At 59.4% G+C, this 82,151-nt stretch carries 73 protein-coding genes and 4 pseudogenes; 46 read left to right on the forward strand and 31 right to left on the reverse strand.

All coding sequences use genetic code 11. The features are described 5' to 3' along the window. Both BLO80_RS26000 and BLO80_RS26005 read left to right on the forward strand, forming a co-directional pair. Positions 1-732, forward strand: a pseudogene (locus BLO80_RS26000) (zinc-binding dehydrogenase); the annotation flags it as partial. A 205-nt stretch (positions 733-937) separates the two neighbouring features. Further along, entirely contained in the window at positions 938-2,692 is a 1,755-nt protein-coding gene (locus BLO80_RS26005; protein WP_092332532.1) for an FAD-dependent monooxygenase, read from the forward strand. A gap of 181 nt (positions 2,693-2,873) precedes the next feature. Here the strand turns inward: BLO80_RS26005 and BLO80_RS26010 are convergent. The 10 genes and pseudogenes from BLO80_RS26010 to BLO80_RS26055 all read right to left on the reverse strand — a co-directional run. Beyond that, positions 2,874-3,005: pseudogene (locus tag BLO80_RS26010) on the reverse strand (SDR family oxidoreductase); the annotation flags it as partial. Between the two features lie 519 nt (positions 3,006-3,524). Then, positions 3,525-5,120, reverse strand: a complete 1,596-nt coding sequence (locus tag BLO80_RS26015) for a gamma-glutamyltransferase family protein (RefSeq protein WP_175459552.1) — start codon at positions 5,118-5,120, stop codon at positions 3,525-3,527. A 25-nt stretch (positions 5,121-5,145) separates the two neighbouring features. Then, the gene (locus BLO80_RS26020; protein ID WP_092332536.1) at positions 5,146-6,018 is read right to left on the reverse strand and encodes an ABC transporter permease; all 873 of its coding nucleotides are present in this window, start codon (positions 6,016-6,018) and stop codon (positions 5,146-5,148) included. Then, positions 6,015-6,962 carry an ABC transporter permease gene (locus BLO80_RS26025; RefSeq protein WP_092332538.1) on the reverse strand — a complete coding sequence of 316 codons (948 nt, stop codon included), beginning with the start codon at positions 6,960-6,962 and terminating at the stop codon, positions 6,015-6,017. The genes BLO80_RS26020 and BLO80_RS26025 overlap by 4 nt, the downstream gene beginning before the upstream one ends. A gap of 34 nt (positions 6,963-6,996) precedes the next feature. After that, positions 6,997-8,499: an ABC transporter substrate-binding protein gene (locus tag BLO80_RS26030; RefSeq protein ID WP_092332540.1), complete on the reverse strand. Its 1,503-nt coding sequence runs from the start codon at positions 8,497-8,499 to the stop codon at positions 6,997-6,999. Further along, positions 8,496-9,614 (reverse strand): ABC transporter ATP-binding protein, encoded by a 1,119-nt coding sequence (locus BLO80_RS26035; RefSeq protein ID WP_092332542.1) that lies wholly within the window; start codon positions 9,612-9,614, stop codon positions 8,496-8,498. The genes BLO80_RS26030 and BLO80_RS26035 overlap by 4 nt, the downstream gene beginning before the upstream one ends. Then, on the reverse strand, positions 9,611-10,615 hold the full coding sequence (locus BLO80_RS26040) for an ABC transporter ATP-binding protein (RefSeq protein ID WP_092332544.1): 1,005 nt from the start codon (positions 10,613-10,615) through the stop codon (positions 9,611-9,613). The genes BLO80_RS26035 and BLO80_RS26040 overlap by 4 nt, the downstream gene beginning before the upstream one ends. Further along, positions 10,612-11,349, reverse strand: coding sequence for a FadR/GntR family transcriptional regulator (locus BLO80_RS26045; protein WP_092332546.1), 738 nt, complete (start codon positions 11,347-11,349; stop codon positions 10,612-10,614). Before BLO80_RS26045 ends, BLO80_RS26040 begins: the two co-directional genes overlap by 4 nt. A 547-nt stretch (positions 11,350-11,896) precedes the next feature. Next, positions 11,897-12,265 carry a VOC family protein gene (locus tag BLO80_RS26050; protein ID WP_092332548.1) on the reverse strand — a complete coding sequence of 123 codons (369 nt, stop codon included), beginning with the start codon at positions 12,263-12,265 and terminating at the stop codon, positions 11,897-11,899. An 11-nt stretch (positions 12,266-12,276) separates the two neighbouring features. After that, entirely contained in the window at positions 12,277-13,353 is a 1,077-nt protein-coding gene (locus tag BLO80_RS26055) for a zinc-binding dehydrogenase (protein WP_092332550.1), read from the reverse strand. A 222-nt stretch (positions 13,354-13,575) separates the two neighbouring features. Between BLO80_RS26055 and BLO80_RS26060 the strand changes: the two genes are divergently transcribed. Further along, positions 13,576-14,544 carry an AraC family transcriptional regulator gene (locus tag BLO80_RS26060; RefSeq protein ID WP_092332552.1) on the forward strand — a complete coding sequence of 323 codons (969 nt, stop codon included), beginning with the start codon at positions 13,576-13,578 and terminating at the stop codon, positions 14,542-14,544. 40 nt (positions 14,545-14,584) lie between these two features. Here the strand turns inward: BLO80_RS26060 and BLO80_RS26065 are convergent, their stop codons facing one another. The 4 genes from BLO80_RS26065 to BLO80_RS26080 all read right to left on the reverse strand — a co-directional run bounded on the left by BLO80_RS26065 (position 14,585) and on the right by BLO80_RS26080 (position 17,769). Then, positions 14,585-15,553, reverse strand: coding sequence for a quinone oxidoreductase family protein (locus tag BLO80_RS26065; protein ID WP_092332554.1), 969 nt, complete (start codon positions 15,551-15,553; stop codon positions 14,585-14,587). Between the two features lie 61 nt (positions 15,554-15,614). After that, entirely contained in the window at positions 15,615-16,193 is a 579-nt protein-coding gene (locus tag BLO80_RS26070; protein ID WP_092332556.1) for a TetR/AcrR family transcriptional regulator, read from the reverse strand. Positions 16,194-16,327: 134 nt separating this feature from the next. Next, positions 16,328-17,077: a sulfite exporter TauE/SafE family protein gene (locus BLO80_RS26075; protein ID WP_092332558.1), complete on the reverse strand. Its 750-nt coding sequence runs from the start codon at positions 17,075-17,077 to the stop codon at positions 16,328-16,330. A gap of 44 nt (positions 17,078-17,121) precedes the next feature. Further along, positions 17,122-17,769: an AraC family transcriptional regulator gene (locus BLO80_RS26080; RefSeq protein WP_092332560.1), complete on the reverse strand. Its 648-nt coding sequence runs from the start codon at positions 17,767-17,769 to the stop codon at positions 17,122-17,124. Positions 17,770-17,834: 65 nt separating this feature from the next. Here BLO80_RS26080 and BLO80_RS26085 point away from each other — a divergent pair, with 65 nt between their 5' ends. Then, positions 17,835-18,470, forward strand: a complete 636-nt coding sequence (locus BLO80_RS26085) for a helix-turn-helix transcriptional regulator (protein WP_092332651.1) — start codon at positions 17,835-17,837, stop codon at positions 18,468-18,470. 55 nt (positions 18,471-18,525) lie between these two features. Here BLO80_RS26085 and BLO80_RS26090 read toward each other — a convergent pair whose 3' ends face one another. From BLO80_RS26090 to BLO80_RS26110, 5 genes and pseudogenes are all read right to left on the reverse strand, one after another. Next, the gene (locus BLO80_RS26090; RefSeq protein ID WP_092332562.1) at positions 18,526-19,311 is read right to left on the reverse strand and encodes an ABC transporter substrate-binding protein; all 786 of its coding nucleotides are present in this window, start codon (positions 19,309-19,311) and stop codon (positions 18,526-18,528) included. Between the two features lie 105 nt (positions 19,312-19,416). Beyond that, entirely contained in the window at positions 19,417-20,367 is a 951-nt protein-coding gene (locus BLO80_RS26095; protein WP_092332564.1) for an ornithine cyclodeaminase family protein, read from the reverse strand. Beyond that, positions 20,364-21,341 carry a threonine/serine dehydratase gene (locus BLO80_RS26100; protein ID WP_092332566.1) on the reverse strand — a complete coding sequence of 326 codons (978 nt, stop codon included), beginning with the start codon at positions 21,339-21,341 and terminating at the stop codon, positions 20,364-20,366. Before BLO80_RS26100 ends, BLO80_RS26095 begins: the two co-directional genes overlap by 4 nt. A 24-nt stretch (positions 21,342-21,365) precedes the next feature. Further along, entirely contained in the window at positions 21,366-22,529 is a 1,164-nt protein-coding gene (locus BLO80_RS26105; protein ID WP_256574246.1) for a succinylglutamate desuccinylase/aspartoacylase family protein, read from the reverse strand. A gap of 273 nt (positions 22,530-22,802) precedes the next feature. Beyond that, positions 22,803-23,078 (reverse strand): annotated as a pseudogene (locus tag BLO80_RS26110) (transposase); the annotation flags it as partial. A 69-nt stretch (positions 23,079-23,147) separates the two neighbouring features. Here BLO80_RS26110 and BLO80_RS26115 point away from each other — a divergent pair. Beyond that, positions 23,148-23,315 (forward strand): annotated as a pseudogene (locus BLO80_RS26115) (DNA polymerase V subunit UmuC); the annotation flags it as partial. Positions 23,316-23,535: 220 nt separating this feature from the next. Here the strand turns inward: BLO80_RS26115 and BLO80_RS26120 are convergent. Beyond that, entirely contained in the window at positions 23,536-24,429 is an 894-nt protein-coding gene (locus tag BLO80_RS26120; protein ID WP_092332568.1) for an AraC family transcriptional regulator, read from the reverse strand. Positions 24,430-24,529: 100 nt separating this feature from the next. On the opposite strand from BLO80_RS26120, the gene BLO80_RS26125 reads away from it, so the two are divergent. The 7 genes from BLO80_RS26125 to BLO80_RS26160 all read left to right on the forward strand — a co-directional run bounded on the left by BLO80_RS26125 (position 24,530) and on the right by BLO80_RS26160 (position 30,659). Continuing rightward, a complete protein-coding gene (locus BLO80_RS26125) occupies positions 24,530-25,273 on the forward strand; it encodes an SDR family oxidoreductase (RefSeq protein WP_092332570.1) in 744 nt (247 codons plus the stop codon). A 144-nt stretch (positions 25,274-25,417) separates the two neighbouring features. After that, positions 25,418-26,068 carry an IclR family transcriptional regulator gene (locus tag BLO80_RS26130; protein WP_256574247.1) on the forward strand — a complete coding sequence of 217 codons (651 nt, stop codon included), beginning with the start codon at positions 25,418-25,420 and terminating at the stop codon, positions 26,066-26,068. A 562-nt stretch (positions 26,069-26,630) separates the two neighbouring features. Continuing rightward, positions 26,631-27,776, forward strand: coding sequence for an acyl-CoA dehydrogenase family protein (locus BLO80_RS26140; RefSeq protein WP_092332574.1), 1,146 nt, complete (start codon positions 26,631-26,633; stop codon positions 27,774-27,776). 45 nt (positions 27,777-27,821) lie between these two features. Continuing rightward, positions 27,822-28,994, forward strand: a complete 1,173-nt coding sequence (locus BLO80_RS26145) for a thiolase family protein (RefSeq protein ID WP_092332576.1) — start codon at positions 27,822-27,824, stop codon at positions 28,992-28,994. Next, positions 28,991-29,395, forward strand: a complete 405-nt coding sequence (locus BLO80_RS26150; protein ID WP_092332578.1) for a Zn-ribbon domain-containing OB-fold protein — start codon at positions 28,991-28,993, stop codon at positions 29,393-29,395. The genes BLO80_RS26145 and BLO80_RS26150 overlap by 4 nt, the downstream gene beginning before the upstream one ends. A 9-nt stretch (positions 29,396-29,404) precedes the next feature. Further along, on the forward strand, positions 29,405-29,863 hold the full coding sequence (locus tag BLO80_RS26155) for a hotdog family protein (protein ID WP_092332580.1): 459 nt from the start codon (positions 29,405-29,407) through the stop codon (positions 29,861-29,863). 16 nt (positions 29,864-29,879) lie between these two features. Further along, on the forward strand, positions 29,880-30,659 hold the full coding sequence (locus tag BLO80_RS26160) for an enoyl-CoA hydratase-related protein (RefSeq protein WP_092198683.1): 780 nt from the start codon (positions 29,880-29,882) through the stop codon (positions 30,657-30,659). Positions 30,660-30,719: 60 nt separating this feature from the next. On the opposite strand, the gene BLO80_RS26165 is transcribed toward BLO80_RS26160, so the two are convergent. The 4 genes from BLO80_RS26165 to BLO80_RS26180 all read right to left on the reverse strand — a co-directional run bounded on the left by BLO80_RS26165 (position 30,720) and on the right by BLO80_RS26180 (position 34,175). Next, positions 30,720-31,856 carry a CaiB/BaiF CoA transferase family protein gene (locus tag BLO80_RS26165; RefSeq protein WP_092332582.1) on the reverse strand — a complete coding sequence of 379 codons (1,137 nt, stop codon included), beginning with the start codon at positions 31,854-31,856 and terminating at the stop codon, positions 30,720-30,722. 34 nt (positions 31,857-31,890) lie between these two features. After that, positions 31,891-32,724, reverse strand: coding sequence for an alpha/beta fold hydrolase (locus tag BLO80_RS26170; protein WP_092332584.1), 834 nt, complete (start codon positions 32,722-32,724; stop codon positions 31,891-31,893). A 4-nt stretch (positions 32,725-32,728) separates the two neighbouring features. Beyond that, positions 32,729-33,715: a quinone oxidoreductase family protein gene (locus BLO80_RS26175; RefSeq protein ID WP_092332586.1), complete on the reverse strand. Its 987-nt coding sequence runs from the start codon at positions 33,713-33,715 to the stop codon at positions 32,729-32,731. A 79-nt stretch (positions 33,716-33,794) separates the two neighbouring features. Further along, positions 33,795-34,175: a VOC family protein gene (locus tag BLO80_RS26180; RefSeq protein ID WP_092332588.1), complete on the reverse strand. Its 381-nt coding sequence runs from the start codon at positions 34,173-34,175 to the stop codon at positions 33,795-33,797. A gap of 296 nt (positions 34,176-34,471) precedes the next feature. Here BLO80_RS26180 and BLO80_RS26185 point away from each other — a divergent pair, with 296 nt between their 5' ends. From BLO80_RS26185 to BLO80_RS26195, 3 genes are all read left to right on the forward strand, one after another. Further along, positions 34,472-36,190: an FAD-dependent oxidoreductase gene (locus BLO80_RS26185; RefSeq protein WP_092332655.1), complete on the forward strand. Its 1,719-nt coding sequence runs from the start codon at positions 34,472-34,474 to the stop codon at positions 36,188-36,190. A 236-nt stretch (positions 36,191-36,426) separates the two neighbouring features. Then, positions 36,427-36,834 carry a nuclear transport factor 2 family protein gene (locus tag BLO80_RS30025; RefSeq protein WP_175459554.1) on the forward strand — a complete coding sequence of 136 codons (408 nt, stop codon included), beginning with the start codon at positions 36,427-36,429 and terminating at the stop codon, positions 36,832-36,834. 306 nt (positions 36,835-37,140) lie between these two features. Further along, positions 37,141-38,211: a helix-turn-helix domain-containing protein gene (locus tag BLO80_RS26195; RefSeq protein ID WP_092332592.1), complete on the forward strand. Its 1,071-nt coding sequence runs from the start codon at positions 37,141-37,143 to the stop codon at positions 38,209-38,211. 50 nt (positions 38,212-38,261) lie between these two features. Here the strand turns inward: BLO80_RS26195 and BLO80_RS26200 are convergent, their stop codons facing one another. After that, the gene (locus BLO80_RS26200) at positions 38,262-39,032 is read right to left on the reverse strand and encodes an enoyl-CoA hydratase/isomerase family protein (RefSeq protein WP_092332594.1); all 771 of its coding nucleotides are present in this window, start codon (positions 39,030-39,032) and stop codon (positions 38,262-38,264) included. A 234-nt stretch (positions 39,033-39,266) separates the two neighbouring features. Further along, positions 39,267-39,923 carry a TetR/AcrR family transcriptional regulator gene (locus tag BLO80_RS26205; protein ID WP_092198662.1) on the reverse strand — a complete coding sequence of 219 codons (657 nt, stop codon included), beginning with the start codon at positions 39,921-39,923 and terminating at the stop codon, positions 39,267-39,269. Positions 39,924-40,176: 253 nt separating this feature from the next. On the opposite strand from BLO80_RS26205, the gene gloA reads away from it, so the two are divergent. The 16 genes from gloA to gloB all read left to right on the forward strand — a co-directional run bounded on the left by gloA (position 40,177) and on the right by gloB (position 56,676). Next, complete coding sequence (gene gloA / locus BLO80_RS26210; RefSeq protein ID WP_092332596.1) at positions 40,177-40,662, forward strand: lactoylglutathione lyase; 486 nt, start codon at positions 40,177-40,179, stop codon at positions 40,660-40,662. Continuing rightward, positions 40,655-42,061 (forward strand): FAD-binding oxidoreductase, encoded by a 1,407-nt coding sequence (locus tag BLO80_RS26215; RefSeq protein ID WP_218189386.1) that lies wholly within the window; start codon positions 40,655-40,657, stop codon positions 42,059-42,061. The genes gloA and BLO80_RS26215 overlap by 8 nt, the downstream gene beginning before the upstream one ends. Before the next feature lie 179 nt (positions 42,062-42,240). Continuing rightward, positions 42,241-43,302 carry an acyl-CoA dehydrogenase family protein gene (locus BLO80_RS26220; protein WP_092332598.1) on the forward strand — a complete coding sequence of 354 codons (1,062 nt, stop codon included), beginning with the start codon at positions 42,241-42,243 and terminating at the stop codon, positions 43,300-43,302. 10 nt (positions 43,303-43,312) lie between these two features. Further along, on the forward strand, positions 43,313-44,467 hold the full coding sequence (locus BLO80_RS26225; RefSeq protein WP_092332600.1) for an acyl-CoA dehydrogenase family protein: 1,155 nt from the start codon (positions 43,313-43,315) through the stop codon (positions 44,465-44,467). A 30-nt stretch (positions 44,468-44,497) separates the two neighbouring features. After that, positions 44,498-45,685, forward strand: coding sequence for an acyl-CoA dehydrogenase family protein (locus BLO80_RS26230; RefSeq protein ID WP_092332602.1), 1,188 nt, complete (start codon positions 44,498-44,500; stop codon positions 45,683-45,685). After that, positions 45,621-46,826: an acyl-CoA dehydrogenase family protein gene (locus BLO80_RS26235; protein ID WP_092198650.1), complete on the forward strand. Its 1,206-nt coding sequence runs from the start codon at positions 45,621-45,623 to the stop codon at positions 46,824-46,826. The genes BLO80_RS26230 and BLO80_RS26235 overlap by 65 nt, the downstream gene beginning before the upstream one ends. 125 nt (positions 46,827-46,951) lie before the next feature. Beyond that, complete coding sequence (locus tag BLO80_RS26240; RefSeq protein WP_092332659.1) at positions 46,952-48,133, forward strand: thiolase family protein; 1,182 nt, start codon at positions 46,952-46,954, stop codon at positions 48,131-48,133. A 9-nt stretch (positions 48,134-48,142) separates the two neighbouring features. Then, on the forward strand, positions 48,143-48,907 hold the full coding sequence (locus BLO80_RS26245; protein WP_092198647.1) for an SDR family NAD(P)-dependent oxidoreductase: 765 nt from the start codon (positions 48,143-48,145) through the stop codon (positions 48,905-48,907). A 12-nt stretch (positions 48,908-48,919) separates the two neighbouring features. Beyond that, positions 48,920-49,681: a crotonase/enoyl-CoA hydratase family protein gene (locus BLO80_RS26250; RefSeq protein WP_092332604.1), complete on the forward strand. Its 762-nt coding sequence runs from the start codon at positions 48,920-48,922 to the stop codon at positions 49,679-49,681. Between the two features lie 25 nt (positions 49,682-49,706). Next, positions 49,707-50,507, forward strand: a complete 801-nt coding sequence (locus tag BLO80_RS26255; protein ID WP_175459555.1) for a crotonase/enoyl-CoA hydratase family protein — start codon at positions 49,707-49,709, stop codon at positions 50,505-50,507. Positions 50,508-50,536: 29 nt separating this feature from the next. Further along, positions 50,537-51,682, forward strand: coding sequence for an NADH:flavin oxidoreductase (locus BLO80_RS26260; protein ID WP_092332608.1), 1,146 nt, complete (start codon positions 50,537-50,539; stop codon positions 51,680-51,682). 38 nt (positions 51,683-51,720) lie between these two features. After that, positions 51,721-52,989 (forward strand): acyl-CoA dehydrogenase family protein, encoded by a 1,269-nt coding sequence (locus BLO80_RS26265; protein ID WP_092332610.1) that lies wholly within the window; start codon positions 51,721-51,723, stop codon positions 52,987-52,989. Continuing rightward, entirely contained in the window at positions 52,986-54,050 is a 1,065-nt protein-coding gene (locus tag BLO80_RS26270; protein WP_092332611.1) for a phosphotransferase family protein, read from the forward strand. The genes BLO80_RS26265 and BLO80_RS26270 overlap by 4 nt, the downstream gene beginning before the upstream one ends. Positions 54,051-54,196: 146 nt before the next feature. Next, positions 54,197-54,946, forward strand: coding sequence for an electron transfer flavoprotein subunit beta/FixA family protein (locus tag BLO80_RS26275; protein WP_092332613.1), 750 nt, complete (start codon positions 54,197-54,199; stop codon positions 54,944-54,946). Positions 54,947-54,948: 2 nt separating this feature from the next. Beyond that, positions 54,949-55,887: an electron transfer flavoprotein subunit alpha/FixB family protein gene (locus BLO80_RS26280; RefSeq protein WP_092332615.1), complete on the forward strand. Its 939-nt coding sequence runs from the start codon at positions 54,949-54,951 to the stop codon at positions 55,885-55,887. 24 nt (positions 55,888-55,911) lie between these two features. Continuing rightward, on the forward strand, positions 55,912-56,676 hold the full coding sequence (gene gloB / locus BLO80_RS26285; protein ID WP_218189388.1) for a hydroxyacylglutathione hydrolase: 765 nt from the start codon (positions 55,912-55,914) through the stop codon (positions 56,674-56,676). Between the two features lie 80 nt (positions 56,677-56,756). Here the strand turns inward: gloB and BLO80_RS26290 are convergent, their stop codons facing one another. The 3 genes from BLO80_RS26290 to BLO80_RS26300 are packed head-to-tail and all read right to left on the reverse strand — an operon-like array spanning position 56,757 to position 58,681. Further along, on the reverse strand, positions 56,757-57,518 hold the full coding sequence (locus BLO80_RS26290; protein ID WP_092332619.1) for a glucose 1-dehydrogenase: 762 nt from the start codon (positions 57,516-57,518) through the stop codon (positions 56,757-56,759). Positions 57,519-57,567: 49 nt separating this feature from the next. Beyond that, positions 57,568-58,323, reverse strand: coding sequence for an SDR family NAD(P)-dependent oxidoreductase (locus BLO80_RS26295; RefSeq protein WP_256574249.1), 756 nt, complete (start codon positions 58,321-58,323; stop codon positions 57,568-57,570). After that, positions 58,316-58,681, reverse strand: a complete 366-nt coding sequence (locus tag BLO80_RS26300) for a hypothetical protein (protein ID WP_092332621.1) — start codon at positions 58,679-58,681, stop codon at positions 58,316-58,318. The genes BLO80_RS26295 and BLO80_RS26300 overlap by 8 nt, the downstream gene beginning before the upstream one ends. A 608-nt stretch (positions 58,682-59,289) precedes the next feature. On the opposite strand from BLO80_RS26300, the gene BLO80_RS26305 reads away from it, so the two are divergent. Together BLO80_RS26305 and BLO80_RS26310 are read left to right on the forward strand one after the other, a co-directional pair. Beyond that, on the forward strand, positions 59,290-60,708 hold the full coding sequence (locus BLO80_RS26305) for an aromatic ring-hydroxylating oxygenase subunit alpha (RefSeq protein ID WP_139197126.1): 1,419 nt from the start codon (positions 59,290-59,292) through the stop codon (positions 60,706-60,708). 39 nt (positions 60,709-60,747) lie between these two features. Then, positions 60,748-61,065, forward strand: a complete 318-nt coding sequence (locus BLO80_RS26310) for a Rieske (2Fe-2S) protein (RefSeq protein WP_092332625.1) — start codon at positions 60,748-60,750, stop codon at positions 61,063-61,065. A 72-nt stretch (positions 61,066-61,137) separates the two neighbouring features. Here the strand turns inward: BLO80_RS26310 and BLO80_RS26315 are convergent, their stop codons facing one another. Further along, positions 61,138-62,139, reverse strand: a complete 1,002-nt coding sequence (locus BLO80_RS26315; protein WP_092332627.1) for a zinc-dependent alcohol dehydrogenase family protein — start codon at positions 62,137-62,139, stop codon at positions 61,138-61,140. A gap of 253 nt (positions 62,140-62,392) precedes the next feature. Here BLO80_RS26315 and BLO80_RS26320 point away from each other — a divergent pair, with 253 nt between their 5' ends. The 13 genes from BLO80_RS26320 (at position 62,393) to BLO80_RS26380 (ending at position 81,380) form a co-directional block, all read left to right on the forward strand. Then, positions 62,393-63,841 (forward strand): phosphotransferase family protein, encoded by a 1,449-nt coding sequence (locus BLO80_RS26320; RefSeq protein WP_092332629.1) that lies wholly within the window; start codon positions 62,393-62,395, stop codon positions 63,839-63,841. 16 nt (positions 63,842-63,857) lie between these two features. Beyond that, entirely contained in the window at positions 63,858-64,844 is a 987-nt protein-coding gene (locus BLO80_RS26325; RefSeq protein ID WP_092332631.1) for a DUF7064 domain-containing protein, read from the forward strand. 291 nt (positions 64,845-65,135) lie between these two features. Continuing rightward, the gene (locus tag BLO80_RS26330; protein WP_092332633.1) at positions 65,136-68,633 is read left to right on the forward strand and encodes an indolepyruvate ferredoxin oxidoreductase family protein; all 3,498 of its coding nucleotides are present in this window, start codon (positions 65,136-65,138) and stop codon (positions 68,631-68,633) included. A 180-nt stretch (positions 68,634-68,813) separates the two neighbouring features. Beyond that, the gene (locus BLO80_RS26335) at positions 68,814-70,454 is read left to right on the forward strand and encodes a DUF1302 domain-containing protein (RefSeq protein WP_092332635.1); all 1,641 of its coding nucleotides are present in this window, start codon (positions 68,814-68,816) and stop codon (positions 70,452-70,454) included. Positions 70,455-70,510: 56 nt separating this feature from the next. Beyond that, entirely contained in the window at positions 70,511-71,869 is a 1,359-nt protein-coding gene (locus BLO80_RS26340; RefSeq protein WP_158264769.1) for a DUF1329 domain-containing protein, read from the forward strand. Between the two features lie 101 nt (positions 71,870-71,970). Further along, the gene (locus BLO80_RS26345) at positions 71,971-72,993 is read left to right on the forward strand and encodes a WD40/YVTN/BNR-like repeat-containing protein (protein WP_175459556.1); all 1,023 of its coding nucleotides are present in this window, start codon (positions 71,971-71,973) and stop codon (positions 72,991-72,993) included. Between the two features lie 18 nt (positions 72,994-73,011). Then, positions 73,012-75,465, forward strand: coding sequence for an efflux RND transporter permease subunit (locus BLO80_RS26350; protein WP_218189387.1), 2,454 nt, complete (start codon positions 73,012-73,014; stop codon positions 75,463-75,465). Between the two features lie 162 nt (positions 75,466-75,627). Continuing rightward, on the forward strand, positions 75,628-77,247 hold the full coding sequence (locus BLO80_RS26355; protein ID WP_092332641.1) for an AMP-binding protein: 1,620 nt from the start codon (positions 75,628-75,630) through the stop codon (positions 77,245-77,247). A gap of 57 nt (positions 77,248-77,304) precedes the next feature. After that, the gene (locus BLO80_RS26360) at positions 77,305-78,228 is read left to right on the forward strand and encodes an FAS1-like dehydratase domain-containing protein (RefSeq protein ID WP_092332643.1); all 924 of its coding nucleotides are present in this window, start codon (positions 77,305-77,307) and stop codon (positions 78,226-78,228) included. Between the two features lie 41 nt (positions 78,229-78,269). Further along, positions 78,270-79,394, forward strand: coding sequence for an acyl-CoA dehydrogenase family protein (locus tag BLO80_RS26365; protein WP_092198580.1), 1,125 nt, complete (start codon positions 78,270-78,272; stop codon positions 79,392-79,394). A 61-nt stretch (positions 79,395-79,455) separates the two neighbouring features. Continuing rightward, positions 79,456-80,232 (forward strand): SDR family NAD(P)-dependent oxidoreductase, encoded by a 777-nt coding sequence (locus tag BLO80_RS26370; RefSeq protein ID WP_092332645.1) that lies wholly within the window; start codon positions 79,456-79,458, stop codon positions 80,230-80,232. 55 nt (positions 80,233-80,287) lie between these two features. Continuing rightward, positions 80,288-80,668 carry an EthD domain-containing protein gene (locus BLO80_RS26375; protein WP_092198574.1) on the forward strand — a complete coding sequence of 127 codons (381 nt, stop codon included), beginning with the start codon at positions 80,288-80,290 and terminating at the stop codon, positions 80,666-80,668. A 22-nt stretch (positions 80,669-80,690) separates the two neighbouring features. After that, positions 80,691-81,380 carry a glutathione S-transferase family protein gene (locus BLO80_RS26380; protein WP_092332647.1) on the forward strand — a complete coding sequence of 230 codons (690 nt, stop codon included), beginning with the start codon at positions 80,691-80,693 and terminating at the stop codon, positions 81,378-81,380. A gap of 45 nt (positions 81,381-81,425) precedes the next feature. Here BLO80_RS26380 and BLO80_RS26385 read toward each other — a convergent pair. After that, positions 81,426-82,151: electron transfer flavoprotein-ubiquinone oxidoreductase (locus tag BLO80_RS26385; RefSeq protein WP_175459557.1), on the reverse strand; the 726-nt coding region annotated here is incomplete at its 5' end.

Genomic DNA, 82,151 nt, shown 5'->3' on the forward strand with positions numbered 1-82,151 from the left:
CGCGACAAGGCCATGGAGAAGATCCGTGACCTGACCTGCCTGTCCGACATCCTGCCGACCGGCTACCACGGCGCCGTCACTGCTGGGGTTGGCCCTGGCAGCACCGTCTACATCGCGGGTGCCGGTCCGGTTGGCCTGGCGGCTGCCGCTTCCGCTCGCCTGTTGGGCGCGGCGGTGGTGATCATCGGCGACGTCAACCCGATCCGCCTGGCTCACGCCAAGGCCCAGGGTTTCGAAATCGCCGACCTGTCCACCGATACACCGTTGCACGAACAGATCGCTGCGCTGCTGGGCGAGCCTGAAGTCGACTGTGCTGTCGATGCAGTAGGCTTCGAAGCCCGCGGCCATGGCCATGACGGCGTCAAGCACGAAGCCCCGGCCACCGTGCTCAACTCGTTGATGGGTGTGGTCCGCGTCGCTGGCAAGATCGGCATCCCCGGCCTCTACGTCACCGAAGATCCGGGCGCAGTCGATGCCGCCGCGAAAATGGGCAGCCTGAGCATCCGCTTCGGCCTGGGCTGGGCCAAATCCCACAGCTTCCACACCGGCCAGACCCCGGTGATGAAGTACAACCGCCAACTGATGCAGGCGATCATGTGGGACCGTATCAACATCGCGGAAATCGTCGGCGTACAGGTGATCAGCCTGGACGACGCGCCGAAAGGCTATGGCGAGTTCGATGCGGGCGTGCCGAAAAAATTTGTGATCGATCCTCATCATCTGTTCAGTTGAGTAGCGCTCAGTCATAGCCACGCGGCTCGGTCAGAGCGGCCGGTGTTGGCTGCGCAGTTTGCAGCAGTTTCCCGTTGCGACTTGTCCTCTGCTGGCGAGCGGGTAAGTAAGGAGTTAGTAGCCGACTGATTGCCGTACCTATCGGTGCCATTTCTCCATAGCGAGAGGCGCAGACAAAAACATAAGAAACATGGAAATAACAATAATGAATGTTACCAAGCAGTTCGATACCGATGTCCTGGTGGTAGGTACTGGGCCTGCCGGTGCCACGACAGCACTGGCGCTTGCTACTTATGGTGTTCGAGTTCGCGCCATCACTATGTTTAACTATTTAGCCAATTCACCTCGCGCCCACATTACTAACCAGCGCTCCATGGAAGTCATGCGAGATCTTGATATTGAGGATGCTGTCCGAAAGCAAGCAACTCTCTGGGAGCAGATGGGCGACACGCTGATCACTACAAGCCTGGCGGGTGAGGAAATCGCGCGATTGCGAACTTGGGGATCCGGGGAGGCACGCAAAGGTGACTACATCAAGGGAAGCCCGTGCCCCATGGCAGATATTACGCAGCCCCTGATGGAGCCGATCTTGGTCCAACATGCAGCTGAGCGAGGAGCACAATTCTCTTTCAATACCGAATACCTGAGCCATGTCCAAGATGATGGCGGGGTAACCGTCACGCTTAAGGACGTTTTGACTGCGCGTGAATACACTGTACGCGCTCGTTATTTGGTTGGAGCGGACGGAGCCAATTCTAAAGTCGCTGCGCACATCCGCCTTCCTATCGAAGGTGAGATGGCGCGTGCCGGTACGGCTTACGTGATCTTCAATGCAGATCTAAGTCATTACGTTGAACATCGCCCGAGCGTGCTCCATTGGATCGCGAATCCAGTTGCTGGTTTTGGCGAGATCGGTTTGGGTCTCTTGCGTGCTGTACGGCCGTGGAATCAGTGGATTGCCGGTTGGGGTTTCGACATGTCCAAGGGGCCTGATTTCTCTCCGGAGTATGTGCTGCAGCGTATCCGTGCCCTCGTGGGGGACCCTAATCTTGAAGTTGAAATCGAGAAAAACTCGACTTGGTATGTGAACCAGGCATACGCGACCCACTACTCTAAAGGTCGTGTGCATTGCGGTGGTGATGCAGTGCACCGACATCCGCCATCCAGCGGTCTGGGATCGAATACATCTTTGCAAGATGGCTTCAATCTCGCTTGGAAACTCGCCTTCGTGTTGAAAGGCTATGCAGGCGAGGCACTGCTCGATTCTTACTCTCTAGAGCGTGCACCGGTTGGTAAGCAGATCGTTCTGAGGGCCAATCAGTCTCGCGCCGATTATGCCCTCTTTAAAGAATGCTTTCGTATGAATCAAGGTGTCGACAGCATAGAGCAACTGCTCGAAAGGATGCGCGCGCCGACTTTAGAAGGGGTTGAAACTCGCCAGCTTCTTCAGAAAGCGCTTGAGCTCAAGGATTACGAATTCAATGCCCAAGGTGTTGAGTTGAATCAACGCTACGAATCCAACGCAGTTATCGCTGACGAAAGGGCGGGCGAAGAGGTTTGGTCTCGCGACAAACAGTTGTATCTCCAAGCTACGACACGTCCTGGCGCCAAGATTCCTCACGCGTGGTTAGTAGATAGGAACGGGCTGCGCGTCTCAACGCTCGACGTGACGGGTAAAGGTAAATTCTCGCTGGTCACCGGTCTGGCTGGCCAAGCTTGGGTTAAAGCTGCTCGAGAATTGAACGTTCCGTATCTTCGAGCAGTGGTGACTGGTGAGCCGGGTACCGCTGATCCGTACTTAGATTGGCAGCGAATCCGTGAAATCCATGAGGCCGGGGCGATATTAGTTCGTCCGGATGGCTACATCGCATGGCGGCAAGCAAAGGCCGTATGGGACGATGGAGAGGCACTTGATCAACTTCGTAGCGCCCTGGAGCATGTTCTAGACAAAGCCTGCTAATCGACTTAGACGGAGACCGTTTGTTTCGCTGAAACAGGATTTGTCGATTTCCTTGTGTGTGACCTTGGCGGGGCCTGTCCGCGAACAGGGTTATTCAGGAAGCATCTGACAGGAAAGCACCAGGAACGGATTCGCCTTTGAGCAGACGCCCCCATTTGATTCGCATATAGGGACGTACGATTCATCCAGCGATGTAAAGCCCACCGTTCACATGCAGCACTTCACCGGTCATAAAGCTTGAGCCGTCGCTGCAGAGGAAGGCGATGACGGAGGCGATCTCGCTCGGCTGACCGAGGCGTTTCAGCGGGGTTTGTTCAATCTAGTCGCTGCCATGGCGCGTCGATATTTACTCTCCAGCGCAGGAGGGGCGCGTCCTTAATGAAGGAAATAGCTGCTGCGAGGCGCGTGCAGCGGCAAAAATGGATGGAATAGGCGGCAGACTTGATCGATTTTGAACGGCTGCCGTTTTTTGAAAGCGCTTATGGCTCAGCAGTCGAAAAATAGCGGCCTACTTCAGACCATCCCTAGGAACGAGCGTGATCTACAAGTCTAGAATCACTATCTACTCTCACAAATAATGGGAGGCCTCATATTTCGTAGGGTCATTAAATTTGAGTCCCGTTTCCCGCTCCAAGATTCAGAAAAAAGCCACTCAGATGAGTGTTTTTTTGTGCCTCAGAAGGGTTAGCTGGAAAACCCAATGCAAGCTCACCACAGCTCTGAGTCCCAGGCGAGAAAGCATGTTGGCAATAGCTTGCGGTGGGATGAGAGTTAGCGGTTTTAAGAGAATAATCCTACGCGCAACTAAGTTACGCGTAGGATCTGCGGACTTTCAGTACGCGGCTACCAGACCATCCTTCCGGGGATCAGTGCCACCCACATAACCATGAGTGGTGCGCTGGATAATCTGCGCGCCGCCAAAGGCGAATACGCCGTTAGGTTCTTCGACTTCTATGTCGTGGCCTTTGGCACGTAAGGCTTCGACCACCTGTGGGTCGAATGCACGTTCCACTGCGACTTTCAGGCCAGATTCGAGCCTCCAGCGCGGTGCGTCTGCGGCGGCTTGCGGGTTTTGTTTGTAGCGCAGGATGCGCATCATCATCTGCAAGTGACCCTGTGCCTGCATCGGGCCGCCCATCAGGCCGAAGGACATCAACGGCGTGCCGTCGGCGTTCATCACAAAGCCGGGGATGATGGTGTGGAACGGACGTTTGCGCGGTGTAACGTAGTTGACGTGCTGCGGATCCAAGGAGAAGGCCGCGCCACGGTTTTGCAGGCTGATGCCGGTGCCAGGCACCACGACACCTGAGCCGAAGCCCATGTAATTGGACTGGATGAACGAGATCATCATGCCGCTTTTATCGGCCGCCGACAGGTAAACGGTGCCGCCCGGTTTAGGCGAACCATGCCCAGGATTGGCGGCCTTGTCGGTGACGAGACCGGCGCGCTCCATCAGGTAGGTTTTGTCCAGCAGATGCTCGGAAGGCACGCGCATGTGGTCGTTATCCGCCACGTGTTCGTTCAGGTCGGCAAGGGCCAGCTTCATGGCTTCCAACACTGGGTGCACGGTTTCCAGACTGTCCACGGGATGCTCGCCGACGCCCAATGCTTCGAGCATCGTCAGGCCGGACAGGGTAGCGATGCCCTGGCCATTAGGTGGCAATTCATGAACCACGGCGCCGGCGTAGGGCACCGACAAGGTGTCGATCCAGTCCACCGTGTGGGTCGCCAGATCGTCGAGGCTCATGACGCTGCCATTGGCGTTGGCATGGGCGATGATGGCTTGGGCCAGTTCGCCGCGATAGAACGCTTCGCCTTTGGTTTGGGCGATCAGCTCCAGGGTGCGGGCGTGATCCTTGAGCCGGATTTTCTCCCCGGCCTGTGGTGCTTGGCCGTCGGGCAGGAAGCACTCGGCAAAACCGGGCTGATCCTTGAGCAGTTCAGCGCCGAGCTTCCACAGCTGGGCTATGATCGGGGTGACTTGGTAGCCATCCCGAGCATAGCCGATGGCCGGTTCAGCCAGGGTGGCGAAAGGCAGTTTTCCGTAACGCTCGGACAGCTCGACCCAGGCCGAAACCGCGCCCGGCACCGTCACCGCTGGCCAGCCGCGCTGGGGCATCTTGCTCTGCCCGGCGAAAAACTCAGGGGTCCAGGCTTGCGGTGCGCGACCGGAAGCATTCAGGCCCTGCAACTTGCTGCCGTCCCAGACGATAGCAAAAGCGTCGCTGCCGATCCCGCAACCGGTGGGCTCGACCACGGTCAGGACCATGGCGGCTGCGATGGCCGCGTCGACGGCGTTGCCGCCCTTGCGCAGCATGTCCAGCCCGGCCTGGGCGGCCAATGGCTGGGAGCAGGCGACCATGTTACTGCCCATCACTGGCGAGCGTGCCGAAGCGTAGGGTTGGCTGTAATCCAGATCATCAAACATTAGCGTTTCTCTTTGGCAGAAAAAGTTAGCCCTTGGGGTCCAGCGCATCACGCAAACCATCCCCCAGCAGGTTGAAACACAGGACCGTGATGTAGATCGCCACGCCAGGCGCAATCGACATCCAGGGGGCCTGCTCCATAAAGTTTTTCGCGGTGTTGAGCATCGATCCCCAGGAAGGCGAGGGCGGTTGCTGGCCCAAACCGAGGAACGACAGACTGGCTTCAGCCAGAATCGCCGAGGCGATGGTCAAAGTGGCTTGCACAACCAATGGCGACATCACGTTGGGCAGCACGTAGCGCAGGATGATCCAGCGATCCTGCAAGCCAATGGCACGAGCACCTTCCAGGTAATCTTCGTGTTTGATGGTCAGCACCTGACCACGGGTCAGTCGGGCAAAGATCGGCATGGCTGACAGGCCGATAGCGATCATTGCGTTGGTCAGGCTCGGGCCTAGGAAGGCGCCCAGCGCAATCGCCAATACCAGAAACGGGCAGGACAACAGCGCTTCCATGACACGGGATATCACCGCTTCGAGTTTGCCGCCGAAGTAACCGCCCAACAGGCCCAAAGGCACGCCGATGGCCATGGCGATGACCACCGAAACGCCACCGGCCAGCAACGAACTGCGTGCGCCCCAGAGCAGACGGGAAAACAGATCGCGACCCAGTTCGTCAGTGCCCATCCAGTAGATCAGCGATGGTGCCTTGCGGACCGCGAGAAAGTTGGCTTTCAGCGGGTCATGGGGCGCAATCCAGGGCGCCAGCAAGGCCGCCAGGACAAACAGCAGCAACACCGCCGCACCGAGTACCGCGCCTTTGTTGGCGAGGAATTTTTTCACGAACGGCGAGCGGCTGCGGGGGGCGATAATGCTATGAGGGAGGCTGGAAATAGCGGTCATGAAGCAGTCCTCAGACGCGGATTAATCATCCGGTACAGCACATCGGCGAGCAGGTTTAGCAGCAGGAAGCCAATTGCGATGCACAGCACCACGCCTTGCACCACGGCGTAATCACGATTGAACACGGCGTCGACAATCATCTTGCCGAAGCCAGGTATGCTGAAGACTTGCTCGGTCAGCACCGCGCCGCCGAGCAATTCACCAAACAGCAGGGTTGTCAGGGTCACAATAGGCATCAATGCATTGCGCAGGGCATGCTTGAGGATCACCGTGCGTGGGCGCAGGCCCTTGGCCCGGGCGGTGCGCACGTAGTCGGTGCGCAACACTTCAAGCATGGCGCTGCGGGTATGGCGCATGAGAATCCCCGACAACCCTGCACCGAGCACGAAGGCCGGCAGGATCAAGGTCTTCAGGTTTTGCCCGAAGTCCTCGCCCATGGGCACGAAACCCGAGGCTGGCAGCCATTGCAGTTTCACGGCGAAGACCATGATCAGCAGGATCCCCAGCCAGAAGTGCGGAATCGAGATCCCCGACAGCGCGATGACATTGGCCCCGTAATCCACGACGGTGCCTTTGCGTACGGCCGAGATAATTCCAGTGGGAATGCCGATCAGCAGTGCAATCAACAAGGCCAGCACTGCCAGCTCCAGGGTCACCGGCAACTTGGACGCCAACAGCGTGGTCACCGGTTGTTCGGTGCGCAGCGACGTGCCGAAGTCGCCGGTCAGCACGTTGCTGACCCAGCTCAGGTACTGCACGGGGATCGGGTCGTTGAGTCGATACTTGTCGCGCAGGTATTCCATCACCGCCGGATCGCGCTCTTCTCCAGCCATGGCCAGCACCGGGTCACCTGGCAACAGTTTCTGCAGGGTGAAGACGAAGAGCGAAACCAGGATCAGTGTCGGGATCGCACCAAGCAGGCGTCGCAGGATAAACATCAGCATACCGGCCCCTCGTTTTTGCGGCGATCATTCACAGTCATGGCTTGAACGCGACGTTGTTCAGACGAATCAGGCCATCCGGGTTTGGCACGAAACCAGTCACGTTGTTACGCATGGCCATGATTCGCGGATCGAAATACAGGTACGCGGTAGGCACTTCGTCAGCCAGCAAACGCAGGGCTTCGTTGTACAGGGCCTGGCGCTGGGCAACATCGTTGACAGTGCGGGCCTTGTCCAACAGCTCGTCGAGTTTGGCGTTGCAGTATTTGCCGTCGTTCTGGCCGCCCTTGCAGGTCACGAACTGGTGAATGTCGCCATCCGGATCAGGACGGCCCGACCAGGCGCTCATGCCGATCTGGAAGTTGCCGCTTTGCTGTTCGCTAAGCATGGTGGCGTATTCAGTGGCAATCAGATTGACCTTGAAACCCGCTTCTTCAGCCATGGCCTGAATGATCTGCCCGACCTGTTGTGCGATAGGGTTGTTGGCGACTTTCAGGTCCACTGCCAGTGGCAGCTTCACGCCTGCTTCGGCCAGCAAGGTCTTGCTCTTTTCCACATCGCGGGTCGGGATCGGCAGATCCTTGTCGTAGTACGGGCTGTTTTTCGGAAACGGCTGGGCGCTCGGCGCATACAGGCCTTCGAACACCACCTGGTTGATCGCATCACGGTCGATGGAAAGCTCGAATGCCTTGCGCACGCGCTTGTCTTTGCCCATCGGCGAGTTGGCCTTTTCGCCGTTGTTAATGTTGAACATCAACTGCATGTAGCCAAGCCCTGGCGTGTTATAGACCGCCAGCTTGCTGTCCGCCTTGGCGGTTTTTACGTCGGTGGGGGCAACCCGTTCGATGATGTCCAGGTCGCCGGAACGCAGGTTGGCCAGACGCACCGAGGTGTCCGGAATCGGTAGGAAAATCACCTTGTCGAAGTGATAAGCCTGCTTGTTCCAATAGTTGTCGAAGCGCTCCAGCACAATGCGATCCTGCTGCACGCGCTGGACGAATTTGTAAGGGCCGGAGCACACCGGTTTGGAGGCGAACTCACCCTGGGCGGCCTTCGGCGCAAGCATCATTCCGGCACGGTCCGAGAGTTGGGAGACCAGGGTGGCGTCCGCTTGCTTGAGTTTGATGGCGACGGTTTTGGCGTCGATCACTTCAACGCTGTCCACCGAGGCCAGCTCGCTCTTGCGCAGGGAGTCGGGCAGGGTGCGAGCGCGGTCCAGGTTGAACTTCACCGAGGCAGCATCGAACGCTTCGCCGTCGTGGTAAGTCACGCCTTCGCGCAGAGTCATGGTCAGGGTCTTGCCGTCTTCGCTCCAGTTCCAGGCAGTGGCCAGTTGTGGGGCGAAGGTCAGGTCCGGGTTCACATCCACCAGCTTGTCGCACAGTGCGGTATAGACCAGACGGCCCGAATAGGTACGCGAACGATGCGGGTCGAGCCCATCAGGATCGTCCTGAATGCCGATGCGCAGGGTGGACTCGGCAAAGGCGGCGTTGGCGGCCAGCAATAACAAGGTTCCTGTCATGACGCGTGCAATTTTCATGGCTGGCTCTCCACTGCAAAGGATTGATGGTTCTTGAACAGATTCAGGCGCTGGGTGTAGGCAGCGCTGGGTGTCGGCAAAATCAGGGTGCCTGCACCGGCATTGGCGATTTCACGCCAGAAGTGGCACGCCACCTGACGCTCGGCCTCGACGGTTTCCATTACCGGCACCACTTCTTTGCACAGCGCCCGGGCGTGCGGGCAGCGGGTATGGAAGCGGCAACCCGATGGCGGGCGACTCGGGCTCGGCATGTCGCCGCCCAGCAATGGGCGCGGCCGGCGCAGGTCCGGGTGGCTGACCGGCACGGCGGCCATAAGCGCCTGGGTGTAAGGGTGTAGAGGGGTTTCAAACAGGTCGTTGACCGGCGCCAGTTCGACGATTTCCCCCAAGTACATCACGGCTACCCGGTCGCTCATGTGGCGGATCACGGCCAGGCCGTGGGCGACAATCACCAGGGTCAGACCGAATTGATGCTTGAGGTCTTCCAGCAGGTTGACGACTTGCGCCTGCACCGAAACGTCCAGCGCGGACACGGGTTCGTCACCCAGAATCAAACGCGGGTCAGACGCCAGGGCCCTCGCAATGCCGATGCGCTGACGCTGGCCACCGGAGAACTCGTGAGGGTGGCGGCCGCCGTGCTCGGGCGCCAGGCCCACGGTGCGCAGCAACTCGGCGACTTTGGCCTGGCGGTCGCTGCGGCTGGCATCGCTGTGCAGCCAGATAGGCTCACCGACGATGGATTCCACAGTCATGCGCGGATTGAGCGAGGCAAACGGATCCTGAAAGATGATCTGCAAATCCCGCCGCACCTGGCGCAGCTTTTCCGGGGTCAGATTGGCCAGGTTACGGCCTTCATAAATGACGTCGCCCGCCGTAGGTTTGAGCAGGTTGAGCAGCAGACGGCCGAGGGTTGATTTACCCGAGCCGGACTCGCCCACCAGCGCCAGGGTCTCCCCTTTGCGCACCGACAGATTGACCTGATTGACCGCTTGCACCGGCGGCTTCTTGCGCTGGAACAAGCCGCTTTCCACCCCGAAGTGTTTGCTCAGGTCGATGCTTTCGAGAATGATCTCAGGGCTTGCACGCTTAACTATTTGGCGTTCAGAAAGGCTCACGCGCTGACCCCCATATGCTGTTCCAGTGGCGCACGAATGCACGCAGCGAAATGTCCGGGGGAAAGCTCAAGCAGCGGCGGGCGCGCCTCGCGACATGCCTGAATCACAAAAGGGCAGCGCCCGGCGAATCGGCAACCGGTGGGCATTTGCGCAGGCGTCGGGACGCGACCATTGATGGTTGCCAGACGACCTTCACGCGGGCCAATCGATGGCATCGAACCCATCAGGCCGATGGTGTACGGGTGCTGCGGGTCATCGAACAGGGTTTTTACCGGGCCGCTTTCCACCACTCGCCCGGCGTACATCACCATCACGTCGTCAGCGACTTCGGCGACCACGCCCAGATCATGGGTGATCAGGATCATGGCCGTGCCGGTTTCAGCCTGCAGATTGGCGATCAGCGACAGGATCTGCGCCTGAATGGTCACGTCCAGCGCGGTGGTGGGTTCGTCGGCAATGATCAGCGCCGGATCGTTGGCCAGGGCCATGGCAATCATTACCCGCTGCCGCATGCCGCCGGACAGTTCATGGGGGTAGGCGTCCAGGCGTTGCGCGGCGTCAGGCACGCGGACCTTTTCGAGCATTTGCAGGGCGCGCTGACGGGCGTCCTTGGCCGACAGACCCTGATGGCGGATCACGCTTTCGGCGATCTGCTCGCCAATGGTGAAGACCGGGTTCAAGGAGGTCATGGGCTCTTGGAAAATCATCGCCATGCGGTTGCCGCGCACATCCAGCAAGCGCTCGTCGGGCATGCCTAGCAAGGCTTCATCGAGCAGGGCGGACGTACGGGCGGCGATCTTGGCGGTGTCGGGCAGCAAGCCCATCAGCGCCATGGACGTAACGCTTTTACCACATCCGGACTCTCCGACGATGGCCAGGGTCTTGCCGCGCTGGACCGAGAACGAGACGCCGTCCACGACATTGGCGGGTGCACCTGCAAAGCACACGGTCAAGTTGCTGACACTCAATACCGTGTCGGTGGCCTGAGTTGTGGTGCTCATAAACTTGCCTCCAGGTCTTGATTGATGACGTTGTCCAGCGCCTGTTGCAGCGCGCGCAAATGGCCACGCATGGCCGTGGCGGCCTTGACCGGATCACGGTTTTCGATAGCGTCAACAATGTCGTTGTGGTCGTGGCTGTAGGTGTCGAGGCGGTCGGCGTTGCGAGCCCGCTGACGCAGGTCACGCCAGGCCGGGTCGAGCCGGATCGCATCGAGCATTTCAAAGATATCCAGCATCAGGCGGTTACCTGCGGCCTCGGCGATCCCGCGATGCAGGGCGCTGTCCCACAGCTCAATGCCCTCGGCATCGGCAGGCTCGGCGGCCTGTTGGTGTCGGGTGCGTTCGGCAAGGCGGCGCAAAATGGCTATCTGGTCGCCGTTGGCTCGAACCGCCGCCAGGGATGCCAGTGCCGGCTCCAGATGCAGGCGCGCTTCCATAACCTCGCTGAAGTTAGTCCGCCCGGACAACCGGGCAAAGCTCATGGCCGCACTGGGTGGAGTAGGGCCGACGAAGGTTCCTTTGCCCTGACGCCGCCAGATCTGCCCTTCGGCTTCCAGCACCGACAGCGCCCGCCGGATGGCCCGGCGACTGAGGCCAAAATCGGCGGCCAGGTCCCGCTCGGTCGGCAATGCCCGGTGTGGGAAAGCAGCATGTTGCGCGACCATCTGCCGCAAGGCATCCAGCGCTAGTTTCGAAGTGTTGTCGATGGGGGTGTCAGGGTCGAACCTTTGCATCGTGGTGCTCGCGCCAAGAGTATAAAAAAAGGCTCCGAGCTGACTGTAGGCAGGAGATCGAGGCAAAAGGGTAAGTGCAAGCGCGATGCCAATTGAAATTGGTTCGCCTCGGGATTAGCGCTATGTGCTTAGCTATTACTCAGGAGCAGCGGCGGCGGGGCCCAATAAGTCAGGGTTCGTCGGGTTGGTTCAGGGGATTAAAGAGGATTGGTTCGTGGATAATCGAACCAATTTCCGCCGCTTATGCAGATTGTGCATTGATTCGTGCGTAGTGCGCCGGGGTGGTGCTTGGCTCCTGGAATTCGCTTCTCTGATGCCGAAACAGCTGTGCCTACGACCCCAGGCCCTTTATCAGATCATCACTGACGAGGGCGAACTCCTGAAGGTTGGCATCAGCGGTAATCTTCGTAAGAGGCTCAGGTGAAGGCGAGACTGCCCACGTCGTGGCGCCTGGCCCCATGCGCCCATTGAGCTTTGTTGCCAGCACCTTGACACCAACACACCGGTTCGGCCGAGCGCGGCATATTGCACGGTAACGCCTCCGATTTTAAGTGGCCGTCGTTGCCTGGTAGTACTCGACCACCAGCCCATCGCGATGCCGCACGGTAGCGTTACGCCCTTCCGGCGCCTGCTGCGGCTCGTGTATCACGGTGGTGCCTTGCGTTCGCAACCAGTCAAGAGTTTCATCGAGCGAATCAACCATGAGCAGCGCCGTCGATATGCGCACTGGCGCTAACGCTGCTTCGCTGCCAGCGAGCAAAACGAATGCTCCGACCACGGCAACCTCAATTCCACGCTCCGCGAACGAGAGACGCCGTTCGCACTTCTTGTCTTGCAGCTGCTCGTAGAACGCAACAGTGACTTCCAACTCGCTGGGCTCTATGTACAGCCGAAAAGCATGATGAAGTAGATGCATGGTTCATTTCCTTATTTCCTGTGATTGATGACGACACATTCGAGGCCACTTGCTCGGCGCGCTGCTTCCATTGCTTCTGGTAGATCTCTTATCGAAAACACGCGCGGCCGAATCGCGGAGATATCAAGCAGACCACTACGAATCAGTTCCAGCAGGCGCCGATACGCATCGCGTGAATACATGAAGTTGCCTATCACTTCCCAGGCGTGGAGCATGACCTCGGTATAAGGCAACGGCAAAGGCACTGCCATGCTGCCCATGAGCACCAGCCGGCCACCGTCAACCAAGCTGCGTAATGCAGTCAAGGTCGCGCCGGCATCAGTCGCGCCCCCGACCATGTCGAGAGCCATATCCACACCGCCACCCGTGAGCGAATGAATCCGTTCGACATCGCTCGCCATGTCACCCGTCGCCACCAGCGTAGTCAGGCGCTTGTCGGCTACTGCCGCGAGCTTGTCCAGCTTCCTGCGATCGCGCCCCAGTGCAATCACGCGAGCAGCTCCCATCGCCAGACCCAGCAGTGCCCCGGCACCCCCGTAGGCGCCAGTCGCACCGGAGACGAGCAAGGTCTCGCCCGCGGCAAGGCGACCGCGAAGCAAGCCCCCATAGGGCACAACATGTCGCATGGTCACGGCGAGCTGGGCCGCATCGAGCTGCTCCAAACCGTCAACGGACGTCACAAGGCTCGCGGGAACCACCGCATATTCGCTGAGGGTTCCGTCCGGCCAATCCTGTTGCATATGCCGACCGATCGGTCCTTGAGCCGTTACACCGACCAGAATTTGACCCGGATCTCGCACGTTTTCGTGGGCGACGAGATGCGACGAAATCACCACCCGCTGACCGACCTTCAAGTGCCACACGTTCTCGCCAATGGCCTGAATCACACCCACTCCGTTACCGCCGGGGATAAACGGGATTTCGGGCGCGCGATAGACCGGTAGCTTCCCCTCGACGTAGTCCTTCATGTAGGACATCAGCACGGAGGCCTCCATGTGCACAACAACGCTACCTGGCCGCGGTTGCGGCTGAGATCGTTCGCATAGACGGAATGGCCCGCCCAGTCCATCCAGTTGCCAGGCCTTCATGAGAGTTACTCCAGTTGTTCGAGCGAAAGATTGCCGCAGGTCGTCGTGGGATAACCGGCAGTACAAGCGCCGGTTGACCACGAATGAGCGCAGATTCCTGCGCAACGCGGACGTGCAGTGGTGCGTTGTTTGCACCGTCCTGACGAGCGCATACCTAATAGTCGCCGCCCCAAGCCCGGTTTTGTATAATCAAAACGACCTATTTTCTAATCGATCGTACAAATGGACGCACTTTCAGATGTGTTGTCGATATTTCGGGTAAGCAGCACGCTGTCTTCCCGCTTCGAAGGGCGCGGGGCTTGGGCCTTCCGCTTTCCTGCTTATTCACACATCAAGTTCGGCGGTGTGCTGGCAGGTCGTTTCCATCTGTGGATCGAGGACGCCCGGCCGCCGATGACACTCGAAGAAGGCGATTTTTATATGCTGACGAGCGGGCAGCCGTTCTGCTCCGCCAGTGATCCATCGCGATCCCCGCTCGATGGACCACAGGTCTATCGCTCCATCCGTAGCAATGACGGGGTCGTCCGGTATCAAGGCGACTGCGCAGAACACTACCCCGCCGTCAGCCTGGCCAGCGGTCGCTTCACTTTCGAGGATGATGTCAATGAAATTCTTCTTCGGCACCTGCCACCAATCATTCACCTACGCAGGAACGATGCGGGCACCACTGCGCTTTCCCTGCTACTCGACCTGCTCAAGGACGAGGTGAGTGAGATGCAACCGGGCGCAGAAGTGGCACAGAGCAGTCTGGCCGCCCTGGTACTGGTGAATGTATTGCGAGCCTATCTGAAGGTCACGCCATCACCGCCGGGGTGGCTTGGGGCACTTGCCGATCCGCGCATCGGCAAGGTCTTGTCGCTGATGCATGGTCGTCCAGGCGAACGCTGGACGGTTGATCAATTGGCGTCCGTGGCGAATATGTCAAGAACCGCCTTCTCCACGCATTTCCGTCGACTGGTCGGAAACCCGCCGCTGGACTACCTCAACCAGTGGCGGATGACTGTCGCGCGTACAGCACTTCGCCACTCGGAGGAATCGTTAGTCGACATTGCCGAACGCATCGGCTATCAGTCCGACACCGCGTTCAGCATCGCCTTCAAGCGCTGGTCGGGACAGAGCCCGGGTAGATTCAGGACACAAAGCCGGATGGCCGCGCCCTCTAAAGATGAGCATCCGCCCCGAGCACTGTGACCTAGAACGCCAAGGACGCATTCATGCTACTGAACACGCCTCATGGAATCAGCAACAGCTTTCCCGTGCTGCGTCGTGATTGAAGGTCGATATGCGCACGAGCCGCCTCTCTAAGGGGGTAGCGCTGGCCGATCGTCACCTTCAGACGCTCACTGCCGACCCATTCGAACAGTTCGTTCACGCACGTCAACAACGTGTCGCGGGTCGCGATGTGATCGCTGAACTTTGGAAATCCGATCATGATGCTTCGCGGTAGCGCCGCGATGTTGATCGATGGCGGGCTACCGAGGACAGGGCCGTAGTATGCCAGCACGCCATGGTGGCGAAGTGACCCCATGGAATCTTGGAAGGTCGCGGCACCAGAGCCGTCGTAGACGACATTGACACCTTCGTTCGCGGTCAGCCGCATTACTTCATCGACAAACCGGCCATCCGACGACACTATCACGTCGTCCGCTCCAGCTGCCCGTGCTATGGCTTCCTTGTCAGCCGACGAGACACGTGCGATCACCCGTCCGCCACGCAGCTTGATCATCTGGGTGAGCAGCAAACCTACGCCGCCGGCCGCTGCGTGCACGAGTGCGACGTCGCCCGGTTTGACTGCGTAAAACCGGGTGGCGAAGTGATGGGCAGTGACGCCTTGCATCATTAAGCCTGCCGCAGTGTCGTCTGGAATCGACGCGGGCACGGATACGAGCGAATCAGCCGGGACAATGACGTGCTCCGCATAGCTTGCTTGCGCGTACACCCATGCAACACGCTCGCCCATAGTCAGCGATTGCACACCTTCGCCAAGGGCTATCACCTCACCTACGCCTTCTACGCCAGGAATCAAAGGCAACGGCTGATCCCGCCAAAGTTGGCCGTTTCGTACGCCGATATCCATGAAGTTCACGCCGACAGCTGTCGTCCGAACAAGAACCTCTCCTGCGCGTGGTTCTCCCGTGGGCACGTTGCGCCAGACGAGCTGCTCAGGTCCACCATGTTGAAATAGCTGGATCGCGTTCATTGACGTTTCCTTTAGAGCCACTAATACTTGACCATTCAGTCCACATCAGGTCAAAAAAATACTAGCTGATGCAACGCAAAGCTGTCTTTGCGATTCCCTCAAGCGTTGCCCGGGATGCGCCGGCGCGCGCCGCCACCTTGATGCCAGACAATGTTGCTAGGATAAAACTAGCCAAATCATCTGGCCGGGTGGATTTAGATAACGTTCCGGCGCGCTGTGCCTCGGTCACGCGTGCCGAAATCGCGGCTGCCAGCGTTCGCGATGCAATGTCGGAGATCATGGCCACTTCCGAATTCGCTCTTCCGAATTCGCAAATCGCACTTATCCCTAGGCAGGAGGGCGCGGGGTCGGAAGCAGCATCATTCACCATACGCAGGAGCAGCGCCTTGATCCCGTCGACTGGTGATGCTACCGAGTTCAGCGTGCGGAGCTGGTCACCCACGCTCTCGCTCGTATATTGACGGAGCACTTCGAGATACAACTGCCACTTGTCGCCAAAGGCGTTATAAAGGCTCTGCCGGCCCACCCCCATCGCCTTCAACAGGTCCTCGGTCGACGTACCCTCGTACCCATGCTGGGCGAAAATCCTGCTGGCTCGCTGCAATACAACGTCGCGGTCAAATTGTGTAGGTCTAGCCATGTCAAGAAAAATAGCTGTTATTGACTGATGTGTCCATAACAATTGGTATCGTTAGAGCAATCGATTGGACTGAGCGTGTGGATCGGCAACATAAAGCTCGAGCCGACGAACCGGATTCGCCCAGCCGCGATGGTCTAGAACCAATAATGGCAAGCGTAAAAAACGGTCATGAGCGCGCCTGTTCCGATTACGACTGCGCGTACCAGCCAGCCTGGCAACCAGCGGGTCAGGTGGCCCCCTGCATAGCCGCCGAGCAGCGCGCCAAGGAGCATTGGTAGGGCTGCGGCCCAAATCACGGCGCCCTTGACGATGAACACCAAGACCGCCGCCAGGCTCACGCTGCCTGCAATGAGATTCTTCAGGACCTTGATTTTGCGGATGTCCTGCGGCTCGCTCAACGCAATGACGGAGGACAGCAGGATGCCGAGGCCTGCGCCGAAAAAGCCGCCGTACAGTGAGCTCAGTATCAGCGCGGGCAACGCGCCTTTCGAGGAAATGGATGCACGCCGATGCATCGACCATCGGCCGAGCATCGGCGCCACCGCGAAGAGAGCAGTGGCGAAGCCGATCAACGCCGGTACCGGCAACATGAAAGCTTCGCTCGGCAGCGCGAGCAGCAGGACTGCGCCGACCATGGCCGCACAGAAGGCAACGACCAATGACCCGATCAGTTGCCTATCCATAGGCGGCATCTTGCGCCTGTCGGCCAGTGCCGCAAGCCAGTGCCCTGGTGCGATGGCAACTGCGTTGGTGGCATTGGCCAGCACCGGAGGCAATCCGCCCATCAGCATGATCGGAAAGGTGATCAACGTCGCCCCCCCGGCTACGGCATTGACCACTCCGCCGACAATGCCGGCGCAGAACAGCAACAATATTTGATTCATTCCCGACTCCTCTGCAGTCGGGGAAGATACCGTGATGGCCGGACTCATCTCTCGTACGTTTGTGACCGGCCGAGGCTTTTCCGGTAAGCCCCAGGAGTCGTGCCGAACACCCGGAAAAAATGCCGCGCCAAATGGGTTTGATCGCAGAAGCCGCAGGCGGCTGCGACATCCGCCAGTGCCGCTCCAGACCGGAGCTGGCGACGGGCATCGTTCAAGCGGGCCACGACACTATGGGCGTGAGGCGGTATACCGAACTGTCGAGTGAACTTGCGGGTGAATGCTTCGCGACTCAGGCCGGCTTTTGCAGCCAATCGGGCAATGTTTGGTTCTGCTGGGATAATCGCATCGTTAGCATGAAAGAGCGCACCAATAGCGCTGGTGTACGTGTCGGCACCGGGGCGAAAGGTGAGCACATGCGGTTGAGCGCCTAGTTCGAGGTCGCTGATGTAGAGATTCAGGCAACGTGTCCCAGGCTGCACTTCCGACAGGCTGGCGTGAGGACAGCCTGCGGGGATGTACAGGCAGGAACCCGCCGGAACATGGATGCGCTCGCCACCGATGCGAAAGAATCGACATCCGCTGATCACGAAGGTGAGTTGATGTTCATCATGGAAATGCACGCCAGACACCGGTGTGTCATCGCCTGACCAGGCGCCGTATTCGGCGAAGTCATCGCGCCAATAAGTCCACATCCACTCACTCCGGTTTTACCTATGATTCGTTTATGATGGTACGCATTCTGACAATCGGACCCGACATGAGCCCAACGCGCGACGCCTTCGCCAGCCGCCTGATCAACTACAAGACCATCGCCGACAGCATGGCCACTTTGCTGTTTCCACATGCAGAGGTGGTGCTGCACGATTTGGCGACGCAAACGGTCGTGCACATCGCCAACAATATCTCCAAGCGCAAGATCGGCGACGACTCGGCGTTGGAAGAGGTCGGTGGCGATCTGAGCCAGCAATTGAGCTTGGGCCCTTACGAAAAACTCAATTGGGATGGCCAGCGCGTAAGGTCTATCACCAGTGTCCTGCTGGACGGTCAAGGTAAGCCCGAAGTGGCGCTGTGTATCAACCTCAACTATTCAGTACTGGAGCAGGCGCGGGATGCGCTGAATCTGTTCTTCCAGGCCAGTCGAATGGTCACCCAGCCCGAAGCGCTGTTTCGTGACGACTGGCAAGAGCGTATCAACACATTCCTGCACCGCTGGCTGCAGGACAGACACCTGGCGCTCAACAGCCTGACTCGGGCCCATAAACGCGACCTGATCGAGGCCCTGTTTCACGAAGGGGCTTTCGACGGTAGAAGCGCCCACGATTATGTTGCCAACGTCCTGAACATGGGGCGCGCAACCGTCTACAAATACGTCAAAGCGTTCCGGGACGCCTGATCGAGAGGCGGAGGGATGGGAGCGAACAAGTCCGCTCCCGATGTCTCAGCGCCGATCACTGCCCATAGATATCGAAGCTGAAGTACTTCTGATCAATCTTCTGATACTCGCCACTAACCCTGAGCGCGGTAATCGCGCTATTAAAACGGCTTACCAGGTTCTGATCATTTTTGCGCACAGCAATGCCCACGCCATCACCGAAGTATTTCGGATCGCGCAATGGCTCCCCCACAAAGGCGTAGCCCTTGCCATTGTCGGTATCGAGAAAGCCCAACTGCACAGCGACGTCATCGCCCTGTACCGCATCCAGACGACCTGCCAACAGATCGAGATACGCCTCGTTCAGCGTGGCATAACGCACAACTTCTGCGCCTGTGGGCACCAGCACTTCAGTGGCGAAGCGGTCATGGGTGCTGGACCGCTGCACGCCAATGCGCTTGCCCTTCAGTTCGCTGAAGTTGCTGCTCAGGGCAAAGCCTTTCTTCATCGCGATGCGACTTGCGCTCTGGTAATACTTGTCAGTGAAATCCACCGATTTCTTGCGGTCTTCAGTGATGGTCATCGAGGACAGAATCGCGTCGATCTTGCGCACTTTCAGCGAGGGAATCAGGCCATCGAACTCCTGCTCGACCCATTCGCACTTGACCTCCATCTGCTTGCAAAGCGCGTTGCCGATGTCGTAATCGAAGCCGACGATCTGGCCATCGGCGGCTTTCGAAGCGAAAGGAGGATACGCCGCTTCGATACCGATCCTGAGGGTGTCCTGGGCGAATGTCGCCGGAGCGACAAATGCACAAACGAGTGAGAGGGTAGTCCAACGCAACAACGGCTTTACAGTCATGATCCAGATCTCCGGCAAGTCGCCCGTTAAAGAAGGTCGATGAGCGTCCCGACCCGAGCCGGAACGCCTGTTGCAGTGGCAGTAAAGCGATTGAAAGTCAGGCCCTCACGCTTGGGCGCAGGACTCCAGTGCGCAGCGGGATATCTGTGCATCCTGTACCGCGACACCGGTGAGATCGACGATGGTGATTTGCTGATCGTTGGTGCGCCCGCTTACGTCACCCGCCAACACCTGGCCGAGCTCCAGCAGCTGTTCCTTGTCGATCAGCCCGGTTTTAAGCGCATGAGAAATTTCTCCGTACTGGCTGCACTGTGCGATCGAGTCCACGACGATGACATCAGCGCGGCCAACCAATGCCGGATCCAGCTCCTGTTTGCCCAAAGTATCCGCACCCACGGCGGTGATATGTGTCCCTGGGCGAATCCACTCGCTCTTGAGCAGTGGCTCACGAGAAGGTGTAGTGGTGACGATCAGATTGGCCTTGAGCGCGAGCTGCTGAGCGTTCAGCGTCGTTTCCACACCAAACCCCAAGGCCTCTGCAAAGTCGCGATAGGCATCCAGTTCAGATTGCCTGCGCCCCCAGACGATGACGTCGCGGCAATCTGTGACGGCCGTCAACTGCTCCAGTTGCATGCGTGCCTGCATGCCGGTGCCGACGATGCCGATTGCCTGAATGTTCGATGGCGCCAATGCTTTCGCGGCGATTTGCCCGGCGAGGGCGGTGCGGATGCAGGTGAGCCAGCCACCGTCCTGTAACAACGCCAGAGGCTGCCCGGTCTGAGCGGACAGCACCAGCATCAGACCATCGTTGCTTTCCAGCCCTTTGGAAGGGTTGTCATAGAAGCCGGTGGAAATCTTCACCGTGAACGTGTCTTCACCCTCGACCCAGGCCGATTTGATACAGCAATCGCCGTTGGCTTGCGGGAAAACGAAATTCTGTACCGGTGGGACTTTGACCTTGCCCTTTGAAAAAGCGACGAACCCTTGCGCGACCTGTTGGGCCGCCTCGGTCAGGTTCAATGCGCTGATGATCTGTTGTTGGCTATAAACGTTCACTGGATGGCTCCGACGAATTTTTCGAGAAGGATGTTGCGGCCGCACAGGACCACGGCGATCCGTTTGCCTTGATAATCGCCAGCTAGTTTCAGGGCCCCGGCAAGTGCGACTCCGGCTGCGCCTTCGATGATCCAGCGCTCATAGCGCGCAACCGCTTTCAGGGCGGCGCGGATGTCGTCTTCACTGACCAGCACTGTGCGATCGATGACGCGCTGGCACAGGGGGAAGGTGATGCTGCCAGGCTCGATGCCGCCTGCCGTGCCATCGGAGAGCGTGTCCAGTTCATCCATTTCGATGATTTCGCCGGCGGCCAGGGAACGTTCCATCGTCGGGGCGTTTTCCGGCCAGCAGCCAACGATCTCGACCTTCGGGCTCAGGTGCTTGAGCGCCGTGCCGATGCCCGACACCATACCGCCGCCACCGACCGCTACGAACACAGCATCGACTTCCGGCAACTGTTCGTGAATTTCCATGCCGATCGTGCCTTGGCCCGCGATGATTTGCAGGTCGTTATACGGCGAGACGAACAACGTGCCCTGACGCTCCGCCTGGCGCGCGGCTTCCAGTTCGACACTCAGCGGATCGGTATCGAGGGTGACGACATCGGCACCCAGAGCGCGGATCGCATCCAGCTTCAACGCCGAAGCCGTGGTGGTTGCATACACTGTGACTGACACACCGGCGGCCTTGCCCGCCAGTGCCACACCTTGGCCATGGTTGCCGGAAGACGCGGTGATTACGCCTTGCTGGCGCTGCTGTTGGGTCAGCAAACGGACCTTATTGCTGGCACCGCGGAATTTGAACGAGCCCGTGTGTTGCAGGTGCTCACACTTGAGGTACAGCTCGACTCCGCTCAAGTCTGACAGACGCGGGCTATAGGTCAGCGGAGTTACGGCAACCCCAGGACGTAGCTCCGTGTGGGCCTGCTGGATGGCGCCGAACAGCTCGGCGAAGGTTTGATTATCGATTGCCATGAGACGTCCTGATTGAATATTTGATTAGAAGTGCTGCAGCAGCTTGCCTGGTTGACGGTGCGGAAGGGGGGTCTTGCTGGCGAGCAAGGCAACGCGCTGTCCTGCGCGGACCAGCTTGAAAAGAGGTTGCACAATCACGACGCCATCGACATCGCTATTCACCGCAATTCGTGGTGTGCCCAAGGGCGCATCAAGCGGCACAATTTCGGCGATCAGCTCATCGCGGCTCACAGCTTCGCCAAGACGTTTTTTCCACACGAGCAGGCCGTTGCCGTTTGCCTGTAAATGCGATGCGCCCTCCAGCGGATACACCTCTACCCGATGCACGTCCGGCTCTGGCACCTCCATCGCCAACAGGCCCTCGAGAGCCAGGAAGCGCAAGATGCCTTCGGCGTCTTCCCGTGCCAGCTCGTCATCGACATCCGCCTGTCCGCGCAGCTCGATGCTCGCCGCAAAGCCCCTCTGCTCTGGAGAGGCCAAGCCATTTTCGACGAGCATTCCCCAGGGCTTGTTGTACGCCTCGTCGAACGGCTGGCCGCCCGCTTCATCCTCTAGGAACACTGTCCCGATGTTCATGCACGCCGCGAGGTCGACAGCGCGTTTGCGTTGGTCGTTGATGCAATAGAGGTGCATCACGGCAGCGGTGTCGCAGTGCAGGTCAAGCACCAGATCGTGTTTGAACGCTTCTTGGAGCAGGGCTCGCTTGCCGCTTGCCACGCATTCCCGTAACGCAAGGCTGCTTAGCGATTGACCGAGCAGGTCCTTGAGTTGTGCTCTGTCAGAACGCTGCCCGGTGAGTGGCGAAACGATTTCCGCTAGTGCCTGGGTGGCATCTGGGAAGTTGCGGTTGAAGTTTTCCCCGTTAGCCAGATTAAAGCGCCCGGTCACATAACCGAATACGTTTTGTCCTAATCCGACAGGGTTTGCGAAAGGGCAAATCACAATATCCCCAAGAATGCGCTGCTCTTGTTCCAACCTCTGCAAGCGCTGTAACAAATGCTGCACCACCAGCAATCCGGGATGTTCGTCGGCGTGCAGGCCGGCCTGAACATAGGCGCTACGCCCGCCGCTCCCGCCTGTGAATCGATGCTTGATTAGTTGATGCTGGCTTCCGGGCGCAGGCGAAGGCAGCGTTACGATTTCTGTGATGACGGGCATGACGAACACCGACAGGCGTGGAATATTCATCTACGGTAGATCAAATATCCACGTAGTGCAACGATATGAACGGCGAAATGACCAGCTCTACAAAATTGAAGGGTGCGCCCGGTCTTCTAAAGGACACGTCAATGAACGCGATCCAGCTATTCCAACATGGTGGACCTGAGCAGCTCGACTGGCGCAACGTGCCCACGGGGGAACCATGCGCAGGCGAGGTTCCTCTACGGACGACGTGAACTTTAGCCTTTTCGGATAGGGCTCTTACTCTTGGCTCCCCATTCCATGGAACAGATGAAGCCGTTAGGCACTGTACGAAAAATACTGTCTCAAGCACCGTATGGCGCAAGCCAGTGAGACCACCGCCGCATAACTTTTCGCGAGCTTGTCGAAGCGCTTGACGATGCGGCGATTCTCCTTTAGCCAGCCGAACATGCGCTCAATAATGTTGCGCTGTCGGTATTTGGGGCGATCAAACAGTCTCGGTAATCCTGGCTTGGGTTTGCGCTTCATCGTGCGCAGCGGGATAACCGGCTGCATCCGATAGCGGTCGCAGTAGCGCCGCAACGCTTCGGTGTCCACGGTTTGGGGGGCGGTCGCAGGATGAAACTGCACCTGGACGCGATGGGCATCAAGAAAAGCTCAGGGGCGCAGAAGTCGCTTTGCAAGAGGGTTCGGATCAGCATCCGTACCGGCATGTTCAACCCGGAGGAGGCGAAGTATGCCAACGGGATGTTGGTTGAGCTGCCGTATCCGACTGACGATGTGCGTCTTTTGACGAAAGCGGCAATGGAGGCCTTGGATCGGGTTTTTCGGACGATGGGGCAGGGATTGCATTGCTAGCAGCGACAGTTATGCGTGTGGATTTTCGATAAAACGAGTCGAGGCCCTACCAAGTGGATATCACCAGCATCACGGCGTTGATGACTGTCTGGAATGCGTCATGGGCGAGCATCGCCGGATCGCACTCGGTCGCTTCGGGCCGCTCGCAGGTGACGTGGTCACGAGGCTGAGGCCGGCATCATCGGTATCTGCGTCAGCGCCTGGCATAGTGGCTGGGCGGCTCGCCCACGTGGCGGCTGAAGGCGACGCTAAAGCTGCTGGTGGAGCCATAGCCGACGCGTTGCGCCACGTCGGCCACGTGCAATCTGTCGCGCCGCAGCAGATCCTTCGCCACCTGCATGCGCCAAGCCAGCAGGTATTCCATGGGCGGCACGCCGACGGTGCGGGTGAAGCGGTCGAAGAACGTCGAGCGCGAAAGCGCGGCTGCCCGGGCGAGTTCGCCCACCGTCCAGGCGTGATCAATGCGCGCATGGATCCTTGTGAGCGCCAGTGCCAGCCGTTCGTCGTCCAGGCCACGCAGCAGGCCGGGCAGCGCGCTCCCCGTCGCCGTGCAGCGCATGGCTTCGACCAGCAGCATCTCGACCAGCCGGGACAGCATGTAGTCGCTGCCCGGTTTCCTGTCGTGGTACTCCTCGCCAATCATCTGCACCAGGTGCATCAGGCGGCCGACGCCGCGCACGTGGACCACGGTGGGCAGCAGCGTGACCAGCAGCGCGGCGTGGTCCGTGTCGAACAGGAAGGCCCCACCCAGCGCGCGCATGTCCGGCGCGCCGTCCTGCTCGCCATGACGCCTTTCGCCTTGCCCACCAGGGACGAGCTTCGGATCGATGAACACCGGCGGCGCCGGCAGGAAACTGGAGAGGGTAAATGGCGGCGTGGTCGGCAGCAGCACGAAATCGCCGGCGTTTATCGTGATTGGCGCGTGCCCGTCCACCGCAAGCAAGGCGCTGCCTTCTAGGACGATGCAGAACCCCGGCTGCCCGTACTCGGCATAGCGCACCGCCCAGTTGCCCTTGCCGCTGATGATGTTGGCGAAAACCGCCTGCGGGTGGAGCAAGCGGACGACGTCGGAAAGCGGATCGTGCATTTCGGATTTTCGCTAAAACAAAACGGATTCTGCATTATCGATCATCCGAGACGGCCGGACTATCGTTTCTTCCCGAGTCCACTCACCCCTGGAGAACGAAATGAAGACCGTCCTAATCACTGGCTGCTCCTCCGGCTACGGCCTGGAAACCGCGCGCCATTTCCTGGCCCAGGGCTGGAACGTCGTCGCCACCATGCGCCAGCCGCAACCGGCGCTGCTGCCGGCCTCGCCCGGCCTGCGCATACTGGCGCTAGACGTGACGCAGCCCGACAGCATCGCGCTGGCGCTGGAGGCCGCCGGCCCCATCGACGCGCTGGTCAACAATGCCGGCATCGGACTCTTCGGCGCGTTCGAGGCCACGCCTATGGCGACTGTGCGCGAGGTGTTCGAGACCAATACCTTCGGCGTCATGGCGATGTGTCAGGCCGTGATTCCCCGGTTCCGCCAGCGCGGCGCGGGCGTCATCGTCAACGTGACCTCCAGCGCCACGCTCGCGCCGTTCCCGTTGGTGGCCGCGTACACAGCGAGCAAGACCGCGGTGCAGGGCTTCACCGCGTCGCTGCGCCACGAACTGCAGGCGTTCGGTGTGCGGGTCAAGCTGGTGGCGCCCGGCTACGGTCCGTCTACCCAGTTCACCGCCAACGGGCAGCAACGTATGCAGGGCCTGATTCCGGACGCCTACGCGCCTTTCGCTCAGGAGGTGTTCTCGAGCCTTGGCCAACCGGCGGCGGTGACAACGGCGAGCGACGTCGCCCAGGCGATCTGGCAAGCGGCCAACGACGTATCCGAGCGGCTGCATTTCCCGGCCGGCGCCGATGCCGTGGCGCTGGCTGCGCAGCGCTAGGCCCGTCCTGCGCCGCGTCGGGCGCCAGGCGAGCGGGGCACCAGCGAGGGAAGGGAGAACGCGCGCCGGTGGCCTAGCCACTTAATGGTGGAAAGCATCAACTAAAACCTAATGATTGGGATCCGGTCAGGTACCACCTACCGCATGCTGAATACGCTGGTAGATCTCGGGTACGTCTCACGAATACCCGAAAGCAAGCGATTTTCCTTAACACTCAAGATCCTCAATTTGGGCTTTCATGCAATTGCCCACACAGACCTGCGCAGTCTGGTCCGTCCTGTGTTGAGGGGGCTCGTCAGCGAAACCAGTGAAGCGGCCAGTTTCGCCGTTCTGCAGGGCGCCGATGTGCTGTATCTGGAGCGTGTAAGGGCGGGCATTACGCGGCTTGGAGTGGACATTCGTATCGGGACGACCGTCCCGGCTTGTCAGACAGCGATTGGTCAATCGATCCTGGCATTTCTGTCCGAGCAAGAAGTGGCGCGTATCGAGGCGCGTTCCTCAGACACGCCCTTCATCAGCAAGACGCTCGCCAAGCCGCTTTCCGAGGTATTGGAGCAAATTCGAAAGGACGGCTACTTGATTACTGATTCGCTGTTCGCAGAAGGCCTTCGAATCCTGGCCGTTCCGGTGCTGGATATCGACGGCTACCCTGTTGGGGCAATCAGTATCGCAGCGCCAGCAGTGCGATGCTCCATTGGAGAACTCGAACGCCGAGCGCTGTCATTGACGATGGCGGCAGCGAAGAATATCGGTCGAGCGCTCCAGGCCAGCGGAAGTGTGAACTCCAGCCTTTGATCACGGCAAACGAGAAAACTTTCCGCCAGCGTCCTCTCGGCTTGAAAAAGCCAGGCGCGAAAAAAGGGCCCTCTCGCGTTTGATCTGACCTAATGAATCTGGACAAAGCTCACTCCCACAGAGAATGAGGTTGGTCACTATCCTTCAAGCAAATCACAAGTTGCCAACCGCCGTTGTTCAAAGGTCGCGCGACTGACGTTGCTTCACGCTCCTATCTTTGACCTGACCGATCAGGCGGAAGCACAACTTCACATCGACAACTTCCACGTTGGAACGCCCGATGCACGCGCGCAGCCGAGGCTGGGTGTCCATCATCCGTGAGTCTGGTGTCCAGATAAAAATCATTTCCATCACGGACAACGGCTGATGGACCTGAGGGCGCAGACTGAGTCCAGTCACCATTGTTTCGAGACACTTGATGCTCGGTGAGCATGCCTGGACATGACACCTACGGTCGCTGCTCTTTTCCGCCTACCGGAAATGCCATCAGCGAACCCGCACAAGCATCAGGAGGAAGGGGCAAGGCTAAGGTGTTTGACGCTCAATTTTGAAGAGGTATTCCATGTCCGAGTCCCAGGCCGCTGTAAGAGAAATTTGCGATGCCATTATCAAGCGGGTAGACCGCGCCTACGTGGCGGAATGTGGGAGAAAGAACGAGTTTCCGCAAAAGCTCTGGGATATGTGGGTGGATACAGGCTTGCTGTCGATGGGGTTGCCTGAAGAGTTCGGAGGGGCGGGTGGTTCCTTGAAGGACATCGTCCTGGCTCTCGACCTGCTGCATCGGGAAGCGTTGCTACTGCCGATTGCGGTGACGAACTTTATGTCTCGCGAACCGATCATGCACTATGCCACCCAGGCTCAAAAAGAACGTTACCTGCCGCCTACTGCCACGGGTGAGGAGTTCTTCAGTTTCGGCATCACCGAGCCGGACTCAGGGACCAACACATTCAAGATTAAAACCACCGCGATTCGCCAACCGGACGGGACGTTCCTCCTTAATGGCGGCAAGACCTACCAGACAGCATTCCTCGAGTCCAGCCACTGCCTGTTGGTTGCCAGGACTTCGCCGCTGGATTCTGAAGATCGCACCCACGGCATCTCGGTGTTCATTGTCGACACCACCTTGCCAGGCATCTCTGCCACCCCCATGAGTATCGGCATGTACTTGCCAGAGCAGCAATACCAGACCTATTTCGACAATGTTGTGTTGCCCGCGGACTCGTTGGTCGGCGAGGAGGGCAAGGGCCTGAGCATCTTGTTCAGCTCATTGAATTCAGAGCGCCTGTTGGTCGCCGCGATGAATGTCGGCCAGGCGGACTACGTGCTCAAGCGCGCCGCGGAGTACGCCAAGGTTCGAGCACCTTTCGGTGTCCCTATCGGCTCCTATCAATCGATCGCGCACCCTATGGCGCGGGCTAAAACCTACGTCGAAGCGGCGCGATTGATGATGTATCAGGCCTGCGATAAGCATGACCGTGGGGAGTCCGTCGGGCTGGATGTGAACATGGTGAAGATCCTCTCTTCCGAAGCGTTCAAGATGGCGGCGGAAATTGCGATGACCACTTTCGGAGGGGCGGGCGTGGATGTCAGCCAGGATATCCTGCCGTTCTATATCGCGGCCCAGAACAACACGGTGGCGCCTGTCAACAATCAGATAGTGCTCAGCTTTATCGCGGAGAAGGCGTTGGGCTTACCCAAGTGCTATTGATCCTATCCCACTTGCGTGGTTTGCCAACAAGTAAGGAGATCGCCCATGGTCGCGGGTGTTGCCATCGCAGCGAGCTATGAGGTACCCCCGACCCGGTTTCCAGAGGTCAGCCCCCATAACCTGTACCGTCAAGTGGCCTTCGCCGCGTTGTCGCAGTGGGGATTGCGTCCCGGCGATGTAAACGGACTGCTGGCGGTGCCGTCCGGACAGGGTGTCAACGAGATCGATATCTACACCCACGAGAAGCTCGGCTCAGAACTGGGGATTACGCCCGGTTTCGCCGAAACCCTCAACGCCGGCGGCGCAAGTTTTGCCATTATGGTTGGTCGCGCTGCCAGTGCGATCCGTGACGGACTCGCAGACTGCGTACTGTGTATCGGTGCGGGCAAGTTCACCAAGCCGGGCGCAGGCGGCGCCGAAGTCATGGCCCGGATGATCAGCGAACCGGATTTCGAGATCGGTTACGGGCCGTTTATCCCGGCGTTGTACGCCCTGATTGCCTCGCGCTTCATGGCCGAGCGCGGGGTTACTTCGGCGGATCTAGCCCGTGTCGCGGTTTCGGCACGTCAGTGGGCCATTCGCAATCCCCGCGCTTTCATGCATGCCAAGGGGGCGATAACCGTCGATGACGTATTGAACTCGCGCATGATCTCTACACCGTTCCATTACCTGGATTGCTCGGTTCCTTGCGACGGAGGCGGGGCAGTGCTGGTCACCACCGATGAAAAGGCGCGGCAGTTAGCCCGTCAACCCGCCTATTTGCTTGGCTATGGCGAGGCTCACAGTCATGGCTCGATCAGTTCGGCCGGCGAGCGTCTGGTACAGACATTGGCTACCCGCACCGGTGCAAGCGCGTTCCGCAGTGCGGGATTGAGCCCTTCGGACATGGACATGGCGATGCTGTACGACGCCTTTTCGTTCACGCCACTGCTCCTGCTCGAGAACCTGGGGTTCACACCACATGGGCATAGCGCTGCATTTGTGCGCAGTGGTGCCATGGATCCGGGCGGATCGTTGCCAGTCAATACCAACGGCGGGTTGTTATCGTTCGGTCATACCGGCGAGGCCTCGGGCATGTCGGTACTGGTGGAAGGCGTCAGGCAGATCATGTCTCAAGCAGGGGCCAACCAACTGGATCGCGTCCGCACGGCGCTCGTTCATTGCTACGGAGGGATGATGTACGAGCACGCAACTTTAATCCTGGGGCGTTCGCGATGACTGCCGGACCGATACCAGAAGTCACTCCCGTTAACCAGCTCTTCTGGGAGGGCACGGCGCTTGGCGAGTTGAGGCTTCGGCGATGTAACTGCTGTGGTCATCTTTTTCGGTTCGTCAGTTCCTGGTGCTCGGCATGCTGGTCCGCTGACCTTGGCTGGATACGTGCAAGCGGTATCGGCCAGGTATCGGCCATGACCGTCGTGCATGTCGCCCCCTATGCGTCGGTGGCTGATCGAGTGCCCTATGTCTTGGCGTTGGTGGCACTGGATGAAGGGCCGGTGATGATGAGTAACATCGTTGATGTGGCAACCGATGACGTCGAGATCGGTATGGCCGTCGAAGTGACCTTCGAGGCACGCGACGGATTGCAACTTCCACAATTCCGTCCCATCAGAGGGTGACCGGTGCCTATGGAAAACTACAGCAAGCTGCGTTTTCGGGATCTGAAGGTGGGGGATCGCTTCGATCTAGGTACGCATGCGTTGAGCCTGGAAGAAATGCTGGCCTTTGCGTCGAAATACGACCCGCAACCCTTTCACCTGGACGATGAAAGCGCCCGCGCGAACCCATTGTTCGAGCGTACCTCGGCGAGCGGTTGGCTGAGCATCATGCTCCTGCAGAAGTTGATCGGCGATTTCTGGAAAGCCACACAGGTACAGGGGCTGGCCGGTGCCGGCGTAGACCGTATCGAATGGGCGGCGCCGACCTATGCCGATGAGCCCTTGCAATGCACGATGTTGCTGGAGATGGTTCGCGCCTCTGCCTCCAAGCCACAACTGGGGCTGATGACCATGTGTGTGACCTTGACCAAGGAGCATCAGCAACTCGCGACATTGCTGCGCATCACCGGTGTTTTCAAGAACGATTGACCACGGAGCCAGCCTCATGAAGGTTTATCAAGATATTCTCGTGGAAGAAAGCAATGGCGTGATGAACCTCACGCTGAACCGGCCGGACGCTTTGAATGCGCTACGGACCCAGACACTTCAGGATATCGTCCACGCGCTGGATGACCTCAGGGATCGCGGCAGCGCCCGTGTATTGGTGTTGACCGGTATGGGCCGGGCATTTTCAGCGGGGGCCGACCTTGCGGCGGGTGACGGCAATGGTGACCTGGGTTACAAGGTCGAGCACTTCTACAACCCCATTCTGGAAACACTGATGGCGCTGCCTGTGCCCGTCATCAGCGTGGTCAACGGGCCAGCGGTCGGTGCCGGCTGCGCGCTTGCGTTGGCCGGGGACATCGTCCTGGCGAGCCGTTCGGCCTATTTTCTCCAGGCGTTCATCAATATTGGCCTGGTTCCCGATGCCGGCAGCACCTGGTTGCTGCCGCGGTTGATGGGACGTGCGCGAGCCCAAGCGATGATGATGTTGGGCGAGCGCATCAGTGCGCAGAAAGCCGAAGCATGGGGAATGATCTATCAAGTGGTGGATGACGAACTGCTCGCCAGCGAGTCGGCCGCGCTGGCACAACGTCTGGCGGCAGGGCCGACCAAGGCGTACGCGCTCATTCGTCAGGGCGTGCGCTATGCGTTGGATCATTCGCTGACCGAGGCCCTGGTAGCCGAGCGTCGCAGCCAGCGTATTGCCGGCTCGACGGAGGATTTCGCCGAAGGGGTGGCAGCGTTTCGGGAAAAGCGCCAGGCGCTGTTCCAAGGGCGGTAACAGCCAATACTGGCACCCAGTCCCGTCCACATGCAGACCAGGTGCCGGCCTTATCGGCGATCAACCGCGCTTGCCTGATGCTCCCTGGCTCAGCAGGTAATCGATATCACACACGTCGACTCCCCAATCGATCAACGTCGTACGCGACGCTACGCCGCGCAAGGAACCCTGCACGACCCCCGGCGTTCGTGAGAAGCGCGGTGCCGGCGCAGGCTGATGCACGCCGTCTATCTCGATGAACGCTTCGCGGGCAACGTTATGCGGGTCGAGCGCCGCTTCCGCCGCATCGAGCACCGGGGCGAAACAAGTGTCGGCGTTGCCCATGATCGCAACCCATTCGTCGCGGGTTTTGCTGGCGAACGTATGTTCGAATACCGCTTTCATTTCGGGCCATGATGCGCGGTCCATCTGCGGCTGGGGCAGGGCATCGAGCAGCCCGGTCTTCTCGAGCAACAACGCATAGAACTGCGGCTCGATCGCCCCAATCGCGACGAACTTCCCGTCAGCGCAACGGTAGGTGTCGTAGAAAGGTGCTCCGCCATCCAGCAGGTTGGTGGCGCGCTCCTCCTGCCATCTCCCCATTGCACGGAGCTTGTAGAAAACAGACGTGAGGTAGCACGTCCCGTCCGAGATAGAGGCATCCACCACTTGTCCCTGGCCACTACTTCGCGCATTCATCACCGCAGCGAGGAGGCCTACAGCCAGCATCATGGCCCCGCCACCATAGTCTCCCACCAGGTTCAGCGGAGGAACTGGCTTGTCCTGCGTACCGATACCCGCCAACGCGCCGGTAATGGCGATGTAGTTGATGTCATGGCCGGCGCGTTGCGCATAGGGACCGTACTGGCCCCACCCGGTCATCCGGCCATACACCAGGCGTGGGTTGCGTGCCAGCATCACCTGCGGACCAAGGCCAAGGCGTTCCATCACCCCCGGTCGGTAACCTTCGATCACGATGTCGGCCTGGTCACAGATGGCCAGGCACGAGGAAATCGAGCGGCTGTCTTTCAGGTTCGCCGAAATGGCGCGACGCCCGCGTCCATCGACATGCACCGCCTGGTTTCCAGGCGCGCCGGTGTCACGATCGATGCGCACGACCTGTGCTCCCATGTCGGAGAGCACCATGGCACAAAAAGGGCCGGGACCGATGCCGGCGAACTCCACAACTTTCAAACCTTGAAGAGGACCAGAAGTCATTTTTCCACCACGCCATCTAGGCTTTGATTAATGGTCATCTGCGCTGCACGCGCTTGATGAAATCCAGGATGCCCGAATTGAATGCATCGTTGCGGTCACCGACCACCATGTGCCCGGCGCCTTGCACATTCAAATACTCGGCGGCGGGAGCAAGAGCGATGAAGTGCTTGGCTTCTTCCTCGGTGACGATGTTGCTCTTGTCCCCTCGAATCAACAGCATGGGGATCGTCAGTGCACGGGTCGCCGCTTCCAGCCGGGCCTGGGTGAGTGCCTGGGCATGGTTGTTGCCGGAGACCAGGAGCGGATCCCAGTGCCAGAACCAGCGGTCGCCGCGTTTACGCAAATTGCGCGCAAGGCCAGAACTGTCGGCCTGGCGCGGCCGGTGAGGCAAGTAATGGGCAACGGCTTCGGCAGCTGCATCAAGGCTATCGAAGCCTTGTGCATTGCCCCGCATGAACGCGGATATCTGCCTGGCGCCTTCGGCGTTAATGCGCGGCGTAACATCCACCAGCACCAGAGCCCGAGCGATCGAAGTACTGGCTTCTCCGGCCGCCGCGAGCGCCGTCATTCCCCCCATCGAGGCGCCTACCAGGATCGGCGCGGACGGTATGTGGTGCAGAACCGCACGCAAGTCCGCGACCATGGCATCCAATGAGTAATCCCCGCGCGGGTCCCAATCACTTTCGCCATGTCCCCGTGCGTCGAGTGAGATGACGTAATGCCCGGCCGCTACCAGCGCGTCGAACACATTGTTCCAGCTGTGACGGGTCTGCCCCCCGCCATGCAACAGGACGACGGGAGGATGCGCAGGGTTTCCACCTATGCTCGCCGCCAGGGCAAGTCCGTCCGCGCTTTCGAAACAGTGCATGGCTTCAGATAGCCAGCGCAACGGCGCCGAACGGGCGTTGGGTCGCCATGTAGCGCAGGGCTTGGGGTGCCTGATCGAAAGGGAAGCTCTTGTCGAACAGGACCTTGATTTTCCCCTCGTCGCAGAACCCACGGAAAACTTCCCAGGCTTCCTGCCATTCAGCGGCAGAGCTGGTGTACACGCCGAATCCCTGGATACTGCCGCGCACCAGAATCAGGTCGGCGAGGGCAACCTTCGACTGGCGCCCGGCGGCAAAACCCAGGGTGATGGTTTTGCCATAGCGCTTCATGCATTTGATCGCTTCGGCAATGACTTGCCCACCCAACGAATCGATGACGATGTCGACGCCTTCTCCATTCGTACCTGCCAGGACGCCTTCAGCCAGGCTCTGCTGTGACATGTCGATGACATTGTCAAAGCCATGTTCGGCTGCGCGCGCGGCCTTTTCCGAGGAACTGGTCGAGGAAAAGACTTTGCTCGCGCCCATGGCCTTTGCCAATTGATAGGCGGCATTGCCCACCGAACCGCCGATACCGGTGGCAAGTACGGTCTTGCCGGGCGCCATTCCCGCCTCCTTGAGAGCCATATAAGCCGTCGGGTAAGCCACCACGGCCTGGGCGGCTTCGGCATCCGATACGCTGTCCGGAATACGGGTCAGGTGTGCGGCGTCGACGGCCACGTATTCTGCCCAACTGCCGGGGCGCATGAACCCATAGACGAAAGCACCGAACATTACCCGTTCGCCTTTCTTGAACCCGGTGGTCCCTTCATTGGCGACCTTGCCGGCGCCCTGGTTGCCGGGTTGGATCGGTAGGACTGCGGCGGGGAAGTTGTCTTCGTTTTCATCGTTGATCACGGCGTTGTCAAAGGGCACTACCCCTGGAGCAGTCATGCGGACCAGCACTTCATTTTCTGCGATGGACGGGATGTTTGCGTCGATCAGGTCCAGGTCCGCGGTTCCTGTCTGGGTATTGAGCATCCAGGCTTTCATGTATGGGTTCCCCTGTGTCTGTTATTGGCGTTCAGGCCTGGGCGGTCATCGCCCAGGGACACTCAAAGGTGCGTGCGTATCACTGCGCCGCGTAGCAATAGGTCGCGAGTTTGTTTCCATCAGGATCGCGTACATAGGCACCGTAGGCGGTCGGCGCGACGGGGCGCGGGCCAGGTTTTCCGGCGCAGCTCCCGCCATTTGAAAGTGCTGCGGCATGAAAGGCATCGACGGCGGCGCGGGAGGCAGATGCAAAACTGATGGTGATGCCGTTGCCAGCGCTGGCAGGCTTGCCGTCGATAGGTGCAGTGATCATGAGTTCAGGAACTTCAGCACCATAAAAGGATGAGCTGGGCATGTCACCGAGCCGCTTCAGACCCAGTGCGCCCAATACGGCATCATAGAAACGACGTGACTGCTCAATGTTGTTGGTGCCAATTGCAACGTGCGTGTAGATGGACATGCTCCACTCCTGCGCAATGATTGGGGGGCGTGGCCTTGCCGCCACGCGATACGGGCCTGTATCACAGGACCTGCGGACGTATTGCCATGGAGGAGACGCGATGGCGAGCGTTTTCCCACCAGCGTGCGGCGTAATACAAGTTCAAGCTCGGCGTCAGACAATCTCGGTGCGGACAAGCTGCTTACACTCGTAAAAACAGTGCAGGCGCAATGACGTTGTTTCGCTGTAGGCAGCGACTCATGCATGTGCTTCGCACGGACGGTCCTCAATCGGCAAGCACGGGGCGCGAAGCGCAAATGAATGAAACGTATGATGTTGTCGTAGTGGGCTCTGGCGCCGCCGGCATGGCGGCCGCCTTGCGGGCATCCTGCTTGGGGATGTCGGTGCTGATCCTGGAGAAGGCACATAAGTTCGGCGGCACGTCGGCCACTTCGGGCGGTGTGCTCTGGATTCCCAATCATGGCCTGGGTACCGATGACAGCCGTGAAGAGACCCTGCGTTATCTGAATGCCGTCATCGAGGGCGACGTTCGCCGCGACCGCCTCGAAAGCTTTGTCGACCAAGGACCCGAAATGGTCGCTTTCCTGCGTTCTGTTGGCATCGATTTACAGGTGATGCCCTGGTCAGACTACTTTGCCGAATACCCCGGCGCTCGCGCGGATCGCTCATTGGTTTGTCCGATGTACGACGGTCGAAGGTTGGAAGAGGAATTCCATTTGATCCGTGAGCAGTTCACCCGATTCAAGCTGCTGAATCGCTATACGATGGACTTCAATGAAGCCTTCGGCATCGCTGCAAAAGCCCCGGGCTGGATCGCAACCTTGGCCCGTGTGGTGGGCCGCTACTGGAAAGACTGGGGCACGCGGCGGGTGACGCGCCGCGACCGTTTGCTCAGCCTCGGCGGCGCGCTGATCGCACCGATGCGCGAACTACTGCGCAAGCGTGGAGTCGAGTTGCGCCTGGGCGCGGCTGTCAAGAAGCTGTTGATGGAAGACGGCAGGGTTTGTGGAGTAGAGGTCGAGCGGTTAGGGCACACTCGTCTCATCCGTGCCTCCCGGGGGGTGGTCGTTTGCGCGGGCGGATTCGAATGGAACCAGGCATTGCGCGACCGATACTTTACCGTGGCTGGCGATCGGCGCTGGAGTAGCACGCCCGAAGAGGCTAACCGTGGAGAGCTACTGCTGGCGGGCCTGGAGGTCGGTGCTGACGTCGAATTCATGGAAAACGGTTGGTGGGTGCCGACAATGTCCAGACCCATGCCGGGGGTTTCGAATTTCCACGAGATCCACCAAGCAACCTTTGACGTGGGCCGCCCCCATAGCGTTTGCGTGAATCGCGAGGGGGACCGGTTCGTGAACGAGGCCTGTGGTTATGACCGTTTCGGTAACGCCATGATTCAGGATCATCTCAAGACCGGCAAGAATGCACCGTGCTGGCTGGTCTTTGATGCGACGTTTCGGCGTAAATTCCCGGCTGGAGGTTATATGCCCTCACCGATCATGCCAGACCGTAGTATCGGCCCGGATGAGTGGGACCATTACATCTACAAGGCGCCGACCGTCGCTGAGTTGGCCGTGAAGATCGGCCTGGAGCCGGCCAGGCTCGAGTCCACGGTCCAGCGTATGAACGAATACGCCCGCTCTGGAGTGGATCCCGAGTTCGGTCGCGGCAACACCGATTATGACCGCACCTTCGGTGACGCCAGGGTCAAACCCAATCCTTGCCTGGGCCACATCGGGCTACCACCGTTCTACGCCGTGGCGATCGACCTGGGAGATCTTGGTACCAAGGGTGGCTTGAAATCGGATGATCGGGCGCGCGTTCTGGATACCCAAGGGCGTCCGATTCCGGGACTGTATGCGGCAGGGAACGCCTCGGGTTCTCCATTCGGCAATGCTTACCCTGGCGCTGGCGGAACAATCGGACCGGCCATGGTGTTCGGCTATGTGGCGGCCAACGAAATGGCTCGCGCATTGGCGGCCCCAAGTGGATCGAGAGTGGCCGCCAGCGCTTGATGAGCTGCGTCACGGCGCAGCTTGTTCGAAGGTCGTCGAGTGTCCCCTTGCCAACTTTTGTCTGCCTGACAACCGACCTTTGGCGGCCCCATCAATGCAGGAGAGGGCAAGGCCGGATTCGGCCCGGGACAAACGGTTCGACAGGCCGCCTTTATGCTGTCTTGACGGGCACAGCTGTCGGCCCGTGGGTTGCCATTCACATCCGCGTGACGACTAATAGCAAGAGGAATGAACTTGTGAGCCAGGATGAAAATATCGCTAACGCTTCAACCCTGCGTGCGTTCTACGACGCGATCTTTACCAATGATTGGGCTGCGGTTGAACGTGTGGTCGCCGCCGACCTGGTGGTCCACGAAGCGGAGGGACTGCCCTATGGCGGGGTCTATCATGGTATCGACCAATTACAGTCTTTGTTCGGCCAAGTGGTCAGTTACTGGGATGACCTGAAGATCAACGTCATTGCCGTTACTGCAGGTGACAGCTATGCGATAGGGTTGCTGCAGTTTTCAGGTCGCTCCAAGGCGCGGGGCATTGCCGTGTCCATGCCAGTCAGCGAGGTCACGCAGTTCAAGGACGGTCGTATCTGCAGCATCAGGCCGATCTATTGGGACACCAAGCTGATATCCGAGGCCGTCACGGCCTGAGTGGAGAGGCAAGCCAACACTTGGCTTGCCTTATGCGCCACATCCACATACAGCAGTTGCCATGGGGCGCCTTGCACTCACCTGACTGTGGCTCCTTTTCGATGGCCTGACAGCACTTCGCTGGGGCTTACGCCTTCCTTTTTCCCCGAGATCGATGAACGTCTGTCGCCCGATGCTTCGGCATTGCGGCGACACTTGACGCGTCCAGGCATGTCCGCTAGATTTTGGACAACACGTGTCGAATAACAAGTCACGTGGGTTTTTTGGCAACGCCTATCAAAAAAATAAGAAAAGAGGGACGCATGCATGAACACCGTATCAGCCGTCGCCGCCCAACGCCTGCCTGTCAATAGCCTTCCAAGTGACCGAGAGTTTGCCTGGACCAAGCCGTTCCTCCTGCAACATGCCAATTGGATCGAACCGCTCAAATACGAGTACTACGATTGCGATATCGAAAGCCTGGCCAGTGATCGTAAATTCGACTTGGTGGCTCGCCGAGGTATTACTTCTCCTTGCCCCGTGACGCTTCTGTCGTCCCGGCGCCGGTACGCATTCTGGCGGTCCTGGAATCACATCAGCGACAACAAGGAAAACCTCGTCATGCTCCGTTACGTCAAGTCAGGGGAGTTTTCCCTGTCTCAATGTGGCGTAACCATGAAGGTCGGTCCTGGACAATTTGCAATCAGTCGCAGCAACGTGCCATTTCGCTGGGAGAGCCTGGCGAACGACATGACCTTGTCGGAGTACTATTCCATCCTGCTCCCGCTTGATTTGGTGCACCGCCACTTCCCCAACGGTATCCCGTTGAAGAACCGACTTTGCACGCCCGCCGAATGGCGCCTCGCCATGCCGACCTTGTTCTCCATGCTGAGTGGCCAGGGTCGGGAGCTGGAGCGTCATGTGGTCGATTTGCTGATCGAAACCTTGCTGACTGAAGCGCAATGCGTGGTCCAGGGGGCCGGCGTGCCATTGGAAGCGCGCAAGCACATCAGTGAGAAGCGACATGAGGAGATACTGGCGTACATTTCCCTGCACCTGGCGAACCCGGACATATCCGCGTCCGCGGTTGCCCGTGGCTGCGGCATCTCCCCCCGTTATCTCTGTCACCTGTTGAAACTCAAAGGAACGTCATTCTCGGATCTGCTATGGGAGGAGCGGCTGAAGCAAACAGGCGAGTGGCTGTTGGCGCTGGATACCCGCCATTACACCATCTCTGAAATCGCCTATATGAACGGGTTCAAGACCGCCGCTCACTTCAGCCGCTTGTTCAGAAGCTACTGGGGCTGTTCGCCGCGTGAATTCCGGCAGTCGGAGGGTAAGCGCGCGACCCGACCTCTGGGACATGTCGAGGGTGAGTCGCCGCGTTATCTGTGCTGATCAGCCTTCATGAGCAACGCGCAGTGCTGTGGCCCTGAAAGCCGCAGGTGTTAGCGCCGCAATTGGTTGATGGTATTTTGGACGTCCGGGCGGGTCATGCTTTCCATTTCATAGGCAAGGCCAAGCTCAAGCACAAGGTTGGCTTTTTCATGAGTCAACCGCGCAAAGGCGCGTTTGGTGCCTTCAACGCCAGCCACGGGGAGATGGGCGATGAGTTCGCCGATTTCCCGGGCGCGGGGTAAAACCCCATCGGGTGAGTCGGTCAGATCGGTCACCAACCCCATCTGATAGGCTTGTTCAGCGGTAATGGCTTCGCCTGTCAACAGATAGCGCTTGGCCCGGTTGATACCTACCGACTGTGTCCAGCCAATGATGCCACCGTCGCCAGCGACCAGCCCGATGGTCACGTGGGGGTCGGAAATCCTGGCCGTCCGGGAGGCCACTACCACATCGCAAAGGCTCATGATCGTGGTGCCCAGGCCTGCCGCTGCACCCTGGACGGCGGCGATAACCGGAACAGGCAGATCCGTCAGTGCGTTGAACAGGGTCCTGGCCAGCCAAGTCATCTTGCTGCGGATCTCGCTTGAGTTCGCCGCTGCAATAATCTCATCGAAATCGCCTCCCGCCGAAAACACCTTGCCTTCAGCCGAAAGAATGAGGACACGGGCTGTCTTGTCATTCGCGACCGCATTCAATGCCTGGATGAATTCGACATGGGCGATTTCGTCGAACCGGTTCAGCAGCGCAGGCCGGTTGAGTCGAAGATGGGCCAGGGGCTCTCCAAGCTGGAGTGTGAGCGTCGTATAGGTTTTGTCTGGCATGAGCAGCTCCGTTTCAATGAGGAACGATGGACGTGGCAGAAAACTGCCGACTCCACGAGAACGTGCTCCAGTCTGCTTGTCGTTGGGTGCTCCCGCAGGAGCGGTGACAGGGTACCGGGCGATTTGACGTTATCACCGGCGCTTGCGGCTACTTGTCTGTAGGCGCACCCGGTTTCAACGGGCCAGTGCATGTCTGAAGAACAGACCGGGGAGTAGCGCCCCGGTGGCAGCACACTACTGTGGGGGGAGGGGGGCGAACAGCTCGTTCCAGAGCAGGTTGGCAAGCGCGTCGATAGGGTCGTAAGTGCCGAAATCCAGCTCTTGGCACAGTAAGTGAAACTCCAGGCGATGCAGCATGACGAACAGGCAGACGATCTTCATTCTGGCCATCGGCCGTTGGTCTTCCGGCCAGCGTGCGACCGTATTGACCATGACCCGCTCGGCGATGCGGACAAAGTAGTCCAGGTATTCCTGACCGAAGCGTGGGTCTGCGGAACTGGCTTCATGAATGATATCGACCATTACCTTTTCGCTGCGTCGATGGTTCAAGTCGTTTTCCAGCCAAACCCGGATATCGGCCTTGCTCGGCTCGACCATTTTATCCAGCTGGCGGAACCGATCCGATACCGCCATGGAGGACCGGCGCCCAATCCCAGCGGCGATATCAAGCTTGTCCGAAAAGTGGAGATAGAAGGTCGCACGATTGGCACCGGCACGTTTCATGATTTCATCAATGGTCGCGGCGCGATAACCCACTGCACTGAAGACTTCGAATGCGGCATCGAGCAAGCGGTCGCGCGTCCGCAATTTCTGCTCTTCGCGAATCGAGAGCCGTGGCGCGGCTACGTTCTGCTGTGTTTGCGGATAGTCCTTGATTGGGTCCAGGCCCATGGGTGATTTCCTCCGGCAGGTTTATTGAATTGAGTATACGCAGCGGTCAGCCTGGAAAGTAGACGTTTATCGGCTCAGGCGACAGTTGATGATAAAGACAACGCCATACCCACCCTGAAATCCGAGTGACTGCGCGAGCGTGCAGGGTACTTTCAGTGCTGGAATGGACAAGCCGGGGCAAGGGAGCTTGATAGATTCGCTGTCATTCGACCGCGCTTCGCGGTCCTGCCCGGACACCTATGTGGAGTTTCAGATGAGCGACGAGCGCACGGCTGTTAAAGCGCCTCAGGCGGCGGATAAAACGGTGGATGGCAGCCTTTGGGTATGGGGGGCGAACGCTACCCAGCCTCGTCTGCTGCATTCGATGATCAGGGTGCGCGACCTGGCCAAGTCCCTTGATTTCTATTGCGAAGGCCTCGGTATGGCACCGATCAGCCGCTTCGACAGCGAGCAGGGACGCTTCTCCCTGGTCTTTCTGTCATACACCGATTTCGCCAGCGGTCCGGCGATCGAGTTGACTCACAACTGGGACCAGCCCGACGACTACACCCATGGTAGTGGTTTTGGCCACCTCGCTATCGGCGTGCCGGATATCCATGCCATGTGCCGAAAATTGGAGGCCCATGGTGGCGCGGTCAGCACGGCGCCGAAAATAATGGTTCCTGGCGCACCGGCATTGGCCTTTGTCAAAGATCCCGATGGCTACTCCATCGAGCTCATCCAGACCCTGCATGGCTGATGACGACATGACAACATCTCCCCCCCTGAACAGCGAACTCTATAAACAGATTGTGGCGGTGACCGGCCCTTCAGGGGTGTTGACGGGAACCGATGCCTCATCGCGATCCTGCGACCCACTCTGCATAACGCCTACCCTGGCCGGCATGATCGTTCGCCCCGCCGACATCGAGCAGTTGGCGAGGGTGATCAGTCTGTGCGCGCGCTTCAATCAGCCCATGGTCGTACAGGGCGGCAGGACGGGAGTCGCGGGAGGTGCCTACAGTGAGCCGGATGATGTGGTCATTTCGCTTGAGCGCATGAATAAAATCGAAGACATCTGCGTCGCGAGCCAAACAGCGGTCGTGCAGGCCGGTGTCACCATTGAAGCGTTGCAGAACGCGGTGCAGGCGCAAGGTCTCTTCTATCCCATCGACCTGGGTTCCAAGGGGACTGCCACATTGGGCGGGACCATCGCGACCAATGCGGGTGGCAACCGGGTCATTCGCTGGGGCATGACCCGGCAGAACATCTTGGGGATCGAGGCCGTACTGGCCGATGGCACGCTGGTGTCGAGCCTGGGGCGCCTGCTGAAGAACAACACCGGCTACGATCTCAAGCATCTGTTCATCGGCTCTGAGGGCACCTTCGGCGTTGTCAGTCGCGCAGTCGTCAAGCTGGTGCCGTTGCCATCCACACATTACGTGGCGTTTGTTTCCGTCGCCAGCTTCGACAAGGTGGTGGCGCTGCTGGCACGGGCGCGTCGCTTGCCCATACTCAGCGCGTTTGAGGTGATGTGGAGCGATTTCTACTCGTTGGTAGCGCCCGATGCGCTGAGCAAGGGGCCAGTCGCCCCTGGTCAGCCCTATTACATATTGATTGAAGGCCTGGGCTACAACGAAACGGCCGACCAGATGATTTTCAATGAATTTCTCGAAGAGGCCCTGGCCAGCGAGCTGATGGTCGACGCGGTGGTCGCTGCCTCGGAAAAGCAGTGCCAGGATTTCTGGCGGGTGCGCGAAGGCACTGAAGCCATCGTGCGTGAGATGTCGCCGTTCATCGCGTTCGACGTCAGCGTGGAAATTCCATGCGTCGAAGCCTATCTGAGCGCCGTGCGTGAAGCGTTGTGTACGCCCTATCCCGAAGCCAGGTTTGTCACGTTTGGGCATCTGGGCGACAACAACATTCATTTGGGAATCACGGTCGGCCCCCATACCCATGAAGTCGCCCATCATATCGAACAGTTGGTGTATGCCGCATTGCCCCGGTTTGGTGGAGCGATTACCGCAGAACATGGCATTGGCCAATTCAAGAAAGCCTTCATGAAGGAACAGAAGTCCTCCGGTGAAAAGGAAGTCATGCGCCGCATGCGCGCGGCCATGGACCCTGCGCGCCTGATCAACCGCGAAGTGATGTTTTAGCAACCTGTCACCGCGGGAGGATGGATAAGAGTGGGTGCGGGCAAGGGCAATGCCGTTGCCGTCCGGCCCTATACAGTCCCTTGAACGCTTGCCGCCGTAGCCTCTCCCAGTTTTTCCAACGTGCGACCGACGTCGCCAAGGAGGCGACGGGGCGCCATGCTGGCCGATGAGTTGACACTATGAACCAAACAGACAACGTTTTATCGCACTCGGTGACTCGCCTGTTCGAAGACCTGTGCACCGACGAATATCTACGCAGGGCCGAACAGGGCGAATGGTTGGCATCGCACTGGCAGGCCATCGAGGAACTGGGCCTGCCCATGGCGCTGCTCAGCGAAGAGGCGGGCGGCTTTGGGATGGACCCAGCAGAGTCGTTACGACTGCTGCAACTGGCTGGCAGGTTTGCCTTGCCGCTGCCGTTGGCAGAAACCATGCTCGCCAACTTCAGGCTCGGCGAAGCGGGGTTCACAGTCGGCTCCGGGGTGTCGGTAATGGCGCTGACGCATGACGCCAAGCCGTTGCAACTGTCCAGACAACCTGGCGGCTGGCGATTGTCGGGTGAGTGTCCGAACGTACCCTGGGGGCGCCACGCCGAAAGGATCGCAGTGCCCTGTGGGCAACCTGACGGGCTGTACCTGATTGAACTGCCGCAAGGCGCATGGCGGGTTGAGATCGGCCTCAATCTCGCCGGAGCCCCTGATGATCGTTTGATCGTCAATTGCACCTTGCCTGATGCAGCCGTGAAACCGGCGCCGCATGGGCTCGATACCTACATCGCCGATGAAGCCGCCACCCGGGTGCTGCTGATTTCAGGGGCCTTGGAGCGTGTGCTGGAAATGACGGTGCAGTACGCCAGCGAGCGTAGCCAGTTTGGCAAGCCAATCGGCAAATTTCAGGTGATCCAGCAGAACCTGGCGCTGCTGGCCAGTCATACCTGCGCCGCCGCTGCCGCCGCCGACCGGGCAGTGCGTGCACTGGTCGACGGCCGGTCCCTCATTCCGATTGCGATGGCCAAGTCCCGCGCTGGCGAGGCCGCCAGCGTTGCTTGCGGATTGGCCCATCAGATTCATGGCGCCATCGGATTCACAGCCGAGCATCGCCTGCACTTCTTCACCAAGTTGCTCTGGACCTGCCGCGACCAGGGCGCAAGCGAAGCCTACTGGAACCGTCGGATCGGCCAATACCTGATTCAGGCCAGTGCCGACGCCGATGATCTGTGGCCCATTCTTTCGTCCCTCTGAGAGACTCACCATGACTCCCCAATTCAATTTCACGGAGTTGGACAGGGGCGATTCGCTCGAGTCGCTCCGCCAGCAAGTGCGCGACTTCATCAGCGAGCACGGCGCCCATTGGTCGGCCCTGCAACGAGGTGAATCCTGGAGTGGATTCGATGCCGACTTCAGTGCAAAACTCGGCGCCCGTGGCTGGATCGGCATGACGTGGCCGAAGATATATGGCGGTCACGAGCGCACGGCGTTTGAGCGCTACGTAGTGCTGGAGGAACTATTGGCCGCCGGCGCACCGGTGGCCGCGCACTGGTTCGCCGATCGGCAGACGGGACCGTTGTTGCTCAAGTTCGGCACCGAAGCACAAAAGCGCACATTGTTGCCACGCATGGCCCGAGGCGAATGCTTTACCAGCATCGGGATGAGCGAACCCAACTCCGGCTCGGACCTCGCGGCGGTAGAGACGCGAGCCGTACCGGTCGAGGGCGGATGGCGGGTCAATGGCACCAAGCTATGGACGACCTATGCCCATGAGGCGCATTACATGGTGCTGTTCTGCCGCACCGACGGCGCTCGTGCCGATCGTCAAAGCGGAACGAGTCAGTTGCTGGTGGACTTGAAAACCCCGGGTATCAAGATAAACCCGGTCATGGACATGGCCGACCGGCACCACTTCAACGAAGTCGTCTTCGAGGACGTTTTTTTGGCCGACGACGCACTGATCGGCACCCAGGGCCAAGGTTGGGCTCAGGTCACCAGTGAGCTGGCCTTCGAACGCAGCGGGCCGGAACGCTACCTGTCGTCCTTTCGAGTGCTGGTGGAGCTCGTGCGCTCATTACGCGGGGCTGCGGATGATGTACAGGCACTCGCCATCGGTCGTCTTGCCAGCCACATCGTGACACTGCGGCATTTGTCCAGGAGCGTGACCTCGATGCTCCAGAAAGGGCAGGACCCGCAGCTCCAGGCCTCTATCGTCAAAGACCTCGGTGCGGTACTGGAGCAAGAGATACCTGAGATCGCACGCTCGCTGTTCATACACGATCGAGCAGGTCCCAGGGCGGATAACCGTCTGTTCGAGGTGCTGTCCCAGTCCGTCATGAACGCCCCTTCGTATTCATTGCGAGGCGGTACCCGCGAAATCCTGCGCGGCATCATCTCCCGGGGCCTGGGCCTGCGCTGAACCCCACTTTTCAATCGCTTGGAGAATTCCATGACTGATGATGCACGGCAGTTGGAGCAACTACGCGCTGATACTCGCGCATGGCTGGAAGACAACATTCCCGCTAATTGGCGCGAGCGAATGACAGATGTGCAAAGCGATGACTTCCTGCAGTTCCAGCGCCAATGGATGAAGTCCCTGGTGGCGGCCGGCCTGGCGACCTCACACTGGCAGGCCGGTTGGCAGGGGGGCGGGCGCAGCCTCGCAGAGCAGGTCGTGATCGTCGAAGAGCTGGCCCGTGCCGATGCACCGCGCCTGATCCTGTACTTCATCTCGCTGTACCACGCGGCCATGACCCTGATGGAGTGGGGTACGCCTGAGCAGAAACACCGCCATCTGCCTGCGATTCTGGCCGGTGAAATCTGGTGCCAGGGCTTTTCCGAGCCCAATGCCGGCTCTGATCTGGCGTCGCTCAAGACCCGGGCCGTGCGTGATGGCGATCACTATGTTGTCGATGGGCAGAAGGTCTGGTCGACCCTGGGCCAGCACGCCGATTACTGCCTGCTCCTGGTACGAACCGATGCTTCCGGTCCCAAGCAGGCGGGTATCACCTTCCTGCTGATGGACATGCGTTCGCCGGGAGTGGAGGTGCGCCCCATCCGGCAGATCACGGGGGACGAAGAGTTTGCCGAGATCTTCCTGACCAATGTGCGCATTCCCGTGACCAACAGGTTGGGCGAGGAAGGCGAGGGCTGGCGTATCGCGCAGACGACGCTCAACTCCGAGCGCGGCCTGACCATCCTGGAGTTGTCGGAGCGCCTTTCGCGCTCGCGCTGGCGTTTGCTGCAGGCCATGGGCGCCGATGGCGAAGGACAGGTGCAGGATGACCAATTCCGGCGCGAAGCCGTGGATGTGTTCGTCAAGATCGACGCACTCAGCGCCATGGTGAAAAACATGATGGCCCGCCTGGTCGCCGGCAAGGACGTCGGCGGCACAGCATCGATGGTCAAACTGTTCTACGCCCAGGTGCTCAGGGAGTTCACGGCCCTGGGACAACGCAGCGAACTTGCCGCCCTCTACCAGCAACCTTTCACCCTGGGCGGGGGCCACGAAACCGGCAACTGGTCGTTCGATTACATGAACTCCTTCATGTGGACGATTGCCGGGGGCAGCAATGAGATTCAACGCAACATCATTTCCGAGCGGGTACTTGGCATGCCCAGGGAAAAGTATGCGTGACGTATCGCGCGATCAGAGAGGATTGGATGTGGACGATTTAATCGAACGGGAAGCCTTGAGCGACGCCGCACGCAAAGTGCTGTTCGCACGTCAGGATCGCAATCGGTTGTTGAAGGATCCGGCCTGGGCAGCGCTTAACGAGGCGGCCCTGCTGAAAGTCAGCGCCGAGCTGGGTTGGCTGGGGCTGTGCGTGCCGGAGCAGTATGGCGGGCTGCAGCAACCTTTTAACGCCTTGGCCACGTTGTATGGCGAACTGGGGCGCGCGCTGGCCGGGCCCTGCGTCATGGCAGCGGCGATCGGCCTGGAGTTGCTGTCGCAGTCAGCCACGAGCCCTGCGGTCTCGGAACTGATCGAGGAGATCATCTTCGGCCAGAAACTGGCGTTGTCAGTGGGCAACGGGCGAATGGCAATCGACGTGTCGGTACATGGCGCCAGCCTCTTGCTCAATGGCTCGGTGCACGAATTGCTGGGCGCCGGGCAGGCCACGCATTTACTGATTCCCATCGCACAAGCGCAGCCTGCGCTGGCTCTGGTGTCGATAGACCATCCAGGCATCTCGCTGGTGGCGCGCAAGTCTTGGGACCTGACACGGGCGCAGGTATTCGAAGTCTCTTTTGACCAGGTGGAGCTTTCGGGCGACGCATTGATTCTGCAGGGCCCGGCGGCCAAAGACGCGATGTTGCGTGCGGCCGCGCACTTCGATCTGGCCCTGGCCTGTGATGCCATCGGCGGCAGCGAGCAAATATTGGGGGAAACGCTGGCGTACATGCATACGCGAACACAGTTCGGGCGTTCGATTGCTTCATTCCAAGCGTTGAAGCACCGATGTGCGGACCTTGCCACGGACATTGAAGTGGCACGTGCATTGGTCGATGCGAGTTGTGAGGGGGATGACGAGCTTGCGAGCTGGCGTACCCAGGCCGCGAGCTGTCGGCTTCTAGCCGGTGCTGTCTACCGTCGTGTCAGTGAAGAGTCGGTGCAGTTGCACGGTGGCATCGGCTTCACCTGGGAGCAGCCCTGCCATTTGTTTCTCAAGCGCGCGAGGCTCAATGACGCATTGGGTGGTAGCGCCGCTCAGCGCAAGGACCAGGCCGCACGCCACATGCTGGCCGCGGCCTGGCACGCAAAGCCCGTGGTGTGAAGGCGCCTTGGGTTTTATTGCTGAAGGGCCGCGGCAATACCCAGTGCAGCAGCAGATAACCGCCAGGATTGGCCCCGGCAGATACTTGGACTTCCTGAACCAACAAGAAAAAACCAGACATGACCATCAAGACAGCGGTAATCGTCGATGCCATTCGCACCCCGACCGGGCGTGGCAAGACTGGAGGAGCGTTAACAGGGCTTCATCCCACCGATCTGCTCGGGCAGCTGTTCAAGACGCTGGTTGCGCGCAATCAGCTGGACTCGGCCACAGTGGACGACGTGATCATCGGCTGTGTCAGCCAGGTCGGCGAACAGTCCGGTTCGCCTGGACGCCTGGCCTGGCTGGGGGCGGGGCTGGCCGAGCAGGTCCCGGCCACAGTCGTCGACAGGCGTTGCGGCTCCAGCCAGCAGGCGGTGCACTTTGCCGCCCAGGGGATCGCCGCTGGAGCTTATGACATCGTCGTTGCGGGGGGAGTCGAATCGATGAGCCGGGTACCGATGTTTTCCGCCCGCATCGATCAGGATCCACTGGGTTCGATGGTCTACGGGCGCTACCCGGACGGTTTGACGACTCAAGGGATTGCTGCCGAGCGCATTGCCGCGAAATGGGGGATCTCCCGGGAAGAACTCGACGTGTTTTCCGTGGAGTCCCACCATCGGGCGTCGGCGGCCCAACGCAGCGGTGCGTTCGATACAGAAATCATCCCGGTCACCTCGGGCAATACAACATTGCTTGGCCTCGACGAAACCATCCGTGCCGATACCACTTTCGAACGGCTGGCCGCGCTGCAGCCTTCGTTCGTCGACGAAGGCGTGAGGGGCCGCTATCCGCAGATCAACTGGAGTGTCACCGCTGGCAACTCATCGCAACTGGCAGACGGTGCCTCGGCATTGCTGCTGATGAGCGAACAGACCGCCCAACGGCTGGGCCTAAAGCCCCGGGCACGTTTTGTGTCGTTCGATGTGATTGGCGATGACCCGTTGATGATGCTGACGGCGCCGATCACCTCAACTCGCCGCGCCTTGGAAAAGGCCGGCTTGCGTGCACAGGACATCGATCACTTCGAAGTCAACGAGGCCTTCGCCAGTGTTCCGCTGGCATGGATGCGCGAATTCAAGGTTGACCCGCGCAGGGTCAATCCCAGAGGCGGTGCAATCGCGCTCGGCCACCCTCTCGGGGCCTCGGGTGGTCGCCTGATGACCACCATGCTGCACGCCCTGGAGCAGACAGGCGGCCGCTATGGGTTGCAGACCATGTGCGAGGCCGGCGGCTTGGCCAACACCACGATTATCGAACGACTCTGAGGACTGCTGATGAATATTCGAGGAATGGCCGCGGTCGTGACTGGCGGTGCATCGGGCCTGGGCCGCGCAACGGCTGAAAAACTGTTGGCGCAGGGGGCCAAGGTGGTGATCGCCGACCTGCCGAGTTCCGATGGCGAGGCGGTGGCCAGGGCACTGGGGGCCGATTGTGCGTTCGTGCCAGCGGATGTCACCGATGAAGCGCAGATGCTGCAGGTCTTCAAGACCGCGTCGGCGCTTGCGCCGTTGCGTGCCACGGTGCACTGCGCAGGTCGTGGCGGTCCGGTGCGCGTCGTCGACAAGGACGGCGAACCGGGGTCGCTGGAGCAATATGAAGCCGTGGTGCGGGTCAACCTGATCGGGACCTTCAATGTCCTGCGCCTGGCCGCCGCCGAAATGGCCAGGCATGACGAGGCCGACGGTGAACGAGGCGCCATCGTGTTGACCTCTTCCGTGGCCGCCTACGAGGGGCAGATTGGCCAGATCCCCTATGCCTCGGCGAAAGCCGGCATTGTCGGCATGACGATCGTTGCCGCCCGGGACCTGGCAAGCCGCAAGATCCGGGTTTGCACCATCGCCCCAGGCATCTTCGATACACCCATCCTGGCACGTGTCTCTGCGCAGGTCCGAGAGGGACTGGCCGCCGCCGTGCCTCATCCATCCAGGCTGGGGCAGCCCGCCGAGTTCGCCTTGCTCGCCGCCCATATCATCGAGAACCCGATGCTCAACGGTGAAACCATCCGCCTGGATGGTGCGATTCGCATGCCGCCGCGCTGAGGAGGGCAACCCATGCCAGACGTTCTATTCGACGTAAGTGAAGGTATTGCAACAATCACCATCAACCGCCCTGAAGCGAGGAATGCGGTTAACGGCGCCGTCGCCCTGGCCATCGCCGAGGCGGTCGATCAAATCGATGCACGCCATGACATCCAGGTCTCGATTCTGACCGGTGCGGGCGGTTTTTTCTGTGCGGGCATGGACCTCAAGGCGTTCCTCAAGGGGGAAAACGTCAAGCCTTTCGGCCGTGGTTTCGCGGGGCTGACCAATGCCAGGGTGCGCAAGCCATTGATAGCGGCTGTCGAGGGCATGGCTCTGGCCGGTGGTTTTGAGCTGGCGCTGGCTTGCGACTTGATCGTTGCCTCCGAGGTTTCGCAGTTCGGGTTACCGGAAGTCAAGCGCGGCTTGGTGGCCAACGCCGGTGGCCTGGTTCGGCTGCCACGGCAACTGCCTCATCGGCTCGCGATGGAAATGGTGCTGACCGGCGCATCGGTCAGCGCCCAGGCGTTGCTGGCCCACGGCTTGATCAACCGGGTGGTGCCGGCAGGGCAGGTGATGGGCGCGGCGTTGGAGTTGGCGGCGACGATCGCCGCCAACGGCCCGATGGCCGTGGCAGTCAGCAAGCAGGTCCTGGTGGACTCCCAGGATTGGCCCAGTACCGAACTGTTCGTGCGCCAGGATGAATTTACCCTGCCGGTCTTCAAGTCTCACGACGCGAAAGAAGGCGCCACGGCGTTCGCCGAGAAGCGCAAACCTGTCTGGAAAGGCATTTAGGGGACACGATCAGATGAACAATTCGATGACTGACATTCTGCTGCGTGAGGTCGATGAGGGGATCGTTACGTTGACCCTCAACCGCCCCGAGCAACGCAATCCGATCTCCGAATCGGACATGATCGATGCCCTGTGCAATGCCTTGGAAGAGGCTGACGCTGACTGGTCGGCCCGCGTGGTGATCCTGACCGGCACGGGTTCGGCATTTTCCACCGGCGGAAATATCCACTCCATGCGCCAGGGCGCAGGCCTTGTCGATCAATCGGCTGTGCGCACCCGATACAACTACCGCAATGGCATACAACGCCTGCCACTTTTGTTCGAACGCCTGGAGATTCCAGTGCTGGCGGCCGTCAACGGCCCGGCAATCGGTGCTGGCTGCGACCTGGCGTGCATGTGCGACATCCGGATTGCTTCGACCAAGGCCAGGTTTGCCGAGAGTTTCGTCAAGCTCGGCATCGTGCCAGGCGATGGCGGAGCCTGGTTGCTGCCACGAGTGGTCGGGTTTGCCAAGGCCTGCGAAATGGCCTTCACCGGTGATTTGATCAACGCCTATGAAGCGCTCGCCTGCGGCCTCGTATCGCAAGTGGTCGAGCCTGAGGCTTTGATGGAAACCACCCGCGAACTGGCCAAGCGTATTGCGTCGAATGCGCCCCATGCCGTCAGGATGACCAAGCGCCTGTTGCGCGAGGGCCGCACTGCGAGCCTGTCGGCCATTCTCGAATGTTCGGCTGCCGCGCAAGCGTTATCACACACCACTCCGGAGCATGCAGAGGCGGTTACGGCGTTCCTGGCCAGAAGCGCGGCAACCCAGCCGAAGGCTTGAGATGCTCCAACAACGGAATCCATAACGTCATGAACCATCAAGGTCTTTTGCAACCGTTGCAGGTACGTGGATGTTCGATCGCCAATCGAATCGTGATGTCCCCCATGACTCGTGGCTTCTGCCCAGGAGGGGCTCCGACCGCTGAGGTCCGCGACTACTATGCGCGCCGCGCCCAAGGCGGTTGCGGTCTGATCATCACCGAAGCCGTTGGCGTCGATCATCCGTCGGCCCTGGGCGATGCCGGGCTTGGTGAGGACAATATTCCGGTGCTGCACGGCGCAAAAGTGTTGCAGGGATGGCGCGAGGTGGTTCAGGCAGTGCATGCGGCTGGCGGCAAGATCGTGCCGCAGTTGTGGCACCAGGGCGTGCTGCGCTTGCCCGGCACCGGCCCGTTTCCCGAGGCGCCGGTCAGCAGTCCGTCGGGGATCTGGGGTGAGCCGGGCCAGTTGACGGCTCTTGCCGAGGACAAGATTCCGATCGATGTCCGAATTGGGTTACCTATGACCGAAGCCGAGATCGAGCAGGTCATCGACGGCTACGTGCGCTCGGCGAAAGGCGCGATGCTGGCCGGTTTCGACGGCATTGCGATCCACGGCGCGCACGGCTATCTGATCGACACCTTCCTCTGGGACAAGACCAATCGCAGACAGGACCGCTGGGGAGGCAGCCGCGCCGCGCGGACCCGGTTCGCCGTCGAGATCGTACGGCGGATCAGGACGGAAGTCGGCCCGGACCTGCCGATTTTCTTCCGCTTTTCCGATTGGAAGCAGCAGGACTTTCGGGCGCGTTTGGCAACCACACCGCAAGCGCTGGAGGAACTGCTGGGCCCGCTGGCGGACGCGGGCGTGGATGTGTTCGACGCCAGCGTGCGCTATTTCGACAAACCCGCCTATGAGGGATCAACGTTGAATCTCGCTGGCTGGGCGAAGAAAGTCACGGGGAAATGCGCCATGACCGTGGGTGGTGTCGGTATCAACAAGGGCATGTATGACGGTAAGAGCGACATCAGTGCGGTCAACAATCTGGAGCGAGTGATACAACGCCTGGACAATGGCGAGTTCGACTTGGTCGGTGTCGGGCGTGCGCTGCTGGGCGATCCGCATTGGCCACGCAAGATCATTGCCGGTGAACAGGTATCAGCATTCCATTCTGCTGTATTGACGCGCCTGACTTGACGGATCGGTCCATTCAACCTGTAGAGGAGTATCGAAGCATGGCGTGGGATTTTGAAACCGATCCGGACTTCGCTCTGGAACTCGAATGGATCGATCAGTTCGTAAGTGAGGAAGTCGAGCCACTCGATCATGTGCTGGGCAGTCCCTGGGACATCCATGCACCAGGCTTCCAGACGCTGGTGCGGCCTCTGCAGTGTATCGTCAAGGCAAGAGGCTTGTGGGCCTGCCATTTGGGCCCTGAGTTGGGAGGTCAGGGTTTCGGCCAGGTCAAGTTGGCCCTGATGAATGAAATCCTGGGGCGTTCGGAGTTCGCACCTGTCGTGTTCGGTGCGCAGGCGCCCGATTCGGGTAACAGTGAAATCCTCGCCCACTATGGCACCGTCGAGCAGAAGTCCCGTTACCTGGCCCCGCTGCTGGCCAATGACATCGTGTCCTGCTTTGCCATGACAGAACCCCAGGGGGGAGCCGATCCAAAGCAGTTCAAGACGCTTGCACAGCGCGACGGCGATCAATGGGTCCTGACAGGTGAAAAGTGGTTCGCATCCAATGCCCGGTATGCCGATTTCTACATCGTCATGGCGATCACCGATCCGGATGTCACGGTCTATCAGGGCGCGACGATGTTCATCGTGCCGGCCTCCACGCCGGGTGTGCGTATCCTGCGTAACGTCGGTTGCGGCGATGGCGAGCAGACCCATGCCTACGTCTCGTTCGACAAGGTAAGGTTGGACGAATGCAGTGTCCTCGGTGGCGTAGGGCAAGCATTTGCGGTCGCCCAGGTGCGCCTGGGGGGCGGGCGTGTCCATCATGCCATGCGCGTTATCGGCCAGGCCGGCAAGGCTCTGGACGCGCTGTGCGAGCGTGCTCTGTCGCGTACCACCCAGGGCTCGCTGCTGGCCGAAAAACAGATGATCCAGGAACGCATCGCGGATTCGTGGATCGAGCTGGAGCAGTTTCGCCTGCTGGTCATGCGCACCGCCTGGCGCATCGACAAATACCAGGACTACCGGAAGGTTCGCAAAGACATCAGCGCAGTCAAAGCGGCCATGCCCAAGGTGCTGCATGACATCGCCGCACGCGCGCTGCATATCCACGGCTCGATTGGCGCCAGCAATGAAATGCCGTTCGCCAACTTGGTTAACCGGGCCTTTCAGATGGGCCTGGCCGATGGTCCGACCGAAGTGCACAAAGTGACAGTGGCCAAGCAAGTTTTGCGTGACTATTCGCCCAGTACAGCGCTGTTTCCGGCCTATCACCGACCCACGGCGCAAGCTGCCGCCCGGGAAAAGTTCAAGGCGCAGCTATGACCGGCCAAGCACTGCCAGATTTCGACTGGCTGGCCGCCGCGCACCCTCGGCGCTTGAGTGCGTGGATGGACGAGCATGGGCTTGAAAGCGGGCCATTGCGGGGCTTCGAACGGTTGGCCGGCGGCACGCAAAACCTCATCGTGCGCTTTCAACGCGGTAACCGCAGTTTTGTCTTGCGTCGACCTCCGTTGTATCCGCGCCCCGACGGGGACAAGACCATCCTGCGTGAGGCCCGGGTGCTCGGTGCATTGTCTGGCAGCCGTGTGCCGCATCCGGGGCTGATCGCCTCGTGCGGTGATACCGTGGTGATCGGCTCTGCCTTCTACTTGATGGAGCCGGTCGAAGGGTTCAACCCCTCTGGAAAACCACTGCCACGCGAATACGCCGAGAACGTCGATTGGCGCCGCAGAATGGGCTTTGCGATGGTCGATGCGCTGCTTGCCTTGGGCGAGATTGTACCCGAGCAGGTCGGTCTTGATGGCTTCGGCAAGCCGCTGACATTTCTCGAGCGCCAGGTGCCGCGTTGGCGGGCGCATCTCGAGGCCTGCCCATCCAGCGCTGCCTGGCAGGGGCCCGAGGGGCTTGTCGGCCTCGATGAGCTGGGCCGAGTTCTGGAAAACCAACGGCCGCTGGTCTTCGAACCTGGCGTCCTGCACGGCGATTTCCATCTTGCGAACGTGATGTTTCGTCATGACTGCTCAGAACTCGCCGCCGTTATCGACTGGGAGCTGGCGACCCTGGGCGACCCGCTGCTGGATCTCGGCTGGCTGGTTGCGACCTGGCCGGATGAAACTGGGCACGGTGCCGGGACGATTCAGGTTTCACCCTGGGATGGCTTCCCCACGGCACAACTGTTGTTGGACCACTATGCAGCAGGCAGCCGACGCGACCTCAGCCGGATCGATTGGTACATCGCCCTGGCCAATTACAAGCTGGCGGTGATGCTGGAGGCCAGTCACGCCCGCTCCTGTGCCGGGCGGGCGCCGCGGGAAATTGGTGAGAGACATCATGCTTCCGCGCTCAGACTCGTTCAGAACGGGCTGGCGAAACTCGCGACTTGACGTGGCCTTGCCTGCGTCCGCAATCGAATGAGCCTGTACGCCCCGGGGCGTTTTGCTTGAGTCCACCGAGCCCCATGATGTCTGTCAGCGGCGACCGGACCAAAAACGGCAGGGCGTCCAGACAACAAGAATGACAGGAGAAACCCTTGAAGATCCTAGTGCCTATCAAGCGCGTCGTAGATTTCAATATCAAGGTCCGGCCAAAGGCCGATGGCAGTGGCATGGACTTGGACAACGTCAAAATGGCGATAAACCCATTCGATGAAATTGCCATGGAGGAGGCCGTTCGCCTGAAAGAGCAGGGCAAGGCCAGCGAAGTCATCGCTGTTTCCTGCGGCACCACGTTGAGCCAGGAAACCTTGCGCACCGCCCTGGCGCTGGGTGCCGATCGGGCCGTGCTGATCGAAAGCAGCGAAGAGCTCCAGCCACTGGCGGTGGCCAAGTTGCTCAAGGCGCTGGTCGATATCGAGCAGCCCGACCTGGTGATCCTCGGCAAGCAGGCGATTGACGATGACTGCAACCAGACAGGCCAGATGCTTGCCTCGCTGCTGGACAGGCCTCAGGGAACCTACGCCTCCAAACTGGCAGTTGACGGTGAGCAGTTACTGGTGACCCGCGAAGTGGACGGTGGGCTGGAAACACTGCGCCTGGCTTTGCCAGCCATTATCACCGCAGACCTGCGGCTGAACGAACCACGTTACGTCACCTTGCCGAACATCATGAAGGCCAAGAAGAAGCCCATACAGATACTGACCCCGGCTGAGTTGAACATTGACATCACCCCGCGACTGCGCACATTGAAAGTGTCGGAACCACCGGTGCGTCCTGCGGGGGTTAAAGTCCCGGATGTCGCAACGCTTGTCGCCAAACTGAAGCATGAAGCCAAGGTGATCTGACCATGACAGCACTGATTGTTGCCGAACACGATAATACCCACCTCAATGCGTTGACCTTGAACGCCGTCACCGCTGCTCGGGCATGCAGCGATGAGGTGCATATCCTGGTGAGCGGTCACCAGGCCAGACAAGTCGCCGAACATGCGGCGCAGGTGGCAGGCGTGAGCAAGGTGTTGTTCGCCGACGCGCCCCACCTGGCAGAACAACTGGCCGAGAACACCGCCGCTCAGGTATTGGCCCAGGCAGGTAACTATACCCATATTCTGTTTGCGGCGACGTCCAACGGCAAAAGCATTGCTCCCCGGGTAGCTGCCCGACTGGATGTGGCGCAGATCAGCGAGATCACTGCAGTGGTTGCGCCGGACACTTTCGAGCGTCCGATCTATGCCGGTAACGCGATAGCGACGATCAAGAGCGATGATCCAATCAAGGTGCTGACGGTGCGTTCAACCAGTTTTGCTGCCGGCGCCGATAGCGGAGGCAATGCCGCGATCGACAACGTGGTCAGTGTCGCCGATAGCGGCATGTCGAGCTTTGTGAGCCGGGAAGTGAGCAAAAGTGATCGGCCTGAACTCGCGGCGGCCAGGATCATCGTGTCGGGAGGACGTGCGCTTGGCTCGGCCGACAAGTTTCAGTCAACGCTCCTGCCGCTCGCCGAAAAACTTGGTGCCGCGCTCGGGGCGAGCCGCGCCGCCGTGGATTCGGGCTATGCGCCTAACGACCTGCAGGTGGGGCAGACCGGCAAGATCGTCGCCCCCGATCTCTACATTGCCTGCGGGATCAGCGGCGCCATCCAACACTTGGCGGGCATGAAAGACAGCAAGGTGATCGTTGCGATCAACAAGGACGCGGATGCGCCGATCTTCGCCATAGCGGACTACGGTCTGGAAGCCGATCTCTTCACGGCGATCCCGGAACTGCTTCAGGCCCTCCAGGATTAAGCACTTTTCAGGTACTTCACCATGTTGGATGAAATCTTCGGCGTTCGCGCATTCGCGGATAATTACATCTGGTTGTTGCGCAAGGGGACTGACTTCATCGTTGTCGACCCCGGGGTGGCGGCTCCGGTAAGGGCCGCCATCGAAGCCCGGCAAGGCAAGTTGGCGGCAATCCTCATCACGCACCATCATCAGGACCATGTTGGCGGTGTGGCTGACCTCCTGGGGTGGCAATCAGTGCCAGTCTACGGGCCTGCGGCCGAGGCGATCGATTGTGTGGACTGTCCGGTTACACAGGGCGACCACGTGCATGTCGAAGCACTGGATGCCACGTTCGATGTCATTGATGTAGGTGGTCATACCCTTGGCCATATCGCCTACCGCACGGGGAATGCGCTGTTCTGCGGTGATACCTTGTTCGCCGGCGGCTGTGGGCGGATCTTCGAAGGTACTCCCGAGCAGATGTGGCATTCACTCAACCGACTGGCCATGTTGCCGCACACAACGCAGGTGTATTGCGCCCATGAGTACACTGAAGCCAATCTGCGCTTCGCGCTCGCCGTCGAACCCGATAATCAATTGTTGAAAGATCGTTGGAACGAAGTCCAGGCCCTTCGTGCGCAGGATCAGCCTACCGTGCCAAGCACTATCGGCCTGGAGCTTCTGACCAATCCTTTCCTGAGGGCTCGCCACGTCGCCGTAGTCGACGCCGCTGAAGCGTTCCAGGGACATCGGTTGCACGAGGAAGTGGCGGTGTTCGCGGCGTTGCGTGAATGGAAAAACGTCTTCTAAGATGATGTCCTGCCTGCTTTCCAGACAAAGCCAGTGCCTCCTTCTGGAGGCACTTTTGCCATGCAAGGAGGTGCCGCGACTCAGCGCACCAAGTATCCGCCATCAACGGCTAGCGTATGTCCGTAGGTAAACGACGCGTCATCCGAACACAGCCACAGTGCCGCCTTTGCGACATCCTCGGGCAGGCCCAGCCGGCCAATGAGGCTCATCTTGTCGATGATCTGGTCGCGTCCGGCAGGCGCATTGCGCAGAGCCGCCTCAAGCATGGGGGTGTCGATGGCTCCCGGCGCAATCGCATTGATGCGCACGCCGATGGAGGCAGCATCAATGGCGGCATTGCGAGTCAGCCCCAGCACGGCATGCTTGCTGGCGGTATAGACGGATTGTCGATTTTGCGGGCGGTAGGCATTGACCGAAGCGATGTTGACGATGGCGCCCCGACCTTGTTGGGCCATTTGTTTTATTTGCTGCTGAAGGCACAGGAACACACCTTTTACATTCACTGCCATGATCCGGTCGAATACTGCTTCAGGTACGTCCGGCAATGCGTCCGTCTCCATGCCGACCGCGGCATTGTTCACGGCGAAATCCAGCGAACCGGCATCCTTCACCACGGCTGCGACCAAGGCACTTACGTCACCTGCGCGAGAAACGTCGCAAGGGTAGAAATGGCCCGCCCCCCCGAAAGCCTGAATCATCCGCACGGTTTGCTCGCCGCCGGCGACGTCGACATCCGACACGGCGACCCGCGCACCGGCGCGGGCAAAGGCCAGCGCGATACCTCGACCGATGCCGCTGCCTGCACCGGTGACCAGTGCGGATTTATTGGAAAAGTCTTGCATGGATACCGCTCCTCTAAAGTGAATGGAAAAAAGCACATCCCGGGGACGATCAGAGGCTGCGCCCACCATCGACAACCAGGGTTTGCCCGGTGATATAGCTGGCAAGAGGGGAGACGAGGAACAGTGCCAGGTTGGCGACGTCCGCTGGTTGGCCGAGACGCCCAAGCGAGATGGTCTCCAGGGCGTTTTTCAGGCGCTCGGGATGGCTCGTGGTAACCTCGGTCATCTTCGTGGCGATCATCCCCGGGGCAATGGCATTGACCCTTACCCCTTCGCGTCCCCAGGCGTCGCCCAGGGTGCGCGTCAGGCCCAGCAGGCCGGCTTTCGAGGCCGCATAGGCGGGGTTGCCGACGACTGACTTGAATGCACCGATAGAGCCGATGAAGATCATCGAACCCTGCCGTTCCATGAGCAGCGGGTAAAACCGCGTGGCCAGTTGCATCACACTCAGCAAATTGACATTCACCACGTGATTGAAGGTCGAGGGCTCAAACTCCTGTCGACGGTAGACCACGGTGCCCTGGGCCATCACCAGGATGTCCAGGGTCTCGATTCCCGGTTCCCAGGCTTGTAGGGCGGATGCATCGCTGACATCCAACTGGGAGTAATGCAGGCCAGTCAAGGCTGAACCGTCGTCGGCATACGCGTGTGCATCCGCGCGGGTCCCAGTGACATGAACGGTGGCGCCCTGTTGGCGAAATCGCTGCGCAATGCCATTGCCGATGCCGCTGGAGCCGCCGATTATCAGCGCGACTTTTCCCTCGAGTCGCAGTGCCTGGCCCGCGTCCGTAAAAAAGCTACTCACGGTGTAGAGCTCCTTCGGTCACCAAACCGATGGCGTCAATCTGGCTAGAGGCGATCGAAGCATGGTAGTCGGCCATTTGGTCGAAACTCAGGTAGTTGCAGACGTTGAACTCCGCCAGGGTGTACTGCCGAGCGATGGGCGCGCGGCGGGTGAACCACTGCGCATCGGCCCAACTGTGTAAAACGGAGTGAGCCGCCGCATTGCCGGCCCTGGTCTTCTGCACCGCGTCGTGAAAAGCATCGAACACCAGGAGGGTATGCTTGAGCTCGGCGGCAGCGGTCTGCTCGGCATTCAGAGGGCAGGGCGGAAGATGAACAGCCGCACGCTCCTGCACATGCTTGAGGTATTGGTTCAGCAATGTCGTTTTCCCTGAAGATGACTGATTTCAGCCGCGGGAGGGCAGCCGTGTCCGATAAACCGGCCTTGGTGTCTAGCGAAAAATATCGGCCATCGTTACTTGGGGGGGCGGCATACAATTGACGTCGGAGCGAAGAGAGCAATAGTAAGGGTAGGGCGGCACGGGTGCTTTAACTTGGGTGTTATCTTTGCAACCAGTCAATGAAATAATCAAACACGCAAATAATGCAATGTGCGGGCGCATGAGATAGTTCTCTTGTTTGTTCTTATTAGGGGCGATTGGTTGTTCTTGAGTTTTGTGATAAGTAACAGTTCGAGCATATACCGTCGCCATTTCTGCGCCAGAAGGGACTTGTCCGTACCCGCAATAATATTGTTCTGCGTGGCGTCAGTCTGCTCGGTCACAAGGCGTCCGTTTTCAGGGCGCAGGAGAGGAAGTTGGAGGCTCTTATCTGTGCGGGCAAAAGGGTTTGTCTGTACCTCGGCATGGATGGAAGAACATTGCAGATTTGCCTGCTCCCTCTAATGTAAGGCGCATCAAGCCATCGAGATCACTAAACCAATCGATCAGGGTAATAGCCCTGTACCGGCCTTTGAGGGAGGTGTTACGTGACAACAGAGAGCAGTCATTGGAAGGACTACGGCAAGCCGATGCCGGGCAGCAGGATCGATCCACCCACACTTCAGGACATTCTTGCTTCCGACGCACAACCGCATCGCACGCCACTTCACGATATCGGTCATTATGATCCGCCACCGCGGCTTATCCCTTATGACCGGTATCTCGACGCTGCCTATGTAGATCTTGAAGTCGAACATATATGGAAGAAAGAATGGCAAATTGCCTGCCGCGAAGAAGACATTCCCAATGTCGGTGATCGCCTGACTTACGACATAGTCGACAGTTCTTACATTATTGTTCGTTCCAAGCCTGATGAGTTCCGTGCCTTCCACAACAGTTGCCGTCATCGTGGGCGTCAGATGTGTTCCGGGAAAGACAATGCCGATAACTTTCGTTGTCCTTTCCACGGCTGGGTCTATGACTTGGAGGGGCGACTGGCGTGGGTGCCATTCGAGCAGGAGTTTCCAAATGTCGATGCCGAACACAACAGCCTGATCCCGGTTCGAGTCGACACTTGGGGCGGTAACGTTTTCATCAACCCGGACCCCGATGCAGAACCGTTGCAAGCGTCCCTGGGCGTGTTGGTTGACCATTTCAAGGACTACCCCATCGGGGAGCGCTACACCGCGATGAGGATCCTGCTGCACGTCAATTGCAACTGGAAAGCCGCCCAGGAGGCCTTCATGGAGGGCTACCACGTGGTGGAAACCCATGCAGACGGGATGCCTATGTTCGGTTCGGCGATGACCCAAGTCGATATATGGGAGCAGGGCAAAGGCTACATCAGTCGCCTGTGCACGCCCGGAATGACCACTGACAGCTACCTGAGCGATAAGGTAAGCCCACGCGAAGGCCTGATTCTCTACTGCAGTGCCTATGATTTGCCGTTGCCGCCGCCGGAGCGCGGGCTTACTGCCGAAGATGCCCGGCGCTACGCGGCCGAACAGCAGCAGATCCGTCTGGAGGCCAACACCGGTAAAGATTGGTCGGCCCAGCCCATCAGTTATTTCCTGGACATGGCCAAATACTTCATGTTCCCCAATTACCACCCCTGGTGGGGCGAGGGGTTGCCATGGTGGTACAAGTTCACCCCGTATGGGCGCGATCCGGACAAGTCGGTGATGGAGTACCGGATGCTGCTGCCCATTCCCAAGGACGGTGTACGACCGCCTGTGCCCGAGCCGATCGTGATCGATTTTGGTGAAAAAGCTGAAGACCATCCCGCGCTGGGCACCACCGGACATATCGTGGACCAGGATATGTCCAACATGAACGCTGTGCAGCGCGGATTCAAGGCGGCTGCTTCCCACGCCGCCTATATGACCCTGTCCAACTACCAGGAAGCGAAGATTCGTCGATTCCACGAAATCTACGATCAACGCCTTGGCCTGAAAATCAACGACTGACCACTGCCTGGTTACCGAGCAGTTTCATAGAGTGAAACGATGGACTTTGAGAAAACCGTTGCACGCAGTGCCTTGCCAGAAGGCGGTAAAGTTGTAGTGGAGGTGCGCGGTCACTCGATCCTGTTGTGCCGATTACAGGGGCAGGTCCTGGCGGTGCAGAACCGCTGTACCCATGCAGGATCCCGCCTGGATTCCGGGCTTATTGCAGAGGGCAGCATTCGCTGCCCTCTGCACGGCGTGCGTTTCGATCTGCACACCGGGCAATGCTTGAACGTACGGCTCGGTTGCGCACCACTGAAATGTTTTGCCACGCGGGAAACGGGCGACCATATCGAGGTCGAGGTGATTGAGCATTAGTGCCAGCCGGGGCTGTTTCGGCACCTGGGCGTCGATTAGCAGGCCAGGGCAGCCGCAACAGCGCCTACCGCGCTAGCGGGTGATGACGATCTTGCCAAAATGCAGCTGGGTTTCCATGTAGCGAAAGGCGTCCCCCAGCGCCGGCAACTCGAAGTGTCGGTCCAGCACTGGCTGCAGTTGGGTCTGTTCGATTATTCGCATCATTTCCACCTGGTGCTCACGGCTTCCCACTGTAATGGCCGACATCCGGATATTGCCGGTCACCGCCGCAAAGGTAGGAAACTGGATTGGCTGGCGACTGAGACCACCGATCAATGACAGATGAGCGTTGACTCGCATGGCCTTGAGCGTTTGCGTCAGCTCTCCTCCCACCACGTCCACGACATGATCTACCCCTACGCCATTGCTCAATTGCCGGACGAGATTGTCCCAGGCAGGGACTTCACGGTAGTTGATGACGTGGCTGGCGCCGAGGTGACGCAGCTTCTCGGCTTTTTTCGCTGAAGATGTCAACACAATCACTTGGGCGCCGAGCAGTCGTGCGAATTGCAAGGCGAAAATCGAAACACCGCCGCTGCCCTTGACCAATACTGTTTCCCCCGGCTGAACCGGGCCTGCGACCCTCAAGGCCCGCCAGGCCGTCAGCGCCGCGCAGGGCAACGTGGCGGCCTGGGTGTCGGTCAATGAGGCCGGAGTATGGGTGAACTGGTTGGCCGGTAGCGTGACGTACTCGCTGGCAAACCCATCAACGTGCTCGCCACGCATCTGCGCGATCCGCTCCAGGGTCGCGGGGCCTTCAGCCCAATTGGCAAAGAACGTGCCGGTGACCCGATCACCGGCCTTGAACTCACTGACATCCGCCCCGGTTTCCACTACTTCACCGGCACCATCAGACAATGGGACCCGTCCCGCGGCGCTCGTCAGGATACCGCGAACCACCAGCGCATCATGGAAATTCAGCGAGTTGGCCTGAACTTTCACCAACAGTTCTCCGGCGCCGGGACGCCTGATAGGGCGCTCCACGAGTTTGAGGTTGTCCAGGCTCGCGGGCAAAGCGATTTCAATACGTTTCATGACACTCTCCTGCCGGTGATCGGTGTTTAAAAGCGCATGCACGCGTATTGGCTCAGTAGAACCGAGCCGGGCGGGGGATCGCCATTGATGTACATCCAGGGATCAATCTCGCTTCCGGTTTGAGCAACCCCATTGCTCACCGGATCCCTGAGTACAGCGGGATCAGCACGATTGCCCGCCCAGACAAAGGGGGGGCAGGGCACGAATTAGACTCGGCCCCAACATCATCTGAAGCGTACTGCGAGGGGTTAGCGTGGACGAAATAACCATCAAGACACTCAGCTCGACCGAGGCATTCGTCGAGAAATTGCTGGCGTCGGGTATCTTGGGCGGCGACCTCTTGACCGAAGCACTCATGGCCAGGACCGCGCTGGGCTATGAGCTTGCGCGCGGATGCTGTTCGGACGAGGCCTTGTTGCCCATCCGTGTGCTCGAACGGCAACTCGTAAGCGAGTTGTCCGAGTACCCTGGAACTGTAGACTGCGCCAAGGCCGTACGTCGGGACGAACAATGGCAGGCGTCCATTGGCGCCTCCCTGACGTCGGTCATGGAAGGGTTGGCCCGTCACCCCTTGGACGCCGGCCAAGAGCGGATCATCGCCAGTCGCTTGCGTGAATTCCTGGTTCGTTACCACGAGCTTTTCGACCCGGCTATATCCCACGGTACGAACGCGACCTATCAGGGCGGAAGAGGGGATGGACAAGTGTCCGAAGCCTGCGAGGACGAAAAGATCACGCCCCAGGCTGTCCAGCGCGACTTGAAGGCCAATACGCGTTATACCGATGTGCAAGTGACCGACATGCGCCAGTTGATGGGCGGCTACTCCAAGGAAACCTTCATCCTGGACTTGAGCGATGCCACGGGCGAGCGCCGTGAAGTGCTGCGCAAGGACGGCGTAGGTTTGCCGACGGGGTCAAGCGTGGTCAACGAGTTTCAAGTATTGCGGGAAGTCGCGAGGCTGGGCTTGCCCGTGCCCACACCGCTGCACCTACAAGTGAACGCCGAAAACCTAGGTACCGCCTACATGCTGGTGGATTACGTGGCGGGACAATCAGCACATTTGACGGTTCCCATGGACCCGGCCTCCCGGCAACGCTGGGCCGACAGTATTCTCGACAGCCTGGTGATGCTGCACCGCGAAACACTTCAGACGGATCGAGATATTCGCGACCTCTTGCGCGCTGAAATCGACGAGCTGCGTGAACGCGTCCGGGATCGCGAACGGCATGCCCATCCGGGCATCGCCTGTGGATTGTCCTGGTTGCAATCGCACCTATCGGACCTCAAGGGGCGCCCGGCTTGCCGAGTCCATGGCGACGTGGGCTTCCATAATATGCTGATGGCGGACGACAAACTGGTCGCCCTGCTGGACTGGGAATTCAGCCACATCAGTGATCCGGTCGAGGACCTGCGCTACGTCAAGCCGTTCATCGAACAGCTCGATCTCTGGCCATGGTTTATCGAGCAATACGAGCAGCGTTCCGGCATGAGCTATGACGCCAGGGCAGCACGCTATTTCAATGTCTGGAAGGAAGTGCGTAATGCCGTCGCCTGTCAAGGCTCGCTCAATTCATTGTTGATGCCCGGCGTGCGCAATCTGGCGTTATGCGTGGCGGGAAATCTCTATCTCCCCAAATTCGAAATCGGCATCCTCGACGCGATCGTCGACGCCAATACCGCGGCAGGTGATCACCATGTCTGAGAAAAGAATTGCCTGGATGTCCGACGGCCATGGCTTCGGTACCGCGACCGACCAGGACGATTTCTATCATGGGCGCGCCCTCGAGGATAAACACTTCACCACCACGGAAACCTGGTATTGGGGATTTTACGAGGCGACATCCAACCTGCATGGCTTCATCCATATCTGGACGCATCCTCACCTGGGATTATGCACCGCCGGGATCTTTGCGCACTTTGGCCACAAGCGCGACCACCTGGCCGCAGAAGTCTATGACTTCCAGGTCTATATGCCTGACAGCATTTTCGATGAGCAGGGCAATATCGAGACGGCCAATGGCTTGAAAATCGAATTCGAGCGACCGATGCAAAAAATGCGCATCCGCTATGCGAACGCTGCCCGCGATTTCAACCTGGATATGGTCCAGGAGGCGGTGCAGCCCGCGGTGATGCGCTCGAACAACCGGCATTTCGAGCAAGTGATGCGTTCGCGCGGAGCGGTCAGGTACCAAGGCAGGGATTATCCGTTCGACAACTTGAGCATTCGGGATCGCTCCTGGGGCGAGCAGCGCCATGAGGACGGTTACTTGCTGCCGCCTTACACCTGGATGAACGGCGCTTTTTCGGAGGATTTCTCCTTCACCATTGGTGCGTTCGATGACCCGAAGCGGCATCCCAACTGGGAAGGTCTGTATACGCTGAGTGACGACCAGCTCCTCACTGACGCCTGGATCTTCGATCACGGTAAAACTCTGAAGGTCACCGCCGTCTCCAAGCTCACCCAGCGCGCCGACGATCAACTGCGTCCGGTGCGCCATGTGATTCAGTGCACGACCGAGGATGGTGGTCAATACCAATTCCATGGGGAAGTGCTTGCGAGCAACCCCTGGCACAGCTGGCAGAACGCGCTTTGCCACTGCGGCCTGACACGCTGGACCTCGCCTCAATGGGTCGGTGAGGGCTGGGGTGAGACTCAGGAGGTGCAATGGAACGACTACGTGGCACGCCTGAGCCCGCCGGTATAAGCGTGTCGGCCTGGAACAACACTTCAGCGCAGAACAAGTTGCAGGTCAGTGTGAGACTACTGGCAGGCATCGGGATGATTACAGTTTAGATGATCTGCGACACACCCATGGCGCCGACATAACTTTTATAAAAACCGTGTGAACGCCTTCCGACGGGGCGCCGCCAATGTGTTTGGCGCCTGGATGCGGATGTCCTGTGCAGGGAAAGGAGCGCGGTGTGCATATTCGCGCATTCACCTCGCTGCACACCGACAGGTTCGCGTTTCGTGCCGGTCAGAGAGCCGATTCCTGATGACTAAAACCACCGTTTCTCTTGACGACAAATACATTCGGCAGACTGGTCGGGTCTTCATGTCGTCGAACCAGGCGCTTGTGCGCCTGCCCATCGATCAGGCCCGGCGAGACCAGTACCACGGGTTGCAGACGGCCGGTTATATTTCCGGCTATCGCGGCTCTCCATTGGGTGTCTACGATGCAGCCCTGTGGGCTGCCCAAGGCTTGTTGGACGAACACCACATCACGTTCCAGCCAGGTCTGAACGAAGAGCTGGCCGCGACCGCGATCCGCGGTACGCAAGAGTTGGAATGGTTCGGCAAATCGTCATATCAGGGTGTTTTTGGCCTGTGGTATGGCAAAGGCTTGGGTGTAGACCGTGCCTGTGAGTCGCTCAAGTTGGGCAACCTTGAGGGGGCGGCGACCCATGGCGGTTTCCTGGCGATTGCTGGCGATGACCATGGCGGCAAATCCTCGGCCAGCGCGCACCAGTCCGAACACACCCTGGTGGCCGCGTTTTTACCGGTTCTCTACCCATCGACCATCGCAGAAATCCTGGAGTACGGGATTTTCGGTTGGGCGCTATCACGCTACAGTGGTCTGTACGTGGGGCTCAAATGCGTGACCGACACGCTGGATTTATCTGCCTCGCTGGAACTGCCGGATCCGTTGCGACCCTTCATTTTCCCCACCGATATCGAACTGCCGGATCAGGGGTTGAACCTGATTCCCAAACAAACGCCGCTTGTCCAGGAAGATGTACTGGTGAACCGACGGTTGCCGGCTGCACAGGCGTTCGTGCGGGCCAATCGACTGGACCGGGTAATGATCGATGCCCCCGCGCGACGCCTGGGCATCGTCGCTGCCGGCAAGGTTTACCTGGATGTGCGCCAGGCGCTTTCCGATCTGGGATTGGACGAGGCGCGCTGCCACGCGCTGGGCATTCGACTTTACAAACCCGCGATGATCTGGCCGCTGGAACCCGAAGGTGTGCTTGCGTTTGGAAAAGGCAGCGAATTGCTGTTGGTCGTCGAGGAGAAGCGGGCTCTGATGGAAGATCAGATTGCCCGCTATTTCTACCCCATCGACGAACACCTGCGACCGACTATTATCGGTAAACATGATCGGCAGGGTGCGCCACTGCTGCCCCAGGTCGGCGAACTGAACGCCGCGCTTGTGCGCAAAGCGCTTGTGGCTGCGCTGCAGCAGTTGGGCATGGAAGACCCGTCTATCACTTCACGGTGCGCCGTGCTGGCGCAGACCGAGGCGCGTGCCCGCACGCTGGGCTCTAGCCAGTACAGGCCGGCGTTTTATTGCTCCGGCTGTCCGCACAACACCAGTACTCGTATCCCGCAGGGCAGTACCGCACTCAGTGCCGTAGGCTGTCATGGCCTGGCGGCCTATGTCATGCCGGAGCGTAACACCATGCAACCCATGCCCATGGGCGGAGACGGCATGCAATGGGTATCGGTCGGGCCGTTGGTGGAAATGCCTCATGTCTTCCAGAACATGGGCGACGGGACTTATTCCCATTCCGGCATTCTCGCAATCCGCGCGGCGGTGGCCGCCAATGCGAATATGACCTACAAGTTGTTGTACAACGATGCCGTGGCGATGACCGGTGGCCAACCGGTGGAGGCCCACCTGAGCCCGATCGACATGCTCAACCAGTTGGTCGCCGAAGGGGTCAAGCCGGTATTGCTGGTCAGTGACGAGGTGGAAAAGTACCGCGGCGCGAATCTGCCGGCGAGTGTGACGGTACACCACCGTGACGAACTCGATGCATTGCAACGGCGGTTGCGAGAGACCAAAGGGGTCTCGGCTATCGTCTACGAACAGACCTGCGCCACCGAAAAACGGCGGCGGCGCAAACGTGGCCTCTACCCGGATCCAGACAAACGTGTCTTTATCAACCAGGAGGTTTGCGAGGGGTGTGGCGACTGTTCGACCCAGTCCAATTGCGTCAGCATTCAGCCACTGGAAACCGAGTTGGGACGCAAGCGCACCATCGATCAGTCGACCTGCAACAAGGATTTCAGTTGCATCAAAGGCTTCTGCCCTTCGTTCGTGACAGTCAGTGGCGCCCGGATCGCGAGTAGGGCCGGATCGGATGATGAACGGCTCGACGCATTCATCAATGCGCTACCGGAGCCGGCTACTATCGACATCGATGCATATGGTCACAATATGCTGGTGGCCGGTATCGGCGGTACCGGGGTACTTACGGTCGGCGCCTTGTTAGGCATGGCAGCACACCTGGAAGGCAAGGGGTGCACCATTCTCGACTTGACCGGCATGGCGCAGAAAGGGGGAGCGGTAACCAGCCACATCCGCATTGGCCCGGACCCCAGCACAATATTCACCTCACGCCTGGGGATCGGCATGACCGACTTGATCCTCGGTTGCGACCTGATTGTTACCAGCAGTGCGGATGTGCTCAAAACCGTTCGCCCCGGCGTCACGCATGTTATTGCCAATACCGATGTGACACCCACGGGCGCCTTCCAGACGAACCGGGACCTGGTGATGGATGAGGCCGGTATGCTCAAGGCGGTGGAAATGGCCTTGGGGGATGATTCGGGTTTATCGTGCATCGCCGCCAGCAAGCTGGCGACCGCGCTGACGGGGGATAGCATCGCCACCAATCTACTGATGCTGGGGTTTGCCGCGCAACGCGGTCTGCTGCCGGTCAGTGTCGGTTCGTTGGAAAAGGCGATCGTTCTGAACGGTACCTTCGTCAAAGGCAACCTGCGTACGCTTGCCCTCGGACGACTGGCTGCCCATGCGCCGCAAGTCCTGCGCGAGGAGCACGTGACTGTACATCTGGAGACAGGCGGCCAGCTCGCGCAACTGATGGACCGGCGCGTGCGCCTGTTGACCGATTACCAGAATGCTGCTTACGCCGAACGGTTTGTGCAAGTGGTGCGTAGCGTCGAGCGGCGGGTGGCAGCCAAACGGATTGCCGGCAGCGAGGCGCTGGTGCTGCAAGTGGCACGTACCCTTTCGCGACTGATGGCCTACAAGGACGAATACGAGGTGGCGCGCCTGCATGCCGACCCTGTTTTCTGGAAGCGTCTGCGCGAACAGTTCACCGGCGATTTCAAAGTCAAATTCCACTTGGCTCCGCCGATGCTGCCGGGGCGTGACGCCAACGGTCGCCCGCGCAAGCGTGAGTTCGGTGCCTGGGTGCTCCCGTTGTTCCGCCTGCTGAGGCACGGCAAGGTTCTTCGCGGAACCCCTTTGGATCCTTTTGGCTATACCCGAGAACGTCGCCAGGAAAGACAACTGATCGCTGAATACCAGGCGCTGGTGCTACGCACAGTCGAACAGTTGACCGCTGCCAACCTGAACACCGCCATGGCACTGGTTGCCGCAGCCGACGAAATCCGAGGCTACGGACCAATCAAGGAAAAAGCCATGGGGGACTACGCAAGGCGTTGCGCGGAACTGGTTGACCGGATGACCCAGGCCTCTTCCGCCGTGCGCATCCAGGCCGTAGAGCTCCACGGGCGTTAACGCGACCGGATCCGGGCGAGTGGCCGCAAGGTGGTCTAGCTGCCATAGGCTATGTGCGCTGCAGGACGAGATAATAGCTGCGTCGCAATGGTGCGAAGCTGGGCCCAGCGTCAATGAACCATGACGTGATGGCGAAGGCGCGAACTAAAGTCTGATAACAACAATAAGAGTGCGACGACGATGAACGATTCCTCTGTGGTTGCAATTAAAAAGAGGTCCGCCAACAGAGCGGCTCAATTGCAGTATGCAGCCTTCCTGGGCGGTGCATTTCTCTGTATCTGCGAAGGCGCGCAAGCCATTCAGCTGGATGTCGGCAACCCCGACATGGTGCTGACAGTCGGTAACACATTGCGCTATGCCGCCGGTTGGAGGGCCGAGGGACGCGATTCATCTATCGCCCGCAGCCCCAACACCGACGAAGGCGATAACGCCTACGATCGTGGCGAGATGGTAACCAACCGTCTCGACTTGTTAACCGAAATTGATTTCAGTTACCAACGCCGATTCGGATTCCGCTTGAGCGGCGCCGCCTGGAAAGACTTCGCATTCAACGACCGCGTGAACACCGGCGACGGTCTTTCCGACCGAGGCAGTTACGAAAACAATCGGTATTCGGGTTACACCCGGCGCTATGGCGAGGGCTTGTCCGGCGAGATTCTGGACGCCTACGTGTTTGACAATTTCCAGATCGGCCCCGTGGAAAGCTCGGTCAAGGTTGGCCGGCTTGCCGACCTGTGGGGCGAAGCGATCGTCCTGTCCGCACACAGTGTGTCTTACGCTCAGGCCCCCAGTGACGGTTACAAGGGGCTGGTCAATCCCGGTGCTGACGCCAAGGAGTTGGCGTTGCCGATCGGACAGATTTCCGGCAAGTTCCAGCTCACGTCGGAGCTCACCCTCCTTGCGCAATACTTCTACGAATGGAAGCCCACCCGCGTCGCGGAGGGCGGCACCTATCTGGGCGGTACCGACTTCATTCTTGAGGGGCCTGATCGCTTTTCCCTGGCGCCGGGTTTATTCCTGGCCAATGGGGGTGTGAAAAAGCCCAACGATGGCGGCGACTGGGGGGTGGGCACGCGCTGGCGACCTACCTGGTTCGATGGAACCATCGGGACCTATTACCGGGAGTTCACCGAGCGTACGCCGACGGTGAGCCTTGACCTGGCGAACCGTCAGTATCATGCGATTTATCCGGACAAAGCCAAGTTGATGGGTATCAGCCTGTCGAAAAACATTGGTGGCGTCAGCACCGGACTGGAACTCGTCCACCGTCAGAACACCGCCTTCAACAGCACGATCACTGACGGTGCGAAGGAAGGCGCCCGTGGCGACAGTAATCACGTATTGCTCAATGCCATCTACGCGATGGGTCCCAATTCGATCTGGGACAGCGCCAACCTGACCGGTGAACTGGCGTATAGCCGCTGGGACAAAGTCACTTCCGGCGAGCAGTACTTCAATCGTTGCGAGAACGGCCGATCAGCGGATACCGGATGTGTCACCCGCGACGCATGGCAGACTTTCTTGCAATTCAGCCCGACCTGGACCGGCGTCTGGCCTGGTTGGGATATCACTACCAGGGCGAGCTACAACGCCGGGATAAAAGGCAATAGCGCAGTCTTGGGCGGCGGTAACGAGCACGCGGGAAGCTACAGCATGGGTGTCACCTTCACCTACAACCAACAGCAGGATTTCAGCATCGCCTATAACGACTACCTGGCCACCCATGAGACTGGGGCGAACGGTCTTATCTCTGCTTCCAACGGCCAGCAACTGCAAGACAGGGGATGGCTGGTATTTACCTACAAGAACACCTTCGAGTAACGCCGCTTGGCCGAGTCTGGGTCCGTTGTTTAAAAACAATAGAAACGAGGTTAGAGATGAACAGGTCACGACCGCTTTTTTTTCTGCTGCTTGCGAGTGCCTTTACCGCGACCGCTGCCCAGGCTGCCAGCTTCCAGGCACCCTTCAATCCCGCGCTGACTGCATGGGGAGCGGAAATGGCGGGGAATGCCGCCGGCACCATTCCGGCCTACACGGGAGGCGTGGAAAATCCGCCCAAGGTCGATTACGCATCGGGCATTCGCCCCGATCCGTACAAGGATGACAAGGTGCTGTTCTGGATCGATGCCAAGAACATGGCCGAATACGCCGACAAACTGTCACCGGGTACACAGGAGATGCTTCGCAAGTACCCGACGTTTCGCATTGCGGTCTACCCGACCCGACGTTCGGTGAGCTATCCCGAGAGCGTACTGGCCAATAGCGCAAAGAACACCAGCCGATGTGCCATCGAAGCCGATGGCATGACCTTGGATGTATCCAAAGGCTGCCGCGGTGGTTTCCCGTTCCCGGTCCCGAAAAATGGGATCGAGGCAATGTGGAACAAGAAGGCCGCCTATCTCGGGGCCGCACGAGTCATGGCGACGTCCAGTTATTACGTCAAGCCCAGTGGTGAAGTGGTGATTACCAACCAGATGCTCAACTACGAGGACAGCGGCCTCTACGATCCGGATGTACCCGTTCCTACTCGCGAATGGGGGTTGCGTACCGAGTATTCAGGCCCCACCCGCATTGCCGGACAGGCCACCATGATCATCGACAACCTGGATGGACAACGCAAATCCTGGTCCTATCAGCCGGCGACCCGTCGTACCCGTCTGGCCCCCGACCTTGCCGCCGATACGCCGATCGCCGCGCAGGGCGGTGCGCAGCTCTACGATCAACTGAACATGTTCAGCGGCTCAATGGAGCGCTGGAACTGGAAACTGGTTGGCAAACAGGAAATGTACATCCCCTACAACATCTATTCGCTGATGAACCCCACCTCGGAAAAGTGCGAGCCTAAAGGGCTGTTCATGCCCAACCACCCCAATCCTGAGTGCGTACGCTGGGAGCTGCATCGCGTCTGGCACGTCCAGGCAACGTTGAAAGAAGACAAGCGCCACGTCTTGAAAAGGCGCGACTTCTTCTTTGACGAGGACAGTTGGATCGGCGGCATCCAAGACACCTACGACCACAACGACAAGCTCTATCAAGTGGAGTGGGCGCCCCTCTGGCCCGACTACGTCAAGAAAGTCGTGATCGGCGGCAGCTCATTTCCGACATTCGACCTGAGCACGCGGTTGTATGTGTTCCCATTGGTGTCCAAGAGCTGGTCAATGGACAAGCCGCTGAGCAGCAGCCAGTTCAACAGTGACACCCTCACGAACTTTATCCTGAGACCAGGTGGCTACTGATGTTCCAAGGATGCGGGGGCGCATCCCCGCATCCCCCTTTCATAATCAAAAAGGACATCACCATGCATCGAGGGGCTGGCTGGGTGGTCGCCTTGTGCGCCATGGCCACATATATCCTGAATGCCAATGCCGGCACCTTCATAGACCCGCTTTCACAGCCGGCTGCGCCATCGGACAAGATCGTCCATTCACGTCTGATGGCGGTCGCTGGCAACGATCGGACATTGGTTGCGGTCGGTCCGCTCGGTCACATCCTGGTGTCCGACGACCGAGGACAGGACTGGACCCAAGCACCGTCGCCGTTGAGTACCGACTTGGTTGCCGTGCGCTTTTTCGGCGAGCGCAAGGTGTGGGCGGTGGGGCACGACGGGGTGATTCTGCACAGTGAAGACGCAGGTCGAACCTGGGTGCGCCAGCTTGACGGAAACCAGGTGCTGGACATTCTGCGTGGGCAACTCGATCGGCTCGCCAAATCAACGGATGCCGACCTTACGCGTACTAGGAGCGAACTTGAGCGCTTCATCGCGGACGGCGCTGCCAAGCCCTTTTTCGATATCGCCTTCCTCAATGAAGACGAAGGTTTCGCTGTCGGGCCTTTCAATCTTGCATTGCGCACCGTCGATGGCGGTAAGCAGTGGCAACCAATCAACACCCTCACGGAAAACCCCGAAGGCTTGCACCTGTATGGCCTGACGGTTGCGCAGAAAAAAGTCTGGCTGGTGGGCGAGCGCGGCCTGGTGCGCTATTGGGACAGTGCTGCGCAACGCTTCAAGTCAGTGGATACGCCTTATAAGGGCAGCTACTTTGGCATCGTCGGTGGTCGCGGCACCTTGTTGGCTTTTGGCATGCGAGGCCGCGCAGTGAGAAGCATCGATGACGGACGGACCTGGACTTCGGTCGATACGGGCGCGCAAGGCGCGATCGCAGGGGGAACCGAAATGTCGGACGGGCGCATTGTACTGGTGACGCTGGCCGGCGAGGTTCTGGTCAGTCGTACCCAGGGCGCCACTTTCAAGCTCCAGCGGCTGCTCAAGCCTATGCCCTATTTCTCCGTGGTGCAGGCCGGGCCGGACAGTGTCGCGTTGGTCGGCGCACTGGGTGTGCGTATTGAGTCCCTCATGTAGTCACAATAGGAATACGTTATGAATTCGGCTAACGCGGCGGCTGAGGACATGCTGGTCATTGGCAATGTCGCAGACTTTGACAAGCGCACGGGCAATCTCCTGGAGCGCATCGTATTCAACCACCGAATGCTGTTTATTGTGCTGTGTCTCATCGTGACTGCTGGCCTGGCCTGGCAGATACGCCATGTCAGTATCAATGCGAATTTCGATAAGGTCATACCGACTTCCCATCCGTACATCCAGAATTACTTTGCCAACCGCGACAACCTGGCAAGCCTGGGAAATACCGTACGCCTGGTGGTAGAGAACCCGGGCGGCGATATCTATAACCCCGAGTTCCTGGCGCTCACCCGGAAGATCAATGATGACCTTTTCCTGACCAACGGAGTCGATCGGTCGTGGATGCGCTCGATCTGGATGGCTTCGGTGCGCTGGACCGAAGTTACGGAGGAGGGGTTTCGGGGTGGAACAGTAATGCCCGATGACTACGACGGGTCAGCAGGTAGTATCGAGGCACTCAAGCGCAACCTCCGTTCGGCAGGGCTGGTCGGCGACCTCGTGGGGAGTGATCAACGCTCCATCATGATCGTCCTGCCTATCCTGGCGACGGACTCCAACACCGGAGCGCCCTTGGATTACGGTGTCCTTGGTCATCGACTTGAGGAACTGCGGGCCAAATATGAAACCGTGGGCCAGGGGCCGCCGGTGAAGATCCACATCGTTGGCTTCGCCAAGCTGACTGGTGACCTGATCGATGGCCTGCACCTGGTCATGCTGTTCTTCATGGTATCGGCCCTGATCACTGCCCTGATCATCCTGGCCTACACGCATTGCTTGCGTAGCACACTGCTGGTCGTGGCGTGTTCGGCGGTCTCGGTGGTCTGGCAACTGGGTATCGTCAGCGCGCTGGGCTATGCGCTGGATCCCTACTCGATCTTGGTACCGTTTCTCATTTTTGCGATCGGCGTGAGCCATGCGGCGCAAAAAATGAACGGCATCATGAAAGACATCGGACTGGGCACGCACCGGTATATAGCCGCTCGCTATACCTTTCGCCGCTTATTCATGGCGGGGCTGACTGCCTTGCTGGCCGATGCGGTCGGTTTCGCGGTGCTGATGATCATCGACGTGCCGGTCATCAAGGATCTTGCCGTGACGGCCAGTATCGGCGTGGCGGTGCTGATCATTACCAACCTGTTGCTACTGCCTGTGTTGCTGTCGTACGTGGGCGTAGGGGCTCGGGCCGCGCGGCGCTCATTGCGGTATGAGGCCAAACAGGACGGTTTGCTGTTGCGCGGGCTTGAGGCCCTGACGCAGCGCAACTGGGCGCGGTGGATGGTGATCGGTGCGATCCTGCTGACCATGGGAGGGCTGTGGGGTGCCTCCCATCTGAAGATCGGCGACCTGGATGCCGGTGCGCCGGAGCTGCGGGCCGACTCCCGGTATAACCAGGATGTCGGCTATATCAATGACCACTTCAGATTGTCCGGTGATCAGTTCGTGGTGATGGTCAAGACCCCCGCAGGTGGCTGCGAGCGGTACGAAACCCTCAAGGAGGTGGAGCGGTTGAGCTGGGCGCTGCAGCAGGTGCCTGGCGTGCTGGGCACGACCTCATTGGCAGACAATGTAAGACGCACAATCGCCGGGCTTAATGAAGGCAACCCCAAGTGGCTGACCATTTCGCGCAACCCGATGCTGGTAGGCGGGGCTGTGAACTGGACGTTGGCGGACAACCCTGAGGTTGCCGACACCGCCTGTTCGCTGATACCGGTGATCGCCTACCTGGCCGATCACAAGTCGGACACCCTGGAGCAGGTACTCTCGGTGGTGGAGCAGTTTGCCCGGGATCATGGCACGCCCACCTTGCATGTATTACCCGCCGCTGGCTCGGCGGGTATCGAGGCGGTCACCAATATCGTGGTCCGTGAGTCGATCCTGAAAATGTATGCAGCCGTTTATGGCGCCGTGGCGCTGTTGTGCTTCATTGCGTTTCGCAGTTGGCGCGCGGTGTTCGTCGCGCTGATTCCGCTGGTGATGACCTCGATTCTATCCAAGGCGTTGATGGTGTTCCTCGGGATAGGACTGAAAGTGTCCACGCTGCCGGTGATCGCATTGGGCGTGGGCATCGGCGTGGACTATTCGTTGTATCTGCTCTCGGTGCAATTGATGCATCAACGCGCTGGCATGTCATTGCAACAGGCCTATCGTCACGCCCTCCAGTTCACCGGAAAGGTCGTGGCATTGGTCGGGGTGACCCTGGCCGCCGGTGCGGTGACCTGGGCCTGGTCACCCATCAAGTTTCAGGCAGACATGGGCATTTTGCTGGCCTTCATGTTTCTCTGGAACATGGTGGGAGCCTTGGTATTGATACCAGCGTTGTCGCACTTTCTGTTTCGCGAACAACCTCGGCCACAGCTCGTCAGGTCCGTACGGGCACGCCGAAAATTCAGGACGCGCGTGTCTCACGTTTGATCGCGGGACGGAGCAGGATCCGGTTCCTGCACGAAACTCAGATACAAGCTGGCTCAGGTTCATCTGCAGACAAACCACCGGATTGTGCTGCCTCAGAATAGGCCAGGCTGTACCGGGTACGGCAGCTGACCAAGAGAAACAATAATAAAAGAGGTGTGAACCATGACAGCGTGGAGCGTCCACGAGCAACGCAGTCTCCCGGCACTACTGGCGCAAGCGGCAACTCAGTGGCCAGATTCGACCTACCTGGATTTCAGTGGTGAGCTATTCACCTTCGCACAGACCCGACATCAGGTCGGTCGGCTGGCCGGTGGCCTGCGCACGTTGGGCGTCGCTCCAGGAGACCGTGTGTGCGTGCTGATGGATAACAGCAGTGATTTCGTCTTCCTCTGGTTTGCCGTCAACCAGCTCGACGCTGTGTTCGTACCCATCAACGTCGATATGAAGGGCGAGTTCCTGCGCCACCAACTGGCGGACGCCGGGGCAAACCTGCTGGTTGCAGAAGAGCATTATGCGCAACGGATCCTGTCGATCGAGACCGGTTTGCCCGAGGCCACGACGCTGCTGGTCAGGGGCAACTTAGGCGAAGGCGCAGGTCGCTTGCGTGTGCTGCCGTTCGAGGAGGCTCGGGCCGACGCTCCCTTGGCGAACGATTCGCGCAGTCAACCCGGCGACTTGGCGATGCTGGTCTACACCTCTGGCACGACCGGGCCCTCCAAGGGCTGCATGATCACCCACAACTACGCGTGTCATTTCGCATCGCAAGTCGCGTCTTCACTGAAATTGGACAAAGACGATGTCCATTGGTCCCCGTGTCCCCTGTTCCACTGTGCGGCGGCGTTCGGTGTGGTGTTGAGTGCGCTCTACACCGGTTCGACGGCTGCGGTGGCGCCACGTTTTTCCGCATCCCGCTTCTGGGAGCAGATCGAGCAGAGCAGGGCAAGCATCGCCTTGCTGCTGAGTGTGATGTTGACGTTGATTCCGGCAGGTGGGCGAACCGAAGTATCGGAGCGTTGCCGTGGCCGGTTGCGCGCCGTCTACGGGGTTCCCCTCACCGGTACGTTGATTGCCCAGTGGAAGGAGCTCTTCGGGCTGCAATATGTCGTGCCGCTGGGCTACGGCTTGACGGAAGCCTGTTTGTTGACGATCACCGTGGTGGACGATCCGAACATTCCCGAGGGGGCTTCCGGGCGCAAGTGCGAGGCGTTCGACGTGCGGATTCTGGATGAGCATGGTCATGAATGTGCGCCCGGTACGGTCGGTGAAGTGGTCGTACGCCCTAACAAGCCCGACATCATGTTCACCGGCTATTGGCGCAATCCGCAAGCCACGGCCGCCTGCACGGAGAACCTATGGTTCCACACTGGCGACCTGGGTTCGTTCGACGAACAGGGTTACTTCTTCTTCGCGGACCGGAAGAAAGACTGTCTTCGTCGGGGCGGTGAAAACATTTCCAGCTTCGAGGTAGAGCAAGCCTTTCTTGCTCACCCGGATATCGCCGAAGTGGCCGCTCATGCGATCAAGTCGGAAGTCTCCGAGGATGAGTTGAAGATCACGTTGGTGCTGCGCAGCGAGGCGTTGCTCAGCGAAGAGGAACTGTGGCGTTGGGCGGGCGAAAACCTGCCGAAATTCGCGGTGCCGCGATTCATTGAGTTCCGCGCCAGCTTGCCGCGTACTCAAAGTGGCAGGGTCAAGAAATACCTGCTGCGCGAGGAGGGGATCACCGCAACCACCTGGTATCAGCTGGAAAACACTCGCTCACCGAAAGCGGCGGGTATCTGAGGTTTATTTTCAGGCTGCACAGCGACAGTTCAGACTCTTTACTCAAGCGGACGCCATATGAACGATGTAACCGAGGAAACGCTCATCATTGAGAAACTGGCGAGCAGCGTAAATCCGGTCCGGGTGACTGCCAGCACATCGGTTAGCGCCTGGGCAATTCGGAACTGGTGCCACGTCATGGGCATCACCGACCCGCTCTTCACCCAGCCACAAGTAGCCATCGAGCGTGGCTACGACGCAGCCGTCGCACCGCCTGCCATGCTGCAGCTATGGACAGTGCTCGAGTTACAGCAGCATGAGCACGGGGTTAATCGTTCACTGCGCCGGGTGTTTACCGAAGCCGGCTACAGCGCGATCGTGGCGACCAACTACGATCTGAAATCCTTCCGACTGGCACGTGTAGGCGATTTCATCACTACCCACGTCTCTCTTGATTCGATCTCATCGCGCAAAGACACACCGCTTGGTACGGGCTACTTCGCCACTGAGTTCCACGAGTGGTTCGACCAGGATGGTAACAATCTCGGCGAGTTGAAGATCCGGTGTTTCTACTTCCGTCCGTTGCAAGGTGCGCCGACGGCGGATCGCGTCACTCGTTCACCCGACACAGGCATGCCCGGCGAGCTGGCGATAAATGTCGACACAACACTTATCGTCGCCGGTGCGTTGGTCGGCAATGACTTCGAGCGGGTCCACCATGATCGCGATCTGGCCCGCGAGCAGGGGCTTCCCGACATCATCATGAACATTGCCACGTCGGCAGCGTTGGCCTTTCGCTATTCAGCCGTGTGCGAGCCACATGGGTTGTTGACGCGACTGTCCTTGCGCCTCGGCGTGCCGTGTTGCCCTGGTGATGTCCTTCATCTTTCAGGGCAACGAACGGAGCACCCGGTGACAACCGAACGGGCTTACACGCTCGTGGGGAAAAACAACCTGGGTGAGCACCTGAAAGGCTCCATGGTGATTCAGGTCGCCCCCTGAAGCCCGACTGAAGCACAAGCCGAACTCAACAGGTAATTGACATGCGTACTATCTTTCGCGACGACCATCATATTTTCCGTGAGCAGGTGCGGCGCTTTATCGAACGTGAAATCGTACCTCACCATGATGCCTGGGAAGAGCAGGGGGTGGTTCCGCGTGAAATATGGCGGCGGGCAGGGCAGGAGGGGTTGCTTTGCGTGGGCATTCCCGAGATCTATGGCGGCGGTGGTGGTGATCGTGGGCATTCGGCCGTCATGATCGAAGAACTGGCCAGGGTGAATGCCACCGCCGTGGGGTTTACCACTCACTCGGAAATCGTTGCTCATTATGTGCTGACGTATGGCACCGAAGAGCAGAAACAACGTTGGTTGCCGCCCATGGCCAGCGGAGAACTGATTGCAGTGATCGCCATGTCGGAGCCCGGAATGGGTTCCGATCTGCGAGCCATGCGTACCAGTGCCAAGCGTGAAGGCGACCACTATGTTGTGCACGGTGCCAAGACCTTCATTACTAACGGCATCAACGCCGATCTCGCCGTGACGGCGACTAAACTCGACCCGAACGATAAACGCTTGACGCTGCTGTGCGTGGAGAGTGATCGGGTCGGCTTCAGCAAGGGCAAGAAGCTCGCCAAAATCGGCCTTCGAGGCCAGGACACGGCCGAGCTATTCTTCGACCAGGTCAGCGTCCCCGTCGCCAATCGATTAGGCGAAGAAAATGAAGGTTTCAAGTACCTGAGTCATCAGTTGGCCTGGGAACGCCTGATTATCGCCATTCGAGCGACGGCATGCCTTGAGGCCATGTTTGACGAAACCGTTGCTTACACCCGTGAGCGCAAGGTTTTCAACCAACCAGTGTTCGATTTCCAGAACTCGAGATTCAAGCTCGCGGAAGCCAAGGCGCAAATCACCATGCTCCGGGTTTTCGTCGACCATTGCCTGGCACTGTCCATGGCCGACACCTTGTCGTCAGATATGGCAGCCATGGCGAAATTGCTGGGTTCGGAACTGCAAAACAAGGTCTTGGACGAGTTCCTGCAACTGCACGGCGGTTATGGGTTCATGAGTGAATACCGCGTGAGCAGGGCATGGGTCGATGCGCGCGTCGCCAGGATCTATGGCGGTACCTCGGAAATCATGAAGGAAATCATTGCACGGACCATCTGATACCCGGCGGCACTGCTGCCGTCGGGCCACGCGGTTCTGGTTGATTATTCAAAGGGGAAAGATGATGCGGCTCAAAGATAAAGTGGCGTTGGTCATCGGTGGCAGTCAATCGCTAGGCGAAGCGATTTCCAGTGAGTTTGCCCGCCAGGGCGCCCAGGTCATTGTCAACAGCCGACCGCGAGAACAACCGCCGGCGGTGGTGACCCGGCTCGCCGCCGAAGGCCTTCAGGTCGCCTGGGAACCGGGCGACATGAACGACCCTGCAAGCATGGTGGCCGTGGTGGAGCGTGTCGTCGCCCGCTTCGGCCGGCTGGATATCCTGGTTGTAAGCGGCTCCCCCGGTGGTGGCAAGCCTGACCTGTTCGAAGAGATGCCAACTACAGAGTACGCGCGAATGCTCAACGGGCAGTTGATCTCCCGGATGAATTGCCTGCATGCGGTGGTGCAGCCCATGGCAAAACAGGGTTACGGGAAGGTGGTGTTCGTGACGTCCGATGCCGGACGCACACCGACACCCAGCGAGACACTGGTGGGCACGGCCGCAGCCGGGCTGATGTACTTTACCCGGGCAGTTGGCAAGGAATTGGCACGCAAGGGTATACGGGTGAACTGCATTGCCACGACTCTTACCAAGGATACCCCGATCCATAACTATGCCCAGCTGTATGGCAAGGACCATGTCCTGTCCAAGGCCTTTGCAAAGATCGAAGCGCAGACGCCCTTCGGCATGAATGTGCCGTCCGACATCGCCAAGACCGCGCTGTATTTTGCCAGCAGCGATTCCGATCAGGTGTCGGGAAGCGTCATCAGCGTCAATGGCGGTCTTTCTTTCCCTTAAGTGACCACTCAGCGGGTTTCGACGGCCCGTTTAACTCACGCAATCTGGAGATGTCATGGTCAAGCTCATTTTCATGCTCAAGCGCAAGGACGGCATCAGCCCGCAGGCGTTTCGCGAGCATTACGAAGGCAGCCATGTGAAACTGGCGCAGAAGTACATCGGTCACTTGTTGGAACGCTACGTTCGCAACTATCCCCTGCAGGCCGTACTTAACCCCAGCAACCAGTCCCAAGACGCTGGTACTTCACCAATCACCAGTGAGTACGACGTCATCACCGAAATGTATTTGAGGGATGCCCTGGCGGTTCAGGAGATGTCGAGGATTTTCAATGATCCGGACATCAACCCGATTCTGGTGGAGGACGAGTTGAAGTTCCTCGATCGGGCGTCGACGTTGATGCTGGTGTGTGACCAAGTCGATACAGGCACGGTTTAATTCATTTGCAGGGGAACAGAAGATGCTCGACGTTTACCACGCGCCCACCACACGGACCTTTCGCATTACTTGGCTGCTTGCCGAGTTGGGGGTCGACTATAATCTGATCGAAATGAGCTTTTATAACGATGACCGTCATCAACCGGCATTTCGCAAAATCAGCCCTATGGGCTCATTACCGTTGATTGTGGACGACGGTTTTGCTTTAACCGAGTCCGGCGCCATCATCAATTACTTGTTGCGCAAGTATGGCCAGGGCCGTTTCAGTTATGCGGACGGCACCAACGAAGCCGCGTTGGTCGATCAATGGATGTATTGGTCCGAGTCGCTGTTCGCCATTTACCAGCGGATTTACTGGGATCACTGCATGCCCTTTCCGGCGGGATTGAAAGAGCGAGTGCCCAAGGTGGGGCTGGACGCTAAGAAGCGGGCCATTGAATATCTACAGATGCTTGAGGATGCACTGGGTGACGAGGGGTATGTGGTGGGGCCCGAACCCACCGGCGCTGACTTTATGCTGTGCTTTCCGCTCTACCTGGCACATAGCGACGGGTGGCTGATCGATCATCCCAAGACGGCACGCTATGTCCTGCGTATCGCTGCTCGTCCCAAATTCGTGGAAGCCATTGCGGATAGCCTGGCGGTCATTAAGCAGTTCGAGAAGCTTAAGGCAGTTGCAGCAGGCCAGGCTGCCTCTCCATCGACGCACTGACAACCTGCCGGAGAGCCGAGTGTATCGGCCTCCGGCTTTGTGCGTTCACATGTTCGGGTAAGTCGGCCCACCGGCGCCTTCCGGCGAGACCCAAGTGATGTTCTGCGCCGGGTCCTTGATGTCGCAGGTCTTGCAGTGCACACAGTTCTGGGCGTTGATCTGGAAGCGCTTCTCGCCGTCTTCCTTGGTCACCACTTCGTACACGCCAGCCGGGCAGTAACGCTGGGCCGGTTCGTCGTACAGCGGCAGGTTCTTGCCGATCGGAATGCTCGGGTCGGTCAGCTTCAGGTGGCAGGGTTGTTCTTCTTCATGGTTGGTACCGGAGATGAACACCGAGCTGAGTTTGTCGAAGCTGAGCTTGCCGTCCGGTTTCGGGTAATCGATCTTCTTGCAATCGGCGGCCAGCTTGAGGCAGGCATAGTCCGGTTTGTTGTCGTGCAAGGTGAACGGTATTTTGCCGCCGAAGATGTTCTGGTCGAGCCAGTTGAAACCACCGCCGACGATCGCGCCGTACTTGTGGATCGCCGCACCGAAGTTGCGGCTGGCGAACAGTTCTTCGTACAGCCAACTGTTCTTGAAATTGTCGACGTAGGCGGTCAGTTCATCACCGCCTTCGGACTCGGCGAACAAGCGATCGGCCACGGCCTCGGCGGCGAGCATGCCGGATTTCATGGCGGTGTGGCTGCCCTTGATCTTGGCGAAGTTCAGGGTGCCGAGGTCGCAACCGATCAGCGCGCCGCCCTTGAAGACCATTTTTGGCAACGAGTTCAG

It is taken from the genome of Pseudomonas sp. NFACC56-3 (assembly GCF_900100025.1).
GTDB lineage: Bacteria > Pseudomonadota > Gammaproteobacteria > Pseudomonadales > Pseudomonadaceae > Aquipseudomonas > Aquipseudomonas fluorescens_AA.

What these genes read in the sequence shown, in the direction of transcription:
- BLO80_RS26380 (WP_092332647.1), top strand. Translation starts at nt 80,691, where the DNA reads ATGCTCGACGTTTACCACGCGCCCACCACACGGACCTTTCGCATTACT.
- BLO80_RS26045 (WP_092332546.1), bottom strand. Translation starts at nt 11,349, where the DNA reads ATGCAAAGGTTCGACCCTGACACCCCCATCGACAACACTTCGAAACTA.
- BLO80_RS26355 (WP_092332641.1), top strand. Translation starts at nt 75,628, where the DNA reads ATGACAGCGTGGAGCGTCCACGAGCAACGCAGTCTCCCGGCACTACTG.
- BLO80_RS26085 (WP_092332651.1), top strand. Translation starts at nt 17,835, where the DNA reads ATGAGCCCAACGCGCGACGCCTTCGCCAGCCGCCTGATCAACTACAAG.
- BLO80_RS26040 (WP_092332544.1), bottom strand. Translation starts at nt 10,615, where the DNA reads ATGAGCACCACAACTCAGGCCACCGACACGGTATTGAGTGTCAGCAAC.
- BLO80_RS26130 (WP_256574247.1), top strand. Translation starts at nt 25,418, where the DNA reads ATGCTGAATACGCTGGTAGATCTCGGGTACGTCTCACGAATACCCGAA.
- BLO80_RS26020 (WP_092332536.1), bottom strand. Translation starts at nt 6,018, where the DNA reads ATGACCGCTATTTCCAGCCTCCCTCATAGCATTATCGCCCCCCGCAGC.
- BLO80_RS26155 (WP_092332580.1), top strand. Translation starts at nt 29,405, where the DNA reads ATGGAAAACTACAGCAAGCTGCGTTTTCGGGATCTGAAGGTGGGGGAT.
- BLO80_RS26125 (WP_092332570.1), top strand. Translation starts at nt 24,530, where the DNA reads ATGAAGACCGTCCTAATCACTGGCTGCTCCTCCGGCTACGGCCTGGAA.
- BLO80_RS26370 (WP_092332645.1), top strand. Translation starts at nt 79,456, where the DNA reads ATGATGCGGCTCAAAGATAAAGTGGCGTTGGTCATCGGTGGCAGTCAA.
- BLO80_RS26050 (WP_092332548.1), bottom strand. Translation starts at nt 12,265, where the DNA reads ATGCATCTACTTCATCATGCTTTTCGGCTGTACATAGAGCCCAGCGAG.
- BLO80_RS26260 (WP_092332608.1), top strand. Translation starts at nt 50,537, where the DNA reads ATGAACCATCAAGGTCTTTTGCAACCGTTGCAGGTACGTGGATGTTCG.
- BLO80_RS26270 (WP_092332611.1), top strand. Translation starts at nt 52,986, where the DNA reads ATGACCGGCCAAGCACTGCCAGATTTCGACTGGCTGGCCGCCGCGCAC.
- gloA (WP_092332596.1), top strand. Translation starts at nt 40,177, where the DNA reads ATGAGCGACGAGCGCACGGCTGTTAAAGCGCCTCAGGCGGCGGATAAA.
- BLO80_RS26105 (WP_256574246.1), bottom strand. Translation starts at nt 22,529, where the DNA reads ATGAATATTCCACGCCTGTCGGTGTTCGTCATGCCCGTCATCACAGAA.
- BLO80_RS26375 (WP_092198574.1), top strand. Translation starts at nt 80,288, where the DNA reads ATGGTCAAGCTCATTTTCATGCTCAAGCGCAAGGACGGCATCAGCCCG.
- BLO80_RS26055 (WP_092332550.1), bottom strand. Translation starts at nt 13,353, where the DNA reads ATGAAGGCCTGGCAACTGGATGGACTGGGCGGGCCATTCCGTCTATGC.
- BLO80_RS26340 (WP_158264769.1), top strand. Translation starts at nt 70,511, where the DNA reads ATGAACAGGTCACGACCGCTTTTTTTTCTGCTGCTTGCGAGTGCCTTT.
- BLO80_RS26265 (WP_092332610.1), top strand. Translation starts at nt 51,721, where the DNA reads ATGGCGTGGGATTTTGAAACCGATCCGGACTTCGCTCTGGAACTCGAA.
- BLO80_RS26200 (WP_092332594.1), bottom strand. Translation starts at nt 39,032, where the DNA reads ATGCCAGACAAAACCTATACGACGCTCACACTCCAGCTTGGAGAGCCC.
- BLO80_RS26310 (WP_092332625.1), top strand. Translation starts at nt 60,748, where the DNA reads ATGGACTTTGAGAAAACCGTTGCACGCAGTGCCTTGCCAGAAGGCGGT.
- BLO80_RS26220 (WP_092332598.1), top strand. Translation starts at nt 42,241, where the DNA reads ATGAACCAAACAGACAACGTTTTATCGCACTCGGTGACTCGCCTGTTC.
- BLO80_RS26145 (WP_092332576.1), top strand. Translation starts at nt 27,822, where the DNA reads ATGGTCGCGGGTGTTGCCATCGCAGCGAGCTATGAGGTACCCCCGACC.
- BLO80_RS26065 (WP_092332554.1), bottom strand. Translation starts at nt 15,553, where the DNA reads ATGAACGCGATCCAGCTATTTCAACATGGTGGACCTGAGCAGCTCGTC.
- BLO80_RS26330 (WP_092332633.1), top strand. Translation starts at nt 65,136, where the DNA reads ATGACTAAAACCACCGTTTCTCTTGACGACAAATACATTCGGCAGACT.
- BLO80_RS26315 (WP_092332627.1), bottom strand. Translation starts at nt 62,139, where the DNA reads ATGAAACGTATTGAAATCGCTTTGCCCGCGAGCCTGGACAACCTCAAA.
- BLO80_RS26090 (WP_092332562.1), bottom strand. Translation starts at nt 19,311, where the DNA reads ATGACTGTAAAGCCGTTGTTGCGTTGGACTACCCTCTCACTCGTTTGT.
- BLO80_RS26245 (WP_092198647.1), top strand. Translation starts at nt 48,143, where the DNA reads ATGAATATTCGAGGAATGGCCGCGGTCGTGACTGGCGGTGCATCGGGC.
- BLO80_RS26360 (WP_092332643.1), top strand. Translation starts at nt 77,305, where the DNA reads ATGAACGATGTAACCGAGGAAACGCTCATCATTGAGAAACTGGCGAGC.
- BLO80_RS26325 (WP_092332631.1), top strand. Translation starts at nt 63,858, where the DNA reads ATGTCCGACGGCCATGGCTTCGGTACCGCGACCGACCAGGACGATTTC.
- BLO80_RS26185 (WP_092332655.1), top strand. Translation starts at nt 34,472, where the DNA reads ATGAATGAAACGTATGATGTTGTCGTAGTGGGCTCTGGCGCCGCCGGC.
- BLO80_RS26140 (WP_092332574.1), top strand. Translation starts at nt 26,631, where the DNA reads ATGTCCGAGTCCCAGGCCGCTGTAAGAGAAATTTGCGATGCCATTATC.
- BLO80_RS26170 (WP_092332584.1), bottom strand. Translation starts at nt 32,724, where the DNA reads ATGCACTGTTTCGAAAGCGCGGACGGACTTGCCCTGGCGGCGAGCATA.
- BLO80_RS26250 (WP_092332604.1), top strand. Translation starts at nt 48,920, where the DNA reads ATGCCAGACGTTCTATTCGACGTAAGTGAAGGTATTGCAACAATCACC.
- BLO80_RS26030 (WP_092332540.1), bottom strand. Translation starts at nt 8,499, where the DNA reads ATGAAAATTGCACGCGTCATGACAGGAACCTTGTTATTGCTGGCCGCC.
- BLO80_RS26025 (WP_092332538.1), bottom strand. Translation starts at nt 6,962, where the DNA reads ATGCTGATGTTTATCCTGCGACGCCTGCTTGGTGCGATCCCGACACTG.
- BLO80_RS26175 (WP_092332586.1), bottom strand. Translation starts at nt 33,715, where the DNA reads ATGAAAGCCTGGATGCTCAATACCCAGACAGGAACCGCGGACCTGGAC.
- BLO80_RS26080 (WP_092332560.1), bottom strand. Translation starts at nt 17,769, where the DNA reads ATGTGGACTTATTGGCGCGATGACTTCGCCGAATACGGCGCCTGGTCA.
- BLO80_RS26225 (WP_092332600.1), top strand. Translation starts at nt 43,313, where the DNA reads ATGACTCCCCAATTCAATTTCACGGAGTTGGACAGGGGCGATTCGCTC.
- BLO80_RS26075 (WP_092332558.1), bottom strand. Translation starts at nt 17,077, where the DNA reads ATGAATCAAATATTGTTGCTGTTCTGCGCCGGCATTGTCGGCGGAGTG.
- BLO80_RS26335 (WP_092332635.1), top strand. Translation starts at nt 68,814, where the DNA reads ATGAACGATTCCTCTGTGGTTGCAATTAAAAAGAGGTCCGCCAACAGA.
- BLO80_RS26165 (WP_092332582.1), bottom strand. Translation starts at nt 31,856, where the DNA reads ATGACTTCTGGTCCTCTTCAAGGTTTGAAAGTTGTGGAGTTCGCCGGC.
- BLO80_RS26015 (WP_175459552.1), bottom strand. Translation starts at nt 5,120, where the DNA reads ATGTTTGATGATCTGGATTACAGCCAACCCTACGCTTCGGCACGCTCG.
- BLO80_RS26255 (WP_175459555.1), top strand. Translation starts at nt 49,707, where the DNA reads ATGACTGACATTCTGCTGCGTGAGGTCGATGAGGGGATCGTTACGTTG.
- BLO80_RS26070 (WP_092332556.1), bottom strand. Translation starts at nt 16,193, where the DNA reads ATGGCTAGACCTACACAATTTGACCGCGACGTTGTATTGCAGCGAGCC.
- BLO80_RS26005 (WP_092332532.1), top strand. Translation starts at nt 938, where the DNA reads ATGAATGTTACCAAGCAGTTCGATACCGATGTCCTGGTGGTAGGTACT.
- BLO80_RS26060 (WP_092332552.1), top strand. Translation starts at nt 13,576, where the DNA reads ATGGACGCACTTTCAGATGTGTTGTCGATATTTCGGGTAAGCAGCACG.
- BLO80_RS26365 (WP_092198580.1), top strand. Translation starts at nt 78,270, where the DNA reads ATGCGTACTATCTTTCGCGACGACCATCATATTTTCCGTGAGCAGGTG.
- BLO80_RS26290 (WP_092332619.1), bottom strand. Translation starts at nt 57,518, where the DNA reads ATGCAAGACTTTTCCAATAAATCCGCACTGGTCACCGGTGCAGGCAGC.
- BLO80_RS26215 (WP_218189386.1), top strand. Translation starts at nt 40,655, where the DNA reads ATGGCTGATGACGACATGACAACATCTCCCCCCCTGAACAGCGAACTC.
- BLO80_RS26150 (WP_092332578.1), top strand. Translation starts at nt 28,991, where the DNA reads ATGACTGCCGGACCGATACCAGAAGTCACTCCCGTTAACCAGCTCTTC.
- BLO80_RS26235 (WP_092198650.1), top strand. Translation starts at nt 45,621, where the DNA reads ATGAGATTCAACGCAACATCATTTCCGAGCGGGTACTTGGCATGCCCA.
- BLO80_RS26280 (WP_092332615.1), top strand. Translation starts at nt 54,949, where the DNA reads ATGACAGCACTGATTGTTGCCGAACACGATAATACCCACCTCAATGCG.
- BLO80_RS26180 (WP_092332588.1), bottom strand. Translation starts at nt 34,175, where the DNA reads ATGTCCATCTACACGCACGTTGCAATTGGCACCAACAACATTGAGCAG.
- BLO80_RS26195 (WP_092332592.1), top strand. Translation starts at nt 37,141, where the DNA reads ATGAACACCGTATCAGCCGTCGCCGCCCAACGCCTGCCTGTCAATAGC.
- BLO80_RS26350 (WP_218189387.1), top strand. Translation starts at nt 73,012, where the DNA reads ATGAATTCGGCTAACGCGGCGGCTGAGGACATGCTGGTCATTGGCAAT.
- BLO80_RS26100 (WP_092332566.1), bottom strand. Translation starts at nt 21,341, where the DNA reads ATGGCAATCGATAATCAAACCTTCGCCGAGCTGTTCGGCGCCATCCAG.
- BLO80_RS26120 (WP_092332568.1), bottom strand. Translation starts at nt 24,429, where the DNA reads ATGCACGATCCGCTTTCCGACGTCGTCCGCTTGCTCCACCCGCAGGCG.
- BLO80_RS26230 (WP_092332602.1), top strand. Translation starts at nt 44,498, where the DNA reads ATGACTGATGATGCACGGCAGTTGGAGCAACTACGCGCTGATACTCGC.
- BLO80_RS26345 (WP_175459556.1), top strand. Translation starts at nt 71,971, where the DNA reads ATGGCCACATATATCCTGAATGCCAATGCCGGCACCTTCATAGACCCG.
- BLO80_RS26205 (WP_092198662.1), bottom strand. Translation starts at nt 39,923, where the DNA reads ATGGGCCTGGACCCAATCAAGGACTATCCGCAAACACAGCAGAACGTA.
- BLO80_RS26160 (WP_092198683.1), top strand. Translation starts at nt 29,880, where the DNA reads ATGAAGGTTTATCAAGATATTCTCGTGGAAGAAAGCAATGGCGTGATG.